Origin of the sequence: Agarivorans sp. JK6, assembly GCF_045277145.1 — a bacterium.
GTDB lineage: Bacteria > Pseudomonadota > Gammaproteobacteria > Enterobacterales > Celerinatantimonadaceae > Agarivorans > Agarivorans albus.
Genome location: NZ_CP113525.1, coordinates 1,183,091 through 1,298,433, shown reverse-complemented (window position 1 = coordinate 1,298,433; position 115,343 = coordinate 1,183,091). Strand labels below are relative to the sequence as shown.

Sequence of the window (115,343 nt, the reverse complement as noted above, 5' to 3'; positions counted from 1 at the left end):
AATCAGCACCAAGCCCATATTTTTCTGCTTTTGTAAGTCCAGCAACAAATCAACGATTTGCGCTTGAATGGTTACATCCAAAGCGGTGGTTGGTTCATCGGCAATCAACAGTTTTGGATCACAGGCTATCGCCATGGCAATCATCACCCGCTGGCTCATACCGCCCGACAACTGATGCGGATAGGTTTTTAAGCGCGATTCGGGATCTGGAATACCCACTTGCTCAAGTAATTCGATTACCCGTTTACGACGCCACTTTTTGTCACCGCTTTGATGAATTTTAAGCGCTTCGCTAATTTGGTATTCAACGGTGTAACACGGGTTTAAGCTCGACATTGGCTCTTGGAAAATCATCGCGATTTCAGCACCGGTAATCGCGCGACGTTTATCCTCTGGCATGGCCAATAGATCTTGCCCTTCGAAATTAAGGGTGTCGGCAGTCACTTTTCCCGGGTAGTCAATCAAACCCATGATGGACAAAGAACTGACACTTTTACCCGAGCCAGATTCGCCAACAATACCTACAATTTCACCCTTTTCTACGCTGTAACCTACTTGGTCCACCGCACGAAATGGATTATCTCCATCACCAAACTCAACAGTAAGGTTATTCACTTCTAATAAAGACACAAGGCTTCTCCTACTGCTTCAACTTGGGATCAAGGGCATCACGTAAACCATCGCCCATTAAGTTAAAGGCTAATACCGTTAACAGAATCACTAAGCCAGGGAAGGTAACTACCCACCAAGCACGTTGTACAAACTGCAAGGCATCGGCCAGCATGCTTCCCCACTCTGGTGTTGGCGGTTGAGCACCTAAACCTAGGAAGCCCAGTGCAGCCATATCCAAAATAGCGTTAGAGAAGCCCAAAGTAGCCTGCACGATAAGCGGTGCAGTACAGTTAGGTAGAATTGTAATAAACATTAAACGCAGTGAGCCAGCACCAGCAACCCGTGAAGAAATCACGTAATCTTTGTTCAACTCTGCGATGGTTGAGGCTCGGGTTAAACGCACATAGTGCGGCATAGATACAATGGCAATTGCCATCGCTGCGTTGAAAATGCTTGGACCTAAGATAGCCACAATTGCAATTGCCAATAACAAGCTTGGCATGGCCAACATAATGTCTACCGCGCGCATGATGATGGTTTCAACATAGCCGCGGAAGAATCCAGCAATTAGCCCCAGAATAACGCCAATACCTAAGGACAGCGTTACCACTAAGCAACCAATAAACAATGATAGTTGCGCACCATGAATTAGACGCGACAAGATATCGCGACCAACATCATCAGTTCCCAATAGGTGAGCGGTGGTACCACCCTCTACCCAAAACGGTGGTAGCAGCAAGGCATCACGATATTGTTCGATGGGAGAATGCGGCGCAATCACACTGGCTAATAAAGCCACCACAATCATTGTTGCGATAAATACCAAGCCAATTACAGCTCCGGTATTTTGACTAAAGTAGCCCCAAAATTCTTGTAACGGCGTTTGTACTTGTGGTCCAGTGGTGGCTGGAGTCGTTGTTTGTTCAGACATAATACACTCCTCCTTATTTGCCGTGACGGATCCGTGGGTTTACCACGCCGTAAAGAATATCGACAATCAAATTCACCACAATAATAATGGTAGCCACGATCAGAATGCCCCCTTGTACAACTGGGTAGTCGCGTCGGCCAATCGATTCAATCAACCATTTACCAATGCCCGGCCAAGCAAAAATTGTCTCGGTAAGAATCGCACCCGATAACAAAATGCCCACCTGCAAACCAATTACTGTAATTACTGGAATAAGAGCGTTACGCAACGCGTGCACTACAATTACTCGCATTGGCGCCATGCCTTTTGAGCGAGCGGTACGAATGTAGTCTTCGCCTAATACTTCAAGCATTGATGAGCGGGTCATACGGGCGATTACAGCCATTGGAATGGTGCCCAATACTATACTTGGCAAAACTAGGTGATGTAGTGCAGATAGAAATGCGCCGTCTTCGTCGGAGAGCAGCGTGTCAATCAACATAAAACCGGTGACCTCATCTATCCAGAAGGTCACATCGAGCCGCCCGGACACGGGGGTTATCCCCAAGTTCACCGAGAACACCAGCATTAACAGCAAGGCCCACCAGAATATGGGCATGGAATAGCCGGTGAGAGAAAAGGTCATGACCGAGTGGTCAAATAAGGAACCCCGTTTCACAGCAGCAATAATCCCGCAGGGCAAGCCTACTAATATCGCAAAGATTGCTGCGCAGGTAGCCAACTCTACGGTGGCAGGAAACAAGGTCATAAATTCTTCGGTTACAGGCGTCTTGGTGATTAATGAACGTCCAAGATCGCCACTCGCAATATTCTTCACATAATCAAAGTATTGGACCAACAACGGTTGGTCTAAGCCCAACTCGGCACGCAAGGCTGCGTGACGTTCAGGAGACACGCCCCTTTCACCTGCCATCACTTCTATTGGGTCGCCAGGAATCAAGCGAATCAAAGTAAAGGTTAAAAGAGTAATGCCGATGAAGGTGGGTATCACCAACATCAATTTTTTTATAATAAACTGGAACATAACTACAGCTCTGTGTCTGAAGGAAGGAAAGGGGCTGTTGCCAGCCCCTTAAGTATATTTATTTTAGCGACACGCCATAGAAGTGGTGACCACCTAATGGATCAATCTTAAAGCCTTGAACTTCTTTACGAACTGGCTTGTAAGCCACTGAGTGAGCAATAGTTACCCACGGAGCTTGTTCTTTAAAGATTAACTGTGCTTCTTCGTACAGTGGTGCACGTTCAGCTTGAACAGAAATCTGTTTAGCTTTAGTGATTACGTCGTTAAATGGCTTATGACACCACATAGCACGGTTACCACCACCAACAGCATCACAGCCTAGTAATACGCTTAGGAAGTTATCTGGGTCACCATTATCACCGGTCCAACCAAGTAACACGGTATCGTGCTCACCTTGCTTAGAACGCTTAAGGTATTCACCCCATTCGTAGCTAACGATTTCAGCTTGTACGCCTACTTTTGCCCAGTCAGCTTGAATCACTTCCGCCATACGACGTGCGTTAGGGTTGTAAGGACGCTGTACTGGCATTGCCCAAATGTTAGTCTTAAGATCGGTCACACCCGCTTCGGCCAATAAAGCTTTTGCTTTAACCGGATCGTAAGGGTAATCAACGGTATCTTCGTTGTAAGACCACATTGTTGGTGGGATTGGGTTTTTAGCAATTTTACCGCTACCCTGGAATACCGCATCAATAATCGCTTGCTTGTTAACCGCTAGGCTAAGTGCTTGGCGAACTTTAACGTTATCAAATGGTGCTTTTTGGGTATTAAATGCCAAGTAACCTACGTTTAAGCCTTCTTGGCTCATTAGGTTGATGTCAGCATCTTTTTGCATTTGCTCAACATCAGCCGGGTTTGGATAAGGCATTACGTGACACTCGCCTGCTTTAAGCTTGGCGTAACGTACTGATGCGTCTGGTGTAATAGAGAATACCAAACGGTCAATCTTAGGCGCGCCTTGCCAGTAATCAGCATTACCTACGTAGCGAATAATTGAATCTTTTTGGTATTGTACTTTTTGGAAAGGACCAGTACCTACAGGGTCTAGGTCTAGTTTCTCAGGTGTACCAGCAGCTAACATCGCATCAGCTTGCTCAGCAGAGAAGATAGATGCAAAGTCCATCGCCATATTTGCAATAAACGGAGCTTCAGGCTTGCTTAGTACAAACTTAACCGTGTAATCGTCAACTTTAACGATCTCTTTAACCAAGTCGTTCATACCCATACCGCTGTAGTACTCGTAAGAACCACCCGATACTTTATGGTAAGGATGCTCTGGGTCATCTTGGCGTTCAAACGTGAACACTACGTCGTCAGCATTAAATTCGCGAGAAGGTTTGAAACCTTTTTTCTGACTGTGAAATTTTACGCCTTTGCGTAAATGAAAGGTGTACTCTAGGCCATCTTCAGAAACGTCCCAAGACTCTGCCAACCCTGGAACAACATTGGTTGTACCTACTTCAAATTCAACCAAACGGTTAAAGATGGTCTTAGAAGACGCATCAAAAGTGGTTCCTGCTGTATATAAACTTGGGTTAAAACCTTCTGGACTGCCTTCTGAACAGAAGACAAATGTTTGCGCTTGAACGCCCACAGCTACCGCACTAGCTACAAGTGCAAGTGACAGCTTCGCCAATCCTTTCTTCATTATGATTCTCCGTGTGACATCTTGTCATGTATGCAACCGTTATGGCTGCATTTCCGGTGTGTTTGCGAATAGACTAATAATTATTGTTCTTGATAAATCTAGACCCTGCACTAGCAAATGTCGCTATTCAAACAACAATTGTGAACTGAGCAAGACTTAATCAAGCCTGATCCGCTTTTTGCCCGTAATAAATTAGTATTTTTATCTGCCACTGTAAATAGCATAAACAGGATTTTATAATCCAAAAATCACAGAAGGCAGTGATAGTGATTAAGGATTCGATATAATGTCATATTTATGCAATAAAGAATAAGCTTATGCAAGGTTTGCATAAGCAGATTTAACTAAATTTAGGGGAGAACAAATTTGGCAAGCAGAGAGAATGCTCAGTTAAGCGAGGACAAACAGCACAACTTGCAAAGAAATAGCTGCAAACACACCGGCTAATACGTCATCTATCATTATACCAAAGCCACCGTGCACTTTTTTGTCCAAAATTTTGATGGGCCAAGGCTTCAAAACATCAAAAAAGCGAAATAGTATAAAACCGAGTAGCACATTAAGGGGAGATAGCGGCACCATGAACATGGTAATCCAGTAGCCAACAAACTCATCCCACACAATCGCCCCGTGATCATGCACGCCCATTGCATCACTCGCTTTTTGACAGCACCAAACACCAAAAACAAAGCTTACTAGCAGTACTGCCAGGTAGGCCCAAATAGGTAATGGCGCTAGCAGTAAATACAAAGGAATGGCAGCTATGGTACCAAAAGTACCCGGTGCTTTGGGGGCTAAGCCACTACCTAAGCCAAGTGCGCATAAGTGTAAAGGGTTACGTAAGCTTAATTTGGCTAAAGCTTTATCCATTGCAGTTCTCGCTACTCGCTAGGATTAGTTGAAGTGATCCCACCCAGTGGGTTCGATTTGATAAGGTTTATCTTGATATTTTAGCTTTATCTCGCCATGCCCAGGCGCTAACTGCCCGATACAAGTAAACTGTATTCCGCTAAAGGATAAAGAAGTATCGACTGAGCCTTTATTAGATTCAGGCACAGTAAAGCATAGCTCGTAATCTTCGCCACCATTTAGTGCTAAAGCAATACTTTGATCTACACCAACGGCTTCATTCATGGTCTCTGAAAGTGGCAGGCTATCTAGGTTTAGTACCGCCGAGCAATGACTCTTTCTGAGGATATGCTGTAAATCGTTGTATAAACCGTCTGAGATATCAATGGTTGCAGAGGCTATATCACGCAAACCATAGCCAGCAAGCACTCGAGGTTGCGGGTAATAGTGCTGTTTTAGGCTTAGCTCTAACTGTTGAGGGTTTAAGCTGATTTTGTCTTGAAGATGCGCTAGCGCAAGGCCAGAGTCACCAATATTGCCAGTAACATATACCCAGTCACCAGGCTTGGCTCCGTCTCTGCGCAAGGCTTTACCTTCAGGTACTACGCCATGAACCGTCACGGTAATACTTAAGGGACCTTTGGTGGTGTCTCCACCAATTAAAGCGACATTGAAGTATTCAGCTAAGTCATAAAAGCCTTTGCTGAACTGGGCTAACCACGCTTCGTCAATTTCCGGCAAGGTGATCGCTAAGGTCACCCAACGCGGCTCTGCCCCCATGGCTGCCATGTCACTTAAATTAACAGCAAGCGCTTTATGGCCAAGCGCACGAGGTGGAATATCTGAGAAAAAATGTACGCCTTCTACCAAGGTGTCGGTAGAAATAGCAATTTGATTATTCTCGGGAACAGTTACCAGCGCTGCGTCATCACCGACACCCAATAAAACATCGGGGCGTGAAGCACTGCGCTGGAAGAACTTTTCGATGATATCAAATTCACCCAAAGGAGGCTGAGAAGACATGCAACTAAGACTTAAACTGCTGTAAACGTAGTACTTTATCTAGCACGCCATTAACAAACTTGTGGCTATCTTCAGCGGCAAATGACTTAGCTAATTCAATCGCTTCGTTAATTACAACTTTAGGTGGCACATCGCTCACCATTAATAGCTCGTAAACACCAATCAACAAAATCGCGTGTTCAACAATATCTAATTCTTCTAACTTACGAGAAAGCGAAGAGCTCATCGCTTCATCTAACTTTTCGCTGTTAGCTACTACGCCAGTCAGCAGAGTAGAAAAATATGGAACATCGGCCTTACTCATGTCTTGTTCGGTTAGGAACTGATGTTCGATGTTAGCAACGCTGTCCTTGGTCACCTGCCATTGATAAATTGCTTGAGTAGCAAATTGCCTAGCTTTACGACGTGCAGCTGGTTTCACAGAGAATTCCTCAAATTAAACTTCTATCTGATCAACTAAGTTGATCATTTCCAAAGCGCTTAGGGCAGCTTCGGTACCTTTATTACCCATTTTAGTGCCAGCGCGTTCAATCGCTTGCTCGATAGACTCAGTAGTAAGCACGCCAAAAGTTACTGGAATATCAAATTCCATCATAACTTGAGCTAAACCTTTGTGGCATTCATTAGCCACTAATTCAAAGTGGTAAGTGCCACCACGAATTACTGTACCTAAAGCAATAATAGCATCGTACTTTTTGCTTGCTGCAATGCGTTTAGCAGCCAGTGGTATCTCTACTGCGCCCGGTACACGAACGACAGTAATGTTGTCATCGCTAATTCCGCCTTGACGAGTTAGCGTATCCACAGCGCCTGATAACAAGCTCTCGTTAATAAAGCTGTTAAAACGAGCGATAACAATAGCCACTTTAGCGTTTGGTGTAGCTAAATTTGCTTCAATTACTTTCATACTTAATTCTGCCTTTTCTTTGAGTCCATCAAAAAAATCGCGCTATTCTAGCACAACTAATCTGCTAGGCCCTTAATAAAATAATTTCTCACTAATACTCGAGTTATTCTTGGTCGATATACTCAACCACTTCTAAACCAAAGCCAGATAATGCGTGATAACGCTTAGGTGAACTTAATAAACGCATTTTGCTTACACCGAGGTCGGCCAAAATCTGAGAGCCTACACCAACAGTACGTGAAGCACTGTGCGCTTGCTTTTGGGCTGGAGTCTCACCGCGATCTTGCAGAGCAAAGGCTTTAACTTGGTCAATCAAATTATCGGCCTTATCATCGGTACTAAGTAGCACCAGCACGCCATTTTCTTGAGCAATTTTTTCTAGCGCTTTATCCAGCGGCCAGCTCATCTTTCCAGCCCGGTCACTGCCTAATAAATCACTAAAGGTATTGTGCAAGTGTACGCGTACCAGTGTGGCTTCATTTTCTTTTATCTCGCCGGCTTGCATAACAAAGTGAACTTTTTCATCGATGGTATCGCGGTAGGTAATCAGCTTGAAATCACCGTGGCGGCTAGGCATTTTACATTCTGCCACTCGCTCAATAGTGGTTTCGTTGTTATTACGGTATTCGATGAGATCGGCGATAGTGCCCATCTTTAACCCATGTTCTTTACAAAACACCTCAAGATCTGGGCGACGCGCCATGGTGCCGTCTTGATTAAGGATCTCAACAATCACAGCTGCTGGTTCTCGACCAGCTAACCTTGCCAAATCAGTTCCCGCTTCAGTATGTCCAGCGCGAGTAAGTACCCCACCCTCTTGCGCCATTAGCGGGAAGATATGGCCAGGCATAACAATGTCACTAGGCTTAGCATCACGGGCAACGGCTGCTTGCACAGTGCGCGAGCGATCTGCTGCAGAAATTCCGGTAGTCACGCCTTGCGATGCTTCAATAGATACCGTGAAATTAGTAGCAAACTGCTCGGTATTAACATCTACCATCAGTGGCAACTTTAGTTGCTGACAGCGCTGTTTAGTCATGGGTAAACAAATCAATCCACGCCCATAGGTAGCCATAAAGTTAATGGCCTCTGGTGTTACCATATCGGCTGCCATGATGAGATCGCCTTCATTCTCTCGATCTTCATCATCCATTAGCACCACCATTTTTCCATGGCGTAAATCTTCAATAATTTCTTCGATACTGCTTAGTGACATAGCAAAACCTTTCTTACCTTTGGGGATAGTATTTATTGTTATTAGCGCATCTTGATGGGGCGAGCTATTTCATAAAGCCGTGCTGCGCCAAAAATGCAGTATTTATTTTTGAATCGTTAATGTTCTCATCAGCATAGCCGATTAAACGCTCCACATAGCGAGCGATAACATCAACTTCTAAGTTAATTTTTTGCCCAGGCGACCAAGCACCAATGGTTGTTTGCTCAGCGGTATGGGGAATAATGGTTAAACGTAGCTGTTGCTGCTGTACTTCGTTCACCGTTAAGCTAATGCCATCTACGGTTACGGATCCCTTATGGGCTATGTAACGCGCCAGATCATTAGGAACCTTTAGCCAAATATTAATCGCACGTGCGCTGGGGCTAATGCTTACTACCTCTGCTAAGCCATCAACATGACCACTGACAATATGACCACCAAAGCGATTAGTCGCGAGCATGGCTTTTTCAAGGTTAACCTTGTCACCTTGTTTGCATTTAGCCAGTGAAGTTAAACTTAACGTTTCGGTAGAAACATCGGCGCAAAAGTGCTCATTGCTAAAATCGACCACCGTTAAACATATACCATTTACCGCGATGCTATCGCCAAGCCTTACATCCGACATATCTAAACCAGCGCTGGCGATGTTTAATCGTACGTCACCACTGCGTTTTTCAATCCGAGAAATCTTGCCTAGGGCTTCAATTATTCCAGTAAACATTAATGTGTGCCCTGTGCTTGCGGGATCCAGATAGTTTTAATGTCGGGGCCAATTCGGCGAGTTTCAAGGCATTGCCAAGAATTTAACGCACTCATCGACTGATATCCCTCAAGCCCCACTAAACTGTGAGCATCGGCTCCCATCAATAAACCGGCTTGGTAACAAATAAGTTGATCAACCAAGTTAGCTTGAATCAGGGCTGCAGCAAAATTAGCCCCAGCTTCAACCCAGATATCATTTACTTCTGCTTCAGCTAGCTGCTGCATTAATTGCGGCAAAAAATTTGGCGAGTCTTCAATCACCAGCTGTTTTGCGGCTGGCAGTTGCGTTTGTGATTGATGGCCAGCCAACCACAAAGACTCACTATTTTTAAAAATATTAAGGTCTTGAGCTGCTTCTGCTAAACGTTGTTTACGGTCAATAACCACCCGCAATGGCTGACGTAGCAGTGTTTCATCAAGTTGCTCTGCAAGGCTACCCAGCTCATTAAATCTCACGTTTAGGCTGGCATTATCGCGAATAACCGTAGTAGCGGTGGATAAAATAGCATGGCTAGCGGCCCGTTCTCGTTGCACGTCGCTGCGAGAATGAGCCGAGGTGATCCACTTGCTTTCGCCATTGGCTAAGGCTGTTTTAGCGTCGATAGAACCAGCAAGTTTCAAGCGAACAAAAGGACGTTTACGCTCAACGCGGCTCAAAAATCCGGGGTTAAGCGCACGCGCTGAATGCTCCATTAGACCGGTACGAACTTTAATGCCAGCCTCTTCAAGGCGCTTAATCCCGCGCCCAGCAACCTGTGGGTTAGGGTCAACCATGGCAATCACTACTTCGGCCACTTGTTGTTCTACTAACATTGTGGCGCAAGCTGGCGTTCTACCTACATGGCTGCAGGGCTCAAGAGTGACATAACAGCTTGCCCCCTTTAGGCTAAAACCACGTTGTTTAGCATCCGCCGCGGCATTCACTTCGGCGTGCCCTTCACCGGCTTTACGGTGATAACCTTCACCAATAATCTGACCATCTTTTACTAATACGCAGCCCACATTAGGATTGGGTGCCGTGGTATATTTTCCGCGCTTGGCAAGCGCAATGGCCTTTGCCATACACTGGCAATCTTGAACGCTAAAACTCACTTACTTTTCCAACTTAGCAATTTCGTCACTAAATTCTTTGATATCTTCAAAAGAGTGATAAACCGAAGCAAAACGCACGTAGGCCACTTTATCTAGGCCAATCAACTGTTCCATAACAATCTTGCCAATAAACTTAGTGGCAACTTCACGTTCGCCAGTCGCCCGCAGCTGCGACTTAATTTTGTTTACCGCTTGCTCTACTTGGTCAACGCTTACTGGGCGTTTTTCCAATGCACGCATCATACCTGCACGCATTTTCTCTTCGTTAAAAGGCTCTCTAATGCCATTACCTTTAATCACTCGTGGCATTACCAACTCGGCCACTTCAAAAGAAGTGAAGCGCTCATGGCATTCTAAGCATTCACGACGCCTTCTTACTTGGTGGCCATCGGCAACCAAACGCGAGTCAATAACCTTAGTTTCATGAGCAGAACAAAATGGACAATGCATGGGCGATCCCTTATTCGAGTATCCGGCAATTTTATCTGCTAAACCGTCAGAGGTACAGGTTAGCTAAAGCGTAACTATCGAAAATGCCCACAATTCCTTTATTTAGATAAGGCTTTGTCTAAAGAGAATGGCGCTAACTTAGTAAAGGAAGAAAAAATGAGAAATAGCTCTCAGTTTAATCACTGAAGCAACTACTTACTGTTTAGTCCTTCGCTTGTTAAGAGTCTGATTAGCTTAAAGTTAAGCTTCATATATAAGCAAATAGCGCTTGCGTAGTAACCAATTACTACCGCTTAGCGTACCGCTCAAGTTAGGCTGCACTAGAAATGTAAACAACTTGTTAAGGAAAGCGTCATGGCGAAGATACTGATTATTGCAGGTGATTTTGTTGAAGATTATGAGTTAATGGTGCCATTTCAAGCACTGCAAATGGTAGGTCACGAAGTTATCGCAACTTGCCCAGAGAAACGCATTGGCGAACAAATTAAAACCGCCATCCATGACTTTGAAGGCGATCAAACCTATACCGAAAAACCGGGGCACAACTTCACTCTCAACGGCAATTTTGCTGACACCGATACCGAGGAGTTTGACGCGCTATTATTGCCCGGCGGACGGGCCCCGGAATACTTACGCTTAAATGCTAAGGTATTAGAAATAATTCAAGCCTTTGCCGCTAAGCAACAGCCGATAGCGGCAATATGCCATGGTGCACAGCTATTAACAGCGGCAGGTATTGCCTCAGGCAGACACATTTCTGCCTACCCGGCTTGTGCGCCTGAAGTGACAGCGGCTGGCGGCGACTATGCCGATATAGCCGTTGACCAAGCCCTTACCGATGGGAACTTGGTCACCGCACCAGCCTGGCCAGCTCACCCGCAATGGCTAGCGCAATTTAATAAGCTATTGGCTTAATACTAAATTGAAACGGCAAAAGTTGATTTTGTATACCATGATTAGACTTCGGTTTGATCATGGTGGGATTGCCAATGTGTGAAATTTATTCTGGCGCCGAAGCAGAACTGTTTGAATTGAAGTCTCGGTCGGTGCGTTTAGATGGCGTAGTAACCAGTATTCGTTTGGAAGCGATATTTTGGCAACTACTGGAGCAAATAGCCGAAGAGGCTAACCTTAGTTTGGCGGGCTTTTTAACGCAAATTTACCATGAGGTATTACAACGAGAAGAAAAGGTAGGTAATTTTACATCTTTACTTAGAGTGGCCTGTACTACTCACCTTAATCAAGGCAAGCGCTTAACGCTCACTAACCCTTCGCTTAAACAAGCGGAATCAGGCAATTCCATTGCCAAGGGATATCTTTAATGTGCAAATATTAAGAAATGATGAACAACATAAAGCTGCCCCAAATTACAAACTGCATAATCATTAATCGTTTTGCACTAGCCACAGGATTCATGTCCATGGTGATTCTCTCTCTTCTGCAATTACCCTTTAGCGCTGGTAATTTGACTTATCAATTAGGTCTTAAAAACTGAGCAATTTCAGTACCAACTGTCTAATTCTCAGGCTAAAACCCAGCCTATCCCTCCTTGGTTTGTGTTCCTATTCACATTTAATCTTAATAATCCGTAGTTTTACTAGGGTCTGTTGATCTTTGGTGTTGAAGTTTTGTTCGAGATAAGCGGGCTTTAATCGCGGCGAGCACTTATAAGCCTAGTGGGCTAAGCAAGAAGTGCTCAACAAAGAGTAAAGTTCGCTTATCCGAACCCTTCGGGCACCATTTCTAAGCCATTTATTCAGCGTTAGCGAGTGATTATTAAGCCCACTTAACTGCACACTCACTGCCTTGCCTAAATGGCGAATAAATTGCTGCAAAAACCATCAGCAAAAATCAACAGACCCTAACAAACAAATACAAAAAAGGAGGCATAAAGCCTCCTTTCTTTTATCTCGTCAATCCCTGACGTTTACATGCTTACTTAAGCGTAGACCGGGAAACGCTGGCAAAGTTCTAACACTTGGCCTTTAACGCGCTCAATTACCGCTTCGTCTTGTAAATTATCTAATACATCACAAATCCAACCAGCTAACTCTTTAGAAGCAGCTACATCTAAGCCACGACGAGTAATTGCTGGAGTACCAATACGTAAACCACTGGTTACGAATGGAGAACGCGGATCGTTTGGAACCGAGTTTTTATTTACTGTGATGTTGGCACGGCCTAGTGCCGCGTCGGCATCTTTACCAGTAATGTCTTTGTCGATGAGATCAACCAAGAACAAGTGGTTTTCTGTACCGTTAGACACAATCTTGTAACCGCGCTCTTGCAGTACAGCTACCATAGCTTTGGCATTATCTAATACGTTTTGCTGGTATTGCTTGAACTCTGGCTCCATCGCTTCTTTGAACGCTACCGCTTTTGCAGCAATAACATGCATCAAAGGACCGCCTTGACCACCAGGGAATACTGCAGAGTTAAGCTTCTTCTCTACTTCTTCGTTGGCACGCGCCAAAATCAAACCACCACGTGGGCCAGCGAGTGTTTTGTGAGTAGTCGTTGTTACTACATCAGCAACTGGCACTGGGTTTGGATACAAGCCAGCAGCTACTAAACCAGCAATGTGCGCCATATCTACGAATAGGTAAGCACCTACTTCGTCTGCGATATCGCGGAAACGCTGCCAATCAACCACACCTGAGTATGCTGAGAAGCCAGCAATAATCATTTTAGGTTTGTGTTCTTTAGCTAAACGCTCAACTTCTGCATAGTCTAACTCGCCAGTTTCTGGGTTAATCCCGTACTGAACGGCGTTGTAGATTTTACCCGAGAAGCTAACGCTTGCACCGTGAGTTAAGTGACCACCATGAGCCAAGCTCATGCCTAGTACTGTGTCACCTGCTTTAAGCAAAGCCATAAATACAGCTGAGTTAGCCTGTGAACCAGCATGTGGTTGCACGTTTGCGTAGTCGGCACCAAATAGTTGCTTGGCGCGCTCAATGGCTAGCACTTCTGCTTTATCTACATACTCACAACCACCATAGTAACGCTTACCAGGGTATCCTTCGGCGTACTTATTAGTAAGGTAAGAGCCTTGCGCTTCCATTACTCGTGGGCTGGCATAGTTCTCAGAAGCAATCAGCTCAATGTGCTCTTCTTGACGAACTTCTTCTTTAGTAATGGCTTGCCATAATTCGGCATCGTAATCGGCGATATTCATATCACGCTTTAACATCAGTATCTCCTGACTCTTTTGTTACATGTTGGTGGGTGATTTTTCGAAGGCGCATTCTAACCTGAGTCCTTTTCAGATCACAGCAAAATTTTTTACCATTAACGCTATTCAAATGAACAAATGTAACAATAAAACGCTAGCTGCCTTGGAAGCTGTAGTGTGCGTTTAGCCTATTGAATTTGCAATTTTCTCACTAGCTGCTTTGATCTTTATGAAATAAATTCACGTTAATTTAAGCATTACATCTCAGCCCAACAAAGGTTAAGATGATAATGATTATCATCTACAATTAGAGTTTATATTATGTCACTTCGCCTCTCAGGCCTCATTTTGTCACTTTTCTTTCTATCGGCTTGCAGCGCTACTCCACCTGTAGAGCAAGCAACGCCATCTGCAAATATTCAATTGCAGACTTACTATGACTACGCATTGTACAACCCAAACGACCAACAAATTGTTGAAAACACCCAATCACTTGCCAAGCAACTGGCTGATTCTCAGGTGATATTATTTGGCGAATACCATAGTCATCCCGCTATCCACTTAGCTCAACTACGTTTATTGGAAGCTCTATATCAGCAACAAAACCAAATTAGTTTATCGATGGAGCAATTTAATCGCAGCCAACAAGCTTTATTAGATAGCTACTTAGCCGACGAAATAGGTGAAGAATGGCTTATCAAACAAACCAAAGCCTGGGATAACTACCGCTCTGATTATCGGCCGCTAGTTGAATTCGCCAAAGATAAACAACTCAAGGTAGTTGCAGCCAATGCGCCTCGCGAGCATGTTCGCTGTATTGGTCAGCAAGGCTTAGGATATTTAGAGGGCTTAGAAGAATCTGAACGCAGCAAACTTGCCCAAGACTTTACAACCAACGATCCGGCCTACCAACAGCGACTGTTTGGCAACGCCCACCATGGCGATAGCGAACAAAGCAAAAATCACTTTTTTGCTATGTTAGCTTGGGACGAAACAATGGCAGAATCTATCGCTCTACAACTGCAGTCTCAAACTACTCAACAAGTGATGCACACGGTGGGCAACTTTCATATTGAACAACGGCAAGGCACCTACTCAAGAGTAGAACAACGCCTCGAAGGTAAAAAAGTTAGTTCTTTAGTGGCGATAAACCACAGTGAGTTTGTTGAGTTAAGCGAGCAACAAAAACAAGCATTAGGTGACTACTTAATTGTGGTAAAAAGCCTGCCTGTGCGATATCAAAACAAAGCCAATCAGCAAGCAGAATTTAAGCATATTAAGAAACAATCTAGTAAGCAGTGTAAAAGCGCTAACTAACAATTAGCTAGCTGTTATTTAAAATGTCTCTAGGCGGCGACGCTCTTTGTTAAATAAATGTTAACAAATCAACTTAAATAACTGTATTCGCCTTATTTTTTTTTGGTTTTACTAACAAACGCTTGCAGCTTGCTCATATTGAGCCATAATCATACCAGCGGCTCACTCAATTGCAGTGAATAGCTTTGCTTAAACGAATCAACGATTGCTAACAATCGTTAGAATTGAATATAAAGGACGGACTTACCATGAATAAGTTTTTAGTTGCAGGCGCTATTGCTTCTACCATTTTACTAGCGGGTTGTTCTTCAAACACTACCGCTTTAGAAAACAACGTACAATCTCTAAGCGACAAAGTTGATGCACTATCAAACGAAGTTGCAGCTCTTCGTGCAGAGCAAAGCTCTTTGAGTGGCGACATTAAGTCAGCTCAAATGAGTGCTGACCAAGCTAAAGCTGAAGCGATGCGCGCTAACGAACGTATCGACAACATCGCATCTTCTTACACTAAGTAAGTTTAAAGCGATGTAAAAAAAGGTGATGCTAAGCATCACCTTTTTTTTATCCTCGATTTTCTCCTACCGACAAAGCAATGCCTTGCTGGTTTTTCAGCGCTTGATTCACCACCGACGAGTCAACTCCTGCTTGCGTAATAAACTTAATATCATCACGACTCAATTGTAAGGTAGTTGCTTGGGTCACTTCTTCTTCAGAGCGATTAAGCGGCTGGTGCACTTCTAATAAGTACTCGCCACTAGGTTCGAGTGAATGTTTAATCGATTGATTAATGATCCTCACCGGCGTTTTCAGATTAACCTGCGAAAACAGATATTCGATATCGTCGGGAAACAAGCGTATGCATCCAGAGCTAACACGCAGGCCAACACCAAACTCTTTATTGGTGCCATGAATTAAATACTCACCATTACCGTAAGCCAAACGCAAAGCATATTCACCCAGTGGATTTTCTGGCCCTGCCTGTACAACCGGTGGCAAAATAATCCCCTTAGCTGCATATTCATTACGAATATTTTGAGTAGGTGTCCAAGTAGGTTGCTCTCGTTTTTGACTAATATAAGTGCTCATCTCTGGCGTTTCGCGGCCAATTCGGCCAATGCCAATGGGTAACACATCTACTTCGGTGCTATTTGGTCGGAAGTAGTACAAACGCAATTCCGCAAGATTTACCACCACCCCCTTGCGCTCCACATCGGGCAACAAAATTTGAGTGGGAATAAGAAGCTCGGTATCTTCTTCTGGTAAGAAAGGGTCTACCCCTTTATTCGCCGCCATTACCGCTAAAAAACCTACACCATAACGCTCGGCGATAAGCGCAATAGTTTCGCCTTTTTGCACTCTGTGCCATTGGTTTCCGCCCAGCAGGCGACTACCATCTTCGGGTAAATCATAAGTTAAGGCTGAAACTGAAAATGCCATACATAGGGCAACACAGGCCAATAAAATCTGTTTCATTTAATCTGCAGTGTCAAATTGTGATGATTCCAACATACCACTATTACTTTCGAAATTCGACAAGCCCTGCTGGCTATCTCTGTTAAAAACAAGCAGATAGTACCTCTTTATGCTGCTTTACTATGCAACATCAAAAAACCGCCGCATAAAGTGACTTACAAAGCTAGCTTCCATCTACGAAGCCAGTATCATAGCGGAAGATAAAATTAGCGAATTTGGGTGTATGCTTTAGCGACACAAAAATTCGAGTATAGACCCTTAAAGGAACGGCAAATGGCCCAATTTATTTATACGATGAACCGCGTTGGTAAAATCGTTCCCCCTAAAAAACATATTCTTAAAAACATTTCTTTAAGCTTTTTCCCTGGCGCTAAAATTGGCGTACTCGGTTTAAACGGCTCAGGTAAATCTACCCTACTACGTATTATGGCGGGTATTGATACCGATATTGAGGGTGAAGCGCGTGCTAACCCAGGAACCAAAATTGGTTACCTTGCTCAAGAACCTCAAATGGACTTGGACAAAACGGTTCGCGAAGTGGTTGAAGAAGCAGTAGCAGTGGTAAAAAATGCCCAAACTCGCTTAGACCAAGTTTATGCCGAATACGCAGAACCCGATGCAGACTTTGACGCCTTAGCTAAAGAGCAAGGTGAACTAGAAGCGATTTTAGCTACTCATGATGCACATAGTTTAGAGAATCAACTAGAGCGTGCAGCCGATGCCTTGCGCCTACCAGAGTGGGACCAAAAAATTGAGAAGCTTTCTGGGGGTGAACGTCGCCGCGTAGCGCTGTGTCGCTTGTTGCTTGAAAAACCAGACATGCTGCTACTTGACGAACCTACCAACCACTTAGATGCAGAGTCTGTAGCTTGGTTAGAACGCTTCTTACATGATTATGAAGGTACTGTTGTGGCGGTAACCCACGACCGTTACTTCCTTGATAACGTAGCAGGCTGGATTTTAGAACTAGACCGCGGTGAAGGTATTCCATGGGAAGGTAACTACTCTTCTTGGCTTGAACAAAAAGAAGACCGCTTGAACCAAGAAGCCTCTCAAGAAAAAGCTCGAATGAAATCAATTCAGAAAGAGCTGGAATGGGTTCGTTCAAATGCGAAAGGCCGTCAGAGTAAAAGTAAGTCTCGTATGGCTCGCTTTGAAGAACTTAATACTCAAAGTTTCCAAAGCCGAAATGAAACCAACGAGTTATTCATTCCAGCTGCGCAACGCCTAGGTGATAAGGTTATTGATGTTAACAACCTAAGCAAGGCTTATGATGGACGAGTACTAATTAATGACTTGTCATTTAGCATTCCTAAGGGAGCGATTGTAGGTATTATTGGTCCTAACGGCGCGGGTAAATCGACTCTATTTAAGATGATTACTGGTGCGGAAAAAGCAGACTCTGGTAGCGTAGAAGTTGGCGAAAGTGTTCAAATAGCTAGCGTTGATCAGTTCCGTGATGCGATGGATGATAAAGCCACCGTATGGCAAGAAGTGTCTGGCGGTTCCGATATTCTAAAAATTGGTAATATCGAAGTACCAAGTCGCGCTTATGTTGGTCGATTCAACTTTAGAGGTGGTGACCAACAAAAACGTGTTGGAGAGCTATCGGGTGGTGAACGTGGCCGTTTGCATTTGGCTAAGTTACTTCAAACTGGTGGCAACGTGCTGCTACTAGATGAACCAACCAACGACTTAGATGTTGAAACACTACGCGCGCTAGAAAATGCACTCTTGGAATTTGCTGGCTGTGCTATGGTTATCTCGCATGACCGCTGGTTCTTAGACCGTATCGCAACTCACATTCTAGATTACCGCGACGAAGGGCAAGTAAACTTCCATGCAGGTAACTTTACCGAGTACGAAGCCTGGTTAAAAGAAACCATTGGTGAAGAAGCCGCTCAGCCTCACCGCATAAAATACAAACGTATTAGCTAAGTAAGAGCAACAAAAAAGGCCACTTAAGTGGCCTTTTTTATTCCTCCAAGGAGCTTAGCCTAAGCTCTCCAATAATGCTTTAGCGTCTTCATACTCAGAGAACTGCTGATCTAATTCCACTGCTGCTTCTGCTTCCGCTTTAGCCTCGGCCTTGCGCCCCAACTTACTAAGAGCGAATGCCAAGTGATAGCGAATCGCGGCATCTGATGCATTCATTGTGTAGGCTTCTCGTAAGTAAACTAAACCCTGGTCAACATTGCCACGCTGTACTTCAATCCACCCAATAGTGTCCAAAATAGCTGCGTTTTTAGCGCCTTGTTCTACTACCTGTGCAACGGTTTGATAAGCTTTATCTAAGTCTTGGCCAGAGTAGATATTTGCTAAGTTATTCAAAATACCGGGATCTTGCTTTAGTGCTGGCAAGGCGAGCAAGTCTTCATAGTGTTGTTGAGCTTTAACAAGCTGCTTATGGTGTAAATAGCTATCGGCCAAAATACGTTTATGCCAAGCCAACTCTGCAGCAGTAGTAACTAAACCTTCCATTTGTTGATGAAAAGCATCATCGGCAATGCCTTGTTTAGCCAATTGATACAAACGCACTACCGCCTCTCGATTAAATGTATTCAACTCTACAGCTTTACTGTATTTTTGCTGCGCTTGTTCCTTTTGGCTTTTGCGCATTTGAATATCGCCTTGCAAGAGAAACAGCTGGCTACTTTCACCAAATTTGTTGGCTAAATCTTCAACTGTCTTTTCCGCAGCTTCCAAGTCATTTTGTTCCAGTTCTACTTTAGTTAACAGGATCAAAGTTGACATATTTTTCGGTGCCAACTGATGAGACTTTAATAAAGAGCTCTTGGCATTTGCTAACTGCTTGGCTTGGGCTTGCATTCTGGCTAAGCCTATTAACTTATTTGGCTGCTCTTTCCAAATACTGTCCAATAAACCTAAGGGGTAGTCTGCGTCTTCGTATCGCTCTAATCGAATAAGAATTTCTGCATAAGCACTTAAGTAACGCTCATTCAAAATATACTCTCGATTTAGCTTCTCAACTTCGGCTAAGGCATTCGACCATTGTGCTGTCTGCATATACGTATCAAGTTTTAGCTCGCGCGCCTGGCGATTGTCTTGTTCGTATAGCAAAACTTTATCGAGCTGTTCAGTCGCTTCTAGATAGTTTTTTTGCTCAAGGTGAATGCGAGCAGCCAAAAGGTGACTTGGCGTGTGTTGTTTGTTTACTGCTAACAAGGTGTCTAAGATTTGTAGTGCTTCGTCAGTGCTGCCCTGCGCTCTCAAGACCACCGCTTTGTTAAAGCTAGCACCTACATTATTGGGGTTGGTTGCTAACACTTCATCAAGATAACGCAGTGCCAATTCTGCTTGTTCAGTTTTAATGTAATAAGCAGCAATTAAATTTTGCGCATTAGCATTGTTTATGTTTCTGGCAATTAAACTCTCAATTACCGGGCTAGCTTGGTCAAACTTGTTCAGTTCTAAAGCTAATTCGCCTTTTAACTGTAACCACTTTATCGGCCCGTTATCCTCGGTAAAAGGAAGCTCTTCCAACAAACTTAAGGCCCGCTCGGATTCACCACTTGCCCGAGCCAATTCAGCATCCAAAATCACCATGTAATTTGAATCGCTATGGTAGGCTCTAATTTGCTCAAAAGCTTGTTGAGCGACACGTAGTCTTCCAGCGTCGATGTACAAATACACCAATTGCACCGATAAGCCTAAATCTCGAATAATGTAATCGAAGTTATCTTGCAAAAGTAACTGCAGCTTGTAAGGCTCATTATTACGAAGGTAGAGTTTAGAAAGCATTCGGGTAGCCCCGAGATCACTAGGCTTTTGACGCAAGTACTGGCTCAAGTACTGTTGGGCTTTCTCGTCGTTTTCCAAAATAAACTCCGATGCGCCTTGAATAAACAGCAAAGTATTTGCATCGGTGAGTTCCTGAGTTTCTGCCGCAGAAACCTTTTGAGATAAATCCGCTAAGGCTCGCTCGGCCATTTCGGTATTGTCTTCACCGGCAAACAAAGTAGCACCAATCAGTATCGCTGTGGGATCGTTGGGTGTTTGTTCTTGGATTATCTTTAAGTAGCGTTTAGCTTGCTCAGTCTGATTAAGTTTAAGGTGAGTCATCACTAGGCTTCGCAAGATTTTTGGGTCTTGAGGATCAAGTCGATAAGCAGTTTGATAATGTTCCAAGGCAAGGGGTAAGTTGTTCTGACTCGCTGCTAAATCCCCTTTCAACAACCATGTTCTCTCATTATTTTTGGCTATTTGTAATGAGCGGTCTATCCACTGTTCTGCAAGTACATATTCTTTTCGCCTTAAATATAAGGTTGCCAAGGTATTCATCGCACTTGGCTTATTCGGCATAAGTTTAGTCGCTTGCTCAAATTCATTGCGTGCTAATTCTGGTTGAGCACTTTTCAAATAGATTCGACCACGCAATAACTTCCACTCAAACAAACTCGGCTTAGAGAACTCATTAATTCGCTCTTCAAACGCAAGCAGTTCGTTAGTTTTCCCCTGCAACAGTAGGATATTGCCAAGCAGTGGTAATACCAGATTGATGTCAGCTCCCAAGGCTAAGGCTTCTTCTAATTGTTTCTCAGCAGAACCTAAGTTATTTGCGTTAAAGTAAACTTTGGCGAGCAGTAGCTTTGAGGAAAGGTGTTCAGGATTAGCTTTTAGTGCATTTTTTAAATGGATGAAGGCTTCATTCTCTTCTCCACTATGAAAGGCTTTAACGGCGAGTTCGTACTCGTTAGCCTGCTGATCAGCAAAGCTAAGATTTGTTACACACAGTAAACACAGAGCTACTAAAAATTTGTTCATTATCAAAGCTAATTCCTTGTTGCTTCAAGGGCTAGTCAATTAAGCCTTAAACAGTATCTAATGAACAGGTAGTAAAAAAAAGACAAAAAAATACGAAATACAGAGTATTTCGTATTTTTGATTAAACAGGAAAAGGAAGTATTGGTTTAAGCTTGGCGCTTTCTGCTACGTAATGCGATGCCAAATAAGCCAGCTGCAAACATTAGTATTGTGCCAGGCTCTGGTACGCTGGTTACGGGTACTTGAGGGCTATTAGCTTTAACACCGGCCAACTTAAATGCATCGTTAGCGGTTGAGAAACCCATATCTCCAAAGATTGGGTTATATGCACCAATTAGCCAATACTTAGAAGAAGCACTAGAGCTGATTGATTGATATGCGTATGAGTTAGCATCGTCGACCTGAGCTTCAGTTGACCAAGCACTTGCCACATCTCCCCAGTTACTACCAGCTAAAGTAGGAGTATCGTTACCAGAGTATGCTAATACAGTTACATCAGCCTCCCTGTTACGACCCTCTTTAGCCCAGCCCAACGAGAAACCAGCAAGGTTTACTGCTTCATCGAAGCTAAGTAAAACCATGTCATAATCTTTCTTCCAATCGCGATTGTTGTAGCTGTCGATTGCATGGTCTGGAGAGCCATCACCTTCATCACGGTTTTGTAAGGTTAAACCATAACCGTTTGCGTAATCTAGCTCGCCACTTTCGATATTCTGAGCACCACCGTCGGTATTAGACCAGCCAGAAAGAGTAAGACCGTTACCACTGAAGGTATTACCATCACCGCTTCCGCTTTCGGTAAATGTGCTAAAGTCCCATGTTTGCGTTGAGCCAAAAGCAGACAACGAAACCGCGCAACTTGCTACTAATAAAATTTGTTTAAACACAGTGCCCCCAAAATAGCAGTATGTATATCTTTAATATCACTAAGCAGATTAAAGCAAAAAGCAAGCCAAGATAAATAACTCTTTATATACAGCAACTTAAATAATAGATTTAAATTATTATTGTCATATTGTAAAAAATACCGACAACAATTGCTGAGTTTTTGTGCTTATTACTAATCAATGCATCAAATAAGTGACAAAACTTCTATCCGAAAGAGTAACATTTACGCTCAAAAAACACACTACCAATAGCGTTCTACCGTTACTTGCCCTGGCTTTCGTCGAAGGTTTTTCTTTAAGCCTTTATTCTCAAGTATGCTTTGAGCATCAGTGATCATTTGCGGATTACCACACATGATCACCTGAGAGTCTTGTGCATTAAGACTAAGCCCTACTGCATCCTCTAGTTGATCCGCTTCCAGTGCAGCTGGGATCCTGGCCCTGAGTGCGTCGACGCAATCTTCTCTGGTTACCATGGCTTGAAAGACAAATTTATCCGCTTGCTCATTTAAGTACTTATCAATCAGCTCTTGATAAGCAATATCCTTAGCTTTTCGTACACCGTAAACCAGCACAATTTTTTCAAACCGCTCCCAAGGCTCTGGAGTTTCTAACATTGAGAAAAATGGGCCTATTCCAGTGCCCGTTCCAATCAACCAAAGGTGCTTAGCGGGAGGGACTTCGTCTAGTACCATAAACCCTGCCGCTGCAGTTGAAACTTCGATGCTATCGCCAGCTTGCAATAAGTGTAAATTGGGTGACAACAGCCCATCTTCCACCTTAATAGCCAGTATTTCTAAATAGTCTGTGTTGGGAGGGTTAACCAGCGAGTAAGCACGGGCAATACGCTTGTCGTCTCGCATTTCAGACAACTTGATAAACTGCCCCGCCACAAAAGGATCTATCTCTGCTTTAATGCGCAAGGAAAACAGTTCATCGTTCCAATCAATACGTTGAATTACTTTACCTTCAGTCCACATAGTTGCTCCTGTTGTAAAACGTCTTCACTCTTTTGACGCTATCACGTCACCGTGGTGCTCTACAAAAATCAGTTCGCTAGTATCAAATCCAAGCTCTTTAGCTTGATGTACTAAATCGGTACGAATGGCGTGAGATAGCTCGGGGCTTCTAGCCAACAACCACAAATAATCTCGGTTTGGTCCTGCCACTAGAGCATATTGATAGTCTTTTTCGTCTAAAGCAAACACCACGTAAGCGCCGTAAAATGGCCTAAAAAATGACACTTTCAAGTGTGCAACATCAGGCTCACTAACAAACTGTGCTACACCCTCTGCTTCAAACCACTGGTGGTCTTGCTCAGAAAAGCCTTTATTAAGAACAGATACCTTGCCGTCATCACGCAGAGTATAAGTCGCAGTAACGTGACTCATGCCGCGCTCAAATGAATGATCCAAGCGGGCGATTTCGTACCAAGTGCCTAAGTACTTATCTAGATTGAAATTCTGAACAGGTTCAATACCTTCAGGCTTAGAACTGCAAGCACTCAATGCTAGCATAGCAATGATAATTAACACTTTTTGCATACTACCTTCCTATTAATTTGCCGCTATAAGATCTAAAACCACAATGCGGCTATGCAGCCTACTAAGGTCATCACAAACAAAAACCATTTAAGCGTATTAGCGGCGGCTTTTATGGCAAATTTAACCGCGTAATGTGCGCCAATAATGTAACCTATGGCCAATACCAACCCCGGTAGCCATAACACTTGGTTCCGTGCAATAAACACCACCAAGGCCACACTAGTAAAAGCAATGGTACATACTAACTTAAGCGCATTAGCCCTGACTAAATCGTAGCGCAAACTCCCAGCCAACGCGGCAACCAAAATAAATCCGACCCCAGCTTGTACAAAACCGCCGTAAAAACCGGCAATAGCCAAGCTCCATTTAGCCGAGGGAGTATCTTTCATTTTACGCGCTTCAGTTCCTGCCTCGGGAGCAACAACACTAGGTTTAATTAGCATTAATGCCGCCATCGCCAGCATAGCGCCAAGCAACAAATATTTAATGATCCACGAAGGAGCATAAGAGGCCGCTACTGCGCCAACCAAACCACCCACTAAGGTTGGCCATAAAATCGGGGCGACATCATCAGTATCCAATTTACCGTGTTTTTTAAAGCCCAGTACCCCGGTTAAACACTGCAAAAAAATACCCACCCTATTAGTTGCATTTGCAACCTCTGCTGGCATCCCCATTACCATTAACGCAGGAAGTGTTAGATTCGATCCCCCTCCCGCCAAGGTATTGATAACTCCAGCAAATAACCCTACTGTGAGTAACAACAATCCATGATAAATTGTGAAATCCATTTAGCGCCTCATTAGCCCTTTGGTAAGTTTGACCTTATCACTGACGCAAGCTTTATTCAGTAGCAGATTTTTATCTTTAGTCTAAGCTGAGATTTTTCTATGCCAGAATAAACTTAACGTTATATGGATATCAGTAGTAAAAGGAATGGTTCAGTGAACTACGATTACAGCATTATTGGTGGAGGCATCGTAGGCCTTGCCAGCGCTTTAGAACTGATTAAGCGAAAACCTAGCGCCAAAGTAGTGCTACTAGATAAAGAATCTTCACTCGCCTTTCATCAAACAGGCCATAACAGCGGCGTAATTCATGCTGGCGTTTACTACCAGCCAGGCAGCCTAAAAGCCGAATTCTGTAAGCAGGGTTTAATAGACACCATCAGCTTTTGCCAACAGCACGACATTCCCTACTTGCAATGCGGCAAGCTACTCGTGGCCACTAATCAACAAGAATTGAGTGATATGCAGGCGCTCGCCACACGCTGTGAGCAGAATGGCATTAAGGTAAAACCGCTTAACGCCAAACAACTGCAGGAAATAGAACCTAACATCGTTGGCTTAGGTGCTTTGCAAGTAAAAGACACCGGCATCGTTAGTTATCCTCAAATCTGCCAAAAACTGGCCGAGTTATTTCAACAAGCGGGCGGCGAAATTTTGCTGTCTCACCAAGTAACAGGATTGAGCGAACAAACCGATAAGATATTGATTGATACGCAGCATGGTCAAATCAGTAGCCAATACCTTATTGCCTGCGGAGGGCTGATGGCCGACCGCCTATGCAACATGCTTAAGCTAGATATCGACTTTCAAATTGTTCCTTATCGAGGCGAATACTATCAATTACAACCTCGTCATAACCAACTGATTAAACACCTTATTTACCCCATCCCTAACCCTGATTTACCATTTTTAGGTGTTCATCTTACTAAGATGATAGATGGCAGTGTGACGGTTGGTCCCAACGCCGTACAAGGTTGGTCCAGAGAGGGTTACAACAAGGGGTCCTTTAGCCTTGCCGATACCAAGGAAATGCTCGGTTTCAAGGGTTTTTGGAAAGTGGCTAAACAGCATTTTCGTAGCGGTCTCAGCGAAACCAAAGACTCCATGTTTAAATCAGGATATCTACAGCGGGTAAGAAAATATTGCCCTAGCTTAAACATACATGACCTTCGCCCTTATCCTAGCGGCATTCGGGCTCAAGCAGTGTTAAGAGATGGAACCTTGGTTCACGACTTTTTATTTGCAAGCAGCCCGCGTAGCTTACACGTATGTAATGCGCCCTCACCCGCGGCCACTTCCGCTTTCCCAATTGGTAGGTATATTTGCGATAAGCTAGAGCAAGATTTAAGTCCATCGAAGTAAGTCACTAAGCTTAGCTATTAACAAGGGTAGCCAATCGGCTGCTCTTTTTAGTTTAAGCGGCATTAAGCTTGGCTATCTCTTATCAACAAACTGAGCTTAAACACCTTATTGCGAAGCTTATAATTGTTATTTGCAACGCCACTTGCACTAAGCTCTTTTCCCCCCTAGGCTAAAACGTCTAAGCAAGCAACAGCTTGATTTCACTACTTACTAGGAAGTGCAAGATGATAGAACTAGGGCAAGTTATTCCAGACACCCCATTAGCAGAACTTAATCAACAAGGTATGCAGAATCACACCAGCCATGAGCTGTTTGCGGGCAAAAAGGTGGTTCTATTTGCAGTACCCGGTGCGTTTACCCCCACTTGTTCTGAAGCCCACCTCCCCGGATACGTGGTACTGGCTGACGAAATAAAAGCCAAAGGCGTAGATCTTATTGCCTGTGTTTCAGTGAATGATGCCTTTGTTATGCAAGCCTGGGGCGTAGCGCAAAACGCAGAAAATATACTGATGTTGGGCGATGGCGATGCCAGTTTTACTAAAGCACTAGGCTTAGATATGGACACCGCCAGTTTTGGCGGGGTTCGTTCGCAGCGCTACGCAATGATAATTGATAACTTAACGGTTACTCAGCTAAATGTAGAACCACCTAAATCCTTTGAGGTGAGCAAGGCCGAACATGTTCTTAGTCAACTATAAACATCAATAAACTAGCAATGCTAAGTCGTCTAAATGCTCAACATCTAATGGCAGTGCGATTTAGTATTGTTTTTATCTGCTTATTGTCACTGTCTCAAAGTTGTTTAGCTTTTGGCATGAAAGGGCATCAACTAATCGCTTATATTGCCCAGCAACAACTCGACCCGCAAAGCCAAAAACACATCGAACAAATACTTGATGGCAAGAGCATGGTGGTACTTGCGACATGGGCAGACTATGCGAGAAAACAAAAAGCTTGGAAGCACACAGGCCCCTGGCACTACATTAATATTCCCAAAGGGCAGTCACTTGAGCAAAGCCAGCGAAACCCCAAAGGAGATGTACTCAGCCAACTGGAGTATTTTGAACAGCAGCTCAAGCAGCCGAATATAAGTAATTTAGAGCGCCAACAAGCCCTAAAGTTTTATATTCACTTTGTCGGTGACATTCATCAACCCTTGCATGTAGGCTACGCAAGCGATCGGGGCGGTAATAAGGTTTCAGTTAGGTGGTATGGAAAAAACTCAAATCTACATCGGGTGTGGGATAGCCAACTACTTGATAGTAACAAGCTGTCTTTGGGCAAATATGCCGAGCAACTTCAGCGCCAATATCCTAGCAACGACCCGCTTTTTCACTATGAAGAATGGCTAAATCAAAGCCGTGAACTATTACCGGCTGTTTATCAATTTGGCGATAAAAACTTATCCGATAACTACGCAAACCAACATCGCCCCACTTTAGAGCTACAAATTGTTCGTGCCGGCAAACGCTTAGCCGGCAAGCTAAATCATATATTTAATAACAAGCTATAGAAATGCTATGTTCTAAGTGATCCTAATTGTTTGAGCAACGTTATACTCAATATAATGTGAAGGAGCTGACAGCATGAATAAATTTTCTAGCGACAAAATTTCTGTAGGTATTAGTAGCTGCTTATTAGGTGAAGAAGTGCGCTACGATGGCGGACACAAACAATCGCGCTTTTGTCGCATCGAATTAGCCAAGTATTTTGATTTTGAACCCACTTGCCCAGAAATGGCTATAGGCATGGGCACCCCAAGAAAAACCATTCGTTTAGTTCAGCAAGAAGACGTTATAAGCATTCAAGCCAGTGACGGCAGCTTTGATGTTACCGAAAAAATGCAACAATACGCTAAACGCCGCTTACCACAGCTTAGCCATCATAGCGGTTACGTTGTATGTGCAAAGTCTCCTAGCTGCGGTATGGAACGAGTCAGCGTTTATTCACCGGCCAAAAACAACGCTACCAAAGATGGTGTTGGTATATTTACGGCCGAATTAATGAAAGCTTATCCATTATTGCCAGTTGAAGAAGACGGTCGTTTAAATGACCCCGTGCTGCGCGAAAACTTTGTTAATCGCGTGTTTGCTTATCACCAATGGAAAACGCTTGAGCACGAAGGTTTTACCGTCGCTAAAGTGCAGGATTTTCATGCTAAATATAAATACTTATTGATGGCGCACCACCCTGCCAAATACCGCGAACTGGGCCCCTTATTAGCCAACATTGGCAGCAATCAAGACCTAGAAGGTTTCGCTAGTTATATCAAAGGTTTTATGGAGATTTTGAAACATAACTGCAGCCGTAAAAACCACTGTAATGTATTACAACACTTGCAGGGTTACTTTAAGCGAGAAATCACTGCCCAACAACGTGAAGAACTGGCCGAACGTATTCATGAATATCGCGAAGGTTTATTGCCTTTGCTGGTGCCAATTAGCCTTATTCAGCACTACTTACGAGAACATCCGAACCACTACGTTGCTAAGCAAGCTTACCTAGCCCCTCATCCCAATGAGCTAAAGCTACGTTACAGTTTATAAGGCTACGACTTCCAGCTACTTAGAAACAAAGTCTTCTAGCTGCTGATGGCTTAAAAAGCCTGAAGCAGCGCCCGCTTCTCCAATTTTGTAAGATGCAAACACCATCGCCCGGCTGAGCGCTTTTTCTGGGTTACTCTCTAACAAGTAGTAATGTAAAAAACATGAAAATAACGCATCACCAGCACCAATAGTATTAAGCACGGGTCGCGTTGTTGTAGCGGGAAAATGTTGAATGGAATTTGCCTGTTGGGTATACAGCAAAGCACCGTTGCTGCCTAATCCCATCACAATAACCGAGTTGTGATAGCGCTCCACCAACTGCCAAATAAACTGATGATAGTCACCACTGACCTGCTCGTCACTCAAAAACAGTACATCGGCCAAGGCAAGAAATTGCTGGTTATATTCGTCTTCAATGTTACCTAGGGTATGTACATCGGTGGCGATCAGTTTGCCAGCTTGCTTAGCCAGCTCTAGCATTGGCCGGGCAAAATTAATGTTACAAGCAACAACTGCGTCGCTATGTAAAAGCTGTTTCTTAAAGCCTTGTTCCGAGTATCTGCGTTGCTGAATATCTTTCAGGTCTACATGAATTTGCCGCCGCCCCTCTGGGTCATACAAAATGACCGACTGTGGAGTGTCTTGCATAGTTAACTCAAAACAAGGCTTCACTTTCGGTACTTGAGCTATGGCTTGTTGCACTTGCTCTCCTGCCATATCTGGTGCCAGCAGCGTGCATAAGTCAACCTCATCACCCAAGGTGGCAAGCGCTTTAGCCACATTATATGCCACTCCAGACACACTGCTTTGAATACCGCCGAAAGGGTAAGTCACTGGATAATAGTGTTGAGGAAATCCTTCAATTTTTAAGGTGGTCTCAATATTGACTAAACCCGCAACCAAAATACGTGTCATAAAACTAACTCATTGAATATGCGTGACGAATAACGCTAACACATCAATAAGTAACAACAAGCTTAAATGCTCGATAGAGCGACCCAAGTAATTTTTTGTTGCCTGCAGACTTAATAAAAACCAGAAAGTTTTGCGTCTTTTAGTGAATTGCTTAGTCTTACTAAAAGTAATCAAAGATTCTTAACCTTGAGATCCAGTTTGTATGATATCTGAATGGCAAAACCACAAAGCCCAGCTTAGAAGCTATGTTAGCAAGCGGATAAATGACACCCACGCTGTCGATGACATCTTGCAAGATGTTTACATCAAGGCCAGTAGCAATTTGCATCAACTTAAGTCAAAGGGCAGCCTAAAAAGCTGGTTATACCGTATCGCCCATAACACTATTATGGATTTTTATCGCCAGCAGAAACCTTATGAAGAATTGCCTGAAGACTTGGTCGCAGAAGATCACGATAGTGGTAACCTCGCTCGTAAAGAGTTAGCAGAGTGCCTGCGCCCTCTCATTGATGAACTGCCCGAAAAATACGGTACGCCGCTTCGTTTAGCCGAGTTAGAAGGTTACTCACAACAACGTATCGCCGAACAGCTTGGTTTATCGCTCTCTGGCGCTAAAAGCCGAGTACAAAGAAGCCGAGTGAAATTTAGAGAACAAATGATGGCTTGCTGTGACTTTGAAGTAGGAGAAGAGGGCATCACCGACTACTCCCCCAAAAAGACAAGCTCATCAAGTAAATGTTAAATGCTGTTTGTCTGCAACAAAGCGGTTAACAAACAAATAAATGCTCGTTCCCACGAGTACTTTGGAGAATACATGCCCAATACAACTCGCCCTATTATTTCATCTCAAATAATCCAAGAAATAACTGAATGGGCCATTATGCATGGCGTAGCTTTTCGTCAAACCGATCACTCAGCCAGGCATTGTCCGTTTAGTATTGCGCCAATAACCATGCCGCGTGAAGTATTCGAACACCTACGTAGAGCCACATCTCTTATTACAAGGCTAATTAACAATGTGTCAGAAGATCACGACTTTCTTCAATCGTCGCTCGCTAAAGTGGCAAAAGCAGAGCCCTTTTTTGAACGTTTATTAGCCCTGCACCAACAAGCCCATGGTGACGCAACGCATCGCTTATCACCTGCTAGAAAACCGCTGCTAATAATGCGTACCGATTTCATGGACGACCGACAACATGGCCCAAAAGTTATCGAGTTTAATGGTATTGCTGCAGGCATGGCGCCGTTTGGCCAACGCGCAACAGAGCTGCATGCTTTTATACAAAATCAATGGCCTCAGCTTTACCAAACCTACCTAGAAAATAAGCACGCCACGCCGGCAGAAAACCAAGCCATTGAGCAGCTCGCCCTTGCGATCGCTAAAGCTGCCAACAGCATAAAAGCAAGCTTTGAATCAAACGCTCAAGCACCTTTAGACGGTTTAGCGAGTAAACCAACTTTCTTAATGGTGATACAAGAAAATGAAGACAATGTGTACGACCAACACCTTCTGGATTTAGCTTTACAGAAACAAGGGGTTCGCACCGTAAGGCGCACCTTCGAGCAACTTAGTACCCAATTATCCAGCGGCGATAATCAACGCCTACTGTTGAACGACGTAGGCGCTATTGATGTGGTATATCTTAGAGCTGGTTACCAATACGCTGACTACTACTCAACAACACGCAGCGAGAGTGTTTGCTGCCAAACCCTTAGCCAAACGAGGCTATTTATCGAGCAACACAAAGTAGCCGTAAACGCCACGTTTAGCCAGCAACTTGCCACCAGTAAAACCATGCAAATGCTCCTAACAGCCATGCCAGCAGAAGACTATGCGCGCTGGGGGTTAAACCTAGAAGATGCCAAGCTAATCAAATGTGTCTTGGCAGATATGAAGCCAATAAATCAAGCAACCATCGGCTGGTTTAATAGGCAGGCAAATAAGCAACAATGGGTACTAAAAAATCAAGGAGAAGGTGGTGGACATTGCGTTTTTGGTGAAGAAATAACTAATAAACTTCAACAGTTAGTCCCTCATGAGTATGACGCTTGGGCTTTAATGCAGCGCTTATATCCACACGAACGCGAAGTCCCCACCATCGCAGTGCGTAATGGCACTCAAACCCAAGTCGACGATCTGGTGAGCGAGATAGGCTTATTTAGTGCTTATTACGATGAAGAACCAGCAACACCACTAAACGGATATGCTGGCTATCTTATTCGTAGTAAACCCGCGAGTGAGAACGAAGGCGGGATCCACAGCGGTAAAGGTATTTTAGATTCCTTGGTATTAAGTGACGCATAAGCTAAAAACTTGCGTCTTTTTGGTTAAGGCTGCGTCCTAACACTATCAACCTAAATCGATGGAAAACTTAATGTTTCAAACCACCCCGAGCCACCAAGGTATTAGCAACAAATTCATTAAGCATGATAGTAAAATGCAAAAGCAAATTTATGGCACCGACCAGCTGACACCTTACTGGATAGCCGATATGGATTTCCCCATTGCCTCTCCAATTAGCCAAGCTATGCAGCAATTAGTAAACCGCGAGCAATACTCTTACGAATTTGATTCACAAACCGTATTTAAGGCGATTGCTCATTGGAATCAACAGCGCCACCAGCTTGACCTAAATCCTAATCATTTTGTGCAAGTTCCTGGGTTACTCAGTGCAATAGCATTGCTAATTCGCGACTTTACTCAAGAAGACGACGGCGTATTAATTCAAACTCCGGTGTACCACCAATTTCGCCGTTTAATTGAATCTGCCGGGCGCAAAGCTGTGACTAGCCCGCTTAAGCTAAAGGGAGATCGTTACCTATTTGATTACCAAGATTTTGAGCGGCAGCTAAGCAGCGGCAAAGTACGCATGGTGTTGTTATGTAACCCTCATAATCCGGTAGGTAGAGTGTGGACTAAACAAGAGTTGCAACAATTAGTTATCATTGCCCAAAAGTACCAGGTAATAATTATAAGTGATGAAGTTCATGCCGATATCGTGTTTGAAGGTGCAAAGTTCACCAGCATGGCCTCGTTAAACTACGACAACAGCCTCACCATTATTGGCTCCCCTGCTAAAAACTTTGGCTTAAATAGCATTGCTAATGGCTATATCTATAGTGATAACCAAGCCTTACGAGAAACAATCAAAGCAAGCTCGGTGTCTATGTCACTCGACCACGGCAATGCATTTAGCATGTATGCCACCATTGCCGCCTACCGGCATGGCAAAGAGTGGTTCGAAGAGTTTTTGGCTTATACCCAAGAAGTAAGAAACTGGATTATGGCATTTATGGCCAAGGAACTCCCCCAAGTTAAAGCCTTTCTACCCGAAGGTACCAATCAAATATGGTTTGATTTCTCCGGCTTAAACTTAACCCCTGAGCAATTAAAAGAGCTATTAAGCCAGCATGCTAAACTCGCGCTAACACCCGGCACCTGGTTTGGTGAAATGAACGAAAATTATTATCGGATGAACTTTGCCTCACAGTTAGAAAAAGTCCAAGCGTCACTGCAGCAACTCAAAACATCAATTAGCCAATATCGCTAATCATTTAGATAAAGGCAGAGGCCGGCGATTAAAATTACCAAGCTCTGCCTTTATGATGACTAAATAGCCAAGCTGGCAAACAGCTAGAGAGGAAAGCTCTGAGCGTTTAAATAGTATTTTCTTTTTTAATTAATAGCTTAGTGGTAGCTTTATTCACATAAAAAAGACGCTAGCTCACTTAGGAATGAAGATGGAAGAAAGCAAACTCTTCAAAAAAATATGGCGATTTAATGCCATCGTAATTATGTTAGTTGGAATTGTAGGTCTAGCGCTAAGCCTATTCGCTGCCATTACAATCTACCAAGACATTACACGTGATAGAAACGTAAGAAACATTGTTAATATTGAAGAAACACAGGAAGATAAAGAAAAGTGGCGGCTAGGAAATCTAATAAGCATTAATGGATCTAGCGTAATAATGGTCCCACTCTATTCAGAGCAAAATATAAGCACAGCGTCATACAGCAAGTCGGCATCGTCAACCAGAAACTACCTCTTCATTAATGTAGAAACAAATAGTAAGTATTGGTTATTTGATAAAAATGACTACTTAATTACAAGCATTCATCAGTTACCAAATACCTCTAATTCCGAGCAAACCAAAGAAACTAAAGCCATTCTTTACTACGTGGTTAAGTCGGACACGAATAACAATAATTCGTTAACATCATCTGATCTAAAAACCGTAGCTATATCGAAGCCAAGTGGCCAAGAATACCTTGAATTACTAAAAGACATCGACTTTGTAAATGGATACAAAACTGTCGGCAAGGACTCTGTAATAATCGTATTTCAACGCGACAATATTCCTTATTCGGCAACTATTAATTTAGACAGTTTAACAATCTCTAACGAGGAGCCATTGCCTAGCATGGAGCCCAAATAATACCCATCTTCGTATAAAAATTACGGTTGCTCAACGCTATATGCCAGCTACAAAAAAGCCCGCTAAGTTGCGGGCTAATCTGGCTAATGAAAAACGCTCACTATTCTTTGTCGTTTAACACTATGCCAGTTTTACTAATGGTGATTAAACCTTCTTTATAAAGCTTACCAATCGCTTTTTTAAAGGTACCTTTACTTACACCAAAAATAGCAGAAATGGCTTGAGGAGTACTTTTATCACTCAAAGCCAAGTAGCCTTGCTCTTCGCGAAGCTTAGCTAAAATGGTGTCGCCAATATCAATGGCTTTTTGTATGCCAATAGGCTCTAAACTTACGTCTAGCTTTTGGTCTTCTCGTACTTTTTGAATATAACCAGTACCTGCATAACCCGCGCGAATACGCTTAAACACTTGATCGTAATACAGTACGCCCCAGTGCTTGTTATTTACCACTGCTTTGTAACCTAGCTCGGTACGCCCAGCGACCAATAACTCAACTTTGTCGCCACGCTTATATTTGTGGTCTGACTTATCGATGTAACGATCGAGCTTATTGCTGGCGGTAATGCGTTGCTCATTGTCTAAGTAGACATACACTACGTAATGACGATCAACTTCCATTGGCTGCTGTTGCTCACCAAAAGGTAAGAACAAATCTTTGTCTAGGCCCCAATCGAGGAAGATGCCAACATCGTTAATGTCCTTCACCTGCAAGTTAGCGCATTCGCCTACTTGCACCAAAGGCTTCTGTAATGTCGCTAATAGGTTACCTTGGCTATCTCGGTAAACAAATACCTCTATTTGCTGACCAATGCTTAAGTCAGCAGGCAGCTCTTTGCTTGGTAGCAAAACATCACCGAACTCGCCACCTTCTAGGTAGGCACCTAAGTCAGCCATTTCAATCACGGCTAGTTGATTAAGGCGTCCAATTTCTAGCATTTTATCTCTCTTTTCACATTCGATAAGCTCAGTATGAGCCAATGCGCGAGTATAGCATGCAAAGGCCAAGATGCACTTGGCTTAATTGGCTTAGGCTGGTTTTAAGGCGTTAACAATAGTAGAGACTTGCTGGCTTACATCCGATTCAATTTTAGTCGCTAATTTGTAGGCCGACTCTACTTGCGTTTTCACCGTGCTCATTTTGGAAGTGAAGCTACCTACATGCTCACTTTGTTCACGAATATACTCACTGGCTTGATGTGCCACTTGGGCAGAGGTTTCTGCTTGCTCACGCACCTGATGAGTGGTTTCCATTAGCTTAGATGAAATAGCCTGCTGATGTTCACTGGCTTCTTCAATTCCACCAATGTTTGACTCTAGGCTAGTCGAAGACTGTTTTAGCTGATTCAAAATACCGGTTATTTCTTCTAGTGAAGTTTGGGTGCGCATTGATAGCGTTCTAACTTCATCAGCCACCACGGCAAAACCACGGCCATGTTCACCGGCTCGGGCTGACTCAATAGCAGCATTAAGGGCGAGCAAGTTAGTTTGTTCGGCAATGCTACGAATCACATCCAAAATTGCACTTACATCAGTTACCGCTTTAACCAAGGTAGCCAGAGATTCTCGCCCTTCGGTGACCGCGGTACTGGTGCGCTTACTGGCATTCATCACCTGCTCTACATTTTGCTGCGATTCATTCATCGCGCTCTGGGTAGCGTTGGCATTGTGCTCTACGTCACTAGATACCTGATTAAGCTGCTCTGTTAATGAACGCAGTTGTTCCATCAACAATTGAGATTCGGCTACTTGGTGATCGGTTTGCTCTGAGGTTAAGTACACTTCACGTACCTGTTTAGTCACCGAATCGAGTGAATTAGATACAACAGATAGCTGCTTGTTCTTAAGCTCTTCTAAGTCTTCTTGCTTGGTCAATAGCTGGTTGAAAAAGGTAGCAATTTCGCCAATCTCGGTATTATTTCGGCGTACTTTTAATCGCTCGATACTGCCGTTCTCAACCAGTGAGGCAAAGCCATTTCGCAGTTCACGAAGCGGTTTTAATACGGTACTTTGCATCACAACTTGCATTACGATGGCAATTAGCAAAATTAAGCCCGCAACACTGTATAGTGTGATTTTAACTGTTTGAGTAACCCCATCTCGTTGCTTAATAACGCCCTGCTCTGCTTGAGATATTTGCTGGGTAAGTAACTCAATGTCGGCCACTAATGCGCTGCGTAATACCATCCGTTGTTCGATTAAAGCATTAGTCGATTGCAGCTCTCTTGGGTAGCGCTGAGTTAAACTTACTAGCTCGCTCTTTATCTCTTCGGCTAAATCGACAGCTTCTTCGGGGTCGCCTAAGGCAAACTCATCAACTTCAACTTCGCTCATCCCCCCCAACAATGGTAAAGCATCAATTGCTTTTGCATGCCTGTTTACCCGCAAAAACGCATCGTCGTAAGCAGATTTACTGTTAGCACTAGGGTCTGCAAAATAGCGGCTTCGCTGCATCGACAAGTTAACTAAAGCATTAAGTAGTTCTGTACCTTGTTGAATATAGTCACGTGAACTGGCTGCTTGCGCGCTTAAGCCGTAGTCAACGGTACTGTCTGCCCAACCAAGCATTTCACGCTCTGCATTTATCAACAAGCCTTGCTCATTACCGCTGAGTTTGCCCAGTGCTAAATAACGGTCTTGCAAGGCGCTATGTAGCTGATTTAGCAGCTCAGCCAAGCCTGGCAAATGCTGCTGATCGGAGCGCTCAACCAGTTCCAGCAGCAAACGCTCAGCTTCACTAAGCTCTAATGCGTTACCGGTATTTAAGTAATTGTTTACCTTAGCCACCAGCTGGCTATTAAATTGAGATTTAAGAGATTGATAATTTTGTAGCTGCTGATTGGAGCTCGACAACTCAACTAAAGAAAAATATAAGGCTGCAATTAACACCGCACTTACGGCAAATAATGCTATCGCAGATAGTCTAGAGAATCGTGATACTCGCATAAAAACTCCATTCGCAGATTGGCTAAAACTAGCTCTGCGGCAATCCCTAACAGGCCTATTAGGCGCTAATTTGGGCGAAGATTTTATGACTAAAATATGACAATAATATTACATTGATAACTGTGTTAAAAGTAGCAAAGCATTTGATATATAAATGAAAACCAACAATTACAGCAACTTAACTACAATGTTATCGGTATACAAAGCTGTAACTCAAAGCATTCATTTGGATCCAGAAATTGACATCGAGAGTAGCGCACATAAGCAGGCGTATCACCTAAACGGTAACCACTATTGGGCAGCCATTGCATATAAAATTTATGCAATATTGGTAACAAATCCCCATATTCTCCAGCGGCATGTAAGGTTGCATGCATGCCTTCGGGAATCGTTAAGGCACTAACTCCACCTCGGCGTACTATTGGGCCATCTACCGCTAAACAAGCGACATAGTGGCAAAGCGGCGCCGGAACAATATCAGGATTAGAATGATACAAACCCAATAGCTTATTTACTTGCCACTCCACGCCTTGACTATCAGCCCAAACTTGCAGTTTTTCATAGGCTTGGCGAATTGAACGATCGTAGCCTTGGTGCCTAACATAAGCGACTGGTTGGGCAGGCAAGCGCTGCACCTTAACCTCAGGCATTTGCAGCGCCTTGGCATTAAGGATTCGCTGTTGTAAGTCATCGCTCCAATACTGCTGGTAATTGGCTTGGCTAAACTTACTATAACCATGACTTCGCCATTGTGTAGGTGAGCAGGCAAAGTGCTTTTTAAAAGCTTGAGAAAACGACGCTGGTGACAAAAAACCACAACATTGTGATGCTTCTTGTATGGTGAGGCCTGGCGAAAACATTAATAAATTTGCACAACGCTCCAACCGCGCACGCCGAATATACTCATTGACATTTTCGCCAGTCACTTGCTTAAAACAACGATGAAAATGATAGGGGGAATACGCTGCTACCTTAGCCAGTTGCTTCGCATCTAAGGGCTCAGCGATATGTTGGTGAATATAGTACAAGGCATCGTTGATTCGATTTACCCGCATTCCATCTGTGCTTAAAGACATTCGATACCTAAAAGACCCATCACCAATTCCTCAAAATAGCACATATGGACAAGTCATTGCACATAAACGCTAAAGCATTGCCACAGCAGCTTCTGCAATGATAGTCAGCAGTTTTTATAAAGTAGGTTAATGGCCATGTTAGCGGTGAGCAAACGAGTTAAACAAACTAAACCCTCGTATATACGCAACATTTTAAAGGTGACTCAGCAAGCTGATATGCTCTCTCTTGCTGGCGGTTTACCCGATGCAGAATTGTTTCCGCTAGATATTTTAACGCAAGCAGCTGATGAGTTGGCTCAATCACCTAGCATCTTTCAATATGGTGCTACCGAAGGCTTAACTGAGCTTCGCCAATGGCTACTTGAAGAAAATGGCGCTGCAGAGGACGTATTAATTACCACAGGCTCACAACAAGCCTTGGATTTAATCGCTCGTAGTTACTTAAACCCAGGGGATAAAGTCTTGTGTGAAGCCCCTAGTTATTTAGGCGCCTTGCAGGTTTTTGATTTAGCAGAAGCCGAGATACATACCGTGATAGCAGAAGCTGACGGCCCCAATTTAGCCCAGCTAGAGCAACAGCTAGCTAACTACAAAATAAAGCTTTTTTATGCTGTGCCAGATTTTCAAAACCCTAGTGGCCAATGTTGGAGCCTTAGCAAACGAAAGGCCGTTGTTAGCCTACTAGCTAAATATAATGTCGCACTTATTGAAGATGCCCCTTACCGCCAACTTCGCTACCAAGGTCAGCCACTTCCCACGGTAAGCGAGCTGTCTAGTTATGCAGCATTTCACCTCGGCTCTTTTTCAAAAATAGCCACACCAGGCATGCGCGTGGGCTATGTAAGGGCCAAACAAACATTACTAGCACCGCTAATTAAAGTGAAACAAGCAAGCGATTTACATTCCGCTCAGCCCATGCAATTGATGCTATTAGCCACGGTTCGTCACCCTTCTTTTGCTGAGCACTTGGATAAGTTGACCAATACTTACCGAACTCGGCGAGACGACTTAGCAGAGCTTTTGCAGCAGCAACTTAGCGATGATTTAGAATTTAATGTCCCTCAAGGAGGCATGTTTATCTGGGCAAGGCTCCCCCACCACAATGCAATGTCCTTAGCAGAGGCGGCATTAAGACAAAAGGTAGCAATAGTGCCGGGTGATGAGTTTTGGCCAAGTAATCATACACCAGACTACCAAGCAATTAGACTAAACTTCACAGGCCTAACAGAGCCTCAACTGGAGCAGGCAGTATGCCGCTTAAAAAAGGCACTGCAACAGTGTTCGCCTTTCAAATAGAGCGCCTTTATTTCGCTTCAACCAACATCAACTCTTCACTAATGTGGGTGTCGATATAGCGGGCTTTTTTCTTTTCTTTTAGCTGATGTAAGTCAACCAATACCAAGCCATCAATACACTGGTTGAATTCTGGATCGACATTGAAATCGATGAACTGAACCCCACCGGCGTGACATAACTCGGTGTATTGCTTATAAAGCGTTGGCACTGCGGTACCCATTGCTGCCAACGCACTTTTTAACTGAGCAAAATCAGCTTTATAATCATCACCGCTGAAGGACATATGAATGCTGTTTTTTATTTGCTTTGCCAGCTGGTAAGGCTGACGCGAACGCGCATAGCTTTTGTTCGAAGGAAAGTAAGTTTGATAAAAGTGAATCAGCAAGTCTCTGCCAGCCTCTGGCATTGCGGCGCTAATGCTCACAGGACCAAACAAGTATCGGTAGTGAGGATTGCGCGCTAAAAATGCGCCAATACCCAGCCACAAGTAGTCTAAGCTGCGTTTGCCCCAATATTTGGGTTGCACAAAGCTGCGCCCTAACTCAATACCTGAAGCTAAAAAGTCACAGTTTTTCTCATCGTATTCGAATAGTGATTGGCTATATAGCGCGCCAATTCCCTTATCTTCGATTAAGCGTTTAGTATCGGCAAAACGATAAGCTCCGGCAATTTCAAGTTGCTCTGCGTCCCACAATATAAGATGCATATAGTTTGCGTCGTACTTATCAGTATCGGTGCGTCGACCGGTGCCTTCACCTACTGCGCGAAAGGCTAGCTCTCGGAGGCGGCCAAGTTCAGATAAAACTAAAGGTTGAGAGTTTCCATAACAAATGCAAATCTGCTTTCCATCTGGCGTCTCGCCTATTTTCTCTAACTGCTTAATCGCCTTTTTTAAGGCAAGGCGCTGCTCTGGATGAGCAATCGCAGCCTCTGTTTGGAACAGGCCTTTTTTGTTACTGCCAATACGATAAAGGTGCTTTTTGATTAACTGAGCTTGGGTGGATCGATCTAGGCCACTTAAACCAAAACTCTTTACTGGGATCTGCTCACCCACCACCATCGAGAACACTTTATTGCGATGAAAGAACAGCTCTTTTACCAATAACAAAGTGGATAAAGGTCTATACACAAAAGAGCAAAAGTAAAACAACTTGCTGTTTTTAGCCTTTACGCAAATAGGCAATAAGGGAGTGTTGGTTTTCTTGGCTATGCTCACAAAGCCCTTGGTCCACTTTCCGTCTTTTACCTTAACGCCCTTTAAACGAGAGACCTCACCGGCAGGAAAAATAATCACTGCCCCCTCTTCATCTAATAGCGCTTTAATGGCATTAAGCTGCTTACGCTGGCTATTGCCTCGCATGTTATCTACTGGCAGTAATAAATCGTCAAGTGGCTTAATGGCGGAGAGAATTTCATTGGCAACAATTTTAACGTCTTTACGTACCTGACTAACCAAGTGCAGCAAAGCAAGGCCATCTATCGAACCTATTGGATGGTTAGCTACAATAATAACTCGTCCTTCGCTAGGAATGCGCTCTCGCTCATTCTGACTAACGCGATAGCTAACATTAAGCTCGGTGAATACTTGGTCGATAAAAGCCACCCCTTTTAAGTGAGGGTGCTTTTCGCCAAAGGCTTGGAATTCTTCTTCAAACAACACTTTAGAAAAAAACCATTTAGCCAAGGAATAACGACGCGGATGCTGTGCTAGGCTGGGGTAATGTTGATTGAGTACCTGCTGTGCTGAAATCATTGCTCTCTCCCTGTATTCGCCGTTAGGCTAGAAGCAGAAGATGACAAAGAAGCAACAATTTTGTGTCAGTTGCATGACACTCCCACACGTAAAAAGTGGATAAATAACAAGGACTGTTAAGTGCAATTAGGTAGCGAAAATCCGCAAATCGTACTCTATCTCAATACCCAAATTCCCTCTCTGCCAAAGAATCATCATGATTTAAAGGGTGCTGAACTAAGCCAGGCAATTCTAGAAAACAACAATAATAATTGGCGTAAAGTGCTAACTATCTTTGCCAAGCTTTGTGCACCTGATGAAGATTGGCGAAGTTATTTGCATCAAGATTTACTGCTTAAACAGCAAATTAACTTTAAGCAGGTTTTAGTCAAATCTGCGCAAATGCACGTGGTGGCGGGAAAAGCTAACTGGCAACGATTTGACACGGCAGTTGTAGAAAAAAGTGCCATAAATCAAAAAAAATGGATTTATTTAAAGCCAAATATTTTGTTTACCCCTTACCCAGACTACCGACAATTCCCTAATAGCATGATTAGCGAATGTAGGGCGCATCTTCATCAAAGTTAAATAAAAATTTAGCTAGTCAACTGAATTATAATAAGTTTATTTTTTGAGCAGCGATATCAGAACTAAAACTAAGAGTCAATTGATAAATCCAACAAAAACAAAGCCATAGCTGATTATTACGTCCTTAGCTAGCTGTTAGGTTTAACAGTTTAAAAACAGTGCGCACTGGATTGTACTCATAGCATCATCACTAAGGGAGAGATGCTAATGGACTTTGTTAACGGCGTTGCAGAACAACTTTCACCAACTACATTTCAACACCTAAACAACTACCGTCATCAAGTGTTTGTAGAAATGCTTGGCTGGGAACTCGATACCCCTGATGGCATAGAGCAAGACCAATTTGATCGCGATGACACCGTTTATGTTATCGCTAAAAACGAACAAGACCATATTAGCGGTTGCGCTCGTTTATTGCCGACCACCAAACCTTACCTACTGGAAGAAGTATTTCCAGAGCTATTGAATGGCCTTCCCTGTCCCAAGCAACACGACGTTTGGGAACTTTCGCGCTTTGCTGCAGTAGACTTTGATAATCATAATCAAGCACCAACTCAACTTATGTCGAGTGAAGCTTTAGCCTTGCTCACCGCCTCTATTGAGTGCGCCAAAAAACAAGGTGCTAAGCGCTTAATTTCTGTCTCTCCGCTAGGTATAGAGCGAATGTTACGCAATGCAGGTTTTCGCTACCACCGTGCCGGTCCACCTAAAATTGTGAATGGCTACGCGCTATTTGCCTGCTACATAGATATTGCTTAATTCATTACCATTGGCGACTCGCGGTAGCGATTTTTTATCGCTTCCGCCGTTGTTGCTTGCCAAGCCATCACTTCAATAGCCTCTAGCAACAACTCATCATTGCGACGCGGGCTCACATCAAAGCCCTCTTCTTGCAACTGAATATTACTGCGTGGTAGGCCTTTTACTCGGCATTGCATCCGACCATTGTGCCATTGCCAATGCCAGTCCCACCCTAGGGTGATAGCGCACACATTTTCAAATAGCCATTCGGTATAGCCACTGAAAATAGCCTGTTCACTATTAAATTCTTCACTACTAATATTGTCTAAGCCAGAAATAATATGGCTAAAAGCGAGCACATTAAGCTGCTCAATTGACAACCTCACTAAACCATCACTACAGGGAACAACCTGATAGCGATGTGATTCGATTACATTCTGTACACTTGCCTGTGTTTTCATAATTTTATTTTTTAATTATTTGAGCTTCCCCTCAATGAAAGCATTGTGAGGTCTAAGCATCAATTGTCAACATTAACAGTTGCGTTATACTGGTAATTCTACGGGAAAAATGATTATGCGCAGTATTTGCATAACTAGGAGAAGATAAAGCTGTCATGGAAGCTTGGTTAGAAGAACAGTTCTGTTTGTTGGAAACCCAAGGCTCTAGTGAGGCCTTTTTCCAAGAATTATCTAAAATCACCAACGCTTTAGGGTTTGACTTTTGTGCTTATGGCTTGCGAGTTCCTTATCCCTTGTCTGCTCCTCGCACCGAAATGCTCAATAACTACCCCACCATTTGGCAACATACCTACCAAGAGAAAAACTACTTGGCGGTTGATCCTACGGTGCACCATGGGATGACGTCCCAACTACCGATTGTGTGGAGTGACCAAGTGTTCTCCCAAACGCCAGAGCTAATGGAAGACGCTCGCGCCTTTGGCCTTGAGTATGGCTGGGCGCAATCGTCTCGCCAAGCCAATGGCACAGTAGGTATGCTAACCCTAGCCCGCTCTTCTGAAATGCTCACGCCAGCCGAGCTAGTGCGTTATCGCTACCAGTTACTGTGGTTAACCCAAGTAACTCACCACGGTCTTGCATCTCGAATTACCGAAGAGAAGCTTGAGATGCCAGAATTAAGTTTACGAGAGCTAGAAATGTTGAAATGGACAGCCGACGGCAAAACTGCCGATGAAATAGCTACCATTCTCAATATCACCGCGCGTACAGTAAACTTTCACATCAGCCAGGCGATGCGTAAGTTAGACGTGGTGAATAAAACTGCCGCTACCGTAAAAGCAGCACTTATGGGGCTAATCTAAGCCCCAAAAAAAGCAGCTCAAACGTTAGAAATCAAAGTCTCAGGGCTAATATGCACTATAATCTAGCTGTCTCTCACCAGCCTTAACTAGCATGACTCTTGATTTAGATTTCCACTCTACCTTATACCTAATAGGCTTAATCGCAGTATTTGTTTTTGCGCTAACTGGCGCGCTGGCTGCGGCTAAGCGCGAGTTAGACATCCTTGCTTTTGTATTTGTTGGCATTGTCACTGGCATAGGTGGCGGAACAATTCGCGATTTATTGCTGAGAACTGATCAAATCTTCTGGATTGCCGATCCCAACTACCTCACTGTGTGTATTGTCGCTTCAGTGATGACCTACTTCTTTGCTCATTGGGTGATCAAAATTGACCGAATCTTGTTGTGGATGGATGCTGCGGGCATCGCCTTGTTTGCCGTGTTAGGTACCAGTAAGGCCTTAAGTTACGAGGTAGCGCCGCTTGTTGCTATTTTAATGGGGGTAATCAGCTCCACTCTAGGTTCTGCAATTCGCGATTTAATGATACAAGTGAAGCTGGTGATTTTTGAGCCTGAAATATACGTAACAGCGTGTTTATTGGGAAGCTTATCTTACGTAGTGCTAAGTCATTTTGGCATTAACGAGGTCTACAATATCTTGTTATCTAGTGGCGCGGCTTTTCTATTGCGAGTCCTAGCAATAGAGCTCGACTTAAGGTTTCCCAGCTTCACACTTAGTAAGCTACAAAACCGGGAAATTCGTAAACAACAACATAAGTCTTAAGCGTGTTCACCAATAGCATTCACATGGAATACATGCTCTACATTGGCAATCGCCTCTAGCAACTCGGTGGTGGCTGGTGTTGCAATGTCCATCAAGGTGTAAGCAATATCATTGCGACTCTTGTTCAGCATATCAATCACGTTGATATCCATGTCTGAGAGCAAGGCTAATACATTACTTAATACCTTGGGCACGTTATCGTTGGCAAAGGCAATACGGTAGCCCTCTGTTCTGCTTAACTTAATGTTAGGAAAGTTAACCGAATTATGAATGTTGCCATTTTCCAAGAAATCAATTAATTGGCGTGCTGCCATAACGGCGCAGTTTTGCTCGGCTTCGTTAGTGCTTGCGCCTAGGTGTGGCAAACTAAGTACCTTTGGATGTTTTAGTAAAGCAAGGCTCGGGAAATCACTAACGTATTGAGATAACTGCTGTTTGGCTAAGGCGGTAAGCAAGGCATCTTCGTCTACAATGCTGCCTCGCGCAAAGTTGAGTAACACTGCACCTTGTTTAATAGATGCTAAGTTATCGCTATTAATTAAGCCTTGGGTATGTTTGTTAGCAGGCACATGAATAGTGACATAATCACTCGCAGCTAAAAGATCTTTTAGCTCATCAGCACACTCAACTTCTGAAGATAAGCGCCAAGCTGCTTGCACACTCAGTGCAGGGTCAAAACCAACCACCTTCATGCCTAAACCAAGAGCAGCATGAGCCACCTCGGCACCAATAGCACCTAAGCCAACTACTCCTAGCGTTTTACCGGTAAGTTCAGAGCCAACAAACCCTTTTTTCTCGGCTTCAACTTTAAGCTGCAGTGCTTTTGCGTCCATATCTTCGCTCAAGCCTTCAATAAAGCTTAAACCGGCGGCGATGTTACGCGCACTTAGTAGCATTCCCCCCAAGACTAACTCTTTTACGGCATTGGCATTGGCGCCAGGCGTATTAAACACAACGATGCCCTGCTCACTGCAACGCTGGATGGGAATATTATTTACCCCCGCACCACAACGCGCTAAGGCTTTAACTTCACTTGGAAAATCGTAGTCATGCAAATTAGCGCTGCGGAGCATAATGGCATCTGGTGCCTCCTGCCCTTCAGCTACTTGGTAGCGCTCCTTAAAACATGCCAAGCCTTGTTGGTGAATATTATTAATGGTCCGAATATTCGGCATACAGCTTCTCCCTAAACAACAATTACGGTGTTTTCGTGACAAACTGCAGCACGAAAATAGAATATTAAAATCTTTACAAACTTATAGGCACACCTGCTTATAAGCCCAAGCTAACCAAGGCATAAAGCGCTCTAGATCTTCTTTCTCAACAGTGGCGCCACACCAAATGCGCAAGCCTGCAGGAGCATCTCGGTAAGCACCTATGTCAAAAGCAACCTGCTCTTGGTCTAACAGACCGATAATGGTTTTAACCTGTTCAGCTGACGCATCTAGAGTTAAACAAACACTGGTATTTGATAAGGTTTCAGGCTGCTTAGCCAAGAAGTTGATCCACGCGTTATCGGCAACAAACTGTTTTATGACTTCGAGGTTTTGTTGGGATTTGCTGATGCTTGCCGAGACTCCGCCCAACGATTGAACCCATTTGAGGGCGTCGATATAGTCCGCCACACATAACATCGACGGCGTGTTAATCGTTTCGCCTTTGAATATACCTTCAATGAGTTTCCCTCCTTGGGTTAATCGAAATACTTTAGGCATTGGCCAGCTTGGTTGGTGGCTCTCTAATCGTGCTACTGCTCGTGGGCTAAGAATAATCACCCCGTGAGCACCCTCACCGCCCAGAGCCTTTTGCCAGCTGTAAGTCACAACATCAAGCTTTTCCCAAGGCATGGGCATGGCAAATACTGCGGAAGTGGCATCACAAATAGTTAAACCACTGCGTTGCGAGCTTATCCAATCACCATTTGGCACAGCTACACCAGAGGTGGTGCCGTTCCAAGTAAAAATACAATCATTATCAGGGTTAGCTTGGTTCATGTCTGGTAGCAGGCCGTAATCACTGCTGTAGTGATTAACCTGCTCAAGCTTTAGCTGCTTGCTCACGTCGGTGAACCACCCTTTGCCAAACGACTCCCAACTAAAAATATCTAAAGGCTTAGGGCCTAATAGCGACCACATCACCATTTCCATAGCCCCCGTGTCAGAGCCTGGAACAATGCCCACTCGGTAACCTTCCGGTAACTCCAATAATTGCTCGGTAAGTTGAATCGCTTCGCCTAGTTGAGCTTTACCAATTTTACTGCGATGAGAGCGACCAAGCGCATCAATGTTCAGCTGGCTAAGCGCGTAGCCCGGACGTTTTGCACAAGGCCCAGATGAAAAGTTTGGGCAATTGGGTTTTAACTGCGGTTTCATTAACGATCCTTGTAAGTAGCTGCCTAACTAGGCAATTGAATAATAACTAAAAGCAGTATATGCGAGAGAGCTAGACCATAAAATGACCTGACACCAATTTTAAACGCAGGCGAAAACTTCAATACAAACAAAGGTAAATAGTCTAATTATCAAGATAATTGCAGAGCATATATAGTGGTGAGCAACGCTTAAAACTAAATAGAGATACTAATCCACCATATAACACTAAGGCCCAAATCCTTGACTTCATTTAAGACCTAAAGCTGGGTAGTATTTAACTAAGTCTCAATCTCAAAAAGCGAACATAGCTTGCCAGCCCTTACTTATTGCCCTCAATGTTCCAGTACTACATTCAAGCAAGTCGATGTTAAACAATGGGCTTGCGAACAATGCCAATTTAGCTACTTTCACAATATGGCCTCTACTGCTGGCGCCTTACTCATTTATAAAGGAGAACTATTACTGGTAGAGCGCGCCATTGATCCGCAAAAAGGCTACTGGGACTTACCGGGTGGATTCATCGAATATGGTGAAAGCTTAGAGCAGGGCTTACAACGAGAGTTAAATGAAGAACTTGGGCTTGAACTAGCCACCGAAAAATTTAGCTACTTTGGCTCATTTGCTAATCAATATACCTACAACCAAGTGCTTTATCATACTTGCGACAGCTTTTTTGTTTACTTGCTAGACAGCAAAATATCACCACAAGCAAGAGATGATGTGGCAGGCTGGCAATGGCACAATCTAAAAAACCTTCCTTTAGACAAAATAGCTTTTACCTCCGTAAAGCAAGGACTTAAACAGCTTTCTCAACAAACCATCAACCCTATTTACAAATAAATCACATAAAGTTGATGTAGAACATACCCTCTTAACCATAATTTTACTATGGTTAATTTGCTCAAAAAGCGAACAACAAGAACTTCTAGCAGGAAGCAAAAAGAGGGTACAAATATGGATAACCATCCCCGTAGTTCTAGTGTTATTACCGCAATACTCACCTTGGCAGCGGCGCTGTGTTTAATACTGTCATTTTCAAGTAATGCGGAACCCAAAGCCTTAGTGCTAAAACCATTCAAGCAGCTCAGCCAAGAAAGCGCCGAGTGTGCCGGATGTCACAAAGACAAAAACCCATCAATTTATGCACAATGGGGCCGTTCGAAACACTACGGGGCCAACGTAGGGTGCTACGAATGTCACCAAGCAAACCCTGAAGACAAAGACGCCATCACTCACGAAGGCCACACCATTTCGGTGATTGTTTCACCTACCGATTGTGCTAATTGCCATACTCAAGAAGTTGACGAGTTCGCTAAAAGCCACCACGCAAAAGCTGGGCAGATCATTGGTTCGCTAGATAACTTCCTCGCAGAGGTAGTGGAAGGAGCACTCACCTTTAATGGCCAGTCTCCCGCTGCGGTTAATGGCTGCTGGCAGTGTCACGGTTCAGAGGTGAAAGTGCTTGAAAACGGTGATTTAGACCCCACTACGTGGCCCAACACCGGCATTGGACGAATTAACCCAGATGGCTCGGTTGGCGCTTGTACAGCTTGTCACCAACGCCACGAATTCTCGATGGTGCAAGCTCGCAGACCAGAAGCCTGTGGTAAGTGTCACCTAGGTCCAGACCACCCTCAAAAAGAGGTTTACGAAGAGTCTAAACACGGCATTAACTTCTACGCCAACGTTGATCGGATGAATCTGGACTCGGCCAAGTGGATTGTTGGTGAAGATTACGACGCCGCGCCAACCTGTGCCACTTGTCATATGTCAGCTACTCGCGAGCTGCCTGTTACCCATGATGTTGGCAACCGCATTTCATGGACATTGCGCCCAGCAATCTCGGAAAAAATTGATGCTAAAGCAAAGGCTCAAGGTAAAGAAGTTAAGTCTTGGGAAGCGCGCCGCAACGACATGAAGAACGTCTGTGAGTCTTGCCATACTAAGTCGATGATCGACAATTTCTACCAGCAATTTGATTCACTGGTTGTTTTATACAACGACAAATTTGCCCGTCCAGGTAAAGACTTAATGGATGTGTTAAAGAGTGAAAAAATGCTAACCGAAACAGGCTTTGATGAAGAGATAGAATGGACCTGGTTCTACTTATGGCACCACGAAGGACGCAGAGCTCGTCACGGCGCTGCCATGCAAGCACCAGACTACGTGCAGTGGCACGGCATGTATGAAGTCGCAGAACGCTTCTACATAGAGTTAGTTCCACAGTTCCTAGAAGTGGTAGAAAAAGCCGAACACAACGGCAATATCGAAGGTGCAGAAAAAGCCCGCGCTGTTCTTGCCGAAATACTCGATCGCCCAGAGCACGCTTGGTTTAGTGGCAACGAACCAGAAGAAGTGAAAAAAGCCAGAAAAGAAGCACAAGCGGCCTTTAAAGCCCGTTACTTAAGCGAAAGCAAATAGCCACCGATGGGAGCTGTAATGCTCCCCTCTTTTAAAAGAGGATGCTGATATGACAAATAACCAGCAGAAGACTCGGTGGCAAAAGCTATGGGCTTGGCTTAAAAAGCCACTCATTGTTGGAATACCCATTGGTGTATTTGTATTAGTGTTAGGCTTAGCAACAGTGCAAGGCAGCTTAGTACTATCCAGTACTAACGAGTTTTGTTTTAGTTGCCACCTTAAAATGGACACTATTGTGCAAGAGTACAAGGCATCGAGTCACTACGGCGACGGCAGCAACATCGCCGCCACCTGTGCCGACTGCCACGTACCACACCCATACTTTGAAATGCTACAGGTAAAAATTGCCGCCACCGCCGATATTTATCACATGATGGTAGGCACCATAACCAAGGAGAATTTCGAAGAGCACCGGCCAGCCCTTGCTGAAACCGTTTGGCGTGATATGCAAGCCAATGACTCGGCCAACTGCCGACACTGCCACCAAGGTGACAACTTTGATTTAAGCAAACAACCACAGCGTGCGCGATTAAATCACCAGCAAATAGCCGCCCGTGGAGAAACCTGCGTAGACTGCCACCAAGGCTTAACCCACAAGCGGATAGTAATCGAATAAGACCTTTACTATTAAATATAAAGTCTTCAAAGTAACTGCTTTGAAGACTTTTGTTTTTCTACCCTTTACTCATCCGACCTCTCATGTTAAAAACTTGTAAAAAACCACTAAGTAAATTATGAATCACTACTTTCGCCTATTAAGCATGTTTATCCGCCATTGGTTTAGTGCCAAAACTCACCTAGATCCCACGGGAGATTTTGTTATTAAGCTACGTGCCTTACCCTTTGATTGCGATGCCAACATGCACCTTACTAACTCTCGCTATTTTAGCTTTGGTGATTTAGGGCGCATCGATATGATGTTAAAAACCAAACTGGGCTCGGTGGCACTTAAAAAGCGCTGGTTAGGCGTAGTGAATGCACAGTCGGTAACTTATATTCGCCCGATTAAGCCTATGGCCAAAGTGGAGTTACACAGCAAGCTATTAGGCTGGGATGAAAAATATTGGTATTTTGAACACCGCTTTATTGGTAACAATACGTTGTACGCCACCATCTTAGTGCGCGGAGTATTTTTAAAAGGTAAAAAGCCAGTGCCAATGAGCGAGCTACTGTCGTTGGTGGACCATGACCATCCTTCTCCAGAGTTACCAATGCGGGTAGCTCACTGGAAGCAACTACTGTCGACTAAAAAGCAAGAATCTCCAGTGCTAAGCTAAATGTCTTGCTTTGCTGGAAATCTGTAAGCGATAAAATATCCGCTAGTGGGTAATCAAAAAGTCGTTCTATCTGCCATAATTTAGATAGAACGGCGGCTTGGTATACCCATGAATAAACACCCAAAGCCTATTTGGCTTACTGCTTTATTAATTCTCTTTGTTAGCTACATGGGCTTCACCCAAGCCCAAACCATTACCTTGGCCACCAGCAAATCCATTCCGCCTTACATCATCAAAGATCAACAGTCTGGCATTCAGCTAGATATTATTAAGCAAGCTTTTAGCAATGCTGGCTATCAAGTAAAGCAGGTTATTTTCACTTCTAATTTACGCGCAGAACGGATGCTAGAACAAAATGCCGTAGACGCCATTGTAAATGCCCCCAACAACGGCACACACGCTCACCTATCAGAACCTGTTATCTTCTATCAAAATGTTGCTATTAGCCTGTCTGTTCGTCAGCTAGACATCCAATCCATTGATGACTTAACTAAGTTTCGCTTAATGGCTTTTCAAAATGCCAAAAAGTACCTTGGTGAACACTTTGCCAAAGCAACTGAGCAAGCTAAATTCTATACCGAGGTGGCTAACCAAAGTGCCCAATTAGAGCGTTTATACCGCGGACAAGTGGATGTGATTGTTTTAGATAAGCGGATATTCCACTATTTAAATCAGCAACTTATTGCCAAGCAACGTCCTACAGCGCCAGTGACCAAGCACCTTATTTTTCCAGAATCACCGCGGCTATTGGGCTTTCATGACCCGGAGCTTCGCGACAAATTTAACGCAGGTCTAAAACAGTTAAACGATCAAAAAGTAAAGCATTCGGAATGAACTAACTGGCTAAACCAGTGAAAACAGCCATTTTGTGTTACAAATTAGATCAAGCAGCTATTTTTGATAGTTTTTACAAGAATAACTGGGCTTAACACTGATAACAAAAAATTAACAGCCCACTAATTGAGCAGCTTTAAAATAGTAGCAATGCCCACTTATTCAGGCCTACTTGCTGTTTAAGATCACTTTTTAGAAAAATCATCTTTTTTTTACTTAGCGAATAAAAGATTTAAGCCAAAACTGTCATAAATGACAGTTACATTCAGCATGAAAACGCTATCATAGACTTTCTATTACGCCCACGAGGAAATTTTCGATATGTCCGAAAACCGCTATTCCCACACTTCCAGTAATCGCTTAGTGAGACGTTCAGTTGCTTTGGTTCTTGCTGGAGGAAAAGGCACTCGTTTAAAAGAGTTAACCAACAAGGTTGCCAAGCCAGCTGTTTCTTTTGGTGGCAAATATAGAATTATTGATTTCACCCTATCAAACTGTATCAATTCAGGGGTGCGAAACATTGGGGTACTTACGCAATACATGGCGCATGATTTGATAATGCACCTACAGTCAGGCTGGCAAATTCTTAATCCCGCCTTAAATGAGCGAGTATCAATTATTCCTGCTCAACAACGAACTGGCGAAAACTGGTATCGTGGAACGGCTGACGCGGTATATCAAAACCTCGATATCATTGACCATGAACATTATGACCGGGTGCTGATTCTAGGTGGCGACCATATCTACAAAATGGACTACTCTCGCATGATTAACTTCCATGCAGAGAACGATGCCGATGTTACCGTAGCTTGTATTCGTAAACCCTTATCTCAAGCCTCCTCTTTTGGCGTAATGGGCTTGGATGACCAAGGTAGAATCGTCGACTTTGAAGAAAAACCCGACCACCCTAAATCTGACCCCAACAACCCTGAAAAAGCGCTCGTGTCTATGGGCATATACATCTTCAACATGGACGTATTAGACGATGAGCTGCGTAAGGGTTTATTAAAACCAGGCTACTCTCACGACTTTGGCCACAATGTTATTCCTAGTATGCTAAAAAACCGCAAGGTTTACGGCTACGTGTTTGCTGACAAAGGCCACCCAGGACGTACCGCTTACTGGCGTGATGTGGGTGATATTGATGAGTACTTTGCAGCAAACATGGACTTGGTTGACCCTAACCCAGAGCTAGACTTATACGATCGTGATTGGCCAATTATTACCGATCAAAAACAACGCCCCGGCGCTAAGTTTGTATTTAATGAAGAAAACCGCAGAGGCTATGCCACCGACTCTTTGCTTTCAGCAGGCACCATAGTATCGGGGGCTAAAGTGCATCGCTCGTTGTTATCTTTAGATGTGCGGGTCGAAGAGCACTCTGAGCTAGAGCAGGTAATTGCGCTTAATGGCTGCAGTATTGGCAAAAAATGTAAGATTCGAAAGGCAATTATTGCTGAAGACTGTGTCGTACCAGATGGCACCGTAATTGGCTATGATGAAGCCGAAGATAAGCGCCGTTTTACCGTATCGGCCGGCGGCGTTATTTTAGTCTCTTGTGAAATGCTAAGTTGATTCAAAAGGGGCTAGCTTGCTAGCCCTTTATTCTACCAACAAAGTATCGTCTGCCACCTTACAATCCACTAACAACACCAAGTCTTTAGTTAAGTAGGTACTAAAGGTTTTACACATTTCTTTACTGCTAGAATCTCGATAGATTTTCGACAAAATTAGTTGTTGTGGCTTTACCGAATCCAAGGCGATTAAGGCGTGAAAATAGGGTCTAAAGCTCCAGTTAAAGCCGACAAAGTTGTCATCCTCTTCGATACCTAAGCCGGTCACTTCAAAGTTAGGAGAGACTTGAGTGCCATCAATACGGCACAAAAAGTATCGCAATATGCCCACACTCGCTAGCTGCTGCTCAAGACTTAAGGCATTGCCGCCATTTTGCAATTGGTGTTTAAGTGCCAGCACCGTGGTTTTTACCGAAACATTGTGTTTTACCGTTGCTAAAGAGCGCTGACTCTTACGCTTTAAATAACTGGCTAATAGGGTTTTAACTTTAGCTTGGCTAGATTGGGCAGATAGAAACTCCTTCTCGGCTTTATAAAACAACCAGCCCTGCATGTATCGCGCTCCGCACTCTACACCAAAGTGAAATTCCTGCTCGGTTTCCACGCCTTCACAAATCAGTTCACAGCCCGCACGCTGTACTAGCTCAGAAATAGACAACACCACATCTGCGGGCAAGCCTCCTTTGGTGGCGTCTTTAAACAAACGCATATCTAACTTAATGATATCTGGTTCGAGTGCGATAATTCGATCGATTTGTGAAGCCCCAGCGCCAAAGTCGTCAATCGCCACTTTTAAGCCAGCTTGATGGTACTCTTTCACCACTCGCTGCAAATTATCGATGTTGCCGCTGGCCTCGGTGATTTCCATCACTACCCTGCTAGGGTCAATGCCAATTTTTTCGATCATCGAAATGGTGGGGGTGCAAATATCTTCAGTTAGCATGTCGACCCAGTCGGGCACAATGTTTAAGGTAAGAAAACCCTCTTGCTGAGATTTTGCAAACTGCTCTAAAGCCTGCTGTCTAACATAACGGTCTACTTGGCGACGGTTGCTCAAAGAATACTGATGATCGGCAAACAGCTCTCCTGCGCTGGTAGGCTCTCCTGCGGGATTATTTCGGCGCGCCAAAGCTTCGTAACCGGCTATTTCCCCAGTAGGTAAATAAACAATCGGTTGATAATGTGGAAAGTAGCTAAGCGGGTTGAGTTGTGTCCGCTTAGCTGCCAATAAAGCTTGATGTAAGCTCACCACTTTTGAAGGGTTCTTAGTCAACGCTTGTGTTGTCCATATCAATACTACCAGTACATAGCCTAAAATTAATCACTAGCTTAATGCACAAAGTACGCCATAAAAACCTTAGCTACTCTATGGTTACAGTTTTAATCATTCGTTTTATCTCAGGAACACAAGATCCACAGTTGGTTCCGGCTTTACAGTGCTTGCCCACTTGCTCTGCACTTTCGCAAGCATGTTCGCTAATCACATCACTAATGGTCTGCTCCCGAACCTGATGGCAAGAACAGACTATTTTACCTAGATCAGGAGCTGGACTGGTGCCAGCCAGCACGCCGCGGCGAATGTTGTCAGACATTGGTTGCTGCAACAACGACTCCAACCAAGAGCTTGCATTAAGCTCACCTCTAGCCGCCACGCTAAAGCTAGAGAACAGCTCGCCCTCAATCACCAAAGCGCTGCGGAAATTCTGTTTGATAGGATCCGCAAAATCTAAGCTTTGCAGCTTGGTTTGCGACATTAAAAAGCCCTTTAGCTTGGCTGCTAGTTCAACTGGGCTACTGCCATCGGCCAAACGATATAAAAGGCCATCTGCCAAACCTTGTTTCACCCAATAATCCGCAGGTAAGGCTTGGCATTGCGCTTTAGTTAAAGGCTTAGCTGTAAGCAAAACCGCCTCACTGGCATATTCCCAAGCCGCCAATTTAACTGGCGTATACTTTGACTCAGGCTGACCAGAAAGAGGATCCACAGAGCTATCAACCACTTGGCTCACTAAACCATCACTTGAATATTGTTCGGTCCAATGAATAGGCATAAATACGTGGCCGGCTTTTTGCCCTTCACTGACTTGAATTCGCACTTTTAGCTGACCAACATTGCTAGATAAGCTCACTATGCTGTTATCACACAAACCTTGGTTAGCTGCATCTTGTGGGTTCACTTCTAATAAAGGCTCAGAGCTATGACTCGTTAACTGCGCAGCCAAACCGGTGCGTGTCATGGTGTGCCACTGATCTCGCATACGGCCAGTGTTTAATACCAAAGGAAAAGCATCGCTAGTAAGCTGCTTAGTTGCTTGGTTTGTCACCGCAATAAGTTGTGCCTTACCAGAGGCGGTAGAGAAACGCCCATCACTGAACAAACTACGATTATCGCTACCCTGTTTACTTACCGGCCAACGCTGCGGCTCAATGGCATCAAAGGCTTGCTGGTCTTTGCCCGACAACTCACTAATGTTAAATAAACGCTCACCACTTTCTGCTAACAGGCCAGATAACGCTGCGTGCTCACTAAATATCTCGGCAGAGCTGGTATAAGAAAATGCTTCAGCAAACCCCATTTTTTGCGCTACTTGGCTTAATAAATACCAATCCGGCTTAGTATCACCTTGCGCCTCTACAAAGGCGCGCTGGCGAGACAACATTCGCTCCGAGTTAGTCACTGTGCCATCACGCTCTCCCCAGCCAGCTGCCGGTAACAGTACATCGGCATAACGGGTTGTATCGGTTTCGGCAATACAGTCTGACACCACTACCATTGGGCAAGACAACAACGCTTCGCGTATTTTTGCAGACTCAGGCAAACTCACCGCCGGGTTGGTGCCCATAATCCAAATAGCTTTAATCTCGCCTTTGGCAACTTTATCAAATAAATCAACGGCTTTATGGCCAGGCTTTTGGCTTAAGTTAGAAGTATTCCAAAAGCCCGCTAAGGCTTCTAAATGCTCCGGTTTGTAGTCTAAATGGCCGGCTAATAGGTTAGATAAAGCGCCCACTTCGCGCCCACCCATAGCATTAGGCTGACCGGTAATAGAAAATGCGCTAGCACCAAGCTTACCTAACTTACCTGTAGCTAAGTGGCTGTTAATAATCGCATTAACCTTGTCTACACCTTGGCTACTTTGATTTACGCCTTGGCTAAACACGGTCACACAACGCTCGTTATTAGCAAACAACTGGAAGAAACGAAGTAGCGCTTCAGGCTCTAAGCCACAGGTTTTGGCTAAGGCAGCTAAATCACCAGCGTCTTCTACAGCACTTGCCACTGCAGCTTCAAAGCCCTCGGTAAACTGGGCGATGTAATCACTATCTAATTTTCCATGCTCACTTAGATAAGCTAATAAACCATTGAATAAGGCTACATCGCTACCGCCATTCAGTGGCAGATGTAAATCTGCAATATCGCAGCTATCGGTTCTACGTGGATCAATCACTACGACTTTTAAGTTTGGATTGGCTTGCTTAGCGCGCTTTAAACGTTGGTAAACAATTGGGTGACACCACGCCAGGTTAGACCCAACCAAGGTCACCAGCTGGGCATGTTCTAAATCTTCATAGCTACCCGGTACAATGTCTTCACCAAAGGCGCGTTTATGTCCAGCAACCGCAGACGACATACATAAACGAGAATTCGAATCGATGTTTGAACAACCAATAAAGCCTTTAATTAGTTTGTTAGCAACATAGTAGTCTTCAGTTAATAGCTGGCCCGAAACATAAAATGCTACCGACTCAGGGCCATGTTCAGCAATGGTTTGGCTGAAGCGAGAGGCTACATAACTTAATGCTTTATCTAAAGATTCTTGATGGCCTTTAATATAGGCATGCTCTAAACGGCCTTGTTTAATCACCGTTTCACCCAGCGCTGAGCCTTTAGAACATAACAAGCCTCGGTTGGCCGGATGGCTCGCATCACCGCGCACTTCTACCGCTCCATTACTTGCTACTTTTGCTTCAACGCCACAGCCCGTTCCACAATATGGGCAGGTGGTCTTAATCCATTGTTGTTGAGACACCACGTAAACTCCTCACCTTATTCTTTGCTGGGCTTTTATTGCCCGCATTTATGCTTAGATACAAAGCAAAAGGCGAACCAATAAAATCCCGCAAAAACCTATTACTTAAGGAGTATAAAAAATCGATAAATTGGCAGAAAAAGCCTAATTTTGAATGCTGAAACAAAATGGCGCACAAGCATGGTGCAAGATGTCCCGAAATTGGGCTTTATTGGAATAGCAGCAAGCATCTCTTTCCAGCTGTTTAAACCTCAATTCTTAAACGAACAGATGCAAAGCGCGAAATGGGGAAGCAATTAAACCAAGCGCCTTATTTACAACAATGGCTAACAAGATATAAAACACAAAACCAGAGCCTTAGCTCTGGTTTCTATGCTTAGTTTACAGCTGGAGAAAAGTAAGATTTTATCCAATCGTAAAGTACTTGTTGGTTAAACTCGGCAAAAGCGATTTGGCTAAAATCACCCGCAGGGTCTTGCTCTTTAAAAGCAAATTTATACAGCACTTGCTCTGGATTTTGATCATGTAAAATCACAATAATTCGCTTGCTGGTTTTTAAGCAATCGATGGTCATCACATCAGCCGGCACGCCATTTTTACGCATGTTACGACTAATGCCTATCACCGGATCGATTTGCGCAAAATCTTGCTGAATTCTTAAATGAGCGCCGTTTGCGATATCAGACAATTTTATTAAGCGCTGTTCACTTGGGCTATTTTCTGCGGTTTGATTTTCCATTTACTAACCTGCCCGTAGCGCCAAAATAGCGGGAATATTTAAGGCCTTGCTGTAAGCAACAAAAGCTTGTTTCTTCTCGGCAATGGCGACTATCGACATCCGATCAGCTAGTTCGTTACCCTCTACTCCAACATGGCCATTTACATGCAATATTTGCAGTGTGTCTTTAAGCTGTTGGTAGCGTTCAAACATTTCCTGAATTAACTGCAGATTCTTAATCTCACCACCAGATTTCTTCCACCCCTTCTTCTGCCACCCTGCAGCCCATTGAGTAATACATTGAATGGAGTATTTAGAGTCACACAAAATCGCCACTCGTAAGCCTTTTGCCAGCTCTTTCTGGGCCATAATCATTGCTTGATTAAGGGCATTTAACTCTGCGGTATTGTTAGTGCCCATGGGGTTATATAAGCCATACCAAAGCTCGGCTAAACGCTCATTGCGGTACAAAGCTAAGCCCGAGCCGGCCTCACCCGGGTTCGGCTCGCAGCCACCGTCGGTATAAATTTTCACTTCTGCGGCTAATTTATTAATTTCCGCAGCAGTATAGGTTTTCACCGTTTGCCCCGACGCTCGTTTACGCGCTGGCGTTGCACCGGAAGCTTTTACGCTAGCACTGGCCTTACCGCCAAAAGCAGCTTCAGCCTCAGCTAAAGTAGGGAAAGACTTGTAACGCGCACCAGCAAACTTATCAATGCTGCGCTTACAGGTGGGCCAATCGTTAAAAATGCCGGTGTCTCGCCCTTGCCATACCACGTAGTACTTTTTAGCCATGTTTGATTCTCTTACTTATTTGCTGGCTAATATAACCAAGCAAGCGGCTGAACACGAAGGAAAACTTAGAATTTATCTAAGCACGAATACTTAACTCAAACTGATTGCAAGTTATCTAGCAAAAACTGACTAAATACCGCCACCTTGTTTGGCATAAAAGCACGAGATGGATAAAGCAACCATATTGCACTATCGCTATTCGCTCCTGTCACTTGCCAATCGCTAAGTACCTGAACTAATTTGCCAGACTTAAGATCCTCGCGAACCGTCCAATCGGCCAACAACGCTAAGCCCATGTCATGGTTCACACACTCTTTGATTGCGGCAGCACTCGATAAACTAAGCGAAGGGGTAATTGCAATCTTTTCGCTAGTTTTACCTCGGCTAAATAACCACTGCTTATTTAGCTCGCGATAAGTAAAACCTACAAGGTTATGGTCGCTAACATCGCAAGGCTGTTGAATCTTAGCGCTCTGCTTGAGGTAAGCCGAACTCGCCACCAGTAAATAATTAACATCCAGTAATTTACGAGCCACCAAGCTACTATCGTTAAGTGCCCCGTGGCGCAACACCAGATCGAATTGCTGAGCAATAAGATCAACTCTGGAGTCGGACAAATCCAACTCTAATTGTATCTTGGGATAGGCTTGCTGAAACTTACCCAGTAGAGGTGCTAATACCAATTGGCCAAAGGAGCTGGATGCGCTCACTCGCAGTAACCCCGAGGGCTGCAAAGTTTCGCCTAAGGCCTCTTGCTGAGCTAAATCAAACTCTTCTAACAAGGGTTCCATACGCAAATAATAACGCTCGGCAGCTTGGGTTGGATTAAGTGTTCGAGTGGTTCGCTGGAACAAACGCAAGCCCAATTCCTCTTCTAAACCGGCAATGGTTCGAGAAATAGAAGACGCTGCTACATTGCGCTGCTTTGCCACTACAACAAAGCTTTTAGCCCGATAAACCGCCACAAAAATTTTCAGCTTAGCAATGTCCATTGGTGCAAAATCCGCATTAATGATTTGCATACAGCCTAGTTTATTGTGCATTTAGATCAACTTAATCTCACTAACTAGAAGCTTAAGGAGATTGGTTGATGCAAAACACTACACACTTTTCAGGGAAAACCGCCCTCATCATGGGCGCGAGCCGTGGCATAGGCCTAGCGACAGCTCAAGTACTCGCAAGCCTTGGTGCCAAAGTGGTACTGGCAGCACGCAATGAGCAAGAAATTGAAAAACAAGCGCGACTCATAAAGCAACAGGGCAAAATTGCCGATGCCATCGCCTGCGATGTAAGCCAATATAGCTCGGTGCTTAATGCGGTCGACTACTGCTTGTCACAGCACGGACAAATCGACTTTCTAATTAACAATGCTGGGGTGATAGAGCCTTTAACAACACTAGTAGAAAGCGATCCTAGTTTATGGGGCTTAGCAGCCGACATAAACTACAAAGGGGTTTATCACGGCATGCGAGCAGTATTGCCACACATGATTAAGGCTAAATCTGGAGTCATTGTTAATCTTAGTTCTGGCGCAGCAAATAGCGCTCTATGGGGCTGGAGCCACTATTGCTCGAGCAAAGCAGCCAGTCAAAAACTCACCGAAGTGGCACAACTAGAAGTGGCTGAACACCACATCCGTATAGTAGGTTTGTCACCTGGTACAGTGGCTACCGACATGATGGCAAGCATCCGTGATTCACAGATTAACGCGGTGAGTAAACTCGATTGGAATAGCCATATTCCAGCCCAGTGGGCTGCCAAAGCAGTCGCGTTTTTGTGTGGGCCAGAAGGACAACAGTTTGCGGGCAGCGACTTCTCGCTAAAATCGGAGCAAGCCAAACGCTTAGTGGGTTTAATTGACTAAATAGCAAAAAAAGCCGCGAAAGCGGCCTTCTAAATTTCAACGAAAAAGTTGCTGTGAGACAAACTAAAATGTGCTCACTTAAGGCGGTGATACAGGGAGTCTTTAAGCTCTGCCCTATCATGTTTTAACTGGTGCATCGCCTCGTCATCTATCGGGCCGCCACGCAGCTCCAATACACGAATTTCTTTATCTAAGGCATTGTAGCGCTTGGTGTCTGCGGCAAACTTCTCATCGCTGCCCGTTAAGGCAGTAATCTTATCTAGCAGTTCTGGAAACTCTTTTGCCAAAGAATGATCTTCACCTAACATAAAAACTCCTTCCCATTTAAACCCGATATGTTGTTTTAGCCTTAGCCAAATTTAGCTAGTTCTTAAAACTTAGCAAATCCGTTGTAAAACACCGTGTTAATTTGTCAGTTAAACTAAATTTTTATCATGATGAAAAATTTACTTGCCCAAACCCAATATATGAAATATCGTATATATGTTTTTTCATATATCTGGTTGCTGCGATGTTATCTGTGTTGTTTTTATGTACCGCAAATGCTGCTCGCTCTCAGTTAGCCGAAGCCTTGGTTAACCAGCGTTACGCCGAGCACTTTATGGCTTATAGTGCGGGCACTCAGCCTAAAGGCATCGACCCTCGCACCATTAAACATTTACAGGCTCAAGGTCTATCTAGCAGCGGCCTACGCAGCAAAACCATTACAGAGCTTGAGCAAGATATTCAGCAACAAACTCATCGCCCTGCTTTATTTAACTTCATCATTACTTTGTGTGACAGCGCTAAACAAGAATGCGCCTTACTGCCAAATGGCGAAGCGATTTTGCATTGGAATTTGCCCGATCCCGCTGGCGAACAAGGCATGGCCTTATTCGAACAGGTATTTAGCGAATTAGAACTACGTTTAGCCGAATTTGTGCGTTTTAACCACAACCCGCAAGCCGCACTGCAAATCGAAGCTATCGATGTATTTAAGCAGTTTAGCGACAATACTCGCTTACAAATTTTGATGCTGATAGAAGATGAGCAGCGCTTGAGCGTTAATCAGCTTTGTACTGCTCTAGAAGTAAGTCAGCCTAAGGTATCGCGCCACCTAGCCTTACTGCGCGAATGTCAGTTGCTGTCTACCACACGCCAAGGCCAGCAGGTGTTTTATCACCTAAATCCCTTATTACCAGAATGGGTGGCGCAAACGCTATCAACTACGCGAGTAGCCAACCCCAGTTATATAAACCAGCCGCTAGCACGCATTAGGCAGCAGGCTAATCCCCAATTAGTTAATCAAGATTAAGGTACTTTTATGTCTTCACATCCTATTTTTGCCGTTGATGTTAGTGACACAGCGCAACTACTGTTAACTCCTTGCCCAGGTACTAAAGGGGTAGATCTTTCTACCTCACTACAACAGCTTTGCTACAAAAATAGCCCGGCACTCATCACCTTAATGACCGAGCAAGAGCTGGCCGATAACAACTTAAGTGAATTACCGAAAACGTCTGTCACTCACGATATGCAGTGGTTCCACCTGCCTTTAGCAGACGACACTGTGCCAGACGAAGCCTGGGAAGAGCAATTTCAAAGCGTGCTGCCGCGCTTTTTACAGCTACTAAACAATGGCATGAACTTAACCATTCATTGTAAAGGTGGCAGCGGCCGCACTGGCTTGCTAGCTGCACGCATTATGCTAGCGCTAGGTTTTGAGCTAGACGATGCCATCGCAAAAATTAAAGCAGTGCGCCCTAACGCATTCAGCGTGCCTGCTCAACAAACTTACATTCAACAATTTGCCAAATAAGAGACTTAGCAATGACCATTAAAGTAGGAATTAACGGCTTTGGCCGTATTGGCCGCCTTGCTCTACGCGCAGCTTACGACTGGCCAGAGTTAGAGTTTGTAATGATTAACGATGTGGCCGGCAATGCCGAAACACTAGGCCACTTGCTCGAGTTTGATTCTGTACAGGGGCGCTGGCACCACGGTGTTGAACACAACGCCGATGGCATTGTTATCAACAACAAAACCATTAAGTGCTACCAAGAAAAAGACTTAAGCAAAGTAGATTGGTCGGGCTGTGATGTGGTACTAGAGTCTACCGGTGTTCACCGTTCTAAAGCCAAATTAGCACCTTACCTCGCCCAAGGCGTTAAACGTGTTGTGGTATCTGCGCCAGTTAAAGAAGAAGGCGTAGCCAACATTGTTGTGGGTGTGAACGACGATATTTTTGATGCTAGCCAGCACCAAATTGTTACCGCCGCATCTTGTACCACCAACTGTTTGGCGCCAGTAATTAAGGTGATTCAACAGCACTTGGGCATTGAGTCTGGCTGCATGACCACCATCCATGATTTAACCAATACCCAAACCATTTTGGATGCACCGCATAAAGACTTACGCCGCGCCCGCGCTTGTGGCATGTCGTTAATACCTACCACTACCGGCAGCGCTAAAGCAATTTGCGACATTTTCCCAGAGCTAGACGGCAAGCTAAACGGCCACGCTGTGCGCGTACCCTTAGCCAATGCGTCTCTTACCGACATGGTATTCACTCTAGAGCGTGATACTAGCGCTGAAGAAGTAAACAGCTTATTTAAACAAGCAGCCGAAGGCGAGCTAAAAGGTATTTTGGGTTACGAAGAAAAACCGCTTGTTTCTATTGACTACAAAGGTGACCAACGCTCTAGCATTGTAGATGCACAATCCACCATGATGGTGGGCAAACGCATGCTTAAAGTGTACGCCTGGTACGACAATGAGATGGGCTACGCAACCCGCACCAGCGAGCTTATTCGCAAAGTTGGTTTAGCAGATAAAGGCTAGGACCTGTAGAACTTTGCTGATGGTTTTTGCAGCAAATTATTCGCCATTTAAGCAAGGCAGAGAGTGTGAAGTTAAGTGGGCTTAATAATCACTCGCTAAGGCTGAATAAATGGCTAATAAATGCTGCCCGAAGGGTTCAGATAAGCGAACTTTACTCTTTGTTGAGCACTTCTCGCTTAGCCCACTAGGCTTCAAAGCGCTCGACGCGATTAAAGCCCGCTTATCTCGAACAAAATGTCAACACCAAAGATCAACAGGCCCTAGGCAAACATGATAAAAGCACTACCTCAACAACTTAAACAATACCTATTAGTTACTTTTAACTATTGGAACTTCACCATTACCGACGGTGCATTGCGCATGTTGGTGGTGCTGTATTTTCACCAGCTAGGTTATTCGGCGATTGCGATTGCCATGCTGTTCTTGTTTTACGAGTTTTTTGGGGTAGTGACCAATTTAATTGGTGGCTGGTTAGGGGCGCGTATTGGTCTTAACCACACCATGAACATTGGCTTGGCCATGCAAATTGTTGCCTTGTTGGCATTGGGTTTGCCCTCTGAGTTTTTATCTATTCCCTTAGTTATGGCAGCGCAAGCCTTGTCGGGCATAGCTAAAGATCTAAATAAAATGAGCGCCAAAAGCTCTATTAAGGGTTTGGTGAGCGGCGACCAACAACATAGCCTGTACAAATGGGTGGCCATTCTTACCGGCTCAAAAAACGCCCTAAAAGGCTTTGGCTTTTTTCTAGGTGGTGCGCTGCTTAACTTAATTGGCTTTCAGCTATCGATGCTGGCTATGGCGGCGGTATTGTTTGTGGTGCTGCTATTAAGCTTAAAGCTGCTGGAAAAAGACTTAGGCAAAGCCAAGAGCAAACCTAAGTTTTCGCAAATATTTTCTAAAAGCCCACAAATCAATATTTTGGCAGCAGCCCGTTTATTCTTGTTTGCTGCCCGCGACGTATGGTTTGTAGTTGCCCTGCCAGTGTACTTAGGTGCCAGCTTAAACTGGTCACACATCGAAACCGGCACCTTTATGGCCGCATGGGTCATCGCCTATGGCGTAGTGCAAGGCTTAGCTCCCAAAATCACCGGCAGCCAATCGGGCAAAGTGCCGGGGCGAGGCGCAGCCTTACTCTGGGCATTATTGCTTAGCATTATTACCGGCATCCTCGCCTACTTAGTGCAACTTGGCTGGCAGCCACAGGCCACCATAATCGTCGGTTTAATGCTATTTGGCATCGCCTTTGCCATTAACTCCTCACTGCACTCTTACTTAGTGGTGAGTTACGCCAGCGAAGACGGCGTATCCATGGACGTAGGCTTTTACTACATGGCCAATGCCATGGGCAGATTAGTGGGTACAGTAATGTCGGGCGTAGTATTTCAAATGGCCGGATTAGCCGCCTGTTTATGGGTAAGTTTTGTGATGTTAGCGATATGCTGTGTAATTAGTGTGGCACTGCCAAAAGGTGGCGAGGGGCAAGTGAGTTAAGCTGGTTCCAATATTGGAGGTGTTAGCTTAAACGTATTTGCAAAGGGGCGGAGCTGCAATACATTAGAAATCTGCCTAGAAAGGACGAATTTCAGCAAACTTGTTATAGACCGCCACCAGCTACATTAGGATACTCTTGAACCCATGGATCTTCATTGCCAGTTTCTTTGTACCACTTAATGGTTTCTTTAAACATTTCAATACCGATATAAATAGCTGCTTCCGAATAACCTTTTCGAGATTGCTCTTCATAAGGATATCGAGATTCTACAAACAGATTATTAAACTTTTCGAGCCATAATTCGTGCCTGTTAAAACCTAGCTTGCGATACAACTCAGGGTCAATTTTTTTAGCCAACTCAGTTAGAAGATGTAGCTTTTTTCCTTTAATTTCATACTGTTCTCCTACGGTATTCCTTCTATTGTTTTCAACGGGTTCAGCTATAAAGCTTTTTAAGATGATTTCCATTGCAATGCCAGCATTAACTACAGCTACGCCGCCTAAGTTTGGTTCATTCCAAAGTAATTTTGCTGCTCTCAAGTAATCTGAGGCTGCTTCTAACATATATGGAGACTGATTCTTATTCATTTGAAATTGACCCAATAGTGCTTAGAGATGCGAAGGCTTTTAGCAAAACGATGACGAACCAGAATACGGTTACTTGATTTGCGTTGTTATACATTTGATATGTAATCTGAAAATTTATCTTTATAACTTTCGGGCCACTCCGAGTATTCAACTCCCCAGAGTTTTTTAGCCTCTATAAATTCAGTATCTAATTCAACTTTTTCACCCACAGCTAAACTAGTTTCGTATTGTTCATAATACAATGAGGCCTCTGAAAGAAACCTTAATTCATCAAATCCATTTTTCTCTCTTTTAGCACATAGCGCAAGCTTCATATAAATTTTGTAGACACTTAAATTAACAAATGCGTGCTGTAACTCTTTGCATTTGTGAGAAAAAGTATTTTTAGCAACACGACTATCCATTGGTATTAAAGTTTCAATGCAATATTTCTCCAACTCATTGTAACGACCAGCTTTCTGGTAATAAGGTATAATTTTTTCAGAACATGATATTTGATGTTCCACGCGTAACTCATTTAACAAATTGATCGCTTCATCATACTTTTTTAACTTAGCTAATGCGCTTGCTTGTTTAACTAGCTCATAAGTATCCACCTAAACTCCTTGGGTAAAAAAAATAACATTTAATCACTACTACCTTGCAAGCTCAGCTACTTTGTGAGCTCGCAGACCTGCTAAATAATTACGATTTAGCCCAATTATACGTCAACTAAACACTCGAAAATAACAACAAGCTCAATAAATTGAGTATTCCCATGTTTGCTCTTCTCTCCCTTTCATTATCGCCGAGTCACGCAAGTACCAAGCGATTAAGCCGAGCAATGTTTGAGCGTAGCGAGTTGCGCAGGCACGCTTGGCACTGAGTAACGAGGAAATAAGATAATGCAGGGCAGCCTTTCTTTTGCTTCGTTTTCTTTGGCTGTTCAAAGAAAATGACGTCGCCGACAGGCGAAACTAACCACTGTAGTCTATTGTCAGCTCCCCTTCATTATCGCCGAGTCACGCAAGTGCCAAGCGATTAAGCCGAGCACTGTTTGAGCGTAGCGAGTTGCGCAGGCGCGCTTGGCACTGAGTAACGAGGAAATAAGATAATGTGGGGCGACTTTTCTTTTTGCTTCGTAAGCTTTAGTTGAACAAAGCTTATGACGTCGCCGACAGGTGAAACCATCACCCTTTGTAGACAAACGAAACCAACAAAAAAACGGGCTGCAGCCCGTTATAAGTTAAACCCAGTTGCACAATACTTAATTGCTTAATTCATTGGTAAACGTTGCGTTTGGCATTGGGTTCTCACCTAGCACTACTCGCTTGGCTACACCGGTATCAAACATATCAAAACTGTAGCTTTCTACCGCAAAGGTATGAGCGCGATCTAACATCATAGTTTTGTTAGTGCGGTCGGTGAATACAGTCCAAAGCGTTGGGAAAGTTGCGTTATCGGCATAGGGATCTTGCTGATTGTAGCCAGAGAACGCAGCCGCTTGGGTGGCTTTCATTGAGATAAGCGCTTGCTGGCTATCGGTAACATTACGCTGATATAAATCTTCGGTGCTTAGTTTGGCACGCAAGCGACGGTCGGCAGCACGAATAGTGGCATTAGGTTCTAACTGTTCTTTATCTAGGTTTAAGTGAAAGTCAAAGGCTGGATCGTTGCTCATATAACTGGCACCATGCTCGTTATATATCTTCATTTCGCCGCCAATATACTCTACAACCGCTACATCGCCCGATGCATCTACCAATTGAAAATGTACTGGCGGGTAAATCGCTTCTTCTTCATGGCCTGGTATGCCAGTAATACCGGTAGGTATTACCTCTACAGCTTTTAAGCCTTCTAGCGCTTCGGCTACCGTAGCAAAGTTATCTAAAACATAGTTTGGTACTTCGCCTGCATCGACGTTAGGCACCTCGGCAGTGTCGTCTTGAAACTGCGTTCCGGCTGCCGTACCTAAATACAAGATGCGCGCTTCTAAGCCTTTTTCATTGATGCCTTCGGCAACAGTACCATGAGCAAATGATTCAATTTTAATGGCTGCATATTTTGCTTTGCTGCTTACGCCGTCGGTTTTGCTGTAGCTAGCCTCTATGCCGCGACCTTTGCCTACTACCGTGGCGTTGTCGTAACCGTTCCAGTCCATGGTGCGCATGGTCACTTGTGCTTCACCATTGCGGTAAGCAGCAGTTGTGCATGCCTTAGCAGTTTGCATAATGCCGAAGGTAGAAGCTGCGATAGTAAGTGCGATAAGTGTCTTGTTCATAATGTTCACCTTTCTTAATTAGTATCTGTTGCGTTGATGGGTGTAGATTAACGGCAAAACCAAAAAAGCTTTAACTAGCACCTTTCAGTATTACTTACAGCTTGTTAAGACGAGACAATGAACACTTGGGGAGTAATCAAGCTCAAAAATTGAGCTAAAGCAATGCATCAAAAATAAGGTAGTAATTTGTCAGTAGCCTTTCTCAGTGTTTGCTAAAGTTTAAATGAGTAATCTAATTGTTGTTGGTAATGACAAGTAACCAGTCGCTAGGGGCAATAATGGTCGTTGATGAATCTTCATTCCAAAAAGTTAAAGATTTTGCCCCACAGGCTTGGTCTATTAATTTACAAAACAACGACTTTACTTGCCCTCATCAACTTATTGCGATGCTGGGTTACCCTAACCAATCGGTGCTCACCCTTTCGCAGCTATTTGCAGCCTTTGAGAAAACCCAATTATCTTTACTTAAAAAGCATATTCGCCAAGTCATCGATACGGGTAAGCCAATTATTCAAACTGCTATATTAAATGCCTACCAACATCGCTACATTGCTGAGATTGTCATTAATCCCCTACCAAAAAATGACAAGGTGATTACTGGTACCATTGAGTTAAAACAGTACTTTCTTACCAAACAGCAGGAACTCGCATTTTTAAAACGGGTTTTTGCTCAAGCTCATGAAGGCTTAATGATTGCCGACATCAATCACACCATATTGATGGTGAACGAGGCAATGTGTAATAACACTGGCTACCCAGAACATGAATTGCTGGGCCAACCCGCATCGATACTTAAAAGTGGCCGCTATACCAAACCGTTTTATCAAAAACTGTGGGGCCACGTAGACGAGAAAAAAATTTGGACCGGCGAGCTATTAGCAAAAACCAAACAAGGTGAGGTATACGCTCACGAAGCGCGCATTCAACGTATTGATTTACCTAATGAAGACCATGTTTATGTCTCATCTAGCCACCGCTTAGATACCTCTACCGATTTATGGGACGAAGACGATCCCAACGCTAACTCAAAAGTGCATGTTCCATACAAAAACGCATTTAACAAAAAGCTAAATGCCGACTACAAGCAGCTTAGCAATGAAGTAACCATAGTTGGCTTAGTATTTAGCGTTAGCCTTGCACAAGCCACCAGCACAATAACCCGCCAATGGTTGGTGGCGCAGCGCTTTAGTCAGCTAAGCCAACGTGGGCATTTAGGCATACTTAATGAAAAAATGTTTGCGGCTTATTGGGTTGTGCCCAAGCAAATGGAAGACATTGAACAAACCTTAAAAAGCGCCCTCGCTGCGCTAGAAGGCCACAACAGTTATGAAGATATTGGCCTGTCGGCTACCGTACATGGCGGAGCCTCGGTGTTACAGATAGATGCGTCTTCGCCTTCGCAGATGTTGGCACATGCTAGCCAAGCGCTAATTGCTAACAGCCAAGGCAACGATTCTTCCTTGTATTATTATGACCGGCGCTTGTCTAAGCGCTTTAACCGAAAAGCCACCTTGGCCACCTTACTAAGGCAAGCCCTAGCGGCTAATCAAGTAGAAGCCTATTACCAACCCATTGTTGCATTACCCGAGCTAAAAATAGTTAAATTTGAAGCGCTATGCCGAGTAAAGTTAGACACCAAACTCCCCTACAGTGTGCAAGAGCTAATTGAAATAGCGGAAGAATATAACTGGATTGATCAAATAGACGCCGCGGTTACCAAACAAGCCTTACACGATTTACCACTGCTGCAACGCCACTACCACGACAACAACATTGGCATGTCGATTAATCGCTCGGTAGTTAATGATAGGGTTTCCCATTGTTGCTTGGCAGATACCTTAAATATTTTTGAAGCCAGTGATATTGATTTAAGCCTAATCACTTTAGAGCTTACCGAATCGGCTTATTTTGACGACTCTTATTACCACTCTGAATGGTTAGATAAGCTTAAAGCACATAACATTGCCATTGCCTTAGATGATTTTGGAACAGGCTATTCGTCGTTCTCTTATCTGCGGCAAATTCCGGTAAACATTGTGAAAATTGATCGCTCGTTTGTTTCTGGTTTAACCGAGGAATCTAACGAATTTTCGATGATCGACATGCTGTGCAAGCTTACCCACAAAATGGGAGGTAAGGTGATCGCCGAAGGCGTAGAAACCCAACAAGAGCTCTACCTATTATCCAAGTTAAATGTAGATATGCTGCAAGGTTATATTTTTAGTAAACCACGTAGCCTAGAACAAACCTTAAGCTGCCATAACGACCCGGTTTATATGCCGCTGTCACAGCACTTATATCACGACAACATTGTGAACGCGCAAACCATAATGCGTCGTGACTTCCCCAAAATTGGCCCCGACCAAAAGCTCAGCGTGGCACTAGAAAAATTTGAACGGCATCAAACCAGACATTTACTCGTGATCGAACAAAGCCACTGTTTAGGCGTGCTGCAACAAAGTGATGTAAGCGCCGCCATTAGCCCGTATCTCAATACCAAAGGTGAACAAAACCGCGACCTAATGACCTTAAATAAACGCGTCCATCAGGTAATGAGTAAAGATTTTCTGCAAGTAAGTTTAGAGACTTCATTCGATCAGCTGTTTGAGCAATTTGTTAATCAACCCTACACCGTAGTAGCAGTAACCGGCCCCAACGGCGTGTGTTTAGGTTTAATATTGTTGGAAGACATGTTGCTAAAACACCGCGAGCACCAAAGCAGCCACTAAAACGTCTAGTTTTGTCAGCGAGTACTGCTTTAAGCACACTCTTTGCGGTAAACTTTTAGCCTAGAAATGATAATTGAGCAGTGGCCAACATGGACTATTTAGCGCTAAACAAAGCGGCTTGGGACAAACGTACCGAGCTTCACGTAGATTCTGATTTTTATGATGTAAATGGATTTCTCGCTGGGAACAGTTCGCTCAAGTCTATTGAGCGCGAGCTCATGGGCGATGTTAGTGGTAAAAAGCTGTTACACCTGCAATGCCATTTTGGCTTAGACAGCTTATCTTGGGCGCGCTTGGGCGCCGAGGTTACCGCTGTTGATCTTTCTAGCGAGGCGATTAAGCGCGCTGAAGAACTGGCAGAAAAAACAGGCTTAAAGGCCGAGTTTATTTGTAGCGATGTATATGCTTTTGGCGACAATAATCAAACCACTTATGACTGGGTATTTGTGTCTTACGGCGCGCTATGTTGGCTACCCGACATCACTCGCTGGGCTCAAGTAATTGCAAACAGCTTAAAACCCGGCGGCAAGCTTTGTTTAGCTGAGTTTCATCCGGTTCATGATTTAGTCAGTGGTTATGGTTACTTTCACCGTGATGAAGCAGATTTAGATGAAGAAGGCACTTATACCGAAAACGACGATGGCGAAGAGAGCCCAATGCTAACCTGGGGTCATCCCTTGTCTGATGTAGTAAATGCACTGATTCAGGCTGGCTTAAACATCGAGTTGTTAAACGAATACGATTACAGCCCATATAACTGTTTTGAAGATTTAACCGAGCGCGCGGCCGGCGAGTTTGTTTATGAACTCGAGCACTATAACTCGCCACTTGTTTACGCCATTGTTGCCAGCAAAAAGTAAGTAACCTGAGCTCAGGATAATAAACTGGTTTCTAGCGGCTATTTTTACTTATTTCGGTGTTGAAGCTACTTGCAATAGACTAGCTATTGGCGCGCAGCTTCGTCTTGAACTAAGTAAAACTATCTCGCCAGAAACATGAAGCTAGATTAAGTACAGGCTAGCAGAGTTATCGTCACTTCCTTATCCCGAGTTCAGGTTAAGTATTAAAAACAACAAAGACGAGCCATGCAGCTCGCCTTTTTTATTACAATGTTGGCTTTTAATCGTTGTCGCTAATGTTTACCCAAGTGCTGGTAATGTTACCTAGTTGGGCAGGACGAGCCGAGAATAAGTAAACCTTAAAGCGTTCGTCACCTTCTTTGCGCTTATCATCAACGATTTTTGCGCTCACCGTTTTAACGCCACTTTCACCTTCGCTCCATTGTACACGTTGGAAAAACGGCGCGCGGTAGTCAAACCAATTAGCAGACGATGGCAATACCAATACCCACGCACTAACAGTAGTGCTGGCTTCACCATTTAACACCAGCGGGATGGTAATGTTGCCAGCAGACTCAGCAACGTTCATTTGCTCAAACTGCATGGCTACACTTAATGGCGTGTTGTCTTCAATAATCAGCTCAACTTGCGGCAAGGCTAAACTGGCCGCACCCTGCTCTATGCTTAGCTGCAAATAGGCGCGCTCTGTTCCCTCTACTAGCTCGTCGGTGTACGCAGCGATGTTTAGCTCACGGCTACTCATATCACCATCAAGCCAAGTTAGTTCGCCACTTAGCAATGCTAAATCTTGCTCATAGGCAGAACCCGCAACTACTTGGTACTTAAGCACTACATCGCCAAAATCACCAGCTAAACGCTCTATCGTTAACGAGCCATTGCTGCCTTCGGCAATGGTGAGTTCAGTCGCTGTGCTAATAGTGCCCGCGCTGCGCATATCTAAGGCAATGATGACGGGATCATGATCCGATGCGCGATAAGCATGTGGCGCATAAAAGTTAGTAATTTGCGCGTCAGACTTATACTCGGTGTTGTAATCTAAACCCGTTGGTTCGTCGGCATTAATATGCCAATCGGTGGCATCTAGCACTCGCGATGTTAAGGCCGAATCGGCCAAGGCGTGGTCTAAACTGCCTGCTTCTTCATCGTAGTAGTAGGAGTAACTGTTTGCTTCAAACAGTGGTACTAGGTTAGTAAAGCCGGCCGTTTCAAAGGCTAAAATTGGGTCTTCTTTGGCATACGCGTTAAAGTCTCCCAACAACAATACCTGTTGTTTTTCGGCAAAAAACTGGCTCAGTGTTTGCGCCGCTAAGGTGCGCTGACCATTACAATTGCCCTGACCATCTCCCATGTCTGGGTCGCCTAAGGCATTACAGTTACTGCCCTTAGATTTAAAGTGGTTAACTGCAACATAAAAGCGCTCGCCGCCATCTACCATGCTAAATTGCTGCACTAAAGGAACACGGTGCTTAGCAGTTACGTCGTCAAAGGGATAAGCATTAATTAACTGCGCATCACCATAAACTTGCACAACACTTGGTTGGTAGATTAAACCTACCGTGATCATATCGTTGCCAATACGTTCACTTAAAGGCTTCACTACGGCGTAATGTTGTTGCTCGGGCAGCTGAACATTAACCGCATCCACTAAGTTTTGAATTGCGCTAGCCTCATCAAAACCGTTATTTTGCAGCTCCATTAAGCCTACAACGTTGGCATTCATAGCGACTAAGGCCGACACCAATTTAGCCCGCTGACGTTCAAACTCTTCAGCAGTATCCGCACCACGAAAATCAGTCGCATTGTCGATGTCTAAATCGGTAAAAAAGTTAAGCACGTTAAAGCTTGCAACAGTTAAGTTGCCCAGCTCGTCTAGTTCTGGCTCGGTGGTTCTTGCGTTTGCATCGATAAAGTTAGGTACTACCGTAGGCTGCACCCGAAACTGGCCGAAACTGTAATTAATAACACCTTCAACATTGCTAACTTGCGAACCAGCGCGCAGGCTATTTAAGGCCGAGAAATTAGGGAAGTAGGCTATATCATCGGGATTTTGCGAACTTAAACCATCATCCAATACCAAGCGATTAAGCTGGTTAGCCAAGGCTAAAGCTTCGGCTTCTGGCGTATTAGCAGGGTAAACCTGAGTAGACTTAAAGCGCTTACCTAAGGACAACACCGTTTCGCCATAGCGATTAAAGGTGTAGGCAGGCGTGGCGTGTAAGGTTTGTGGCAGCACCACACGCATGCCTTCTAGGTGATAAAGATCCGCATCCACCAAGGGTAGGTTTAGACTGGTTGCGCTAGGTAGCGCTTCTTCGCCACACACAATTAAGTCGCTTACATCTTTAAGCTGATTACCACCGCTGTAAGTGGCTACAGTTGCTTTTACGCGTACTCGTTGGCCTAGCGAAACGTCATCTGCGTAGTGGTAAACAAATATCCCTTCAGAAGTTTGAGGGTCTGCGTCCCAGTTAGCATCGGCATGCTGTATAAAAAAGCCAGATAATTGATTGTTATTAGCATCGCCTTGGAAGTCACCCACTACAACAGCTTCAACCACCACCTCTTGGTCTAATAAATTGGCTGAGCGAATGCTATTAATTGTAGTGCTTGTATCACCACATTGGCCAATTTCTGAGATTGGAGGGTCAATTGGCCCGCCATCGTCATCGCAAGCATCTTGGCCAATGCAGCCTAGGCCATCAACGGTGTTTGTTGCGTAGTTGAACCAGCGAGAAGAAATCACAAATTCTTGGCTGTTGTCGTTATCAGGGCTGCTTTCATCAAGGCGACGCAAGGTTTGATTTTGCGTTGAAGCGCCGCCATCGGTCCAAGTTTGACGCACGCCAATTTGACCAACACGATCAAGCAATACATCGCTGGCAAACAAGCCAACTGCATCATCACCATTAAAGTTAATCACACTTGACTCAATGCCCACACCAGGGGGAATTAGGGCATTGTCGTTATTGCCAATCACCGCATTGCTGTTCACAAATACTAAGGTTTCGCCTGGCGCTAAGTTGCCACTTAACGCTTGGGTATTTGTGGCAATGCTTGCTCCATTGGAAAACAAGCGCAGCTGATAATCACCAGCGCTTAGATCGACCGTTTGATCACCATAGTTCGCAATTTCAATTGCCTTGTTAAAGCTACTACCTTCTATATATTCACTAATTAGTACATTCGCTTGCGCGCTAGTACCTAAGGCACATAGGCCTACTAACATAAAATTTCTGGGGTTCATATTACTCGTCCCTGAGACCATAAGAATGCCGCACACAGCGGCGCCATTAACTGGTCTAGCCTGACGAAACTTAATGACAAAAAAACATAAAAATGACGAACAAAATGTGACAACTCAGTGACAGTTTTTTGAAGTTAAAGCTCTAAATTTGCCTTAAGCTGAGTGATTAAACACTTTTGTTGTCGCAGAATTAATGAAGAAATTTAGACTTCAAAAACTACATATTGGCTCTAACAAATAGAAACGGCCACACCAGGCAAGGTTTAATAAAGTGGATGAACAGCGATAGCCTTACACCTTAGCAATCTTTAATTCGCCTTCGTCAGCATGCAGGTAACGCTGCGCCATAAATGCCACCGCCGACAGTGAGCAAACACTTACCAACACAATGCCCTGCCAGCCCCAAGCTGCAAAGAAGGGTTGCATTAATGCGCCGCCACTTGCCGCACCAATATAATAACTAATCGTATAAAGAGCTGATGCACTGGCCTTAGCTTGTGTGGCATGTTGGTTTACCCACGCGCTGGCTTGAGCATGGCAGAAAAAGAAGCCCATTGAAGAGACCACCATTGCCAATAACAACATCCTTAGCTCACCAAACAGACTTAATAAACTGGCGATAGTCATCACCAATAAACCCAGCACTATGCAACTTTTACCGCCGTAACGTTGCGCAATTCGCCCCGCCGAGCTGGCAGTAAATGTGCCGCCTAGGTAACTAAGAAACAATAACGACGTAAGGCTAGCTGGCAGCGAAAATGGCGCTTCGGCCAAAATAAAAGTGAGGTAAGAGAACTGGTTTATGAACACCCCAAAACCAATGCCTCCCACTAAGTAAGCACATACTAACTGCGAGTTGCGCATATGCCGTTTATAGTTAGCGAGACTTTGACACAAGCGCCAGCGACCTAAGATTTTAGCTTGTTCTGCTGGCAGTAGCATTACCACTGCTAAGGCCATTAACAAGCTAAGCAAGGCAACTACCATAAACGACATCTGCCAAGAGCCCAGCAAGTCGGCACTCCAGCCCCCAAGTAAACGCCCACCAATTCCACCTAAAGAGTTGGCAGCGATAAAAATACCCACCGCTTTAATCAAGGCTTGCGGATCTAATTGCTCTGCTAAGTAAGCAATCGCTACTGCTGGAACACCAGCCAAACAAACACCCTGCAGAAAACGCAAAGCTACAATGGCATAAAACGATTGGGAATGCGCCAAGCCTATTAATAAACTTAAACAAGGGACTAATGCGATAGAGAACAGCAGAATCTTGCGCCGACCCACAGCATCAGATAAGGAAGCTAACAACAGTAAACCTAATGCCATGCCTAACATGGCTGCAGATAACATAGCACTGGCGGCCAACGCCGATACCTGATATTCGCTGGCAAACATAGGCAACAGCGGTTGCACCAAGTAAAGGTTAAAAAAGGTGACCAATGAAGCCGCAGACACTGCTGCGGTTACTTTCCAAAAGCCCTTACTGTTTTGCTGATACTGCATAGCCAACTCAATCAATAGCGATAAGTTAATGCTATGCCTGCGCTACCAATAAATAAAATATATTAGTATTATCACTGTGATAACTTTTATTTATGGATATGCAAATGGAACTGCGACAACTGCGACAATTTGTAACGGTAGTAGAGTTAGCTAGTTTTACCGCCGCGGCTAAACACTTGGGCATTGCCCAGCCAGCCATTAGCGCTACCATAAAAAAGTTGGAACAGCAGCTCTCCATTCAATTGCTACAACGCAATGAGCGTAAAGTAAGCTTAAGCGCCGAAGGCCAAGTTCTTTATCAGCACGCAATACAATTGCTAAAACAAGCCGAAGATGCCGAACAAGCCATGCAATCTTTAAAAGGCTTAGAGAGCGGTACAGTCACCATTGGCATTCCTAGCATGATGGGCTCTTACTTCTTCCCGCCGTTACTCATGGGCTTTAAAAGCCTCTACCCACAACTAAATTTGTCGGTGATAGATGCAGGTACCGAGTTGGTGAGAAAAAAACTACTGAGTGGCGAATTAGATTTAGGCATTGTAGTCACCCACGATGTACCACCCGAGCTACATTGCGAACCAATTTACAAAGGAGAACTGCTAGCTTGTTGCAGCCAAGATAACCCGCTAAGCCAACAAAACAGCATTAGCCACCAAGAGTTTTTAGACCATGAGTTGGTGCTATTTAGAGAGGGCTACTTTCACCACAAGGTGATTGAGCAAATAAGTCGTGAGCAGCAGCGAGTGCCGCAGGTCTCTTTTCAAACCAACTTAATACCTTTAATTAAATCGATAGTGGCACGAGATTTTGGCATCACCACCCTGCTTAGCATGGTGGTGCAACCGGGCGACGCCCTGCACTCATTAAGCTTTAATCCGCCGTTTTTTCTTGAACTGGGCTTAGCTTGGCGTCGCGACGCCTATATGTCTCGCGCCAATCAGCGCTTCAAAGATTTTGTATTAGAGAACTGCAAACTGACCGAGGCATAATCAAAAATCCAGAAAACGCAGCAACTACCATTGCGAATTTTTACCGATATACTTAAGCCAGAAACCTAATCAAGGATGAATGTGTGCCTAACGAAACAAGCAAACAAAGCCCAATGCAGCAGCGGCTTTATGAGATAATTTTTGGTTATAACTCAAAAGCCGGTAAACGCTTTGATCTGCTGTTAGTCGTCGCCATAATCACCAGCGTAAGTGTGGTTATCTTAGATTCGGTCAGTGAGTTCGAGCAGCTCTACCATACTTGGTTTATCGCTTTAGAGGTGGTATTTACCTTGTTTTTCACCCTTGAATATATCGCTCGCTTGTACTGTTCTCCCCAGCCTAAAGAGTACGCCAAAAGCTTTTATGGCATTGTTGATTTACTGGCTATTCTACCTACCTATTTAGCGCTGCTTTACCCTGCTGCCCAAGTTATGCTGCTATTTCGTTTACTGCGTATATTACGAATTTTGCGGGTACTTAAGTTAGTGCGCTATATGAGTGAGGCCAACGTGCTACTGCGCGCCTTAATGCTGGCAAGGCGTAAGATTTTAGTGTTCTTATTCTGTATTTGCTTAATTACCACCATTTATGGTGCCTTAATGTATGCCATTGAAGGGCCCGAAAACGGCTTTACCAGTATTCCGAAGAGCATCTATTGGGCGATTGTTACCATTACCACCGTGGGTTATGGCGATATCTCCCCTGCCACACCATTAGGACAAGCGCTGGCGGCCTTAGTAATGATAACCGGTTTTGCCATTATCACCGTACCAACCGGCATTGTGGGTGCAGAGTTAGTAAACGAGATGCGCAGAGAGCAGCGCGAACATCGTTGTTTGCATTGTGAGCGCGCAGGTCACGACCATGATGCAGACTACTGTAAACACTGCGGCGCAAGTCTGTTAGAGGAATCATAAAATTGTATTGTTCAGGCATTAGTCTGCTGGGCTAAACTGAATTACATAATTTAATAACGGTAAATCTATAGTGATTATTGTAGGGCATCGCGGCGCAGCAGGCAGCGCACCAGAAAACACTTTAGCAGGTTTAGACCGAGCTGCAGAGCTAGGTTTAAGCTGGGTCGAATTTGATACCTTTTTGGCAAGCGATCACCAAGCTATAGTATTTCACGATGAAAACTTAGACCGCTGCACCCACAGCAGTGGCAAAGTGGCTGAGCACAACTTAGATCAATTGCTAACCATCGATGCTGGAGTTAAGTTTGCACCAGAGTTTATTGGCCAACAAATCCCAAGCTTGCGCCAATATTTAATACACGCCAAACAATTAGGTTTGAAGCTAAATTTAGAGCTTAAGTATCACCAACAGCCCCGCCAACAGCTTGCCGAAGCGGTGCTAGAAGAGATTGAGCACTGTAATTTTCCCTTAAGCGATTTGCTGATATCCAGCTTCGATCATCAAATTTTGTTGTTTTTACATAAACATGCCAAGCAATTAGAGCTCGCCCAGCTTTATGAAGCCCCTCCAGAAAACTGGCGACAACAACTCGCAGACATAAATGCCGTTGCTTGCCATTGCAATTATCAAAAGCTGAGTGTCGCCCAAGCTAAACAAATCAAACTGGCGGGTTATCGTTTGTCTACATACACTGTAAATGAGCCCACCGAAATCACCGCATTGTTACCATGGTTGGATATGGTTATTAGTGACTTTCCTGAGCGATTTTTATAGTCCCTAAGTATGTGGAAAGTTTGCATACTTAATTCGCAGGAAGCGAGCCATGACGCCAGCAAACTTGTCACCTCAGCAGCAACTTAAAGAACGCATTCTCGATCAGGTATTGGCCTTTCTATTAGAGGGTGATTGGCAGCAAATTGAGATGAAGAACATCGCTAGCCAATGCGGTATTAGCGACGCCGAACTTAACGACTGTTTCCCTAACTTGCAATCGATTACTTCGGCGGTAAATAGCCGACTGACTCAAAACTTTATTCAACACCTAGATTTAAGTAGCCGAGAAAGCTTACGCCTCACTTGGTTAGACAGTTTGGAGTCTCCACGTTTTCGGGCGATTGTGCATTTGTTTATTGATGCGTCTCAGCAAAAAAGTGTGGCGTGGCGTTTAGCTAACGTTGGTTGGAATCAGTTCACTAACCATGTGGCTAGCCATTTAGGTTATCAGGCCGTGAATCAAGATCTCCCCTGGCTGCTGGGGAAATCGATGCTCAAATTTATTAACCAACGTGGTCGCACATCACTTAAAAGCGTAGATAGCTAACTTTGCGGTTGTAGTAGGTCATCGCCAATCAGTGAGTAAATTGCCGCATGGCAGGGCTTACCGTAATCCAATACTCGCGCACGAGCTAAGCATTCAAACTGAGCGCCGGCCTTTTCGGCAACGCGGCGGCTGGCAAAATTTTCTTCAGCAATAACCAACTCTAGTCGGTTTAGCTGCAAAGCATTAAAGGCATAATCAGCCATTAAACGCACGGCTTCGGTGGCGATGCCTTTTCCGCTGGCGCTGTCTTTTATCCAATAACCCAAGTTGGCGGCGCGGTAATTCCATTCAATACGATTAATGGCAATAGCGCCCAAAAACTCCCCACCTTGGCTAGCAAATATGCCCATATCAAAGGCGATGTTTTTGGCAATCGCAGCCTGGCTTAGCGCTAACCAAGAGCGGCTTTCCTCTTCAGGGTAATCTTCTTCCATCCAATCTAGCCAACGACACCCGCTAATAGCCGTTTCGCGAACCGCCGCGGCATGGGCAACAGCATCGCTTGGTAGATAAGGGCGAATAAGTACGTGCTTGCCTCGCATGTTTAGCTCCTAATTTGGCGAGTAACTATAAACATAGGCTGCAAAACCTATCCACGACAAACCTAGCAGTACCCAAGGCAAATACTGCGGCTTGTTCGAGCCTGCAGATTGTGAGCTTTCCTGTGCATCAACTTGCTTATCGCTTTGTTGACGAGCTTGTTTTTTACGTGCTTTGTCGGCTTCACGCATTTTAGCTTTATGCTGCTTTTTGTACTGCTCAATTCCTTTTTGAATACCAGCCGATATTAATTTGGTTTGTTCTTTAGTTTGACCGGGCCGCTGATTAGCTTTTGCTATCGCATCTGCCGTTGTCACCGTTTCATCTGAGATTTTTTGTTTCTGCTGCTTTGCCACATTACCTCCTAGCGTAGAGTATTACTTTGAACTATCCCGCTACATAAGTCTAAAAGAACACGCAACTATAATAAAACAAAGACTTTTTTAAAGAGTAACTACCTTGATCATTTTTTTATAACAGCCTTCGGATTACACTAAGCAAATTTTTTTGTTCAGGGAGAAAGACGGATGAACACCCCACTACTTGGGGCACAAATGTTACTTGTTGCATTTGGCGCTACCACCTTAGTACCTCTATTAACCGGAATAAGCCCCAACCTTGCACTGTTGGGTGCGGGTATTGGTACCTTAATCTTTCAGTTTTGCACCAAGCGACAAATTCCTATTTTCTTAGGAAGTTCATTCGCCTTTATTGGTCCAATTATTTTGGGCACGCAACAATTTGGCTTACCCGCTACCTTAAGTGGCCTAATGGCTGCCGGCTTAATGTTCATTATTATTAGTGCCGTGGTAAAAGTACGTGGCGTTAAAGTGATTGAACGCTTTTTACCTCCGGTAGTGGTTGGCCCTGTAATTATGGTAATTGGCTTAGGTTTAGCGCCAGTTGCGGTAAACATGGCACTAGGTAAAACCGGTGATGGCTCAGCGGTATTAGTAGAACAAGACATTGCATTGCTTATCTCTTTAGCCGCCTTGTTCACCACCATTGTGGTATCTATTTTTGCCAAAGGCATGCTTAAACTCATGCCAATTATTAGCGGCGTGGTGGTAGGTTATCTACTGAGCTTATTCTTTGGCTTAGTAGATTTTACTTCTGTAAGCCAAGCCGCTTGGTTCGCGATTCCAGAGTTTGTGACACCAGAGTTTAACTGGCAGGCCATCTTATTCATCGCGCCAATCGGCTTAATTGTTACCATTGAGCACTTTGGTGACATACTGGCAATCTCCAATGTGACTGGCAAAAACTTCGTAGAAAAGCCTGGTATTCACCGCTCATTATTGGGTGACGGTTTAGCTACTATGACAGCTGCCAGCTTTGGTGCTCCACCGGTAGTAAGTTACGGCGAAGTAACCGGTGCAGTAAGCCTACTTAAAACCTACAACCCAGTGATTATGACTTGGGCTGCGGTATTTGCCATTGGCCTTGCTTTTGTGGGTAAAACAGGTGCCTTGTTGTTGTCGATTCCGGTACCGGTAATGGGCGGCATTATGTGTTTGTTATTTGGTGCTATTGCTGCCATTGGTTTAAACACCTTAATTAGCAAACAAGTTGATCTCTCTATTCCACGCAACTTGGTAATTGTATCTGTAACCCTGGTATTTGGTATTGGCGGCATGGCCGTTGGCGTAGGCGAGTTCACCCTTAAAGGTGTTGGTCTATGTGGCATTGTAGCTATTATTCTTAACTTGGTATTACCTCAAGAAGAGAAAGCAACAGAGGCTAAATAAGCTCACACACAAACTAAAAGGCCAGCTTTAAGCTGGCCTTTTTTATTACTTGTTTAAACCCTTAGCTAAACATCGATAAATGGCTTTGGTTAAAGTTGCTAAGGCTTGGGAATAACTCCAGCACCTCACTATCACTTAAACCAAACCAACGGGCTAAACTGGCAAAATATTGCTCATTGGCCACTTGTGGGATCATTCGACCACCGCCCACATCATAAGCGCTGTCTAAGGCTTGTTCGATAACCGAGCCATAAATCTCGCCACCATTTACCGCGCCGCCCATCACAAGTTGGTTACCAGCCCAGCCATGATCAGTGCCGTCGCCATTAGAGCTTAGGGTTCTGCCAAAATCTGACATGGTGAAAGTAGTCACTTGATTAGATAAACCTAAGCTCGTCATCGCGCTGTCAAACTCAGCCATGGCTTGAGAAAGCTGCTGCAATAAAGCGGGGTGATTAACATTTTGATCATCGTGAGTATCAAAACCGCCCATGCCTACAAAATAAACTTGTCGCCCTACCCCAAATTGCGATTGCACAGATAAGGTTTTGGCAACTGCAAGCAATTGCTTAGACAAATTGCTATCACCAAATACATCGGTGAACTCCTCAGCACTGCCAAGCGCTTCGTTTAGCTGTTCGGTATTGCTAATCGAGGTGTCTAATTTATCACTGTAGCTTTTTGCCAAGGGGTGGCTAGCGCGGCTAAACATTTGCTCGAGCTGTTGCCTAAAATCTTGAGTACGTTGCGAAGTACTGTTGTAAGCATTCACTCGGGTAATACCCGATTTATTCATGGCAAAAGGAATTGCATTTGGGCCAGTTTGCCACAGGTTATTTCCCGATAAAGATATGTTTGAACCAAAGCTATCATGTTGATTAAGCAACTCTAAAATTCGCCCTCCCCAACCATAATTAATGCTTTCTTTTTCTCGACCTTGCATCCACGTGGCTTGCTGGTCGTTATGTGAAAACAAATTGTTAGGTATAGCAGCACTTTTGGCTTTGTACTGCTCCAAGGTAATTGGCGCAACTAAACTCCCTACGCCAGAAACTACAGCAAGTTTTTGATTATTAAACAAAGGTGCAATGGGTGATAACGCAGGGTTTAAACCAATTCCCCCATCAACCGCGGTAATCGGGTCAATCGCAATCGCATCACTCACCGCCAGATTTTGGCGACTGTTTAAATAAGCCGCTAAAGGATCACCTTGCTGAGGAATTAGCATATTGAAAGAGTCGTTGCCGCCTTTCAAAAAAATACATACTAAGGCTTTAAATCCATCGGCGCTGGCCGCGGGTGTCGCCAAACTTGTCATCGCTTTTAATTGCATACTACTGAGCGCCGCCATCGACACCCCACCTTTTAAGCACAGCGATAAAAACTCTCGCCTGTTTTTATAAGTCATCTCAGGCTCCTAAAGCTGAACTATGTAGTCGGGAGACACCGACACGGTAAACAACAAAAACGCAACTTGCTGATAAGGGGTCCAACTCGACCAAATATCTTGCACTTCACGCAGAGTTTGGCGCAGGTCACTGCTCATGTTGCCGCTATAAAACAAGGTGTCGTAGTAATCGAGCAAAGCTTCCAAGCCCTGTTGCTCAAGAATATCCACGTGAGCTTGCAGGCTCAGCATAATGCGTTTATCACTTGGCTCAGAAATCAGCTCTTTTATGTTCCATAGAAAGCCGCTGTACTGGTTATTGAACTGACCAATTAGCGCTGCGTCATTAGCAATTTGTAGCTCTGGTGCAACAATATCTAGCTCCAACAAATCGGCGGGTTGATAATCTGGCCTAAAGAAATTAAATACCGATGGCGAGCCCAGCGGGGTTTGTCCGTGGCTGTCGTTTAGTGACCAAGTGAAGTACCAATTAGCAGGGCTAGCGGCATCTAGTTCACGCCAGAACTGAACGGTTCGTAATAAAGGCTCGCGAATCTTCCCGTAATAACTTATTACACCTGAATTTTGCCTAGCTTCATCATCAAGCAAAATAGCGCTTACTACAGCCGCTAAATCACCGCGCTCTCCACTGCCATTGTCATCAAATACATTGGCCACACGCTCTACATATTGTGGCGTTGGGTTAGACGTCACTAAACGTTGAATAAGCTGTTTAGAGATAAATGGCGCCACATTAGGGTGTTCAAAAAGATTATCTAGTGCATCACGCATGTCATCTTCAGCGGTTTGCCCACCTGCTAACACCACACCATTTAACAAGGTTTTGTCTTTTTGCGAGTGATAATCAGGATAAGCTTCCATAGGGATAGTGAAATTACGGCTTGGTCGCTTCCACCGGGCGCTTGCACCAAAGGTCCAACCGGTGAAAACTCTCGCAAAACCTTCAATTTCCTCTTGCCCATAGGTGGCAATGGTATTGCCTTCACCATCGCGTTTAACGCTACCATCTTGATTCAGCTCAGCTAAACCAATGGTAAATAACTGCATCACTTCTCGGGCGTAGTTTTCATCTGGGCGAATATTAAGTTCTTCGTCAGCTTTTTCGTTGCCTAAATGACTCAAATAAGTGCCCATTACTGGTGATAAGGTTACGTCTTCCAACAGCTCACGAAAATTACCAAAGGCATGGGTCAGCAAAATATCTTGATAATGTGCCATGCCTTCTGGCTCGCCGCGAAGGGCATTGTTGCTATCAGATACAACAAAAATCTCACTTAAAGCAAAAGCTACTCGCTGTCGCAGCTGGTCAGGAGCATTAAGAGAGGCCTTCCACCACGCATCGATTCGGTTAATTTGGTTTGGCTCTTCACGGTCTGGGTAATTAGCCACTAAAGGGAGATGCTTGGTTATTGGCAACTGCATTTGTTCTGCTAACCACTCTTGCTCACTAATACCTGTTGCGTCATCAATTTCACTGCCTTTAGGTCCTAAGGTGGCTTGATGCAGCAATCGCGCGGCTTGAGAGCTGCTCATTGCATTTTGCACCTCAAAACTCAAACGCTGGCGAGTCACTACATCTTGGTCGTTAGTAATAGCAACTTCAAAAGTGTAAGTATCAGCGCTAAGGCTGGAGTTGTTATCTGGAACAATTTCCAACTCTAAACTGTCGCTTTGAACAAAGTTAATGCTAGGGCCCGATACTTGGCGCCATTCAATTTTACTAATGGTGCCTAAACCAGTTGCTTTCGCTCTTAGGCTTACAGGTTGCCCCTTGCGGGCGGTTTCAGTTAGCTCTACTTCTACATTGGGCTCTTGAGGCTCTGCAGGTCCGGACTCTGAGCCCCCGCCACCACAAGCAAACAATGACAAAAGCAAAGCAATACTAATTAGACTTCGCATTAACACGTCCATGTTATTAACAATTAAAAAAATAAAGTGTCCAGAAATCGCACATGCAAATCAACAACTTACTAACATCTGGTTTTCATCACCTGTTAGCGCTACTTTACACCAACAATATGATTAATAAGCGCACAAGTCCCGCACTTTGGCCAAACTAGTCTACGGCGTGCTTAAAATGAGGGGAGCAAGCAATCGCTCAAAGAGGACCTTATCCAATAACTGAGCCCAGCTAAGAGTTAAATAAAATCTTGCTGCGCAATTGCCAAGGTTTGCTCGAAGCTAGATCCAGCCAGCTTTTCTGATAATCGGCCTATAGCAACTAACGGGAGCCAACGCGCTAGCTGCTGCTCATCACGCTTGCTTAGCTGAAAATAATGCCGTTTGTAAGCCGCTACAAATTGCTGCTTTAGTTCAACATAAGCCTGTTTCTCAAAGGTGTCTGCCGTGGTTATACTGGTAGCAATTAGCAACTCGGTACGAGCAACATCAGCTAGAGCCGGGCCTTGAGTGGCATCAACCCAATCAATCACCATCAAGCTCTGATTAGATAGAATGACGTTAGCAGGGTGAAAATCGCCATGGCAGAGCATGTTTTCCTGCGGGTAAGTATCTAGTTTCTCCAAGGCCTGTTGTCGCAAACCATGATCAACATTTGCGCGGTTTATTTTATCGCTAAGGCGCTCTTGGCTTAGCGGCAATGGACTAGCATCGTATTGATGAATAGTGGCATGTAGGCTCGCAAACTCGCAGGCCAAGTGAGGAACTTCTTTAGGATGTTGCTGTAAATATGCGGCCAAACTTGGCCCTTCACAACGCTCAAACACAAGCCCTTGGCGCGGGCCTAACTCTAGCAAATCGATGGGTTTAGGAGTGGGTATCCCTAGTAGATAAGCAAACTTTGCCTTGTTAAACTCATTTTCGGCTTCGTCTGGTGGATAGCCATCAAAATACAGTTTTAGTACCTGTTTGTTTGATAAGGCAAATACCTCAGCGGTGTTACCACTGGCAATTTTTTTGAGGCGTTTTAGTGTAAGCACCTTTCCTCACACTATGCTGTTAGTTGTTCAAGCCTTAGTCGGCAAGATTTATTTCGTGAATACAACAGCATAAACATACAACAGCTTAACAGCCCTAAACTTAATGGTTCAGACACTTTAATCACATTAAACGTGAGCTCGTAACTTACTCTTTCTTGGCCTATATATTCGTGCCAGCCAGGAAACACCATTGCGGTTTTACCACTGGCAGTAAGATGTAGAGCTTGGTCGTTAACCGTAACCAAACTTAAATCACTCAACTCAGCTTGTCGCACATCAAATATGTCCACCCAAATATCATCAATTGTGAATCGAGAAACAAAGTGAGTATGCCCATAAACTAAGGCTTCACTGGCTAAAATGGAAAAGCTTACCGATTGGATTTTGTGCTGTTCTTGAAGCTCCAACCACAGATCTAAGATATCGCTATCATCATAAGCGAGGCTGGCATAGTCAAAGCCCTCTGGGCGCAATCGGTCGTAGCCCATAGCCCCTAACTCATCGTCGTAGGCGGCGTTTAGCTTTCGAAGAGGAGAGGTGGTAAACGTGCCTTTAATGGTATTTAAGCCCTTTTTTAGCGTTAAACTAGTAGGGTTCTGTAAGCTAAAATGACCATCAATAGCTTCATCGTAATGCAATAAACCCGCCTGTATTGGTGCTACAACAAGCAGCATTAACAGCCCAAACAAACATTTCATCGTTACTTCCTTGTTGTTCGAAAGCTTATGCCTAGGCACTAACTCTTCGACTTAGTTAATTAGTGCCTAATTGCTATGCACCATTGTTGGCTTATAGATAAAAACCATATCAACTATTTACATAATTATTATTAATCAAGATCAATAATACTTATCTGAATCAAACAACAAGAAATAAAGGCGTTGCTAAGCAACGCTTAATAATTTACACCCACAGCAGCACAACACAGCCAGCCGTTAAAAATGACATGGTGATATTAAAACGCTGCCGAGCGATAGGTGCACTTAACCAACGAGCAATAAACTTTCCAAAGCTCACCCAAATTGAACCAGTAACCGGATTCACCAAGAAAAACGTAAGAACTAAAGCCCAAATAGACTCCCAGTAAGCTTCACCCGGTAAGGCAAAACTGGCCACGGCCGAAGAGGTCATCATCCACGCTTTAGGGTTTAAGTATTGAAAACCAAGTGACTCAAAAAAACTCAGCGGTTTTGCCATCTGCTGCTTAGCTAGCTGACTTTGACGCAAAATACGCAAAGCCAAATACAGCAAATAAGCACTACCTAATATTTTTAAGGTCCACTGCAAGCTTGGATACTGCTGAAATACCCAGCTAAGCCCCAAGCCCATTAATAAGATCATCGTGGCAATGCCAGTGGGTATACCTGCCATTTGCGGCACACTGCGCTTATAGCCAAAATTAGCACCCGAAAATGTTAACAGCATATTGTTGGGCCCAGGAGTACCTGCCATTACAAAAGCAAATAACACCATAGATGAAAACAACGCGATATCCATACCGTCCTCCCAAGTTAAAATTGTATCGATACAATAAGCCAAAATGATTAAAAAATCGTAGTTAAGTCTCATTACTCACGCTAATATAGCAGTAACAAGAGATCAAAAGGTTTATTATCATGATGACAATTTGGCAAGACTTAGATAGTAGCAATAACAAAGCGACTCAAATTGTTGAACAGATCCGCCTTCAAATTGAGCAACAGCAACTTAAGCCTGGCGAAAAATTACCGCCTCAGCGACAACTGGCAGAGCACCTCGCTGTTACGGTAGGTACTATTAGCCGCGCCTACGCCCAAGCAGAACTGCAAGGTTTAATAGAATCGAAAACCGGCAGTGGCAGTTATGTAAAAAGCCCAACTAATTATCAGCAGCAATGGGGGAGCTTAAAGGGCAATAATCAGCATATTGAGCTTTGGCAAAACACCGCCTTTACCCAAGCGAGGGCGCAGCAGTTGGTGCCCTTGCTGCAAAACTATGCTCAAGCAGGAGAGCAGCTCGATCAGTTATTAGACAATGACCACAGCCAAAACTTAGTGGCGCAGCGCGAATCGGTGTGTGCTTGGCTTAATCAGAGCAGCAGCTGCTTTAAACCTGAACAACTTTTTTTTAGTTATGGTGCCCAGCATGGGTTAAATCTATGTTTAATCGCCCTTGAGTTAGTCGGTGAACGGGTACTGTGCGAAGCCTTGTGTTATCCCGGCTTAATCACCCTTGCTAAACAATTAAAGATAGAGCTAAAAGGTGTTGCCTTAGATGAACAAGGCATTTGCCCAGATAGCCTGCTAAGCCATATCGAGAAATATCATCCCAAAGCTTTATACCTCACGCCAACCCTGCAAAACCCTACTACTGCAATAATGTCTGAAGCCCGACGCCAGCAAATCATCGATATTTGTCGTGCGCATCAAGTGATTATTATTGAAGATGATGTATGTGGTTTATTGCCCGACCAACGCCCACCAGCCATGGTTGAAATGGCGCCGCAACAGGTTATTTACTTAAACAGTTTCTCTAAAGGCGCTTTTAAAGGCCTTAGGTTTGCTTACTTACACACACCAGCTCACTTGCAAACCGCCTTTAATAGCGCCATAAGGGGCAGTGTTTGGAATATTAGTCCTTTGCTGGTTGATGTGGCGATCCAGTGGATACAAGCCGGTTTTGCCGATAAAGCCCTAATAGAGCAACGACGCTTAATTGGCCAACGGGCCCAGCTACTTCACCACCATATGGCAGGTATGGATTACAGTTACCAAGAAGGCGGTTTACATTGCTGGCTGCGCTTACCCGCTAACTGGCGCTGCAGCCAGTTTGTTGCTGCAGCGCAGCAACACGGTGTAGAGGTCGCTTCTGCAGAGCATTTTGTGGTAGATAATCAAGCTAGCCCTAACGCAGTGCGTTTATCTTTAGGCCAAGCAGAATCAAATCAACAGCTCGACCAAGGCTTAGCTATTTTAGCCAAACTGCTCAAAGCCACACCCGAGCCCAAACGGCAACTATTCTAAGCGACTAAGCACCGATAAACTTGCATCTGCGCTAGTCTCTACCTAGACTAGCGCAATATTGTCAGCCTTGGCTGAGCCCTCATATTTCTTCAATGTCGAGACAACACTTTGTTAAGCTATCGCCACTCTTATCATGCAGGCAACTTCGCCGATGTACTTAAACACTTAGTGCAGCAACGCATCATTTCTTACCTTACTCAAAAAGATAAACCCTTGTGTTACTTCGACACCCACGCAGGTGCTGGGGCGTATAGCCTTAATAGCCCAGAAGCTAAGAAAAAGAGTGAGTACGAAAATGGCGTAGGTAAACTCTGGGATGCTGAAGACTTGCCCGAGTTGGTTAAAAACTACCTAAAGCTGGTTAATCAAATTCATCCAGAAAAAACTCGCCAGCACTACCCCGGTTCACCGTGGATAGCCAAAATGATGCTACGCCGTGAAGACCGCTTATTTTTGCACGAGTTGCACCCAAGTGAACAAGCGCCGTTAAACAGTTTATTCCAGCGTGACCGCCGCGCCAAAATTCGCCAAGAAAATGGTCATCAAAGCCTTATCGGATTAATGCCTCCCAAAGAGCGCCGTGGCTTAGTATTAATTGATCCATCTTACGAAGTTAAAGACGAATACCAAACGGTGGTTAAAACCTTGAAAGAAGCTCACAAACGCTTTGCCTCTGGTACTTATGCACTTTGGTATCCAGTGGTAGACCGCCACCGCATCGACAAACTAGAAAAGCAGCTGAGCAACAGCGGCATTAGCAATATTCAATTGTTTGAATTAGGTATTCGCCACGACAGTGAAGAGTTTGGCATGACCGCCAGCGGGATGATCGTTATTAACCCACCTTGGACCTTGATGAAAGAAATGCAAGAAGTACTGCCCTATTTAGCAGAAACCTTAGGCGAAGAAGGCGAAGGTAATTGGCGCGCCGAAGTACTGGTAGAAGAGTAAGCTAACACATCCAACTGGCGCGCCTTGCGCCAGTTGGATGTGTTCAATACCGCGCTCTCAAGTTTAGTGAGTTAAAAATGGAATTAGTGTCACTATTATTGGTTTTAGTTCTTCTAAACATCTATGCAACTTACATTTGCGTCACGAGAATCTACTCAGAACCCTCTCAAATAGTCTCACAAGTAGTAATTGTTTGGCTGCTGCCTTTGATCGGCTCTATTGGATTATTGGTATTTCATCGAACAGAAAGCAACACAGATAGTAAACGAGAAGAGTTTGGTGGTGGAGAGCAAGAAAGCATGGATGTATGGCGTGGACATGGCAGTTCAGATAGCAGTGAAAACTAAGCATTCATAAATTCTTCAAGGCAAATTAACCACTCATCTAAAGCTACTACTTCATTCAAGCTAGCTCCCTTCGCTTCAAAGCCATAACTAGCTAACAACAAAACCTTTGTACTTATAATCAAGTCATAACAATTCTTAAATAGCGACTCTTAAATAACGACTCTTTAACACTTCAAGCATAACCAAAAGAACAAACCAATAGTTGACAAAATCAACCAATGTAAATATAGTTGATATATTCAACCAATTCTAATCTGGAAAAAGCCTTGAATGCACAAATGAACCCTGCACTAACTGCAGAACTTCAACCCAAAAGCCCTCCTTTGTTTCAAAAGGTATTGCTAGTAATGGCAATGATGACGGTGATGGGAGGCTCGTTAACTGGCGTAATGACTTACCTGAACCTAGGTTATAGCCCGTTATTTTTTGGCCAATGGCTATCAGCGTTTCTGTTAGCAGCTAGCACGATAATGCCTATTGGTTTCTTGCTGATGGCTGCAATCAGCAAAGCTGCCGAGAAATGCTTACCAAAGATGCAAGTACAGCAACGCAATATTGTGGTGGGTGTGGTAATGGCCGTAATTATGGAGTCTGGGCTGGCCTTTAGCACCACGCTAAACAACCTAGGTTTAAGTAATGCCGCTGACTTTTTAGCGAGTTGGTTACAAACACTATTAACAGCACTGCCCTTTGCACTGGTGTTAATTATCACCGTTTCATTAACCATAAAACCAAGAGTTGAACGCTTCTTAAAAAGCTAACAGCCAGACTCCGTTTGCCATCCGCAGTGCGCTCTGTAAACAAGCTAAACAACATAGGAAACAATATGATGTCTACATTAAGAAAAGATAAACACTACCAAATCACTATTGAAGAATTAGCTAGCGATCAACAAACCGCTAGAACCTTGCAGTTTAACTACCAAGACCGAGAAGACTTATTCAAGGCGGTAGAGCAAATAACTAAAGGTAGCGAGCTGGCAAATAATGATGCGAAAAGACTGGCAGTATCGTTGCGTTTATTAGGTCCGTTAATGATGCAAAACCGAAAACACTCTCTATTCGCTGAGTTTTTTCCACACTTTAAAACCTTTATGCAGCAACTTAAATCAACGGTAAAACAAGCCAATAATGCTCACTAATTGCCATTAGCCATTGCCTAGCGGAAATCTCGTTAAACTATAAATATCTTTTGGTTGCGCGAGTTAAACCAGCAGCTTTTAAATTCTCATCTAGAATTTTTCTAAGCGTCAAGCCATAGCCTACAGAGAGACAAACCATGAAAATAGCCGTAACAGCAGCCAGCGGACAACTTGGAGCCGCCATCGTAAAAGCCACTGTAGCTTTAACATCCAAGCAAGATGTGATTGCCCTAGCACGCACCCCGAGCAAAGCTGAGCATTTAGACGTAGAGGTTCGCGCAGGAGACTACAATCAGCCTGAACAATTGGAACAATCTCTGCAATCTGTAGACGCATTACTGTTAGTGTCTGGCATGGACGCCCCGGATAAACGCATTGGCCAACATCGCAATGTAATTAATGCTGCAAAAAAAGCAGGCGTGAAAAAAATTGTCTATACCAGTGTGCAAGGCGCTGAAGAAAACACCGCGTTTTCTCCCGTAATTCAAAGCAACCGCCAAACCGAGCAAGACCTAAAAGACAGTGGCTTAGCATGGGTTATTGGGCGCAACGGCATCTACATAGAACCAGACATTGAATACATCGAGAATTACAAGAAAGCTGGCACAATAACTAACTGCGCAGGCGATGGAAAATGTGGTTACACAAGCCGTGGCGAGCTAGGTTACGCCTACGCAAAAATGCTAAGCGAAGACAAACATAATGGGCAAACTTACAATTTACACGGACAATCGCTAACGCAGTACCAGCTGGCCGATTATTTAAGCCAAGCCTTTGATACCGATTTAAGCTATCAGCCAATGAGCGTTGAAGACTACCGGAAAGACCGCATTGAAGAACTCGGCGATTTTATCGGAACCGTTATTGCCGGCATCTATCAAGGCATCGCCGAAGGAAAATCGGATAATCCTAGTCATTATGCGCAAGCAGCAGGTAGAGAACACATCAGCTGGCAAGATTATTTTAATAAGTTAAAGCGTTAAACGTGAGCGAGTAACCAGCGCTCTGAGCGCTGATTTAACCCAGCTAAACTGGGTTGATATTGCCAGAACCAAGCCAGATCTAGTAGCTCAACAGCTGCTTCTAACAACGTGAATTCAGCTTCGCTTAATTGAGAGGCGAGCACTAAATCTTGGCGCTGCTGCCTGCTTACTGGGCAACGTACCGCAACACTGGCAGCATCCCAGCCTTGCATAGAGCTGGCAGCATATTCCCAATCCAATACAAACAATTGCTGCTTAGGGCTAAGTAGCAGGTTGTCTAAATGTAGATCATGATGATTAAAGGCGAGACCGCTTGGCCAAAGCTGTTCCTTAAGCCATGTCAAAGCGAGTAGTCGAAAACGCTTCGCTTGAGCTGCGGTAATATCCCCTACATAACGGCTTAGGTAGTGGATCATATCAAACTTGGCTAAGCCTTGGCCTAAACGTGGCAAGCTAATAATTATCGACAATAGCTGTTGCCAAAGCGCGTCAGAAAAACCACTTAAGTCACTAAGCGCTTCACCAGATTGGTAACGATAGAGTAGAAACTGCCCCTTAAAACTTAGCGGGTGCAAATCAATAATCCACGCTTGTCCTTTAAGCTGTTGTAATACTTCTCTTTCGCGTTGATAATCCAAGCCATAACAAGGCTGTTGTTGATTAAGTCGCAATACCAAGCGTTCGTGTTCGGTTGTTAATAACCAAGAATGCTGATGTCCCCCCGCAAAACGGTCTACTGTTAGAATGTTGCCCAAATGCTGTTGTAAATACGTGGCTATCGATTCTGGCAGTGGAGAGTTAGGCAAGATGACGTCCGGCGGTGGTCTTAAATCTATTATCAAGGAGTGTAAGATGAAAAAATTGCTATGGCTAGCTTGCTGTACTGTTGGTGTATTTGGCTTAAATGCCCAAGCAAACAGCGAGCTAACGGTTTATACCTACCAAAGCTTTGTCTCTGATTGGGGGCCAGGCCCGGCCTTAAGTAAAGCCTTTGAAGCAGAATGTAACTGCAGCATTAACTGGGTAGGTTTAGACGATGGCGTAGCTATTTTGAACCGCTTAAAGCTAGAAGGGAAACGCAATAAAGCTGATGTCATTTTAGGTTTAGACACTAACCTTATCCCAGAAGCTGAAGCAATTGGTGCAGTGCAAGCCCACCAATTAACCCTTCCTAAGCTGGCCATAGACTGGCAAGACAACAACTTTGTGCCTTATGACTACGGTTACTTCGCGTTTATTTACAATACCGAGTTGTTAAAGAATAAACCTAGCTCAATGGAAGAGCTGATTAATGAGTTTGATGGCACCATTCTTTACCAAGATCCGCGAACTAGCACTGTAGGCCAAGGTTTAATGCTTTGGCTAAAAGCCCTGTATGGTGATGATACCGAGCAAGCTTGGAGCAAGTTAAAAGATAAAACGGTTACCGTAACCAAAGGCTGGAGCGAAGCTTACGGCATGTTCTTAAAAGGCGAAGCCGATTTAGTGCTTAGTTATACTACTTCCCCGGCTTACCACATGGTAGCCGAGCAAGAAAACCGCTACCAAGCGCTAGGGTTTAGTGAGGGGCACATGAGCCAAGTGGAAGTGGCTGCAATAAGTGCAACCAGCCAACAGGTAGAGCTGGCTCAGCAATTTTTGGCTTTCTTGGTTAGCGCACCTGCTCAACAGGTTATTGCTACCACCAACTGGATGCTGCCAGTAAACCCAGAAGCTGAGCTGCCAGAAGCCTTCTCAACACTTGTAACACCAAAAGCCTTAAGCCTTGACCAAGCTACTGTTAGCCAACAGCGCAAAGCGTGGACGAAAGAATGGCGTAACACGGTTAGCCAATAATAAATGATGAAGAAACTGGCGGCCATTGCGGGTTATACCGCCAGTGCATTTCTTGCCTTGGTAATTTGCGCTGCCTTTTGGGGCCTTGCAGAGCAAACCAAGGAGTTAAGCTGGAGCGCGTTTAACGATCCATATTTATGGCGAGTACTGCGCTTCAGCCTTTGGCAAGCTTTGCTGTCGGCATTGCTCGCCTGTATTGGCGGTATATTGCTCGCTCGCGCTTGGTTTTATCTTCAACCCAGAAGCCTTAACTGGCAATTGCGCCTAGCAAACTTATGTTTTGTATGCCCGGTGATTTTGGTGGTTCTAGGCTGCGTTGGTAGCTTTGGCTTAAATGGTTTTTGGCAACATTTAGCTCCTTTTTCATGGAAGATATACGGCCTATCTGGCATTTTAATCGCACACACCTTTCTAAACATGCCGCTTATAGCGCGCTATTGTTATTTACAATACCAAGCCATTCCTGCCAGCTATTGGCGCCAAGGCAAGCAACTTGGGTTCAGCCAATTTAGTTATTGGCGCTTAATCGAATGGCCAATGTTGCGCTCTCGCTTGGCAGGTTTGTTTGGCTTAGTGTTTTTATTGTGTTTTGGTAGCTTTACGATTGTGCTGGCGCTAGGTGGAGGGCCGCAAAGTACAACTCTTGAGGTGGCCATCTACCAGGCGCTTCGCTACGATTTTGATCCCTTATTCGCACTTCAATGCGCCTTATTGCAACTGCTTATAGCAACTAGCCTTGGCTGGTTATTACTGGGGCGAGAACAACAAGATAGTATTCGCCACCAACAAAGCTTAACTAGCATTCATCAACATTCCACCCTGTCACTTACCTGGCACCGTCTAATTATTACCAGCTACTATTTGTTTATAATCTCAGTTGTCTTAGGCATGTTTAGCCCGCTGTTAGCGCTTAGCTGGCAAGCCTTACCTTGGCAACAGTGGATAGAAAGCAGCTTGTGGTCGTTAAACATTGCGCTGCAAAGTGTGGTTTGGGTATTAATACTGGGCAGCGCTCTTTTGTGGCAATACAGCAGCAACTTAAGCCAAAACAAAGGCGCGAAAAGACACAAAGGCCAAGAGTTACTTGCGTCTGTGATGCTATTAGCACCAGCCATGGTGATTACCACTGGATTGTTTTTTCTACTGCTTAGCCGCACCGACATTAGCCGCTATACAGTGCCCTTAGTTGCGTTAATTAACGCCTTAATGAGCTTACCGTTTTATATGCGTAGCCTAAAACCGGCCCTCAACGACAGCGTAAAGCAATACGCCAAACTTAATCAAAGTTTAGACCTGCCAGCGCTTAGCCAAGTCCGTTTCATTTATTGGCCTTTAATGCGCAAACCCTTAAGTGTGGCGATTAGCTTGTGCATGGTTTTATCTTTGGGTGATATGGGAGTGATAGCTCTAATCGGCAGTGTTGATGTCACCACCCTGCCACTCCTCCTGTTTCAACAACTAAGTAGCTATCAATACGCTTTAGCCAGTGCCACAGGACTAATCATGCTACTACTATGCGGTGTTATATTTTACTTACTCGATATTAGCCTCGGACGAGACAATGCTGAACATATCTAAGCTACAGTGCCAACGCCATAACCAGCACTTTAGTTACTCTCTAGAAGTAAAGCCCGGTGAAGTGGTGGCCTTGTTGGGTGCCAGCGGCAGCGGAAAAAGCACCTTGCTGGAGCTTATCTCCGGGTTTGTTCAGGCTAGCTCGGGCAGTTTAAGCTGGCAAAATGAAGACTTGTTAACACTGCCGATCAATCAACGGCCGGTAACGTCGCTATTTCAGCAGCATAATTTATTTCACCACTTAAGCCTCAAGCAGAACATTGCTTTGGGTATTAGCCAACAGCTAAAGCTAAGCCCTAATCAGCAGCAACAAGTTACAGAAATTGCCAAAAACCTTGGCATCTCAGCAATTTTAGACAAACGCCCAGACCAAGTTTCTGGAGGCCAGCAACAACGCGCCGCACTAGCGCGCTGCTTAATTCGTCATCGCCCTATTCTATTGTTAGATGAACCCTTTAGTGCGCTTGATCCGATGTTACGTTTAGAGTGTTTAGAACTAGTTAAACAACTCGCTGAGCAATACCAGCTAGCGGTGTTGATGGTAACGCATCAATGGCAAGACGCATTGAGAGTTGCCCAGCGAGTGGCGTTTATTGAACAAGGTAAAACCCAGCAGTTTGCCACCGTTGATGAACTGAAACAATCGCCGGCCAATCAACACATTGCTCACTACCTGGCCTGTAGCTAGATTTTTAGCTAGTCAGCCTTCATTACAGTAAAGTTTGTGTTGATTCAGCCGATATAAGTCCAATAGTCATTTATGTACTTGGATTAGAGCTCAGATATGCAGGTTAATTACAATCTACAAGCCGCCTCGCTAGAATCTACCTATCAAGCTCGTCAACGCATCGAGAGCACCGCGCCACGTCAAACCATTACCGAGTATACGGCGCAGCGCCAAATGACTAATCCAGGTACTGCGGTATTTGGTAATAACGATGTTCAACCCGGATTAACCGCCACTCAGCTACGTGACAGTGACGACGCCAAACAAGCTAACCGTAAGGCAATTCGAGAAGCAATGGGGCGCAGTGTGGACCAATCGGCAACCCACATTCGTTTGTACTTTCAATATATGGAAGAAAAAGGCACTCGAGGCCCACAATTACTGGCTCGAGCCTAAACGCTAATTGGCAAGCGCCAACTGATACTTACTCATTATTTTCTGCAATTCTCCCGACAAACTCAACTGCTGCAAATATACATTTAGCTGTTCAATGGTTAGCGATGACTCATCACGCACGAGAGCATGCAAGCTATATACTGGGCTAAAATTATCGACCAACTTAAGTGAAGTTAATAAACTAGGTCTTTGGCGAGTAAGTGGCAGGTAATAGCTTTCGTTAACCATGGCAAAATCTACCCGGCGCTTTAACACCATTTTTATGCAGTTCATCACGTGGGAACAGGTACTAACTGCAAAGCCTTCATCGGATAAATGCTCACGCTGATGTAACTCATCAAACAATACCACGCTGTAATTATGCTCAGGCATAAACAGGCCATCTTGCTCATAATCATGCTGCTGGTGAGTGAGTAATAAGTTTCTGTCTAAAACAAGAGGAAGGCTTTGTTGTACATTGAGCTGCTGCCAACCCCACTCTAGATTTTCAAATAAGATCAGCTCAAAGCGTTGCCGCGAGAATGCGGCATGGCGGTGGTGGCGAGAGGTAGAAACAAAGCGAAACGAATACTCATCTTGAAGATGATTGAGCGCCCTTAGTATATCTAAGGTAACGCCGCTATAACGGTTGGTGGATATGTCGTGAATGACATAGGGAGGATAATCGTAACCGCCAACTTTAATCTCTATAAGTTGCTTAGCACTAGTAAACAGCGGGCACAGTGCTACTAAGCCCCATAGATACATCCTTGTTTGTAACATCTAGCACACCCCAAACAACCATCAAGCAAATATAAAATAAACATGAGAACCACTAAACAATCATCATGCAGAAATGCCTTATCCAACACACTTTTACTTAGCTAAGTACCAAAGTTAGCAGCCATCAACCAGCAACTAATTCTAAAAAATATATAAATAACAGTATTTAAATCCACAAAATAGTCAAAAAGGCTTGATAATTGCTTTGTATACAGCAATATCAATATTTTGACTCGCAGTTTGAGGACTTTTAAGTGAATAAAGCTTTGTTACCCAGTTTGGTTGCCACCCTTGTGTTAAGTGGCTGCGGAGGAGGTGACAGCTCACCTTCTACTCCGAGTACCCCTAAGTACAATTGGCAAATAATCCAATTGCATACTCTAAAAGAGAGCGATGTAAAATCGGGCTGTATTATTTATGGCACTTCTGAAAGCGATGCTAGCCGAGTAATTACCGCATCGGTCGCTAATGCTGGATACAATGTTTTGTTCCACAATGCAGATGGTTCGATTATTGAAGAACACACTATTCCAGCGATAGATGTTCCTAGCAGCGGCATTGTGACTATAGATAGTGGCTTAGTGCCAGATGACGGCTATGTATCTTTAGAAGAGGTTGATAGCAACTTAAGCGGTAACCCTGACGTATACATGTTTAGTGTGGAAAAAGACCTATTAAGCCACAAGGTGTTAAATGTACGCTCAGCACAAACTGGCAGCGAGTGCTACAAGGGCAAAGACTATCGCTCAATCAGTGATACCGCCGATTCGGCAGCATTAACAGTACTTCAAGAAAGTGGCGTAAGTTACTACCAAACTAGCTATTCTGCGGATGCGGTATCGGGCAGAGAGATCGCCTCCCACATTCCGGTAATCTCGCCGCTTCCCGCCGCCCGAGATACCCTAGTTACCGCTTTTTACACCAGCAATAACGACCAACATACAGACCTAGCTTTTTATGGCTTTATTGAGCCTAGCTTTGTTTACGACACTGAAGACTACGATGAAATTGTAGCTGCTAGTTTGAGCAATCAAGATCTCATGCCAATGTATTGGCAAAGTGCCGCTAACCTAGATCTTGACGAAGGCAGCGCCATCTTGGCAATCCACAACAATCAAAGCTATCAATGGCAAACCCTTTATCATGATGTTGATGAGTTTACGATTGCCGCTGACTACAATGAGGTTAGCCACTGGTTAGGTTTATTCTCAGGCATCAGCAATGATAGCTCTTGGCAATTTGAGAGCGTAATGGCGATAGATGAGCAAGATAGTAACCTAGAGGTAAGTTTACCTGAGTTAGCGCCAATAACTGGTGTAGATATTCAGCAGCAATGCCCTACCGCACTCGATAACGCTAAGTTCTGTATCGACAATGCTGGCAGCTTCTCTGAAGAGGACTTTGCCCTGCAACGCAGCCACATAAAAGTACTAACCAATAATAACCGCGCCTTCTATCAAAGTATTTATGCCCAGCCAAAAGCGCAGCAACCACTTTTAGAGAGCAGCGCTATTGAACTATCGATTCAAGATATTGAAGGCCTAGAGCTGGCCTTAATAGATGGCGAATTAGCAAGCTCGCAACAAGATTACTTTATGGCTAAATACCTTGATAGTAGAGGCATCGCAGAAACAGGTCAGGGTGGCACCTTTAGTGATGCCAATGGTTTCATCATCACTCCCGATGACTACCAAGAACTGTATTTAGATATGCTGAAAAGCAGTACTACCGTGGTGCAGAAAGCTAAATAAAGCATTGAGATGTGCTCCTACCGGCGATAAAGCTAGGAGCACTCTTGCCTTGGCCTAAGAAAGACGTAGTGCTTCCACTGCGTCTAATCGATGGGCCAATAACGTGTCAACATTGTCACCGTGCTCTGGGTAATAAGCCCAGCCCATTTTTAAACTGTCTAAGGCCACCCCCTCAAGCTGCTTTTGTAACTCACTACTGAGCTTACTGGCAACGGTACTTACCGCTCCCCTACTGGTGCCATACAACAAAGCAATTAATTCACCCTCTTTAAACTGGGCAATGCTGTCTGAACGGCGCAACTGTTCTTGCAAAACTTTAGCAACAATAGCGCAGACCAAAGAGCTATCGTTGCTGGCGTAATGCAAGGTGAGAATGGCAAAAGGCTCGTGATTACGCTGGCTTAAGCGCATGGCTTGAATCAGCAGTTCTCGAAACAACGGGGCAGAAAGTAAACCGCTTTGCGGATCACGCAGTTTAGCTTCGTCGTTTATCACTGGCATGGTTAAGGGTAATACACTTGCCAATAAATACTGCTGCTGTTGAATTTCAACCGGCATTCCGTGAATACGTAACCACTCATCATCGCTGTGGCAATAGTGACAGAAAAAGGCTTGTTGGCTTTGCAAACTGGTATGTAAGGCTTGTTGAAAGGCAGCGCGACAACGTACGTCAATTCGTTCCAGCCATTGCTCTAGGCTAAGCTGCTCAGAACGACCATCTTGCCAGGGGTAGCGCACCGACACTTGGCCGTTCTCAGGCTGCAGTAACCAATACCCACTATCGGCTTCTACAATGCCATGAAAAAAGCTCACCAGATCTATTTCTGCCACTACTACGTCCCTGAAGTTTGCGTGATTATCAGTATAGCAGAGTTAAATCAGGGGCTTAGCTTAAGCGGGGGAAAGCGGTAGTTGAATAAACGCTAAGTAAATAAAAAGGCCGAGCAAGCTCGGCCTTATCAATAATTATATTATTACTAAATGAGTTCTAAGTTCTGCATCACATTGCGGATACGGGTCTTGGTTGACTCTGACAATTCTGTCACCGGCAAACGGCATTCTGCTTGGCATTTATTCAACAAAGACATCGCGAATTTAGCACCTGCAGGGCTAGGCTCGGCAAACATCGCCTGGTGTAAAGGAATCAACTTATCTTGAATCTCACTAGCTTTAGCATAATCACCGTCTAGGGTGGCTTGCTGCATTTGAGCACACAGTTTTGGCGCTACATTGGCCGTAACCGAAATACAGCCTTGGCCACCACTCACGTTGTAAGATACTGCAGTGGCATCTTCACCACTTAACCAGCAAAAGTCTTGCTCAATTAATTGGCGCTCAAACAATGGGCGAGATAAATCACCAGTTGCATCTTTAACACCAACAATGCGTGGTAACTGCGCCAGCTTAGCAATAGTGCTAGGGCTTAAATCTACCACTGCGCGTGGTGGAATATTGTATAAAACAATTGGGATGTCGGTGGCATCGTGCAGCATTTTAAAGTGTTGGAACAAGCCATCTTGATTTGGACGATTGTAATATCCCGCCACATGCAAGGTAGCATCGGCGCCAGCTTGTTGAGCAGCCTTAGTATATTCGATGGCTTCGATTGGGTTGTTTGAACCAGCACCAGCAATAACAGGCACTCGCCCTTTTGCCTGCTCTACTACCGCTTTAACTACAGCAATATGCTCATCGTGAGTTAAGGTTGGGCTTTCACCAGTTGTACCTACAGGCACAATACCGTGAGTACCTTGGCCAATATGCCACTCAACTAACTCGCGAATCGCCGCATAATCTACTTCACCTTCAATAAAGGGAGTAACCAACGCTACTATCGATCCTTTAAACATGCCCGCTCCATCACTTACTTCAAAAATAAAAAAACCCGGTCACAGTGGCCGGGTTCAAAAACGTTTTTTCGATTTAGTTACACCCAGCCGTTAACCACCCGCGTTTTAATTCGGGCCGTTTATACTTCTTCAATTCTAAAGAAAATGGCAACAAGGTGTTGTCCTTAACAATCAAAATTCTTGCTAGCTAGTTTCCTTAGCACGCGGTAAAAGTCAAGTAACCTGAAAAATAAATCCGCATAAGTTCTCATGAGATAGCCTTTTCCCTTAAAACTTTTTATCATTGCGGGCAACCACGCCCCAACCAAGCCAGATTATGAATACCTCTCCACACGCCACTAGCCAAGTTCTTGCTCGCCATGATGACTTGTTTTCTCAACAACATCTTGTAGTGGCTGGCCAGTTAGCTGATAACTACCCGTTGAACTTGTTGGAGCAGGTGGCTTCGTTGCAGGTATGTTGTAGTCATTTTGGCCACCATCAATATTTTGCTAAGCAAGCAAGCAGCAAGCTCTCCAGTCAATTTAGCGCAGCACCAAGCTTAGCCAGCAACAGCAATGCTTTGCTGCTATTTATGCCTAAGGCCAAACAAGAAGCCGCCTATTTATTTGCCTGCATTTTGCCGCAGCTTGAAGTTGGCGCTGAGATATTTGTAGTGGGCGAAAACCGCGGCGGCGTAAAAAGTTGCGAAAAGCTGCTGGCGGAATTTGGTATTAAAGTAAATAAAATCGACAGTGCACGCCGTTGTGGGCTCTATTTTGGCGTGCTCAATCAAGCTGCACCACAGTTTGATGCTAGCCAATGGCAAAACAGCTTTGAGGTAGCACTTCCTAATGCTTCGCTTAAAGTAAAGTCCCTCCCTGGGGTATTTAATCATGGAAAACTCGATGAAGGCAGCCAATTGTTATTGGAGCACCTGCCCACTTTGCATGGCAGCGTGCTCGACTTTGGGTGCGGAGCGGGCATTATTGGTGCAAGCCAAGCGCTGTTACACAATGTAGACATAAGCCTGCTCGATGTGAGTGCATATGCCATTGCAAGCAGTAAGGCTACTCTGCAAGAAAACCAACTCACTGGAACGGTAATTGCTTCGGATGGTTTAAGCGAGGTGAAACAGCGCTTCGATTTTATTGTAAGCAATCCGCCTTTTCATGCTGGAATTGATACCCAATATGAAACCACCGAGACGTTTCTTGCTCAGGCAAAACAACACTTAAACGCCAACGGTGAACTGTGGTTAGTCGCCAATAGTTTCTTACAATACGAAGCACTAATAAAGCAGCACTTCTCCCGCTTTGAAAATGTACTCGACAACAAAAAATTTAAGATTTTGCGTTGTTGTGTATAGAAAGAACTTTTTTTTAATGTGGAATTACTAAAACCCAGTTTCTGCTATTTACATTAAGGTAAATATCTGGAAACTAAGCCAAGCCACTTTGAAAACGATTTCACGAAACTGACACAATTACAGAGGTACAAAGTCTCATGGCAGGAATTCTTACAATGATCCTCGCTGGTGGTGAAGGTACTCGCCTTTATCCACTCACCGATAGCCGCACCAAGCCAGCGGTTCCGTTTGGAGGAAGTTACAGGCTGATCGACTTTGCCTTAAATAACTTTGTTAACTCTGACTTCTTAAAAATCTACGTGCTAACTCAGTTTAAATCGCAATCGTTAAACATTCACTTGCGCCAAGCTTGGCACTTATCAGGTATTACCGATCGCTTTATTGATGCGGTTCCAGCGCAAATGCGAGTAGGCAAACGTTGGTACGACGGCACAGCGGATGCTATTTACCAAAATGCCCGCTTCATTGAAATTAACGAACCTGAGCATGTATGTATTTTTGGTAGCGACCATATCTACAAAATGGACGTACGCCAAATGGTAGATGAACACCGCCGCAAAGAGGCTGCACTTACTGTAGCGGCGATTAAAGTACCTAAAGAACAAGCCGATCAATTTGGCATTATTGAAGTAGATGAAGAAGGCCGCATGATAGGTTTTGAAGAAAAACCTAAAGTGAACCCTAAAACGATTCCTGGCGACCCTGACCACGTTCTTGCTTCTATGGGTAACTACGTATTCGAACGTAAAACCCTATTAGAAGCCTTATACGACGATGCCAAAGAAGACAGCTCAACCCACGATTTTGGCCACGACATCATTCCAAAGCTTTACCCTAAAGGAAAAGTATTTGCTTATGACTTCACCCAAAATACCATTCCTGGCGAAACGGTAAGTGGCTACTGGCGTGATGTAGGTACCCTAGATGCTTATTGGGCAGCCCACATGGACTTGTTGGATGAAGAGCCACCATTCTCACTATATAACCCCAAGTTTCCACTACATACCCACTACCCACCGCTACCACCGGCCACATTTAAAGATGTTGGCGACAAAAAGGTCAGCGTTAGCCAATCACTAATTTCTGCTGGTAGCTTTATTTTGGGCTCAGAAGTTAACCGCAGCGTGTTTGGATTTAGAAGCCACGTACGTCCAGGTTCGGTAGTTAGCGAATCGGTGCTTATTGGTAATTGTAGAATTGGTGAAGGTTGTCAGATCCGCCGTACTATCATCGATAAAAACGCAGAAATTGCACCGGGCACTATTATTGGTGAGAACCTCGAGGAAGATCGCAAGCGCTTTACGGTATCCCCAGAAGGGATTGTTGTGATACCGAAAAACGCCAAGGTAGGCTTTTAAGCTGCAAATTGCCTTGAAAACAAATAAGCAATTACTCTAATATTGTTTCACATAAGGCACCCTTCGGTGCCTTAATCGTTAAGGAGTGCTCTGTGACAGCCCATCCTGTCAAGATTCTGTTTGTAGCTTCTGAAGTAGAAAGCTTAGCTAAAACAGGTGGCTTAGCCGACGTTGCTAAAGCCTTACCGCTGGCTCTGAAGGAACATGGCCAAGACGTAAGAATTATTATGCCGTTTTATAAAACTATAAATCGTCATGATGAAGCCGAGAAAATTCTCGACCTTAGCCTTCAAACTAGCCATGGTTGCCAAGATATTGATTATGCAGTCTTCAAGCTGATGCTCGAAGATGTGCCCGTTTACTTAATTCAGCAAAATGATTATTTTGAGCGGGACCAATTGTACAGCGAAGGTGAGTTTGCCTACGATGACAACGGCGAACGCTTTACCTTTTTCTCTCGTGCAGTATTCCAAGTGGCCGAAGCCCTTGAGTTTAAACCAGACATTTTCCATTGTAATGACTGGCACACTGCGCTTATACCTTACTTGCTCAAGCAAAAATTTGCTCATCACCCATTTTTCTGTAACAGCAAATCGGTACTTACTATCCATAATGCGGCCTTCCAAGGCATTTTTGAGAAGCACCAGTTCCAGCTTTTAGAAGGTTTAGCCGATGGCTTAGTTGATCAAATACTTGATGGCTACAACTGCATTAACTTGCTTAAAGCTGGCATTCGCTTTGCCGACAAAATCAATGCGGTAAGCCCAAATTACGCTCAGGAATTACTCACCCGTTTAGGCTCACACGGCCTTTGTGACTATTTTGAGCAGCGCCGCGGCGATTTGGTAGGCATATTAAACGGTTGTGAATACTCCGACTGGGACCCAGCAACCGACAAGTATATTCCAACAAACTACTCTGCCGCTGATATGAGTGGTAAAGCTGTTTGTCGCCAAGAACTTCAAGTTGAAACAGATTTAGCCCAGCTAAACGTGCCAATTTTTGGCATGGTATGTCGCTTAACCGAGCAAAAAGGCTTTTACCTGTTGCTACCTGCCCTACAACAGTTTTTACGCCACAATGTACAAGTGGTGATAGTAGGCACTGGTGATAGCGGCATCGTGGCTGAACTTGAGTCAATGCAAAAACAATGGCCAGATAAACTGCGGTTTATTCATGCTTATAGCAATGAGATGGCCCATTTAGTGGAAGCTGGCGCAGACTTCTTCTTAATGCCTTCATTGTTTGAACCATGTGGCCTAAACCAAATGTACAGCCTAGCCTATGGCACCTTGCCAATTGTGCGTGGCGTTGGCGGCCTAAGAGACACGGTAAGCGATTACGATGAAGATGCAGAAAACGCCACCGGGCATATCTTCTATGATCCGGAACCAGCCGATTTACTAAACATTTTGCGCCGGGCCCTGTTACTTTATTTAGAACATCCGGAAGAGTTTCAGGCGATGCGCCATCGCGCAATGCTGTCTCGATTCCATTGGAAGGAGTCAGTTTGGCAATACGAAGCCTTGTATAATGACGCCTTAAATGTGAATCCGGTTCAACATCAATAAGATTAAACAGCTAGAGAGTGGCGACTCTGGCTTTTCTTATATAACCTGAATGTATACATTTACTTGAGGGAAAGATAATGCGCTTATCAGAGGAAATTCATAATTTTACTGAGTTCCTACTAGGTGAACAAATTCATGCCTTAGAGATCCATAAGCGCTGTGACCTAGATACTCTGCAAGATTTATGTTGCTTAGTGCTCAATCGTTTACCACCACGTTATATTCGTCATGACGTGGATGTACTAAGCGCCATTAGCGATGCAGAACGGGAACAATTGGTTGAAAAAACCAAAGTGGCAATTGAAGAAAGCCTAAAATTTCTAGAGCAAGATCGTCGCCAAGCACCACGCGATTAGTTATACCAATCACACTAACTCAGTGATCAGAAATAGCGCAGGAAAAATACTCGAGAATAAGGCAGGATTTTTCGATAAGTAGTTATTCTACAATCAAAAATGCTAACGCAGTTATCGAGTATTTTAACCAGATAGAATGAACGGTTACTTAGTACGATTGGTATTATTTAGGTAAACTTAGCTCTAGTTCGATAGAGGTACAGCCCTTGGCGCAATAAACGCCAGGGGCTTTTTCTTGCCCAGGTAACACTACCGCCAAAGGCTGCTTACAATGCTCACACTGCTTAGTTTTGCCTGCCAATACTTGCTTAATTAAGTTTCGCTGCTGAGCATAGGCATTTGCACTGCGCTTATTGAGTTCTTTAAATTCCGACATAATAAATACTCTTTCTTTACTCCCGCTACTGTAGAGCGTGAGCCCTAGGCTTACAATATCAAATCGACTTGCTTGGGCTATTTGCAATAAACTTATACTAGTTTTGGTTAATTACTCAGCATAGAGCACCTAATTATCGAAAAGTTTACTCCAAATAGACGTGGACGGGTTTCTTGGCAACGATGTAAGAAGGTAGTAGGGCTGCTATGCACGACTTAAAGAATAAAAGGCATCTACATTAACCTGAAGAAAATGGCATTAACAAGCTTGGCTAGTATTGCACTGCCAAGCTTTTGAGTAATACCCTACATCGCGTAGATATAATAAATTTGCGACTTCATTCGAATGATAATGCCGCGAATCACATCTAAAAAGTTCATAAATGCTATGGGCTTTTCACCACTTATCCAGGCCAAACCTACCGCACCAACGGGGATATCGTAGCCTTCTGGCTCATTGATTTTTAAGCGTACGAAGTGATGCTTGTTCTTAACATTCATGCCGGTAGTTTGACGCACCTGATCGTCTCGCCCCATTAAGTTGCCCTGTGATTCGCCCGAGGCTTCAACAATCCCCTCCACTTCTGCTACAAAAATCTGCCCAGGGTATACCGCTGTAGCAAATTCGGCGCTTTGGCCAACTTTAATATTGCGAATTGCTTGGTGATTAACCCTCATCAGTACGTACTTTTCATTGGTATACATTTGCATTCTTGGCACTACCCCTACGTATTGTCCTTCGCGCATAATAAAGTTGGTGACGTAACCATCGGCTGGAGCATATATTTTAGTATTGTCTAAGTTCCACTGTGCTTTTTTCAAAAGCTCCTCAGCTGACATCACTTCAACCTGTTTGCTGTCTACTGCCAGCTCCGCTTTACTCAAAAGTACTTGCGCTTTGCTCACACTTACTTTGGCTTTTTCTCGCTCTGCTTTTAACCGCTCTAACTCCACCTTTGCGAGCTCAACCTCTGTGTCTTGCTCATCTAAACGCGACTCGGTTACCGAGTGGTTTAAGGCTAGGTTTTGCTCCAGGTAACGCTGGTAGGTTGTTTGTTTTAACTTTAAGTTCTCGCGTGCTGCTAAAATTTCCTGCTCGGTAATAGCAATATCTGCGGATTTCTCTGCCAAGTTAGCTTGGTTGATGTTAACTTCTTCGCGAGCCACCTCTAAAGCAACCATTGCTGCAGTTAGATCGGCTTTGGCTTTGTTTCGTTCAATCACGTAAATGTCGTCGTCAATCTCAAACATCAACTGACCACTACGAATCTCTTGATTAGGCTTAATGTGGATACTCTTCACTGCTCCTTTGATTTTGGTAGAAGCGGGACGAACTTGAATATGAGGCGACTGCACCAGAGATCCCCCAGACAAATCCATTGGTGTATAGGTAATTAAGCCAACCCATACAAACAACAACCAAGTGCCGCCCCCCAGATAAGCAAACAGTTTGGAGTACTTATTCCAAGGCATCCCCACCAAGCGAAGCAGATAAATAAACAAAGCCCATACCGCTAAACCCTCAAGCATTATGTTGCTCCTCTACTGTAGCTTCAGCTTCTGTGTTGGCTTGCTGCATGTCGTTTTCTTTCCAAATATCGCGGATACGACATAGGGCTTTTTCACCATCAACAAAGGCAATTATGACAGCGATAACCCACACCCAGTGCCAAATAAACCCTATCCAGGTGAGCGCACTAATAAGCCCTATTTGCTGGTGCTTTTTGCTATGAGCCTTATGCACAGGTAACTCATGAATTTTCCAAAAACCAAAGCCAATAGCGACAATGGTTCCTAGCAAAACAGTAATAGCCACTGCATGTAATGCAGTATCTGCAGCTCCGCCAACAAACGGCATGCTTACTAAACTCATAAAGGAATCTCTTATCGGTAAACTAAAAATCAAAGCATTGTGCGACCGAATATGAGAAGATACTTAACTAAGGATAGATTTAATCTAATTTGAACAATATTTGATTCAAAGTGTGAAAATAAATAGCGAGTGGTGATGAAAGAGTTTGATATTGGTTTTATTCGGCTTAATTTTGTTAAACCCTTACTCGATGGCTTATACCTTGAGTTTTCGATTAAGCCCGATGATCTTGGCATTCCTAAAGCCTTGCTCGAAGAACCACTTTCTCTCATTCCCTTAAACTTCGCCAATCATTGGATTGAACGCGCTGAGCACTTAAGCCAAGACCCCTTATTTATGCTTAAGCTATCTCCTTATATTCGCTTTGAGAATGTTCAACTATTTAACAAATGGGTATATTACACTCCCGATTTTGTAGTGACGTTTCGCCGAGTTAACTATGGCTGTTCACTGCTCCAATCTGGCTGCTCTTTAAGCGGATTACAATCGGGAAATATTGTGAAATGGACCTACAGTAATCCCTATGCAAGCCACCAAGCGCGCCTGCATGATAGCCTGCGTATGGCAATTATGATGGTAAATATGTTGCGCTATTACCTAGGGAATGACTTCTCGCCCCTACAAGTTTCGTTAACCGGGCCCGCTACCGATCGTAATCGCCTAGAAACATTTTTTGGCTGTAAAGTTAAGCTGAGCAGTGCCCAAACCGAAGTATGGGTGAATGCTTCGGTCACTCATTTAGACGATAAAAGCCAATGGCAAAAACATGGGCCTCTACGTTTAAGTGATGCCCAGCTTGATGAATATATTAATATTCCCCAGCCCCACGATATGGTTAAGTCACTGTATTCGCTAATAAACTTTTCCCGCTATTACGGACGCCCAAACGTAGACTTTCTGGCTGATGGTCTAGGCATATCACGTCAGCAATTACAACGCCGCTTATCTGCTCATGGCTGGAATTTTTCAGCCATGACAGCCAACGTATTATGTAACGAAGCGGTACAGTATCTGTTTAAAGGCTATGACATTAGCGATATTTCCCAGCGTTTATCCTACAGCAACGAACAAAGTTTTTGCCGAGCTTTTAAACGCCTTCGCGGCATGACTCCTTACCAATATTTACAGAAAATTAAGGCAAAAATATAAGCGCTATTCACGCCCTTCTTGGTGCTGCGGCAAGTTATCGCAAATATCGAACCAGTTAGCTTTATAAGCTACAAAGATATGTGCGTCTGGTTTTAGCTTTATGTCAGTATCGAGAGTAGCCAAGCTAAACTCTATAAAACGGCCATCATCATTGGCGGGTGCAAAGCTTAAGCTTGAGCCACACTCGCTGCAAAATTGCCTTACAGTGCCATTCTCAGCAGTGAATTTCTTTAAGTATTCCAAACCGCTTGTCCAGCGAAAGTTCTCGGTTTTAGCTTCACCATAGGTTGCAAAGGCAGCCCCATGAAACTTTCTGCACATACTGCAATGACAATGCCCCATTCGAGGCTCAAGTTGCTCAACTTGATAGCTCACTTTTCCACATAAGCAACGCCCTGTCATTTTGCTCATAGCGAATTCCTTAACCAATAGTGGGAATGAATTATCACCTTACACTGATAATCCGCGTTTGTTGAGTCAGCAAAAATATGCCACCATCTGGACTTATAACCATGACTTAATCGAATACGCTCATTTATAGGACTTTAGTTAATGTTGAAGATCATCAACAACAAGGACTTTTCAGACTTTAGCGACAAGGCTAAAGCAGCGCCACGCCAACGCAGCCATCACAATTTACACGAAACCTTAGACGCTGGTGTGCAACGCTTGTTTATTGCTACAGAGCCCAATACCTATATGCGTCCGCACCGCCATAGTGAAGCCCACAAATGGGAGCTATTTTTAGTGCTAAAAGGACAACTCGACTTACTAATATTTAATGAGCAAGGCGAAGTTACCGAGCGCTATAGTTTGTCCCCAGAAACCAACCGAGCTATCGAAGTTCCACCCAATGTTTGGCATGGATATGCTTGTATGCAAGCTGGAACAGTCGGCCTAGAGATAAAAGAAGGTGCCTATGTGCCCACACCCGCAGAAGATTTTGCGCCTTGGTCTCCAGCTGAAGGAGAAGACAGAGCAGATGAGTATCGCGAGTGGATGCGCAGTGCTCAAGTGAAGTAAGCAATTTGCTATGTTTAGCTGAGTATAAAGTGTACTTGGCTAAACAAAACACCTTGTATTCTCAAGCGTTTATTCCGTATTGCTTAAAAAGCCGCTAATATCAAAATACTGTCATTAAATGTCTGATGGAGCAGCCACCACTTAATGCGCCTTTTAGTTGTTGTATTGTTAATAAGCTCTAGCCATAGCCTAGCCTTAGCTGCTGAAACCTCTGCTCCCGAGGCCGAGCAGACGCCCAACTCAATAAGCGAACAATTTCAACAAGACTACTTTAGTGCACTAGATTTGGATGACGACAAAGACTGGATTCAATTAGATTCTGGTGAAGTTATTCAAGGCGATTTAGAAGAGCTTTATCAAAAAGAAGTGCTATTCGATAGCGATGAGTTAGACGATCTAAACATTGATATTGACGATATTCAACGGCTACGCACTGCCAAATGGTTTCAAGTAAATTTGCGCGGCTTAGGGGTAGTACGTGGCCGTTTAATGGTAGATAAAGATGGCGTGACCATCATTGGCAAAGACACTCATTATGCCTCGCGCCAAGACGTTATATCGGTGTATAGAGTAGCCGAACGAGAAGCCGATCGCTGGGAGAACAAAGCGACCTTAAGCGCCAATGTTGCCAGCGGGAATACCAATACCCTAGAGATAAACGGCAAACTAAATAGTGAACGAAAAACGGCACTTAATCGCACAATTATTACTTATCTTGGGGTGATTTCAGAATCAAATGATGAAACCACCGCGCGCAATCACCGCGTTACCCTTTCTCATGATTTATATAAACACCACGATTGGTTCTTTCGCCCTATATTGGCCGATTTCTATCACGCACCATTAAAGAATATAAAACTGCAAAGCCAATTGGCCTCGCAAGTGGGTTATATCGCAGTGGACGATGATGACAAAAAATGGGAGTTGTCTGTTGGTCCTTCATGGCAGCAAACCCGTTTTGAAGAAGTTACCGAAGGCAGTTCTAACAAAGAAAGCAGTATGGGTTTGTCTTTTGGCTCTAATTTCGAAATAGACATCACCAAAGACATTGAATTTACCCATGACTACCAAATGACCTTGTCGCAGAAAAAGACCGGTGGTTACCAACACCACAACCTACTTAATCTAGCCATTGATATTACCGACGATCTAGATTTAGACATCGACTTTATTTGGGATTACACCGAGTCTCCCACAGCAGACTCAGACGACATAACCCCGGAAAAAAATGACTATCGCCTAGTGATTGGTATTGGCCTAGATTTTTAATAAAAAAGCACCTATTAAGGTGCTTGTTAACAATGAAAATTTTTTACCCTATCGGGACTTAAACTCTCGACGCCATGCGTGTAATAGGGGTTCGGTATAACCACTAGGTTGCTCACAACCTTTAAACACCAGATCTAGGGCGGCTTGATAGGCACAACTAGTAGCGACATTTCCTGCCATATTCAGATAGGCTGGGTCGCCACTGTTTTGTTCATCGACCAATGCGGCAATCACTTCAAAACGCTGCTTCACTAGCTCTTCACTCACAATATTGTGTTTTAACCAGTTTGCCACGTGCTGACTAGATATACGCAAGGTAGCGCGATCTTCCATTAAACCTACGCCATTAATATCTGGCACCTTAGAACAGCCAACCCCCTGCTCTACCCAGCGAACAACGTAACCAAGAATACCTTGGATGTTGTTATCTAGTTCTGCAATAAGTTGCTGCTCAGTCCAAGCTGTATCAGCCGCTAATGGCGGCGTTAATAAGTCATCTAAGTAACGCTGATCATCATTACTTAGCGCCTCTAATAGTTGATGTTGAATACTCGATACATTTACCTGGTGATAATGCATCGCATGCAGTGTTGCCGCAGTGGGTGAAGGAACCCAGGCCGTGCTAGCGCCGCTTTCTGGGTGGGCTTGTTTAGCTTGCATCATAGCTGCCATCATCTCGGGCATGGCCCACATGCCTTTACCTATTTGTGCTTTGCCGTGCAAACCACAAGCAAGGCCGGCTTGAACGTTGTTTAGTTCATACGCTTTAATCCACACACTTTCTTTTATATCACCTTTTGGCACCATAGCGCCGGCAGCCATGCTAGTGTGAATTTCATCCCCAGTTCTATCTAAGAAACCAGTGTTAATAAACACCACTCGCTGATGAGCTTCTGCTATACACGCTTTTAAATTAACACTGGTGCGACGTTCTTCATCCATTATGCCCAATTTAATGGTGTTAGCTGTAAGACCGATAAGCTCTTCAACGGCTGCAAAAATTTGATTACTAAAAGCAACCTCTTCGGGGCCATGCATCTTAGGTTTAACAATGTAAATCGACCCTTCGCGGGAGTTGCGATAAGGGCTATTTCCAAGCAAGTCATGTTTAGCGATGAGGCTGGTAAACACAGCGTCAAGTAAACCTTCTGGAACTTCATTGCCCTTGGCGTCCAACATTAGGTTGTTGGTCATCAGATGGCCCACATTGCGCACAAACATTAACGAGCGTCCACTTAAGCTAAAGCCGTGGCCTTGAGTATTAATGTATTGGCGATTAGGCGCTAACTCGCGAGTAATCTGTTTGCCGTTTTTGGTTAAGCTTTCATTCAATGTTCCGCACATTAAACCTAACCAGTTTTTGTAAACTTCCACTTTATCTTCGGCGTCTACTGCGGCAATAGAGTCTTCACAATCCATAATGGTGGTAAGTGCAGACTCCAATACAATGTCTTTTACATTGGCACTGTCTTGCGCGCCAATTTGGTGTTCTTCATCAAACTGGATTTCAATATGTAGCCCATGGTGTTGCAATAAAATCGCCGAAGGCTGCTCAGCATCTCCTTGGTAGCCTGCAAGGTGAGAGGATTCTTCCAAGGTGGTGTTTGAACCGTCTTTAAGACCAACCAATAAACCGCCAGAAAGCACACTGTATTTGGTAGCATCAGCATGGCTGCCATGAGCCAAGGGACAATGTTTATCAAGTAATGTGCGGCCATAAGCAATAACCGCTTCTCCACGCGCAGGGTTATAGGCAGAGCCAGGGGCAAGCTCACCACTTTGCTCAATCACATCGGTACCATAGAGCGCATCATACAAACTACCCCAGCGAGCATTAGCGGCATTTAATGCATAGCGAGCATTCATTACCGGTACCACTAACTGTGGGCCTGCTAATAGAGCTAGCTCACGGTCTACTTTTGATGTAGCAAGGCTAACTTGCTCAGGCGCTTTAACCAGATAATTAATATCTTGTAGAAACTGCTGGTAAGCTTGGGTATCGAAGGGGGCTGGATGCTGCTGATGCCATTGGTCAATTTGGCTTTGTAAGCTATCACGCCTGGCCAACAAATCTTGGTTTTTAGTAATGAAGTGATCTAAATAGGCTTCTAGCCCAGACCAAAAGCCGTCTTGCTCAACACCTGAGTTTGGCAAAACATCCTGATTAATAAACTGATAAAGCAAATTCGATACTTGGTAGTGTTCCAGCTGATGATAGCTAGATGCGTTATTAGTCGGTTTACTCATCAAACGTTCCTTTATTTTATAGTTATTATGTAGTTAACGAAGTTGAAACTTCGCTAATTGGTTCATGTTACCCTTAACAGTGTTGCAAGCCCGACGAGTAACTCGACGCGCAATAGATTTCAGATTAGCATCCCATACTCGGCCCATGAATAACAATTGGCCAAATGTAGCATTTGCAATCATACATCTCTTTGCTAGTATTTTTCAAACACTTGTTTGAATCTGTTTCTAACTTGCGTTTCAATCTGTAAATAACACCGCGCTAGCACAGCGTATAACCAAAATGGGGCAAGGACTTGCTAAGGTTTATCACTCGCTACTCTACTCAGCTATTAGCCAGCTGTGTTTTCATCGGCTTTGCGCTGCCTAACTTCTCTAATGCCTTACTGCCTTTTTTACCGGCGGTACTGTTTGCTTTAATGTTATTTACCATCGTAAGTTTGAACATCAAAACCTTAGTTAAAGACTTAGCGCAAACATCAATTTGGCTTTATGCAATTTGGCATACGCTTGGTTTAACCGCTTTGATCATGCTAATTGCTTGGTTTTTCAATGTTAGTAGCCAACTCTATTTAGCCATTGCAGCCACTTGCGCTACTGGCTCTCTGTTCGCCAGCCCCGCGATTGTTCGCTCGATAGGCTTAGATGCTCAACGCTGTATGGCCATGACAATTGCCTCTACCTTATTAATGCCTGGCGTATTACTGCTTAATAGTCATCTGTTTAGCCACTTTAGTCATAACCAGCAATTACAATTAGACATGCAGGTTTATGGCCAACGTTTAGCAATTTTCATCATATTACCTATTATTATCAGTTTGTTACTGCACAAACTGCTCAAGCAACAACTGATCGACAAGGCACTTATTCAGATCCGGCCGGTAACCATAGTATTGGTGTTTTTTTTCCCTTTGGGTCTAATGGGAGCATTTCGCGAAGTGTATGACACCAGCCCAGCTGTTGCGTTAGAATATTTGGCAATTGCCAGTGCAGCGTGTTTCATTGCCTTTGTCGCCAGCTTTTTGTTGTACCTCAATAAAGGTAAAGAGCTCGCTATAATTAGCGGGGTAACTGCCACTAATCGTAATGTTTTGCTCACCTATAGTATTACCGGTAGCTTTTTAGGGATTGAATACATGATTTATATGGGGGCGATTCAGCTACCCGTGTATTTGTTGCCAATGCTAGTAAAACTGACTTCACGCTCTCGCTAAACTAATCTTATAGGTAATCAAACAAGTTAGAGGTAATTATGAGTGAGCATGCACTAAGCCAACCAGCTATTCACTTAGCCTTAAAACACCTACCGAGTTGGCAGTACCAAAATAACTTTATCGTAAACTCTTATCGGTTTAAAAACTTTGTACAAGCCTTTGAGTTTATGGGAAGAGTAGCTGATTACGCCGAGCAGCAAAACCATCATCCCGATTGGTCCAACTGCTATAACAAGGTAGATATTTCATTAACCACCCACGAATTAGGCGGAGTAAGCGAACGTGACTTTAAGCTGGCCACACTTATCGAAGACTTGTATCAACAATACTATCTCACCAAGTAGGCAGTCCTAATTGATGAGATAGAGATAGATGCAATTAAAGCTTAGCGGCATCTACGGCTTTTATTTCTGGCCAATTCTGGTTGGCGTCCACAATCAATTCACCGGTGTTTTCTAACCAACGCTGTTGAACCTTTTTATCAAGGTTAAGGTAAAGCTTCCCATCAACAATTTTCCATGCTGTTGGGTCAGTATCAAACTTCTTTTCCATGGCTACGCCAAAAGCACAATAACCACCGTATTGAGGTGCGTATTTAGCAGGGTCAGCTTTAAAAGCATCACGATTGTCTGCTGATGCAAAATGGTAGATAGCATTATTATGAGTGGCGGTATAGCTATTGTTACCTTGGGTTGGCTGACCACTGACAAAGTAGGCAACTGGATCATAGCCCTTAATGGCTAAATCATTGGCGTCTACGCTCATACCCACATCGGCAGCAAAGCTAAAG

At 44.2% G+C, this 115,343-nt stretch carries 111 protein-coding genes (2 of these 111 running past the window's edge); 56 read left to right on the top strand and 55 right to left on the bottom strand.

The window, feature by feature from the left end:
* The 12 genes from dppD to nrdR all read right to left on the bottom strand — a co-directional run.
* Positions 1-630: the 5' portion of a dipeptide ABC transporter ATP-binding protein gene (gene dppD, locus OV592_RS06125; protein WP_016402699.1), read on the bottom strand. It extends 351 nt beyond the left edge of the window; the window shows 630 of its 981 coding nt (coding positions 1-630); the start codon lies at positions 628-630; the stop codon falls past the left edge of the window.
* Between the two features lie 10 nt (positions 631-640).
* Positions 641-1,543, bottom strand: coding sequence for a dipeptide ABC transporter permease DppC (gene dppC, locus OV592_RS06120; RefSeq protein ID WP_152781800.1), 903 nt, complete (start codon positions 1,541-1,543; stop codon positions 641-643).
* Positions 1,544-1,556: 13 nt separating this feature from the next.
* On the bottom strand, positions 1,557-2,567 hold the full coding sequence (locus OV592_RS06115; protein WP_016402697.1) for an ABC transporter permease subunit: 1,011 nt from the start codon (positions 2,565-2,567) through the stop codon (positions 1,557-1,559).
* A gap of 58 nt (positions 2,568-2,625) precedes the next feature.
* Positions 2,626-4,215 carry an ABC transporter substrate-binding protein gene (locus OV592_RS06110; RefSeq protein WP_152781802.1) on the bottom strand — a complete coding sequence of 530 codons (1,590 nt, stop codon included), beginning with the start codon at positions 4,213-4,215 and terminating at the stop codon, positions 2,626-2,628.
* A 390-nt stretch (positions 4,216-4,605) separates the two neighbouring features.
* Complete coding sequence (locus OV592_RS06105; RefSeq protein WP_406610768.1) at positions 4,606-5,085, bottom strand: phosphatidylglycerophosphatase A; 480 nt, start codon at positions 5,083-5,085, stop codon at positions 4,606-4,608.
* A 24-nt stretch (positions 5,086-5,109) separates the two neighbouring features.
* On the bottom strand, positions 5,110-6,087 hold the full coding sequence (gene thiL / locus OV592_RS06100) for a thiamine-phosphate kinase (protein WP_016402694.1): 978 nt from the start codon (positions 6,085-6,087) through the stop codon (positions 5,110-5,112).
* Between the two features lie 4 nt (positions 6,088-6,091).
* The gene (nusB, locus tag OV592_RS06095) at positions 6,092-6,508 is read right to left on the bottom strand and encodes a transcription antitermination factor NusB (protein WP_016402693.1); all 417 of its coding nucleotides are present in this window, start codon (positions 6,506-6,508) and stop codon (positions 6,092-6,094) included.
* 15 nt (positions 6,509-6,523) lie between these two features.
* Positions 6,524-6,994 (bottom strand): 6,7-dimethyl-8-ribityllumazine synthase, encoded by a 471-nt coding sequence (gene ribE, locus OV592_RS06090; RefSeq protein WP_016402692.1) that lies wholly within the window; start codon positions 6,992-6,994, stop codon positions 6,524-6,526.
* Positions 6,995-7,097: 103 nt separating this feature from the next.
* Positions 7,098-8,210, bottom strand: coding sequence for a bifunctional 3,4-dihydroxy-2-butanone-4-phosphate synthase/GTP cyclohydrolase II (gene ribBA / locus OV592_RS06085; protein ID WP_406610767.1), 1,113 nt, complete (start codon positions 8,208-8,210; stop codon positions 7,098-7,100).
* Positions 8,211-8,274: 64 nt separating this feature from the next.
* A complete protein-coding gene (locus tag OV592_RS06080; protein ID WP_406610766.1) occupies positions 8,275-8,931 on the bottom strand; it encodes a riboflavin synthase in 657 nt (218 codons plus the stop codon).
* Complete coding sequence (gene ribD, locus OV592_RS06075; protein WP_406610765.1) at positions 8,931-10,064, bottom strand: bifunctional diaminohydroxyphosphoribosylaminopyrimidine deaminase/5-amino-6-(5-phosphoribosylamino)uracil reductase RibD; 1,134 nt, start codon at positions 10,062-10,064, stop codon at positions 8,931-8,933. The genes OV592_RS06080 and ribD overlap by 1 nt, the downstream gene beginning before the upstream one ends.
* Positions 10,065-10,514 (bottom strand): transcriptional regulator NrdR, encoded by a 450-nt coding sequence (nrdR, locus tag OV592_RS06070; RefSeq protein WP_016402688.1) that lies wholly within the window; start codon positions 10,512-10,514, stop codon positions 10,065-10,067.
* 354 nt (positions 10,515-10,868) lie between these two features.
* Here nrdR and OV592_RS06065 point away from each other — a divergent pair, with 354 nt between their 5' ends.
* The gene (locus OV592_RS06065; protein ID WP_406610764.1) at positions 10,869-11,429 is read left to right on the top strand and encodes a DJ-1/PfpI family protein; all 561 of its coding nucleotides are present in this window, start codon (positions 10,869-10,871) and stop codon (positions 11,427-11,429) included.
* Positions 11,430-11,503: 74 nt separating this feature from the next.
* Positions 11,504-11,836, top strand: a complete 333-nt coding sequence (locus OV592_RS06060) for a ribbon-helix-helix domain-containing protein (protein ID WP_152781807.1) — start codon at positions 11,504-11,506, stop codon at positions 11,834-11,836.
* A gap of 617 nt (positions 11,837-12,453) precedes the next feature.
* Here OV592_RS06060 and glyA read toward each other — a convergent pair.
* Positions 12,454-13,707 carry a serine hydroxymethyltransferase gene (glyA, locus tag OV592_RS06055; protein ID WP_016402684.1) on the bottom strand — a complete coding sequence of 418 codons (1,254 nt, stop codon included), beginning with the start codon at positions 13,705-13,707 and terminating at the stop codon, positions 12,454-12,456.
* Positions 13,708-14,010: 303 nt separating this feature from the next.
* Here glyA and OV592_RS06050 point away from each other — a divergent pair, with 303 nt between their 5' ends.
* Together OV592_RS06050 and OV592_RS06045 are read left to right on the top strand one after the other, a co-directional pair.
* Positions 14,011-15,006 (top strand): ChaN family lipoprotein, encoded by a 996-nt coding sequence (locus OV592_RS06050; RefSeq protein WP_152781809.1) that lies wholly within the window; start codon positions 14,011-14,013, stop codon positions 15,004-15,006.
* 248 nt (positions 15,007-15,254) lie between these two features.
* The gene (locus OV592_RS06045; RefSeq protein WP_016402681.1) at positions 15,255-15,521 is read left to right on the top strand and encodes an Lpp/OprI family alanine-zipper lipoprotein; all 267 of its coding nucleotides are present in this window, start codon (positions 15,255-15,257) and stop codon (positions 15,519-15,521) included.
* 46 nt (positions 15,522-15,567) lie between these two features.
* Here OV592_RS06045 and OV592_RS06040 read toward each other — a convergent pair whose 3' ends face one another.
* A complete protein-coding gene (locus OV592_RS06040) occupies positions 15,568-16,479 on the bottom strand; it encodes a L,D-transpeptidase family protein (protein ID WP_406610763.1) in 912 nt (303 codons plus the stop codon).
* 273 nt (positions 16,480-16,752) lie between these two features.
* Here OV592_RS06040 and ettA point away from each other — a divergent pair, with 273 nt between their 5' ends.
* Entirely contained in the window at positions 16,753-18,417 is a 1,665-nt protein-coding gene (gene ettA / locus OV592_RS06035) for an energy-dependent translational throttle protein EttA (RefSeq protein ID WP_338624797.1), read from the top strand.
* 54 nt (positions 18,418-18,471) lie between these two features.
* On the opposite strand, the gene OV592_RS06030 is transcribed toward ettA, so the two are convergent.
* The 5 genes from OV592_RS06030 to OV592_RS06010 all read right to left on the bottom strand — a co-directional run bounded on the left by OV592_RS06030 (position 18,472) and on the right by OV592_RS06010 (position 24,486).
* Positions 18,472-21,264: a tetratricopeptide repeat protein gene (locus OV592_RS06030; RefSeq protein ID WP_406610762.1), complete on the bottom strand. Its 2,793-nt coding sequence runs from the start codon at positions 21,262-21,264 to the stop codon at positions 18,472-18,474.
* A 146-nt stretch (positions 21,265-21,410) separates the two neighbouring features.
* Complete coding sequence (gene xdp1, locus OV592_RS06025) at positions 21,411-22,151, bottom strand: exosortase-dependent surface protein XDP1 (protein WP_406610761.1); 741 nt, start codon at positions 22,149-22,151, stop codon at positions 21,411-21,413.
* Between the two features lie 242 nt (positions 22,152-22,393).
* Positions 22,394-23,131: a ferredoxin--NADP reductase gene (locus OV592_RS06020; protein ID WP_406610760.1), complete on the bottom strand. Its 738-nt coding sequence runs from the start codon at positions 23,129-23,131 to the stop codon at positions 22,394-22,396.
* Between the two features lie 24 nt (positions 23,132-23,155).
* Positions 23,156-23,695, bottom strand: a complete 540-nt coding sequence (locus tag OV592_RS06015) for a lipocalin family protein (protein WP_016402675.1) — start codon at positions 23,693-23,695, stop codon at positions 23,156-23,158.
* A 32-nt stretch (positions 23,696-23,727) separates the two neighbouring features.
* Complete coding sequence (locus OV592_RS06010) at positions 23,728-24,486, bottom strand: sulfite exporter TauE/SafE family protein (protein ID WP_406610759.1); 759 nt, start codon at positions 24,484-24,486, stop codon at positions 23,728-23,730.
* Between the two features lie 153 nt (positions 24,487-24,639).
* Here OV592_RS06010 and lhgO point away from each other — a divergent pair, with 153 nt between their 5' ends.
* From lhgO to OV592_RS05990, 4 genes are all read left to right on the top strand, one after another.
* On the top strand, positions 24,640-25,845 hold the full coding sequence (gene lhgO / locus OV592_RS06005) for an L-2-hydroxyglutarate oxidase (protein WP_406610758.1): 1,206 nt from the start codon (positions 24,640-24,642) through the stop codon (positions 25,843-25,845).
* 224 nt (positions 25,846-26,069) lie between these two features.
* Positions 26,070-26,543: a peroxiredoxin gene (locus OV592_RS06000; protein ID WP_406610757.1), complete on the top strand. Its 474-nt coding sequence runs from the start codon at positions 26,070-26,072 to the stop codon at positions 26,541-26,543.
* A gap of 17 nt (positions 26,544-26,560) precedes the next feature.
* Positions 26,561-27,358 (top strand): S1/P1 nuclease, encoded by a 798-nt coding sequence (locus tag OV592_RS05995; protein WP_406610756.1) that lies wholly within the window; start codon positions 26,561-26,563, stop codon positions 27,356-27,358.
* A 73-nt stretch (positions 27,359-27,431) separates the two neighbouring features.
* Positions 27,432-28,391: a YbgA family protein gene (locus OV592_RS05990; protein WP_406610755.1), complete on the top strand. Its 960-nt coding sequence runs from the start codon at positions 27,432-27,434 to the stop codon at positions 28,389-28,391.
* 15 nt (positions 28,392-28,406) lie between these two features.
* On the opposite strand, the gene OV592_RS05985 is transcribed toward OV592_RS05990, so the two are convergent.
* A complete protein-coding gene (locus OV592_RS05985) occupies positions 28,407-29,306 on the bottom strand; it encodes a carbohydrate kinase family protein (protein ID WP_406610754.1) in 900 nt (299 codons plus the stop codon).
* 202 nt (positions 29,307-29,508) lie between these two features.
* Here OV592_RS05985 and sigZ point away from each other — a divergent pair, with 202 nt between their 5' ends.
* The 4 genes from sigZ (at position 29,509) to OV592_RS05965 (ending at position 33,743) form a co-directional block, all read left to right on the top strand.
* On the top strand, positions 29,509-30,048 hold the full coding sequence (gene sigZ, locus OV592_RS05980) for an RNA polymerase sigma factor SigZ (RefSeq protein ID WP_406610753.1): 540 nt from the start codon (positions 29,509-29,511) through the stop codon (positions 30,046-30,048).
* Positions 30,049-30,120: 72 nt separating this feature from the next.
* Positions 30,121-31,611 carry a glutathione synthase gene (locus tag OV592_RS05975; RefSeq protein WP_406610752.1) on the top strand — a complete coding sequence of 497 codons (1,491 nt, stop codon included), beginning with the start codon at positions 30,121-30,123 and terminating at the stop codon, positions 31,609-31,611.
* 70 nt (positions 31,612-31,681) lie between these two features.
* Positions 31,682-32,857, top strand: a complete 1,176-nt coding sequence (locus tag OV592_RS05970) for a MalY/PatB family protein (RefSeq protein WP_406610751.1) — start codon at positions 31,682-31,684, stop codon at positions 32,855-32,857.
* A 190-nt stretch (positions 32,858-33,047) separates the two neighbouring features.
* Positions 33,048-33,743, top strand: a complete 696-nt coding sequence (locus OV592_RS05965) for a hypothetical protein (RefSeq protein WP_406610750.1) — start codon at positions 33,048-33,050, stop codon at positions 33,741-33,743.
* Positions 33,744-33,843: 100 nt separating this feature from the next.
* On the opposite strand, the gene OV592_RS05960 is transcribed toward OV592_RS05965, so the two are convergent.
* The 3 genes from OV592_RS05960 to OV592_RS05950 all read right to left on the bottom strand — a co-directional run bounded on the left by OV592_RS05960 (position 33,844) and on the right by OV592_RS05950 (position 37,763).
* Positions 33,844-34,680, bottom strand: a complete 837-nt coding sequence (locus OV592_RS05960) for a S1 RNA-binding domain-containing protein (protein WP_152781837.1) — start codon at positions 34,678-34,680, stop codon at positions 33,844-33,846.
* Positions 34,681-34,770: 90 nt separating this feature from the next.
* Complete coding sequence (locus OV592_RS05955; RefSeq protein ID WP_406610749.1) at positions 34,771-36,687, bottom strand: methyl-accepting chemotaxis protein; 1,917 nt, start codon at positions 36,685-36,687, stop codon at positions 34,771-34,773.
* 182 nt (positions 36,688-36,869) lie between these two features.
* A complete protein-coding gene (locus tag OV592_RS05950; protein ID WP_406610748.1) occupies positions 36,870-37,763 on the bottom strand; it encodes a GyrI-like domain-containing protein in 894 nt (297 codons plus the stop codon).
* A gap of 129 nt (positions 37,764-37,892) precedes the next feature.
* Between OV592_RS05950 and OV592_RS05945 the strand changes: the two genes are divergently transcribed.
* Entirely contained in the window at positions 37,893-39,059 is a 1,167-nt protein-coding gene (locus OV592_RS05945) for a PLP-dependent aminotransferase family protein (RefSeq protein WP_406610747.1), read from the top strand.
* A 7-nt stretch (positions 39,060-39,066) separates the two neighbouring features.
* Here OV592_RS05945 and OV592_RS05940 read toward each other — a convergent pair whose 3' ends face one another.
* Positions 39,067-40,812, bottom strand: a complete 1,746-nt coding sequence (locus OV592_RS05940) for a lysophospholipid acyltransferase family protein (RefSeq protein WP_406610746.1) — start codon at positions 40,810-40,812, stop codon at positions 39,067-39,069.
* 120 nt (positions 40,813-40,932) lie between these two features.
* Between OV592_RS05940 and OV592_RS05935 the strand changes: the two genes are divergently transcribed.
* Both OV592_RS05935 and OV592_RS05930 read left to right on the top strand, forming a co-directional pair.
* Complete coding sequence (locus tag OV592_RS05935) at positions 40,933-41,379, top strand: DUF6942 family protein (RefSeq protein ID WP_406610745.1); 447 nt, start codon at positions 40,933-40,935, stop codon at positions 41,377-41,379.
* 207 nt (positions 41,380-41,586) lie between these two features.
* On the top strand, positions 41,587-42,138 hold the full coding sequence (locus OV592_RS05930; RefSeq protein ID WP_016402655.1) for an acyl-homoserine-lactone synthase: 552 nt from the start codon (positions 41,587-41,589) through the stop codon (positions 42,136-42,138).
* Here OV592_RS05930 and OV592_RS05925 read toward each other — a convergent pair.
* Positions 42,135-42,581 (bottom strand): DUF4902 domain-containing protein, encoded by a 447-nt coding sequence (locus OV592_RS05925; protein ID WP_406610744.1) that lies wholly within the window; start codon positions 42,579-42,581, stop codon positions 42,135-42,137. The genes OV592_RS05930 and OV592_RS05925 overlap by 4 nt on opposite strands.
* A gap of 155 nt (positions 42,582-42,736) precedes the next feature.
* Here OV592_RS05925 and OV592_RS05920 point away from each other — a divergent pair, with 155 nt between their 5' ends.
* Positions 42,737-43,441 carry an autoinducer binding domain-containing protein gene (locus tag OV592_RS05920; RefSeq protein ID WP_016402653.1) on the top strand — a complete coding sequence of 235 codons (705 nt, stop codon included), beginning with the start codon at positions 42,737-42,739 and terminating at the stop codon, positions 43,439-43,441.
* Between the two features lie 91 nt (positions 43,442-43,532).
* Entirely contained in the window at positions 43,533-44,204 is a 672-nt protein-coding gene (locus tag OV592_RS05915) for a trimeric intracellular cation channel family protein (RefSeq protein WP_338624750.1), read from the top strand.
* Here the strand turns inward: OV592_RS05915 and OV592_RS05910 are convergent.
* Positions 44,201-45,379 (bottom strand): 3-phosphoglycerate dehydrogenase family protein, encoded by a 1,179-nt coding sequence (locus tag OV592_RS05910; RefSeq protein WP_016402651.1) that lies wholly within the window; start codon positions 45,377-45,379, stop codon positions 44,201-44,203. The two genes, OV592_RS05915 and OV592_RS05910, sit on opposite strands and share 4 nt — an antisense overlap.
* A gap of 81 nt (positions 45,380-45,460) precedes the next feature.
* Positions 45,461-46,576 carry a phosphoserine transaminase gene (locus tag OV592_RS05905; RefSeq protein ID WP_406610743.1) on the bottom strand — a complete coding sequence of 372 codons (1,116 nt, stop codon included), beginning with the start codon at positions 46,574-46,576 and terminating at the stop codon, positions 45,461-45,463.
* A gap of 309 nt (positions 46,577-46,885) precedes the next feature.
* Between OV592_RS05905 and OV592_RS05900 the strand changes: the two genes are divergently transcribed.
* From OV592_RS05900 to glgC (OV592_RS05875), 6 genes are all read left to right on the top strand, one after another.
* The gene (locus OV592_RS05900) at positions 46,886-47,416 is read left to right on the top strand and encodes an NUDIX domain-containing protein (RefSeq protein ID WP_406610742.1); all 531 of its coding nucleotides are present in this window, start codon (positions 46,886-46,888) and stop codon (positions 47,414-47,416) included.
* A gap of 114 nt (positions 47,417-47,530) precedes the next feature.
* A complete protein-coding gene (locus OV592_RS05895) occupies positions 47,531-48,997 on the top strand; it encodes a multiheme c-type cytochrome (RefSeq protein WP_406610741.1) in 1,467 nt (488 codons plus the stop codon).
* 49 nt (positions 48,998-49,046) lie between these two features.
* Positions 49,047-49,613 (top strand): NapC/NirT family cytochrome c, encoded by a 567-nt coding sequence (locus OV592_RS05890; protein WP_016402646.1) that lies wholly within the window; start codon positions 49,047-49,049, stop codon positions 49,611-49,613.
* A 118-nt stretch (positions 49,614-49,731) separates the two neighbouring features.
* Complete coding sequence (locus OV592_RS05885) at positions 49,732-50,274, top strand: acyl-CoA thioesterase (protein ID WP_016402645.1); 543 nt, start codon at positions 49,732-49,734, stop codon at positions 50,272-50,274.
* 108 nt (positions 50,275-50,382) lie between these two features.
* Complete coding sequence (locus OV592_RS05880) at positions 50,383-51,108, top strand: substrate-binding periplasmic protein (RefSeq protein ID WP_406610740.1); 726 nt, start codon at positions 50,383-50,385, stop codon at positions 51,106-51,108.
* Between the two features lie 321 nt (positions 51,109-51,429).
* A complete protein-coding gene (gene glgC, locus OV592_RS05875; RefSeq protein ID WP_016402643.1) occupies positions 51,430-52,683 on the top strand; it encodes a glucose-1-phosphate adenylyltransferase in 1,254 nt (417 codons plus the stop codon).
* A 27-nt stretch (positions 52,684-52,710) separates the two neighbouring features.
* On the opposite strand, the gene OV592_RS05870 is transcribed toward glgC (OV592_RS05875), so the two are convergent.
* The 5 genes from OV592_RS05870 to OV592_RS05850 all read right to left on the bottom strand — a co-directional run bounded on the left by OV592_RS05870 (position 52,711) and on the right by OV592_RS05850 (position 59,269).
* Positions 52,711-53,955, bottom strand: a complete 1,245-nt coding sequence (locus OV592_RS05870) for an EAL domain-containing protein (protein ID WP_406610739.1) — start codon at positions 53,953-53,955, stop codon at positions 52,711-52,713.
* Positions 53,956-54,043: 88 nt separating this feature from the next.
* Positions 54,044-56,713: a molybdopterin-dependent oxidoreductase gene (locus tag OV592_RS05865; RefSeq protein ID WP_406610738.1), complete on the bottom strand. Its 2,670-nt coding sequence runs from the start codon at positions 56,711-56,713 to the stop codon at positions 54,044-54,046.
* Positions 56,714-57,089: 376 nt separating this feature from the next.
* A complete protein-coding gene (locus OV592_RS05860; protein WP_406610737.1) occupies positions 57,090-57,452 on the bottom strand; it encodes a hypothetical protein in 363 nt (120 codons plus the stop codon).
* Positions 57,453-57,455: 3 nt separating this feature from the next.
* Entirely contained in the window at positions 57,456-58,226 is a 771-nt protein-coding gene (locus tag OV592_RS05855) for a viroplasmin family protein (protein WP_406610736.1), read from the bottom strand.
* 95 nt (positions 58,227-58,321) lie between these two features.
* Positions 58,322-59,269 carry a LysR substrate-binding domain-containing protein gene (locus tag OV592_RS05850; RefSeq protein WP_406610735.1) on the bottom strand — a complete coding sequence of 316 codons (948 nt, stop codon included), beginning with the start codon at positions 59,267-59,269 and terminating at the stop codon, positions 58,322-58,324.
* 47 nt (positions 59,270-59,316) lie between these two features.
* Here OV592_RS05850 and OV592_RS05845 point away from each other — a divergent pair, with 47 nt between their 5' ends.
* On the top strand, positions 59,317-60,090 hold the full coding sequence (locus OV592_RS05845; protein WP_406610734.1) for an SDR family oxidoreductase: 774 nt from the start codon (positions 59,317-59,319) through the stop codon (positions 60,088-60,090).
* 74 nt (positions 60,091-60,164) lie between these two features.
* Here OV592_RS05845 and OV592_RS05840 read toward each other — a convergent pair whose 3' ends face one another.
* On the bottom strand, positions 60,165-60,398 hold the full coding sequence (locus OV592_RS05840; protein ID WP_016403794.1) for a YdcH family protein: 234 nt from the start codon (positions 60,396-60,398) through the stop codon (positions 60,165-60,167).
* Between the two features lie 203 nt (positions 60,399-60,601).
* Between OV592_RS05840 and OV592_RS05835 the strand changes: the two genes are divergently transcribed.
* From OV592_RS05835 to arsJ, 4 genes are all read left to right on the top strand, one after another.
* Complete coding sequence (locus tag OV592_RS05835; RefSeq protein ID WP_406610733.1) at positions 60,602-61,384, top strand: metalloregulator ArsR/SmtB family transcription factor; 783 nt, start codon at positions 60,602-60,604, stop codon at positions 61,382-61,384.
* Positions 61,385-61,393: 9 nt separating this feature from the next.
* The gene (locus tag OV592_RS05830; RefSeq protein WP_406610732.1) at positions 61,394-61,888 is read left to right on the top strand and encodes a tyrosine-protein phosphatase; all 495 of its coding nucleotides are present in this window, start codon (positions 61,394-61,396) and stop codon (positions 61,886-61,888) included.
* Between the two features lie 11 nt (positions 61,889-61,899).
* A complete protein-coding gene (locus OV592_RS05825) occupies positions 61,900-62,910 on the top strand; it encodes an ArsJ-associated glyceraldehyde-3-phosphate dehydrogenase (protein WP_406610731.1) in 1,011 nt (336 codons plus the stop codon).
* A gap of 270 nt (positions 62,911-63,180) precedes the next feature.
* Positions 63,181-64,401: an organoarsenical effux MFS transporter ArsJ gene (arsJ, locus tag OV592_RS05820; protein ID WP_406610730.1), complete on the top strand. Its 1,221-nt coding sequence runs from the start codon at positions 63,181-63,183 to the stop codon at positions 64,399-64,401.
* Positions 64,402-64,504: 103 nt separating this feature from the next.
* Here the strand turns inward: arsJ and OV592_RS05815 are convergent, their stop codons facing one another.
* The 3 genes from OV592_RS05815 to OV592_RS05805 all read right to left on the bottom strand — a co-directional run bounded on the left by OV592_RS05815 (position 64,505) and on the right by OV592_RS05805 (position 67,250).
* The gene (locus OV592_RS05815) at positions 64,505-64,990 is read right to left on the bottom strand and encodes a hypothetical protein (protein WP_406610729.1); all 486 of its coding nucleotides are present in this window, start codon (positions 64,988-64,990) and stop codon (positions 64,505-64,507) included.
* Positions 64,991-65,076: 86 nt separating this feature from the next.
* Positions 65,077-65,586, bottom strand: a complete 510-nt coding sequence (locus OV592_RS05810; RefSeq protein ID WP_406610728.1) for a hypothetical protein — start codon at positions 65,584-65,586, stop codon at positions 65,077-65,079.
* 650 nt (positions 65,587-66,236) lie between these two features.
* On the bottom strand, positions 66,237-67,250 hold the full coding sequence (locus OV592_RS05805) for a linear amide C-N hydrolase (RefSeq protein WP_406610727.1): 1,014 nt from the start codon (positions 67,248-67,250) through the stop codon (positions 66,237-66,239).
* A 248-nt stretch (positions 67,251-67,498) separates the two neighbouring features.
* On the opposite strand from OV592_RS05805, the gene OV592_RS05800 reads away from it, so the two are divergent.
* Positions 67,499-69,979, top strand: a complete 2,481-nt coding sequence (locus OV592_RS05800) for an EAL domain-containing protein (protein ID WP_406610726.1) — start codon at positions 67,499-67,501, stop codon at positions 69,977-69,979.
* A gap of 89 nt (positions 69,980-70,068) precedes the next feature.
* Positions 70,069-70,839 carry a class I SAM-dependent methyltransferase gene (locus OV592_RS05795; RefSeq protein WP_406610725.1) on the top strand — a complete coding sequence of 257 codons (771 nt, stop codon included), beginning with the start codon at positions 70,069-70,071 and terminating at the stop codon, positions 70,837-70,839.
* Between the two features lie 259 nt (positions 70,840-71,098).
* Here the strand turns inward: OV592_RS05795 and OV592_RS05790 are convergent, their stop codons facing one another.
* Complete coding sequence (locus tag OV592_RS05790; RefSeq protein ID WP_406610724.1) at positions 71,099-74,083, bottom strand: ExeM/NucH family extracellular endonuclease; 2,985 nt, start codon at positions 74,081-74,083, stop codon at positions 71,099-71,101.
* Between the two features lie 291 nt (positions 74,084-74,374).
* A complete protein-coding gene (locus OV592_RS05785) occupies positions 74,375-75,586 on the bottom strand; it encodes an MFS transporter (RefSeq protein ID WP_406610723.1) in 1,212 nt (403 codons plus the stop codon).
* 104 nt (positions 75,587-75,690) lie between these two features.
* On the opposite strand from OV592_RS05785, the gene OV592_RS05780 reads away from it, so the two are divergent.
* The 4 genes from OV592_RS05780 (at position 75,691) to OV592_RS05765 (ending at position 78,814) form a co-directional block, all read left to right on the top strand.
* Positions 75,691-76,575: a LysR family transcriptional regulator gene (locus tag OV592_RS05780; RefSeq protein ID WP_406610722.1), complete on the top strand. Its 885-nt coding sequence runs from the start codon at positions 75,691-75,693 to the stop codon at positions 76,573-76,575.
* 83 nt (positions 76,576-76,658) lie between these two features.
* Positions 76,659-77,492: an ion transporter gene (locus tag OV592_RS05775; protein WP_406610721.1), complete on the top strand. Its 834-nt coding sequence runs from the start codon at positions 76,659-76,661 to the stop codon at positions 77,490-77,492.
* 70 nt (positions 77,493-77,562) lie between these two features.
* Entirely contained in the window at positions 77,563-78,267 is a 705-nt protein-coding gene (locus tag OV592_RS05770; protein ID WP_406610720.1) for a glycerophosphodiester phosphodiesterase family protein, read from the top strand.
* 49 nt (positions 78,268-78,316) lie between these two features.
* Complete coding sequence (locus tag OV592_RS05765) at positions 78,317-78,814, top strand: TetR/AcrR family transcriptional regulator (RefSeq protein ID WP_016403810.1); 498 nt, start codon at positions 78,317-78,319, stop codon at positions 78,812-78,814.
* Here the strand turns inward: OV592_RS05765 and OV592_RS05760 are convergent.
* Complete coding sequence (locus OV592_RS05760) at positions 78,811-79,356, bottom strand: GNAT family N-acetyltransferase (RefSeq protein ID WP_016403811.1); 546 nt, start codon at positions 79,354-79,356, stop codon at positions 78,811-78,813. The genes OV592_RS05765 and OV592_RS05760 overlap by 4 nt on opposite strands.
* Positions 79,357-79,365: 9 nt before the next feature.
* A complete protein-coding gene (locus OV592_RS05755; protein ID WP_406610719.1) occupies positions 79,366-79,710 on the bottom strand; it encodes a DUF2956 domain-containing protein in 345 nt (114 codons plus the stop codon).
* Positions 79,711-79,881: 171 nt separating this feature from the next.
* Between OV592_RS05755 and OV592_RS05750 the strand changes: the two genes are divergently transcribed.
* Complete coding sequence (locus OV592_RS05750; RefSeq protein ID WP_406610718.1) at positions 79,882-81,102, top strand: uracil-xanthine permease family protein; 1,221 nt, start codon at positions 79,882-79,884, stop codon at positions 81,100-81,102.
* A 61-nt stretch (positions 81,103-81,163) separates the two neighbouring features.
* On the opposite strand, the gene OV592_RS05745 is transcribed toward OV592_RS05750, so the two are convergent.
* From OV592_RS05745 to OV592_RS05725, 5 genes are all read right to left on the bottom strand, one after another.
* Positions 81,164-82,510 (bottom strand): DUF1501 domain-containing protein, encoded by a 1,347-nt coding sequence (locus OV592_RS05745; RefSeq protein ID WP_406610717.1) that lies wholly within the window; start codon positions 82,508-82,510, stop codon positions 81,164-81,166.
* A gap of 9 nt (positions 82,511-82,519) precedes the next feature.
* Entirely contained in the window at positions 82,520-84,409 is a 1,890-nt protein-coding gene (locus tag OV592_RS05740) for a DUF1800 family protein (RefSeq protein ID WP_406610716.1), read from the bottom strand.
* Between the two features lie 239 nt (positions 84,410-84,648).
* Positions 84,649-85,449, bottom strand: coding sequence for a phosphotransferase (locus tag OV592_RS05735; protein ID WP_406610715.1), 801 nt, complete (start codon positions 85,447-85,449; stop codon positions 84,649-84,651).
* 11 nt (positions 85,450-85,460) lie between these two features.
* On the bottom strand, positions 85,461-86,147 hold the full coding sequence (locus OV592_RS05730; RefSeq protein WP_406610714.1) for a hypothetical protein: 687 nt from the start codon (positions 86,145-86,147) through the stop codon (positions 85,461-85,463).
* A gap of 205 nt (positions 86,148-86,352) precedes the next feature.
* Positions 86,353-86,946 carry a LysE family translocator gene (locus OV592_RS05725; RefSeq protein ID WP_016403820.1) on the bottom strand — a complete coding sequence of 198 codons (594 nt, stop codon included), beginning with the start codon at positions 86,944-86,946 and terminating at the stop codon, positions 86,353-86,355.
* A 119-nt stretch (positions 86,947-87,065) separates the two neighbouring features.
* On the opposite strand from OV592_RS05725, the gene OV592_RS05720 reads away from it, so the two are divergent.
* From OV592_RS05720 to OV592_RS05695, 6 genes are all read left to right on the top strand, one after another.
* Positions 87,066-88,451 carry a PLP-dependent aminotransferase family protein gene (locus tag OV592_RS05720; protein WP_406610713.1) on the top strand — a complete coding sequence of 462 codons (1,386 nt, stop codon included), beginning with the start codon at positions 87,066-87,068 and terminating at the stop codon, positions 88,449-88,451.
* A gap of 108 nt (positions 88,452-88,559) precedes the next feature.
* Entirely contained in the window at positions 88,560-89,402 is an 843-nt protein-coding gene (locus OV592_RS05715; RefSeq protein WP_406610712.1) for a 23S rRNA (adenine(2030)-N(6))-methyltransferase RlmJ, read from the top strand.
* A gap of 206 nt (positions 89,403-89,608) precedes the next feature.
* On the top strand, positions 89,609-89,749 hold the full coding sequence (locus tag OV592_RS05710) for a hypothetical protein (protein WP_406610711.1): 141 nt from the start codon (positions 89,609-89,611) through the stop codon (positions 89,747-89,749).
* A gap of 266 nt (positions 89,750-90,015) precedes the next feature.
* On the top strand, positions 90,016-90,510 hold the full coding sequence (locus OV592_RS05705) for a DUF2798 domain-containing protein (protein WP_406610710.1): 495 nt from the start codon (positions 90,016-90,018) through the stop codon (positions 90,508-90,510).
* Between the two features lie 65 nt (positions 90,511-90,575).
* On the top strand, positions 90,576-90,890 hold the full coding sequence (locus OV592_RS05700; protein ID WP_406610709.1) for a DUF3861 domain-containing protein: 315 nt from the start codon (positions 90,576-90,578) through the stop codon (positions 90,888-90,890).
* 137 nt (positions 90,891-91,027) lie between these two features.
* The gene (locus OV592_RS05695; RefSeq protein ID WP_406610708.1) at positions 91,028-91,873 is read left to right on the top strand and encodes an SDR family oxidoreductase; all 846 of its coding nucleotides are present in this window, start codon (positions 91,028-91,030) and stop codon (positions 91,871-91,873) included.
* On the opposite strand, the gene OV592_RS05690 is transcribed toward OV592_RS05695, so the two are convergent.
* Entirely contained in the window at positions 91,870-92,679 is an 810-nt protein-coding gene (locus tag OV592_RS05690) for a phosphotransferase (protein ID WP_406610707.1), read from the bottom strand. The genes OV592_RS05695 and OV592_RS05690 overlap by 4 nt on opposite strands.
* A 46-nt stretch (positions 92,680-92,725) precedes the next feature.
* Between OV592_RS05690 and thiB the strand changes: the two genes are divergently transcribed.
* The 4 genes from thiB to OV592_RS05670 all read left to right on the top strand — a co-directional run bounded on the left by thiB (position 92,726) and on the right by OV592_RS05670 (position 96,407).
* Positions 92,726-93,709 carry a thiamine ABC transporter substrate binding subunit gene (gene thiB, locus OV592_RS05685; RefSeq protein ID WP_406610706.1) on the top strand — a complete coding sequence of 328 codons (984 nt, stop codon included), beginning with the start codon at positions 92,726-92,728 and terminating at the stop codon, positions 93,707-93,709.
* Between the two features lie 3 nt (positions 93,710-93,712).
* Complete coding sequence (locus tag OV592_RS05680) at positions 93,713-95,287, top strand: hypothetical protein (RefSeq protein ID WP_406610705.1); 1,575 nt, start codon at positions 93,713-93,715, stop codon at positions 95,285-95,287.
* The gene (thiQ, locus tag OV592_RS05675) at positions 95,271-95,972 is read left to right on the top strand and encodes a thiamine ABC transporter ATP-binding protein (protein ID WP_406610704.1); all 702 of its coding nucleotides are present in this window, start codon (positions 95,271-95,273) and stop codon (positions 95,970-95,972) included. The genes OV592_RS05680 and thiQ overlap by 17 nt, the downstream gene beginning before the upstream one ends.
* A 96-nt stretch (positions 95,973-96,068) precedes the next feature.
* Positions 96,069-96,407: a hypothetical protein gene (locus OV592_RS05670; protein ID WP_016402916.1), complete on the top strand. Its 339-nt coding sequence runs from the start codon at positions 96,069-96,071 to the stop codon at positions 96,405-96,407.
* A 3-nt stretch (positions 96,408-96,410) separates the two neighbouring features.
* Here the strand turns inward: OV592_RS05670 and OV592_RS05665 are convergent, their stop codons facing one another.
* Positions 96,411-97,169 carry a hypothetical protein gene (locus OV592_RS05665; protein ID WP_406610703.1) on the bottom strand — a complete coding sequence of 253 codons (759 nt, stop codon included), beginning with the start codon at positions 97,167-97,169 and terminating at the stop codon, positions 96,411-96,413.
* Between the two features lie 254 nt (positions 97,170-97,423).
* Here OV592_RS05665 and OV592_RS05660 point away from each other — a divergent pair, with 254 nt between their 5' ends.
* The gene (locus OV592_RS05660) at positions 97,424-98,920 is read left to right on the top strand and encodes a hypothetical protein (RefSeq protein WP_406610702.1); all 1,497 of its coding nucleotides are present in this window, start codon (positions 97,424-97,426) and stop codon (positions 98,918-98,920) included.
* 54 nt (positions 98,921-98,974) lie between these two features.
* Here OV592_RS05660 and OV592_RS05655 read toward each other — a convergent pair whose 3' ends face one another.
* Both OV592_RS05655 and dapA read right to left on the bottom strand, forming a co-directional pair.
* Complete coding sequence (locus OV592_RS05655; RefSeq protein WP_406610701.1) at positions 98,975-99,751, bottom strand: GGDEF domain-containing protein; 777 nt, start codon at positions 99,749-99,751, stop codon at positions 98,975-98,977.
* Between the two features lie 146 nt (positions 99,752-99,897).
* Entirely contained in the window at positions 99,898-100,770 is an 873-nt protein-coding gene (gene dapA, locus OV592_RS05650) for a 4-hydroxy-tetrahydrodipicolinate synthase (RefSeq protein WP_406610700.1), read from the bottom strand.
* Positions 100,771-101,086: 316 nt separating this feature from the next.
* Between dapA and rsmC the strand changes: the two genes are divergently transcribed.
* From rsmC to OV592_RS05630, 4 genes are all read left to right on the top strand, one after another.
* Positions 101,087-102,118 carry a 16S rRNA (guanine(1207)-N(2))-methyltransferase RsmC gene (gene rsmC / locus OV592_RS05645; protein WP_406610699.1) on the top strand — a complete coding sequence of 344 codons (1,032 nt, stop codon included), beginning with the start codon at positions 101,087-101,089 and terminating at the stop codon, positions 102,116-102,118.
* A gap of 116 nt (positions 102,119-102,234) precedes the next feature.
* Positions 102,235-103,476, top strand: coding sequence for a glucose-1-phosphate adenylyltransferase (gene glgC / locus OV592_RS05640; RefSeq protein WP_256471422.1), 1,242 nt, complete (start codon positions 102,235-102,237; stop codon positions 103,474-103,476).
* 92 nt (positions 103,477-103,568) lie between these two features.
* Positions 103,569-105,047, top strand: a complete 1,479-nt coding sequence (gene glgA / locus OV592_RS05635) for a glycogen synthase GlgA (RefSeq protein ID WP_016402923.1) — start codon at positions 103,569-103,571, stop codon at positions 105,045-105,047.
* 77 nt (positions 105,048-105,124) lie between these two features.
* A complete protein-coding gene (locus OV592_RS05630; RefSeq protein WP_016402924.1) occupies positions 105,125-105,403 on the top strand; it encodes a late competence development ComFB family protein in 279 nt (92 codons plus the stop codon).
* Positions 105,404-105,566: 163 nt separating this feature from the next.
* On the opposite strand, the gene OV592_RS05625 is transcribed toward OV592_RS05630, so the two are convergent.
* From OV592_RS05625 to OV592_RS05615, 3 genes are all read right to left on the bottom strand, one after another.
* On the bottom strand, positions 105,567-105,779 hold the full coding sequence (locus tag OV592_RS05625) for a hypothetical protein (protein WP_406610698.1): 213 nt from the start codon (positions 105,777-105,779) through the stop codon (positions 105,567-105,569).
* Positions 105,780-106,084: 305 nt separating this feature from the next.
* Positions 106,085-107,308 carry an HlyD family secretion protein gene (locus OV592_RS05620; RefSeq protein ID WP_406610697.1) on the bottom strand — a complete coding sequence of 408 codons (1,224 nt, stop codon included), beginning with the start codon at positions 107,306-107,308 and terminating at the stop codon, positions 106,085-106,087.
* Complete coding sequence (locus OV592_RS05615; RefSeq protein WP_406610696.1) at positions 107,301-107,651, bottom strand: MFS transporter; 351 nt, start codon at positions 107,649-107,651, stop codon at positions 107,301-107,303. Before OV592_RS05615 ends, OV592_RS05620 begins: the two co-directional genes overlap by 8 nt.
* A gap of 135 nt (positions 107,652-107,786) precedes the next feature.
* Here OV592_RS05615 and OV592_RS05610 point away from each other — a divergent pair, with 135 nt between their 5' ends.
* Positions 107,787-108,800 (top strand): helix-turn-helix domain-containing protein, encoded by a 1,014-nt coding sequence (locus tag OV592_RS05610; protein WP_406610695.1) that lies wholly within the window; start codon positions 107,787-107,789, stop codon positions 108,798-108,800.
* Between the two features lie 3 nt (positions 108,801-108,803).
* On the opposite strand, the gene OV592_RS05605 is transcribed toward OV592_RS05610, so the two are convergent.
* Positions 108,804-109,211 carry a GFA family protein gene (locus tag OV592_RS05605; protein ID WP_406610694.1) on the bottom strand — a complete coding sequence of 136 codons (408 nt, stop codon included), beginning with the start codon at positions 109,209-109,211 and terminating at the stop codon, positions 108,804-108,806.
* A gap of 141 nt (positions 109,212-109,352) precedes the next feature.
* Between OV592_RS05605 and OV592_RS05600 the strand changes: the two genes are divergently transcribed.
* Both OV592_RS05600 and OV592_RS05595 read left to right on the top strand, forming a co-directional pair.
* Complete coding sequence (locus OV592_RS05600; protein ID WP_406610693.1) at positions 109,353-109,823, top strand: WbuC family cupin fold metalloprotein; 471 nt, start codon at positions 109,353-109,355, stop codon at positions 109,821-109,823.
* 144 nt (positions 109,824-109,967) lie between these two features.
* Positions 109,968-111,092 (top strand): DUF481 domain-containing protein, encoded by a 1,125-nt coding sequence (locus OV592_RS05595; protein ID WP_406610692.1) that lies wholly within the window; start codon positions 109,968-109,970, stop codon positions 111,090-111,092.
* Between the two features lie 48 nt (positions 111,093-111,140).
* On the opposite strand, the gene OV592_RS05590 is transcribed toward OV592_RS05595, so the two are convergent.
* The gene (locus tag OV592_RS05590; protein WP_406610691.1) at positions 111,141-113,339 is read right to left on the bottom strand and encodes a malate synthase G; all 2,199 of its coding nucleotides are present in this window, start codon (positions 113,337-113,339) and stop codon (positions 111,141-111,143) included.
* Positions 113,340-113,635: 296 nt separating this feature from the next.
* On the opposite strand from OV592_RS05590, the gene OV592_RS05585 reads away from it, so the two are divergent.
* Both OV592_RS05585 and OV592_RS05580 read left to right on the top strand, forming a co-directional pair.
* Positions 113,636-114,553, top strand: coding sequence for a hypothetical protein (locus tag OV592_RS05585; RefSeq protein WP_406610690.1), 918 nt, complete (start codon positions 113,636-113,638; stop codon positions 114,551-114,553).
* Positions 114,554-114,591: 38 nt separating this feature from the next.
* Positions 114,592-114,897: a 4a-hydroxytetrahydrobiopterin dehydratase gene (locus OV592_RS05580; RefSeq protein ID WP_016402935.1), complete on the top strand. Its 306-nt coding sequence runs from the start codon at positions 114,592-114,594 to the stop codon at positions 114,895-114,897.
* Positions 114,898-114,931: 34 nt separating this feature from the next.
* On the opposite strand, the gene OV592_RS05575 is transcribed toward OV592_RS05580, so the two are convergent.
* A protein-coding gene (locus tag OV592_RS05575; protein WP_016402936.1) for a YHS domain-containing (seleno)protein crosses the window boundary here: on the bottom strand, positions 114,932-115,343 show its 3' portion. It continues 62 nt past the right edge of the window; the window shows 412 of its 474 coding nt (coding positions 63-474); its start codon lies off the right edge, out of view; its stop codon occupies positions 114,932-114,934.

Coding starts and splice junctions, on each gene's coding strand:
- dppC (WP_152781800.1), bottom strand. CDS start 1,543: ATGTCTGAACAAACAACGACTCCAGCCACCACTGGACCACAAGTACAA.
- OV592_RS06115 (WP_016402697.1), bottom strand. CDS start 2,567: ATGTTCCAGTTTATTATAAAAAAATTGATGTTGGTGATACCCACCTTC.
- OV592_RS06110 (WP_152781802.1), bottom strand. CDS start 4,215: ATGAAGAAAGGATTGGCGAAGCTGTCACTTGCACTTGTAGCTAGTGCG.
- OV592_RS06105 (WP_406610768.1), bottom strand. CDS start 5,085: ATGGATAAAGCTTTAGCCAAATTAAGCTTACGTAACCCTTTACACTTA.
- thiL (WP_016402694.1), bottom strand. CDS start 6,087: ATGTCTTCTCAGCCTCCTTTGGGTGAATTTGATATCATCGAAAAGTTC.
- ribE (WP_016402692.1), bottom strand. CDS start 6,994: ATGAAAGTAATTGAAGCAAATTTAGCTACACCAAACGCTAAAGTGGCT.
- ribBA (WP_406610767.1), bottom strand. CDS start 8,210: ATGTCACTAAGCAGTATCGAAGAAATTATTGAAGATTTACGCCATGGA.
- OV592_RS06080 (WP_406610766.1), bottom strand. CDS start 8,931: ATGTTTACTGGAATAATTGAAGCCCTAGGCAAGATTTCTCGGATTGAA.
- nrdR (WP_016402688.1), bottom strand. CDS start 10,514: ATGCATTGTCCATTTTGTTCTGCTCATGAAACTAAGGTTATTGACTCG.
- OV592_RS06065 (WP_406610764.1), top strand. CDS start 10,869: ATGGCGAAGATACTGATTATTGCAGGTGATTTTGTTGAAGATTATGAG.
- OV592_RS06060 (WP_152781807.1), top strand. CDS start 11,504: ATGTGTGAAATTTATTCTGGCGCCGAAGCAGAACTGTTTGAATTGAAG.
- glyA (WP_016402684.1), bottom strand. CDS start 13,707: ATGTTAAAGCGTGATATGAATATCGCCGATTACGATGCCGAATTATGG.
- OV592_RS06050 (WP_152781809.1), top strand. CDS start 14,011: ATGTCACTTCGCCTCTCAGGCCTCATTTTGTCACTTTTCTTTCTATCG.
- OV592_RS06045 (WP_016402681.1), top strand. CDS start 15,255: ATGAATAAGTTTTTAGTTGCAGGCGCTATTGCTTCTACCATTTTACTA.
- OV592_RS06040 (WP_406610763.1), bottom strand. CDS start 16,479: ATGAAACAGATTTTATTGGCCTGTGTTGCCCTATGTATGGCATTTTCA.
- ettA (WP_338624797.1), top strand. CDS start 16,753: ATGGCCCAATTTATTTATACGATGAACCGCGTTGGTAAAATCGTTCCC.
- OV592_RS06030 (WP_406610762.1), bottom strand. CDS start 21,264: ATGAACAAATTTTTAGTAGCTCTGTGTTTACTGTGTGTAACAAATCTT.
- OV592_RS06020 (WP_406610760.1), bottom strand. CDS start 23,131: ATGTGGACTGAAGGTAAAGTAATTCAACGTATTGATTGGAACGATGAA.
- OV592_RS06015 (WP_016402675.1), bottom strand. CDS start 23,695: ATGCAAAAAGTGTTAATTATCATTGCTATGCTAGCATTGAGTGCTTGC.
- OV592_RS06010 (WP_406610759.1), bottom strand. CDS start 24,486: ATGGATTTCACAATTTATCATGGATTGTTGTTACTCACAGTAGGGTTA.
- OV592_RS06000 (WP_406610757.1), top strand. CDS start 26,070: ATGATAGAACTAGGGCAAGTTATTCCAGACACCCCATTAGCAGAACTT.
- OV592_RS05995 (WP_406610756.1), top strand. CDS start 26,561: ATGCTAAGTCGTCTAAATGCTCAACATCTAATGGCAGTGCGATTTAGT.
- OV592_RS05990 (WP_406610755.1), top strand. CDS start 27,432: ATGAATAAATTTTCTAGCGACAAAATTTCTGTAGGTATTAGTAGCTGC.
- OV592_RS05985 (WP_406610754.1), bottom strand. CDS start 29,306: ATGACACGTATTTTGGTTGCGGGTTTAGTCAATATTGAGACCACCTTA.
- sigZ (WP_406610753.1), top strand. CDS start 29,509: ATGATATCTGAATGGCAAAACCACAAAGCCCAGCTTAGAAGCTATGTT.
- OV592_RS05975 (WP_406610752.1), top strand. CDS start 30,121: ATGCCCAATACAACTCGCCCTATTATTTCATCTCAAATAATCCAAGAA.
- OV592_RS05970 (WP_406610751.1), top strand. CDS start 31,682: ATGTTTCAAACCACCCCGAGCCACCAAGGTATTAGCAACAAATTCATT.
- OV592_RS05965 (WP_406610750.1), top strand. CDS start 33,048: ATGGAAGAAAGCAAACTCTTCAAAAAAATATGGCGATTTAATGCCATC.
- OV592_RS05960 (WP_152781837.1), bottom strand. CDS start 34,680: ATGCTAGAAATTGGACGCCTTAATCAACTAGCCGTGATTGAAATGGCT.
- OV592_RS05955 (WP_406610749.1), bottom strand. CDS start 36,687: ATGCGAGTATCACGATTCTCTAGACTATCTGCGATAGCATTATTTGCC.
- OV592_RS05950 (WP_406610748.1), bottom strand. CDS start 37,763: ATGTCTTTAAGCACAGATGGAATGCGGGTAAATCGAATCAACGATGCC.
- OV592_RS05945 (WP_406610747.1), top strand. CDS start 37,893: ATGGCCATGTTAGCGGTGAGCAAACGAGTTAAACAAACTAAACCCTCG.
- OV592_RS05940 (WP_406610746.1), bottom strand. CDS start 40,812: ATGATTTCAGCACAGCAGGTACTCAATCAACATTACCCCAGCCTAGCA.
- OV592_RS05930 (WP_016402655.1), top strand. CDS start 41,587: ATGGACTTTGTTAACGGCGTTGCAGAACAACTTTCACCAACTACATTT.
- OV592_RS05925 (WP_406610744.1), bottom strand. CDS start 42,581: ATGAAAACACAGGCAAGTGTACAGAATGTAATCGAATCACATCGCTAT.
- OV592_RS05920 (WP_016402653.1), top strand. CDS start 42,737: ATGGAAGCTTGGTTAGAAGAACAGTTCTGTTTGTTGGAAACCCAAGGC.
- OV592_RS05915 (WP_338624750.1), top strand. CDS start 43,533: ATGACTCTTGATTTAGATTTCCACTCTACCTTATACCTAATAGGCTTA.
- OV592_RS05910 (WP_016402651.1), bottom strand. CDS start 45,379: ATGCCGAATATTCGGACCATTAATAATATTCACCAACAAGGCTTGGCA.
- OV592_RS05905 (WP_406610743.1), bottom strand. CDS start 46,576: ATGAAACCGCAGTTAAAACCCAATTGCCCAAACTTTTCATCTGGGCCT.
- OV592_RS05895 (WP_406610741.1), top strand. CDS start 47,531: ATGGATAACCATCCCCGTAGTTCTAGTGTTATTACCGCAATACTCACC.
- OV592_RS05890 (WP_016402646.1), top strand. CDS start 49,047: ATGACAAATAACCAGCAGAAGACTCGGTGGCAAAAGCTATGGGCTTGG.
- OV592_RS05885 (WP_016402645.1), top strand. CDS start 49,732: ATGAATCACTACTTTCGCCTATTAAGCATGTTTATCCGCCATTGGTTT.
- OV592_RS05880 (WP_406610740.1), top strand. CDS start 50,383: ATGAATAAACACCCAAAGCCTATTTGGCTTACTGCTTTATTAATTCTC.
- glgC (WP_016402643.1), top strand. CDS start 51,430: ATGTCCGAAAACCGCTATTCCCACACTTCCAGTAATCGCTTAGTGAGA.
- OV592_RS05860 (WP_406610737.1), bottom strand. CDS start 57,452: ATGGAAAATCAAACCGCAGAAAATAGCCCAAGTGAACAGCGCTTAATA.
- OV592_RS05855 (WP_406610736.1), bottom strand. CDS start 58,226: ATGGCTAAAAAGTACTACGTGGTATGGCAAGGGCGAGACACCGGCATT.
- OV592_RS05850 (WP_406610735.1), bottom strand. CDS start 59,269: ATGCACAATAAACTAGGCTGTATGCAAATCATTAATGCGGATTTTGCA.
- OV592_RS05845 (WP_406610734.1), top strand. CDS start 59,317: ATGCAAAACACTACACACTTTTCAGGGAAAACCGCCCTCATCATGGGC.
- OV592_RS05840 (WP_016403794.1), bottom strand. CDS start 60,398: ATGTTAGGTGAAGATCATTCTTTGGCAAAAGAGTTTCCAGAACTGCTA.
- OV592_RS05835 (WP_406610733.1), top strand. CDS start 60,602: ATGTTATCTGTGTTGTTTTTATGTACCGCAAATGCTGCTCGCTCTCAG.
- OV592_RS05830 (WP_406610732.1), top strand. CDS start 61,394: ATGTCTTCACATCCTATTTTTGCCGTTGATGTTAGTGACACAGCGCAA.
- OV592_RS05825 (WP_406610731.1), top strand. CDS start 61,900: ATGACCATTAAAGTAGGAATTAACGGCTTTGGCCGTATTGGCCGCCTT.
- arsJ (WP_406610730.1), top strand. CDS start 63,181: ATGATAAAAGCACTACCTCAACAACTTAAACAATACCTATTAGTTACT.
- OV592_RS05815 (WP_406610729.1), bottom strand. CDS start 64,990: ATGAATAAGAATCAGTCTCCATATATGTTAGAAGCAGCCTCAGATTAC.
- OV592_RS05805 (WP_406610727.1), bottom strand. CDS start 67,250: ATGAACAAGACACTTATCGCACTTACTATCGCAGCTTCTACCTTCGGC.
- OV592_RS05800 (WP_406610726.1), top strand. CDS start 67,499: ATGACAAGTAACCAGTCGCTAGGGGCAATAATGGTCGTTGATGAATCT.
- OV592_RS05795 (WP_406610725.1), top strand. CDS start 70,069: ATGGACTATTTAGCGCTAAACAAAGCGGCTTGGGACAAACGTACCGAG.
- OV592_RS05790 (WP_406610724.1), bottom strand. CDS start 74,083: ATGAACCCCAGAAATTTTATGTTAGTAGGCCTATGTGCCTTAGGTACT.
- OV592_RS05785 (WP_406610723.1), bottom strand. CDS start 75,586: ATGCAGTATCAGCAAAACAGTAAGGGCTTTTGGAAAGTAACCGCAGCA.
- OV592_RS05780 (WP_406610722.1), top strand. CDS start 75,691: ATGGAACTGCGACAACTGCGACAATTTGTAACGGTAGTAGAGTTAGCT.
- OV592_RS05765 (WP_016403810.1), top strand. CDS start 78,317: ATGACGCCAGCAAACTTGTCACCTCAGCAGCAACTTAAAGAACGCATT.
- OV592_RS05760 (WP_016403811.1), bottom strand. CDS start 79,356: ATGCGAGGCAAGCACGTACTTATTCGCCCTTATCTACCAAGCGATGCT.
- OV592_RS05750 (WP_406610718.1), top strand. CDS start 79,882: ATGAACACCCCACTACTTGGGGCACAAATGTTACTTGTTGCATTTGGC.
- OV592_RS05745 (WP_406610717.1), bottom strand. CDS start 82,510: ATGACTTATAAAAACAGGCGAGAGTTTTTATCGCTGTGCTTAAAAGGT.
- OV592_RS05740 (WP_406610716.1), bottom strand. CDS start 84,409: ATGCGAAGTCTAATTAGTATTGCTTTGCTTTTGTCATTGTTTGCTTGT.
- OV592_RS05730 (WP_406610714.1), bottom strand. CDS start 86,147: ATGAAATGTTTGTTTGGGCTGTTAATGCTGCTTGTTGTAGCACCAATA.
- OV592_RS05725 (WP_016403820.1), bottom strand. CDS start 86,946: ATGGATATCGCGTTGTTTTCATCTATGGTGTTATTTGCTTTTGTAATG.
- OV592_RS05720 (WP_406610713.1), top strand. CDS start 87,066: ATGATGACAATTTGGCAAGACTTAGATAGTAGCAATAACAAAGCGACT.
- OV592_RS05700 (WP_406610709.1), top strand. CDS start 90,576: ATGATGTCTACATTAAGAAAAGATAAACACTACCAAATCACTATTGAA.
- OV592_RS05695 (WP_406610708.1), top strand. CDS start 91,028: ATGAAAATAGCCGTAACAGCAGCCAGCGGACAACTTGGAGCCGCCATC.
- thiB (WP_406610706.1), top strand. CDS start 92,726: ATGAAAAAATTGCTATGGCTAGCTTGCTGTACTGTTGGTGTATTTGGC.
- OV592_RS05680 (WP_406610705.1), top strand. CDS start 93,713: ATGATGAAGAAACTGGCGGCCATTGCGGGTTATACCGCCAGTGCATTT.
- thiQ (WP_406610704.1), top strand. CDS start 95,271: ATGCTGAACATATCTAAGCTACAGTGCCAACGCCATAACCAGCACTTT.
- OV592_RS05670 (WP_016402916.1), top strand. CDS start 96,069: ATGCAGGTTAATTACAATCTACAAGCCGCCTCGCTAGAATCTACCTAT.
- OV592_RS05665 (WP_406610703.1), bottom strand. CDS start 97,169: ATGTTACAAACAAGGATGTATCTATGGGGCTTAGTAGCACTGTGCCCG.
- dapA (WP_406610700.1), bottom strand. CDS start 100,770: ATGTTTAAAGGATCGATAGTAGCGTTGGTTACTCCCTTTATTGAAGGT.
- rsmC (WP_406610699.1), top strand. CDS start 101,087: ATGAATACCTCTCCACACGCCACTAGCCAAGTTCTTGCTCGCCATGAT.
- OV592_RS05630 (WP_016402924.1), top strand. CDS start 105,125: ATGCGCTTATCAGAGGAAATTCATAATTTTACTGAGTTCCTACTAGGT.
- OV592_RS05625 (WP_406610698.1), bottom strand. CDS start 105,779: ATGTCGGAATTTAAAGAACTCAATAAGCGCAGTGCAAATGCCTATGCT.
- OV592_RS05620 (WP_406610697.1), bottom strand. CDS start 107,308: ATGCTTGAGGGTTTAGCGGTATGGGCTTTGTTTATTTATCTGCTTCGC.
- OV592_RS05615 (WP_406610696.1), bottom strand. CDS start 107,651: ATGAGTTTAGTAAGCATGCCGTTTGTTGGCGGAGCTGCAGATACTGCA.
- OV592_RS05610 (WP_406610695.1), top strand. CDS start 107,787: ATGAAAGAGTTTGATATTGGTTTTATTCGGCTTAATTTTGTTAAACCC.
- OV592_RS05605 (WP_406610694.1), bottom strand. CDS start 109,211: ATGAGCAAAATGACAGGGCGTTGCTTATGTGGAAAAGTGAGCTATCAA.
- OV592_RS05600 (WP_406610693.1), top strand. CDS start 109,353: ATGTTGAAGATCATCAACAACAAGGACTTTTCAGACTTTAGCGACAAG.
- OV592_RS05595 (WP_406610692.1), top strand. CDS start 109,968: ATGCGCCTTTTAGTTGTTGTATTGTTAATAAGCTCTAGCCATAGCCTA.
- OV592_RS05590 (WP_406610691.1), bottom strand. CDS start 113,339: ATGAGTAAACCGACTAATAACGCATCTAGCTATCATCAGCTGGAACAC.
- OV592_RS05580 (WP_016402935.1), top strand. CDS start 114,592: ATGAGTGAGCATGCACTAAGCCAACCAGCTATTCACTTAGCCTTAAAA.